Origin of the sequence: Phenylobacterium sp., from assembly GCF_046291545.1 — a bacterium.
Taxonomy (GTDB): domain Bacteria; phylum Pseudomonadota; class Alphaproteobacteria; order Caulobacterales; family Caulobacteraceae; genus Phenylobacterium.
Map to the genome: position 1 here is coordinate 111,325 of NZ_JBKBSM010000003.1, position 108,958 is coordinate 220,282.

At 69.8% G+C, this 108,958-nt stretch carries 107 protein-coding genes and 4 tRNA genes (2 of these 111 running past the window's edge); 42 read left to right on the top strand and 69 right to left on the bottom strand.

Features of this window, described 5'->3' with window-relative positions; translation table 11 throughout:
* The 3 genes from ACK4YQ_RS10005 to ACK4YQ_RS10015 form a co-directional block, all read right to left on the bottom strand.
* Nucleotides 1-2,310, bottom strand: the 5' portion of a protein-coding gene (locus tag ACK4YQ_RS10005; RefSeq protein ID WP_409610909.1) for a TonB-dependent receptor. 528 nt of this gene lie to the left of the window's left edge; 2,310 of the gene's 2,838 nt are visible here — the first part of the coding sequence; its start codon is at nucleotides 2,308-2,310; its stop codon lies beyond the left edge, outside the window.
* A 277-nt stretch (nucleotides 2,311-2,587) separates the two neighbouring features.
* Complete coding sequence (locus ACK4YQ_RS10010; RefSeq protein WP_409610911.1) at nucleotides 2,588-3,166, bottom strand: HD domain-containing protein; 579 nt, start codon at nucleotides 3,164-3,166, stop codon at nucleotides 2,588-2,590.
* A gap of 60 nt (nucleotides 3,167-3,226) precedes the next feature.
* Complete coding sequence (locus ACK4YQ_RS10015; protein WP_409610913.1) at nucleotides 3,227-5,383, bottom strand: phosphocholine-specific phospholipase C; 2,157 nt, start codon at nucleotides 5,381-5,383, stop codon at nucleotides 3,227-3,229.
* Between the two features lie 212 nt (nucleotides 5,384-5,595).
* Between ACK4YQ_RS10015 and ACK4YQ_RS10020 the strand changes: the two genes are divergently transcribed.
* From ACK4YQ_RS10020 to ACK4YQ_RS10030, 3 genes are all read left to right on the top strand, one after another.
* Nucleotides 5,596-6,351 carry a UTRA domain-containing protein gene (locus ACK4YQ_RS10020; protein ID WP_409610915.1) on the top strand — a complete coding sequence of 252 codons (756 nt, stop codon included), beginning with the start codon at nucleotides 5,596-5,598 and terminating at the stop codon, nucleotides 6,349-6,351.
* A 46-nt stretch (nucleotides 6,352-6,397) separates the two neighbouring features.
* The gene (locus ACK4YQ_RS10025; RefSeq protein WP_409611322.1) at nucleotides 6,398-7,732 is read left to right on the top strand and encodes a DUF5690 family protein; all 1,335 of its coding nucleotides are present in this window, start codon (nucleotides 6,398-6,400) and stop codon (nucleotides 7,730-7,732) included.
* Between the two features lie 81 nt (nucleotides 7,733-7,813).
* The gene (locus tag ACK4YQ_RS10030) at nucleotides 7,814-8,734 is read left to right on the top strand and encodes a MurR/RpiR family transcriptional regulator (RefSeq protein ID WP_409610917.1); all 921 of its coding nucleotides are present in this window, start codon (nucleotides 7,814-7,816) and stop codon (nucleotides 8,732-8,734) included.
* A gap of 11 nt (nucleotides 8,735-8,745) precedes the next feature.
* On the opposite strand, the gene ACK4YQ_RS10035 is transcribed toward ACK4YQ_RS10030, so the two are convergent.
* The gene (locus ACK4YQ_RS10035) at nucleotides 8,746-9,531 is read right to left on the bottom strand and encodes an HAD-IIA family hydrolase (RefSeq protein WP_409610919.1); all 786 of its coding nucleotides are present in this window, start codon (nucleotides 9,529-9,531) and stop codon (nucleotides 8,746-8,748) included.
* Between the two features lie 262 nt (nucleotides 9,532-9,793).
* Nucleotides 9,794-12,007: a TonB-dependent receptor plug domain-containing protein gene (locus ACK4YQ_RS10040; RefSeq protein WP_409610921.1), complete on the bottom strand. Its 2,214-nt coding sequence runs from the start codon at nucleotides 12,005-12,007 to the stop codon at nucleotides 9,794-9,796.
* A gap of 424 nt (nucleotides 12,008-12,431) precedes the next feature.
* On the opposite strand from ACK4YQ_RS10040, the gene ACK4YQ_RS10045 reads away from it, so the two are divergent.
* From ACK4YQ_RS10045 to ACK4YQ_RS10070, 6 genes are all read left to right on the top strand, one after another.
* On the top strand, nucleotides 12,432-14,540 hold the full coding sequence (locus ACK4YQ_RS10045) for a phosphocholine-specific phospholipase C (RefSeq protein WP_409610923.1): 2,109 nt from the start codon (nucleotides 12,432-12,434) through the stop codon (nucleotides 14,538-14,540).
* A 170-nt stretch (nucleotides 14,541-14,710) separates the two neighbouring features.
* Entirely contained in the window at nucleotides 14,711-15,760 is a 1,050-nt protein-coding gene (locus tag ACK4YQ_RS10050; RefSeq protein ID WP_409610925.1) for a sugar phosphate isomerase/epimerase family protein, read from the top strand.
* Nucleotides 15,750-16,916: a Gfo/Idh/MocA family protein gene (locus ACK4YQ_RS10055; protein ID WP_409610927.1), complete on the top strand. Its 1,167-nt coding sequence runs from the start codon at nucleotides 15,750-15,752 to the stop codon at nucleotides 16,914-16,916. Before ACK4YQ_RS10050 ends, ACK4YQ_RS10055 begins: the two co-directional genes overlap by 11 nt.
* Nucleotides 16,916-17,686, top strand: a complete 771-nt coding sequence (locus ACK4YQ_RS10060; RefSeq protein WP_409610929.1) for a TIM barrel protein — start codon at nucleotides 16,916-16,918, stop codon at nucleotides 17,684-17,686. The genes ACK4YQ_RS10055 and ACK4YQ_RS10060 overlap by 1 nt, the downstream gene beginning before the upstream one ends.
* Before the next feature lie 9 nt (nucleotides 17,687-17,695).
* The gene (locus ACK4YQ_RS10065; RefSeq protein ID WP_409610931.1) at nucleotides 17,696-19,375 is read left to right on the top strand and encodes a GMC family oxidoreductase; all 1,680 of its coding nucleotides are present in this window, start codon (nucleotides 17,696-17,698) and stop codon (nucleotides 19,373-19,375) included.
* Nucleotides 19,375-20,103 carry a sugar phosphate isomerase/epimerase family protein gene (locus tag ACK4YQ_RS10070; RefSeq protein WP_409610933.1) on the top strand — a complete coding sequence of 243 codons (729 nt, stop codon included), beginning with the start codon at nucleotides 19,375-19,377 and terminating at the stop codon, nucleotides 20,101-20,103. The genes ACK4YQ_RS10065 and ACK4YQ_RS10070 overlap by 1 nt, the downstream gene beginning before the upstream one ends.
* Before the next feature lie 109 nt (nucleotides 20,104-20,212).
* Here ACK4YQ_RS10070 and ACK4YQ_RS10075 read toward each other — a convergent pair whose 3' ends face one another.
* From ACK4YQ_RS10075 to ACK4YQ_RS10110, 8 genes are all read right to left on the bottom strand, one after another.
* Nucleotides 20,213-20,902, bottom strand: coding sequence for a winged helix-turn-helix domain-containing protein (locus ACK4YQ_RS10075; RefSeq protein ID WP_409610935.1), 690 nt, complete (start codon nucleotides 20,900-20,902; stop codon nucleotides 20,213-20,215).
* Nucleotides 20,899-23,574, bottom strand: coding sequence for an ATP-binding protein (locus ACK4YQ_RS10080; protein ID WP_409610937.1), 2,676 nt, complete (start codon nucleotides 23,572-23,574; stop codon nucleotides 20,899-20,901). Before ACK4YQ_RS10080 ends, ACK4YQ_RS10075 begins: the two co-directional genes overlap by 4 nt.
* Nucleotides 23,571-24,149, bottom strand: coding sequence for a potassium-transporting ATPase subunit KdpC (gene kdpC / locus ACK4YQ_RS10085; protein ID WP_409610939.1), 579 nt, complete (start codon nucleotides 24,147-24,149; stop codon nucleotides 23,571-23,573). The genes ACK4YQ_RS10080 and kdpC overlap by 4 nt, the downstream gene beginning before the upstream one ends.
* A 121-nt stretch (nucleotides 24,150-24,270) precedes the next feature.
* On the bottom strand, nucleotides 24,271-24,414 hold the full coding sequence (locus tag ACK4YQ_RS10090) for a hypothetical protein (protein ID WP_409610941.1): 144 nt from the start codon (nucleotides 24,412-24,414) through the stop codon (nucleotides 24,271-24,273).
* Nucleotides 24,414-26,501, bottom strand: a complete 2,088-nt coding sequence (gene kdpB, locus ACK4YQ_RS10095) for a potassium-transporting ATPase subunit KdpB (protein ID WP_409610943.1) — start codon at nucleotides 26,499-26,501, stop codon at nucleotides 24,414-24,416. Before kdpB ends, ACK4YQ_RS10090 begins: the two co-directional genes overlap by 1 nt.
* 39 nt (nucleotides 26,502-26,540) lie before the next feature.
* Nucleotides 26,541-28,250: a potassium-transporting ATPase subunit KdpA gene (gene kdpA / locus ACK4YQ_RS10100; RefSeq protein WP_409610944.1), complete on the bottom strand. Its 1,710-nt coding sequence runs from the start codon at nucleotides 28,248-28,250 to the stop codon at nucleotides 26,541-26,543.
* Between the two features lie 28 nt (nucleotides 28,251-28,278).
* Nucleotides 28,279-28,365 (bottom strand): potassium-transporting ATPase subunit F, encoded by an 87-nt coding sequence (locus ACK4YQ_RS10105; RefSeq protein ID WP_409611324.1) that lies wholly within the window; start codon nucleotides 28,363-28,365, stop codon nucleotides 28,279-28,281.
* Nucleotides 28,366-28,721: 356 nt separating this feature from the next.
* Complete coding sequence (locus ACK4YQ_RS10110) at nucleotides 28,722-29,300, bottom strand: TetR/AcrR family transcriptional regulator (RefSeq protein WP_409610946.1); 579 nt, start codon at nucleotides 29,298-29,300, stop codon at nucleotides 28,722-28,724.
* A 198-nt stretch (nucleotides 29,301-29,498) separates the two neighbouring features.
* Between ACK4YQ_RS10110 and ACK4YQ_RS10115 the strand changes: the two genes are divergently transcribed.
* From ACK4YQ_RS10115 to ACK4YQ_RS10125, 3 genes are read left to right on the top strand one after another with little or no spacing between them, the layout of a single operon-like run.
* The gene (locus ACK4YQ_RS10115) at nucleotides 29,499-29,996 is read left to right on the top strand and encodes a (2Fe-2S)-binding protein (RefSeq protein WP_409610948.1); all 498 of its coding nucleotides are present in this window, start codon (nucleotides 29,499-29,501) and stop codon (nucleotides 29,994-29,996) included.
* A complete protein-coding gene (locus ACK4YQ_RS10120) occupies nucleotides 29,993-31,048 on the top strand; it encodes an FAD binding domain-containing protein (RefSeq protein WP_409610950.1) in 1,056 nt (351 codons plus the stop codon). Before ACK4YQ_RS10115 ends, ACK4YQ_RS10120 begins: the two co-directional genes overlap by 4 nt.
* A complete protein-coding gene (locus tag ACK4YQ_RS10125; RefSeq protein WP_409610952.1) occupies nucleotides 31,038-33,302 on the top strand; it encodes a xanthine dehydrogenase family protein molybdopterin-binding subunit in 2,265 nt (754 codons plus the stop codon). Before ACK4YQ_RS10120 ends, ACK4YQ_RS10125 begins: the two co-directional genes overlap by 11 nt.
* A 165-nt stretch (nucleotides 33,303-33,467) precedes the next feature.
* Here ACK4YQ_RS10125 and ACK4YQ_RS10130 read toward each other — a convergent pair whose 3' ends face one another.
* Nucleotides 33,468-34,202 carry an SDR family NAD(P)-dependent oxidoreductase gene (locus ACK4YQ_RS10130; protein WP_409610954.1) on the bottom strand — a complete coding sequence of 245 codons (735 nt, stop codon included), beginning with the start codon at nucleotides 34,200-34,202 and terminating at the stop codon, nucleotides 33,468-33,470.
* Between the two features lie 102 nt (nucleotides 34,203-34,304).
* On the opposite strand from ACK4YQ_RS10130, the gene ACK4YQ_RS10135 reads away from it, so the two are divergent.
* Nucleotides 34,305-34,703 (top strand): winged helix-turn-helix transcriptional regulator, encoded by a 399-nt coding sequence (locus ACK4YQ_RS10135; protein WP_409610956.1) that lies wholly within the window; start codon nucleotides 34,305-34,307, stop codon nucleotides 34,701-34,703.
* A 329-nt stretch (nucleotides 34,704-35,032) separates the two neighbouring features.
* Here the strand turns inward: ACK4YQ_RS10135 and ACK4YQ_RS10140 are convergent, their stop codons facing one another.
* The 5 genes from ACK4YQ_RS10140 to ACK4YQ_RS10160 form a co-directional block, all read right to left on the bottom strand.
* Nucleotides 35,033-35,542 carry a hypothetical protein gene (locus ACK4YQ_RS10140; RefSeq protein WP_409610958.1) on the bottom strand — a complete coding sequence of 170 codons (510 nt, stop codon included), beginning with the start codon at nucleotides 35,540-35,542 and terminating at the stop codon, nucleotides 35,033-35,035.
* Nucleotides 35,539-37,503 carry a hypothetical protein gene (locus ACK4YQ_RS10145; protein WP_409610959.1) on the bottom strand — a complete coding sequence of 655 codons (1,965 nt, stop codon included), beginning with the start codon at nucleotides 37,501-37,503 and terminating at the stop codon, nucleotides 35,539-35,541. Before ACK4YQ_RS10145 ends, ACK4YQ_RS10140 begins: the two co-directional genes overlap by 4 nt.
* 45 nt (nucleotides 37,504-37,548) lie before the next feature.
* Nucleotides 37,549-38,424, bottom strand: coding sequence for a hypothetical protein (locus ACK4YQ_RS10150; protein ID WP_409610961.1), 876 nt, complete (start codon nucleotides 38,422-38,424; stop codon nucleotides 37,549-37,551).
* A gap of 111 nt (nucleotides 38,425-38,535) precedes the next feature.
* Entirely contained in the window at nucleotides 38,536-39,723 is a 1,188-nt protein-coding gene (locus tag ACK4YQ_RS10155) for a hypothetical protein (protein WP_409610963.1), read from the bottom strand.
* A gap of 145 nt (nucleotides 39,724-39,868) precedes the next feature.
* Complete coding sequence (locus ACK4YQ_RS10160) at nucleotides 39,869-40,432, bottom strand: hypothetical protein (RefSeq protein ID WP_409610965.1); 564 nt, start codon at nucleotides 40,430-40,432, stop codon at nucleotides 39,869-39,871.
* A 224-nt stretch (nucleotides 40,433-40,656) separates the two neighbouring features.
* On the opposite strand from ACK4YQ_RS10160, the gene ACK4YQ_RS10165 reads away from it, so the two are divergent.
* The 4 genes from ACK4YQ_RS10165 (at nucleotide 40,657) to ACK4YQ_RS10180 (ending at nucleotide 43,233) form a co-directional block, all read left to right on the top strand.
* Nucleotides 40,657-41,601 (top strand): hypothetical protein, encoded by a 945-nt coding sequence (locus tag ACK4YQ_RS10165; protein ID WP_409610966.1) that lies wholly within the window; start codon nucleotides 40,657-40,659, stop codon nucleotides 41,599-41,601.
* Between the two features lie 216 nt (nucleotides 41,602-41,817).
* A complete protein-coding gene (locus ACK4YQ_RS10170; protein WP_409610968.1) occupies nucleotides 41,818-42,192 on the top strand; it encodes a hypothetical protein in 375 nt (124 codons plus the stop codon).
* Nucleotides 42,192-42,707 (top strand): hypothetical protein, encoded by a 516-nt coding sequence (locus ACK4YQ_RS10175; RefSeq protein ID WP_409610970.1) that lies wholly within the window; start codon nucleotides 42,192-42,194, stop codon nucleotides 42,705-42,707. Before ACK4YQ_RS10170 ends, ACK4YQ_RS10175 begins: the two co-directional genes overlap by 1 nt.
* Before the next feature lie 40 nt (nucleotides 42,708-42,747).
* The gene (locus ACK4YQ_RS10180) at nucleotides 42,748-43,233 is read left to right on the top strand and encodes a hypothetical protein (RefSeq protein ID WP_409610972.1); all 486 of its coding nucleotides are present in this window, start codon (nucleotides 42,748-42,750) and stop codon (nucleotides 43,231-43,233) included.
* 47 nt (nucleotides 43,234-43,280) lie between these two features.
* On the opposite strand, the gene ACK4YQ_RS10185 is transcribed toward ACK4YQ_RS10180, so the two are convergent.
* From ACK4YQ_RS10185 to ACK4YQ_RS10200, 4 genes are all read right to left on the bottom strand, one after another.
* Entirely contained in the window at nucleotides 43,281-44,117 is an 837-nt protein-coding gene (locus ACK4YQ_RS10185) for a hypothetical protein (protein ID WP_409610974.1), read from the bottom strand.
* On the bottom strand, nucleotides 44,114-45,718 hold the full coding sequence (locus ACK4YQ_RS10190; protein ID WP_409610976.1) for a hypothetical protein: 1,605 nt from the start codon (nucleotides 45,716-45,718) through the stop codon (nucleotides 44,114-44,116). The genes ACK4YQ_RS10185 and ACK4YQ_RS10190 overlap by 4 nt, the downstream gene beginning before the upstream one ends.
* A gap of 63 nt (nucleotides 45,719-45,781) precedes the next feature.
* A complete protein-coding gene (locus ACK4YQ_RS10195) occupies nucleotides 45,782-46,378 on the bottom strand; it encodes a hypothetical protein (protein WP_409610978.1) in 597 nt (198 codons plus the stop codon).
* A gap of 285 nt (nucleotides 46,379-46,663) precedes the next feature.
* Nucleotides 46,664-47,116 carry a hypothetical protein gene (locus ACK4YQ_RS10200; RefSeq protein ID WP_409610980.1) on the bottom strand — a complete coding sequence of 151 codons (453 nt, stop codon included), beginning with the start codon at nucleotides 47,114-47,116 and terminating at the stop codon, nucleotides 46,664-46,666.
* A gap of 455 nt (nucleotides 47,117-47,571) precedes the next feature.
* On the opposite strand from ACK4YQ_RS10200, the gene ACK4YQ_RS10205 reads away from it, so the two are divergent.
* On the top strand, nucleotides 47,572-48,144 hold the full coding sequence (locus tag ACK4YQ_RS10205; protein WP_409610982.1) for a hypothetical protein: 573 nt from the start codon (nucleotides 47,572-47,574) through the stop codon (nucleotides 48,142-48,144).
* A 13-nt stretch (nucleotides 48,145-48,157) separates the two neighbouring features.
* On the opposite strand, the gene ACK4YQ_RS10210 is transcribed toward ACK4YQ_RS10205, so the two are convergent.
* The 3 genes from ACK4YQ_RS10210 to ACK4YQ_RS10220 all read right to left on the bottom strand — a co-directional run bounded on the left by ACK4YQ_RS10210 (nucleotide 48,158) and on the right by ACK4YQ_RS10220 (nucleotide 51,850).
* Nucleotides 48,158-48,328, bottom strand: coding sequence for a hypothetical protein (locus tag ACK4YQ_RS10210; protein ID WP_409610984.1), 171 nt, complete (start codon nucleotides 48,326-48,328; stop codon nucleotides 48,158-48,160).
* 174 nt (nucleotides 48,329-48,502) lie between these two features.
* Nucleotides 48,503-49,537, bottom strand: a complete 1,035-nt coding sequence (locus ACK4YQ_RS10215) for an alpha/beta hydrolase fold domain-containing protein (protein ID WP_409610986.1) — start codon at nucleotides 49,535-49,537, stop codon at nucleotides 48,503-48,505.
* A 45-nt stretch (nucleotides 49,538-49,582) separates the two neighbouring features.
* Nucleotides 49,583-51,850 carry a TonB-dependent receptor gene (locus tag ACK4YQ_RS10220; protein ID WP_409610988.1) on the bottom strand — a complete coding sequence of 756 codons (2,268 nt, stop codon included), beginning with the start codon at nucleotides 51,848-51,850 and terminating at the stop codon, nucleotides 49,583-49,585.
* A gap of 267 nt (nucleotides 51,851-52,117) precedes the next feature.
* Here ACK4YQ_RS10220 and ACK4YQ_RS10225 point away from each other — a divergent pair, with 267 nt between their 5' ends.
* The 4 genes from ACK4YQ_RS10225 (at nucleotide 52,118) to ACK4YQ_RS10240 (ending at nucleotide 55,767) form a co-directional block, all read left to right on the top strand.
* A complete protein-coding gene (locus tag ACK4YQ_RS10225) occupies nucleotides 52,118-53,239 on the top strand; it encodes a helix-turn-helix transcriptional regulator (protein WP_409610990.1) in 1,122 nt (373 codons plus the stop codon).
* A 165-nt stretch (nucleotides 53,240-53,404) separates the two neighbouring features.
* Nucleotides 53,405-53,857 (top strand): PA2169 family four-helix-bundle protein, encoded by a 453-nt coding sequence (locus ACK4YQ_RS10230; protein ID WP_409610992.1) that lies wholly within the window; start codon nucleotides 53,405-53,407, stop codon nucleotides 53,855-53,857.
* Nucleotides 53,858-53,971: 114 nt separating this feature from the next.
* Nucleotides 53,972-55,261 (top strand): SDR family oxidoreductase, encoded by a 1,290-nt coding sequence (locus ACK4YQ_RS10235; RefSeq protein WP_409610994.1) that lies wholly within the window; start codon nucleotides 53,972-53,974, stop codon nucleotides 55,259-55,261.
* Entirely contained in the window at nucleotides 55,258-55,767 is a 510-nt protein-coding gene (locus ACK4YQ_RS10240; RefSeq protein ID WP_409610996.1) for a DUF2269 family protein, read from the top strand. Before ACK4YQ_RS10235 ends, ACK4YQ_RS10240 begins: the two co-directional genes overlap by 4 nt.
* A 522-nt stretch (nucleotides 55,768-56,289) precedes the next feature.
* On the opposite strand, the gene ACK4YQ_RS10245 is transcribed toward ACK4YQ_RS10240, so the two are convergent.
* The 14 genes from ACK4YQ_RS10245 to hisD form a co-directional block, all read right to left on the bottom strand.
* Nucleotides 56,290-56,366, bottom strand: a tRNA-His gene (locus ACK4YQ_RS10245).
* A gap of 161 nt (nucleotides 56,367-56,527) precedes the next feature.
* Entirely contained in the window at nucleotides 56,528-57,235 is a 708-nt protein-coding gene (locus ACK4YQ_RS10250) for an energy transducer TonB (RefSeq protein ID WP_409610998.1), read from the bottom strand.
* Nucleotides 57,236-57,247: 12 nt separating this feature from the next.
* Nucleotides 57,248-57,676, bottom strand: coding sequence for a biopolymer transporter ExbD (locus ACK4YQ_RS10255; protein ID WP_409611000.1), 429 nt, complete (start codon nucleotides 57,674-57,676; stop codon nucleotides 57,248-57,250).
* Between the two features lie 5 nt (nucleotides 57,677-57,681).
* Entirely contained in the window at nucleotides 57,682-58,590 is a 909-nt protein-coding gene (locus ACK4YQ_RS10260; protein ID WP_409611002.1) for a MotA/TolQ/ExbB proton channel family protein, read from the bottom strand.
* Between the two features lie 722 nt (nucleotides 58,591-59,312).
* A tRNA-Phe gene (locus ACK4YQ_RS10265) sits at nucleotides 59,313-59,388 on the bottom strand.
* Nucleotides 59,389-59,463: 75 nt separating this feature from the next.
* On the bottom strand, nucleotides 59,464-59,634 hold the full coding sequence (locus ACK4YQ_RS10270; RefSeq protein ID WP_409611004.1) for a DNA gyrase inhibitor YacG: 171 nt from the start codon (nucleotides 59,632-59,634) through the stop codon (nucleotides 59,464-59,466).
* Nucleotides 59,631-60,668: a ribonuclease E/G gene (locus ACK4YQ_RS10275; RefSeq protein WP_409611006.1), complete on the bottom strand. Its 1,038-nt coding sequence runs from the start codon at nucleotides 60,666-60,668 to the stop codon at nucleotides 59,631-59,633. The genes ACK4YQ_RS10270 and ACK4YQ_RS10275 overlap by 4 nt, the downstream gene beginning before the upstream one ends.
* A complete protein-coding gene (locus tag ACK4YQ_RS10280) occupies nucleotides 60,665-61,255 on the bottom strand; it encodes a Maf family protein (protein WP_409611008.1) in 591 nt (196 codons plus the stop codon). Before ACK4YQ_RS10280 ends, ACK4YQ_RS10275 begins: the two co-directional genes overlap by 4 nt.
* Before the next feature lie 9 nt (nucleotides 61,256-61,264).
* Nucleotides 61,265-61,483, bottom strand: coding sequence for a translation initiation factor IF-1 (gene infA / locus ACK4YQ_RS10285; protein ID WP_374576136.1), 219 nt, complete (start codon nucleotides 61,481-61,483; stop codon nucleotides 61,265-61,267).
* A 122-nt stretch (nucleotides 61,484-61,605) separates the two neighbouring features.
* Nucleotides 61,606-62,106: a low molecular weight phosphatase family protein gene (locus tag ACK4YQ_RS10290; protein ID WP_409611011.1), complete on the bottom strand. Its 501-nt coding sequence runs from the start codon at nucleotides 62,104-62,106 to the stop codon at nucleotides 61,606-61,608.
* Between the two features lie 6 nt (nucleotides 62,107-62,112).
* Nucleotides 62,113-62,592: a UPF0262 family protein gene (locus ACK4YQ_RS10295; RefSeq protein WP_409611013.1), complete on the bottom strand. Its 480-nt coding sequence runs from the start codon at nucleotides 62,590-62,592 to the stop codon at nucleotides 62,113-62,115.
* 193 nt (nucleotides 62,593-62,785) lie between these two features.
* Entirely contained in the window at nucleotides 62,786-63,430 is a 645-nt protein-coding gene (locus ACK4YQ_RS10300) for an SH3 domain-containing protein (RefSeq protein ID WP_409611015.1), read from the bottom strand.
* Nucleotides 63,431-63,540: 110 nt separating this feature from the next.
* Complete coding sequence (locus tag ACK4YQ_RS10305) at nucleotides 63,541-64,557, bottom strand: fatty acid desaturase (RefSeq protein ID WP_409611017.1); 1,017 nt, start codon at nucleotides 64,555-64,557, stop codon at nucleotides 63,541-63,543.
* A 57-nt stretch (nucleotides 64,558-64,614) separates the two neighbouring features.
* Entirely contained in the window at nucleotides 64,615-65,895 is a 1,281-nt protein-coding gene (gene hisD / locus ACK4YQ_RS10310) for a histidinol dehydrogenase (RefSeq protein WP_409611019.1), read from the bottom strand.
* A 94-nt stretch (nucleotides 65,896-65,989) separates the two neighbouring features.
* Here hisD and ACK4YQ_RS10315 point away from each other — a divergent pair, with 94 nt between their 5' ends.
* Nucleotides 65,990-66,691 (top strand): hypothetical protein, encoded by a 702-nt coding sequence (locus ACK4YQ_RS10315; protein ID WP_409611021.1) that lies wholly within the window; start codon nucleotides 65,990-65,992, stop codon nucleotides 66,689-66,691.
* A 55-nt stretch (nucleotides 66,692-66,746) separates the two neighbouring features.
* Here ACK4YQ_RS10315 and ACK4YQ_RS10320 read toward each other — a convergent pair whose 3' ends face one another.
* The 3 genes from ACK4YQ_RS10320 to ACK4YQ_RS10330 form a co-directional block, all read right to left on the bottom strand.
* The gene (locus tag ACK4YQ_RS10320; protein WP_409611023.1) at nucleotides 66,747-67,166 is read right to left on the bottom strand and encodes a DUF2948 family protein; all 420 of its coding nucleotides are present in this window, start codon (nucleotides 67,164-67,166) and stop codon (nucleotides 66,747-66,749) included.
* A gap of 8 nt (nucleotides 67,167-67,174) precedes the next feature.
* Nucleotides 67,175-68,464 (bottom strand): UDP-N-acetylglucosamine 1-carboxyvinyltransferase, encoded by a 1,290-nt coding sequence (gene murA / locus ACK4YQ_RS10325; RefSeq protein WP_409611025.1) that lies wholly within the window; start codon nucleotides 68,462-68,464, stop codon nucleotides 67,175-67,177.
* Between the two features lie 84 nt (nucleotides 68,465-68,548).
* Nucleotides 68,549-68,719, bottom strand: a complete 171-nt coding sequence (locus ACK4YQ_RS10330; RefSeq protein ID WP_409611027.1) for a hypothetical protein — start codon at nucleotides 68,717-68,719, stop codon at nucleotides 68,549-68,551.
* A gap of 104 nt (nucleotides 68,720-68,823) precedes the next feature.
* Between ACK4YQ_RS10330 and ACK4YQ_RS10335 the strand changes: the two genes are divergently transcribed.
* A tRNA-Thr gene (locus tag ACK4YQ_RS10335) sits at nucleotides 68,824-68,898 on the top strand.
* A 69-nt stretch (nucleotides 68,899-68,967) separates the two neighbouring features.
* On the opposite strand, the gene ACK4YQ_RS10340 is transcribed toward ACK4YQ_RS10335, so the two are convergent.
* From ACK4YQ_RS10340 to ACK4YQ_RS10380, 9 genes are all read right to left on the bottom strand, one after another.
* Nucleotides 68,968-69,288 (bottom strand): DMT family transporter, encoded by a 321-nt coding sequence (locus ACK4YQ_RS10340; RefSeq protein WP_409611029.1) that lies wholly within the window; start codon nucleotides 69,286-69,288, stop codon nucleotides 68,968-68,970.
* A 138-nt stretch (nucleotides 69,289-69,426) separates the two neighbouring features.
* Nucleotides 69,427-70,344, bottom strand: a complete 918-nt coding sequence (gene tatC, locus ACK4YQ_RS10345) for a twin-arginine translocase subunit TatC (RefSeq protein WP_409611031.1) — start codon at nucleotides 70,342-70,344, stop codon at nucleotides 69,427-69,429.
* A gap of 1 nt (nucleotide 70,345) precedes the next feature.
* A complete protein-coding gene (gene tatB, locus ACK4YQ_RS10350; RefSeq protein ID WP_409611033.1) occupies nucleotides 70,346-70,927 on the bottom strand; it encodes a Sec-independent protein translocase protein TatB in 582 nt (193 codons plus the stop codon).
* A gap of 70 nt (nucleotides 70,928-70,997) precedes the next feature.
* The gene (locus ACK4YQ_RS10355) at nucleotides 70,998-71,207 is read right to left on the bottom strand and encodes a twin-arginine translocase TatA/TatE family subunit (RefSeq protein WP_409611035.1); all 210 of its coding nucleotides are present in this window, start codon (nucleotides 71,205-71,207) and stop codon (nucleotides 70,998-71,000) included.
* A gap of 111 nt (nucleotides 71,208-71,318) precedes the next feature.
* Nucleotides 71,319-71,969, bottom strand: a complete 651-nt coding sequence (gene scpB / locus ACK4YQ_RS10360) for an SMC-Scp complex subunit ScpB (RefSeq protein ID WP_409611037.1) — start codon at nucleotides 71,967-71,969, stop codon at nucleotides 71,319-71,321.
* Nucleotides 71,970-72,809, bottom strand: coding sequence for a segregation and condensation protein A (locus ACK4YQ_RS10365; RefSeq protein ID WP_409611039.1), 840 nt, complete (start codon nucleotides 72,807-72,809; stop codon nucleotides 71,970-71,972). It abuts the gene before it with no gap.
* Nucleotides 72,806-73,831 (bottom strand): beta-N-acetylhexosaminidase, encoded by a 1,026-nt coding sequence (gene nagZ / locus ACK4YQ_RS10370; protein ID WP_409611041.1) that lies wholly within the window; start codon nucleotides 73,829-73,831, stop codon nucleotides 72,806-72,808. The genes ACK4YQ_RS10365 and nagZ overlap by 4 nt, the downstream gene beginning before the upstream one ends.
* A complete protein-coding gene (locus ACK4YQ_RS10375; protein WP_409611043.1) occupies nucleotides 73,828-74,595 on the bottom strand; it encodes an SPOR domain-containing protein in 768 nt (255 codons plus the stop codon). The genes nagZ and ACK4YQ_RS10375 overlap by 4 nt, the downstream gene beginning before the upstream one ends.
* Before the next feature lie 101 nt (nucleotides 74,596-74,696).
* Nucleotides 74,697-75,875: a deoxyguanosinetriphosphate triphosphohydrolase gene (locus ACK4YQ_RS10380; protein ID WP_409611045.1), complete on the bottom strand. Its 1,179-nt coding sequence runs from the start codon at nucleotides 75,873-75,875 to the stop codon at nucleotides 74,697-74,699.
* An 82-nt stretch (nucleotides 75,876-75,957) separates the two neighbouring features.
* On the opposite strand from ACK4YQ_RS10380, the gene erpA reads away from it, so the two are divergent.
* Nucleotides 75,958-76,290 (top strand): iron-sulfur cluster insertion protein ErpA, encoded by a 333-nt coding sequence (erpA, locus tag ACK4YQ_RS10385; protein WP_409611047.1) that lies wholly within the window; start codon nucleotides 75,958-75,960, stop codon nucleotides 76,288-76,290.
* 21 nt (nucleotides 76,291-76,311) lie between these two features.
* On the opposite strand, the gene ACK4YQ_RS10390 is transcribed toward erpA, so the two are convergent.
* Nucleotides 76,312-77,046, bottom strand: coding sequence for an enoyl-CoA hydratase/isomerase family protein (locus ACK4YQ_RS10390; RefSeq protein WP_409611049.1), 735 nt, complete (start codon nucleotides 77,044-77,046; stop codon nucleotides 76,312-76,314).
* Nucleotides 77,047-77,218: 172 nt separating this feature from the next.
* Between ACK4YQ_RS10390 and xth the strand changes: the two genes are divergently transcribed.
* Nucleotides 77,219-77,998: an exodeoxyribonuclease III gene (gene xth, locus ACK4YQ_RS10395; protein ID WP_409611051.1), complete on the top strand. Its 780-nt coding sequence runs from the start codon at nucleotides 77,219-77,221 to the stop codon at nucleotides 77,996-77,998.
* A gap of 3 nt (nucleotides 77,999-78,001) precedes the next feature.
* Here the strand turns inward: xth and ACK4YQ_RS10400 are convergent, their stop codons facing one another.
* Nucleotides 78,002-79,327, bottom strand: a complete 1,326-nt coding sequence (locus ACK4YQ_RS10400; protein WP_409611053.1) for a hemolysin family protein — start codon at nucleotides 79,325-79,327, stop codon at nucleotides 78,002-78,004.
* A gap of 124 nt (nucleotides 79,328-79,451) precedes the next feature.
* Between ACK4YQ_RS10400 and ACK4YQ_RS10405 the strand changes: the two genes are divergently transcribed.
* From ACK4YQ_RS10405 to ACK4YQ_RS10420, 4 genes are read left to right on the top strand one after another with little or no spacing between them, the layout of a single operon-like run.
* On the top strand, nucleotides 79,452-80,126 hold the full coding sequence (locus ACK4YQ_RS10405) for a hypothetical protein (RefSeq protein WP_409611055.1): 675 nt from the start codon (nucleotides 79,452-79,454) through the stop codon (nucleotides 80,124-80,126).
* 58 nt (nucleotides 80,127-80,184) lie between these two features.
* Complete coding sequence (locus ACK4YQ_RS10410) at nucleotides 80,185-80,877, top strand: NnrU family protein (protein ID WP_409611057.1); 693 nt, start codon at nucleotides 80,185-80,187, stop codon at nucleotides 80,875-80,877.
* Nucleotides 80,878-80,889: 12 nt separating this feature from the next.
* Nucleotides 80,890-82,545: an acyl-CoA dehydrogenase family protein gene (locus ACK4YQ_RS10415; protein WP_409611059.1), complete on the top strand. Its 1,656-nt coding sequence runs from the start codon at nucleotides 80,890-80,892 to the stop codon at nucleotides 82,543-82,545.
* Between the two features lie 9 nt (nucleotides 82,546-82,554).
* Nucleotides 82,555-83,010, top strand: a complete 456-nt coding sequence (locus ACK4YQ_RS10420) for a GNAT family N-acetyltransferase (RefSeq protein ID WP_409611061.1) — start codon at nucleotides 82,555-82,557, stop codon at nucleotides 83,008-83,010.
* Nucleotides 83,011-83,070: 60 nt separating this feature from the next.
* Here ACK4YQ_RS10420 and ACK4YQ_RS10425 read toward each other — a convergent pair whose 3' ends face one another.
* The 4 genes from ACK4YQ_RS10425 to ACK4YQ_RS10440 all read right to left on the bottom strand — a co-directional run bounded on the left by ACK4YQ_RS10425 (nucleotide 83,071) and on the right by ACK4YQ_RS10440 (nucleotide 86,521).
* The gene (locus tag ACK4YQ_RS10425; RefSeq protein WP_409611063.1) at nucleotides 83,071-83,754 is read right to left on the bottom strand and encodes an aspartate/glutamate racemase family protein; all 684 of its coding nucleotides are present in this window, start codon (nucleotides 83,752-83,754) and stop codon (nucleotides 83,071-83,073) included.
* A gap of 55 nt (nucleotides 83,755-83,809) precedes the next feature.
* A complete protein-coding gene (locus ACK4YQ_RS10430) occupies nucleotides 83,810-84,880 on the bottom strand; it encodes an aminoglycoside adenylyltransferase domain-containing protein (protein ID WP_409611065.1) in 1,071 nt (356 codons plus the stop codon).
* A gap of 184 nt (nucleotides 84,881-85,064) precedes the next feature.
* Nucleotides 85,065-85,544 (bottom strand): glutathione peroxidase, encoded by a 480-nt coding sequence (locus ACK4YQ_RS10435; RefSeq protein WP_409611067.1) that lies wholly within the window; start codon nucleotides 85,542-85,544, stop codon nucleotides 85,065-85,067.
* Nucleotides 85,545-85,603: 59 nt separating this feature from the next.
* The gene (locus tag ACK4YQ_RS10440) at nucleotides 85,604-86,521 is read right to left on the bottom strand and encodes a Gfo/Idh/MocA family protein (protein ID WP_409611069.1); all 918 of its coding nucleotides are present in this window, start codon (nucleotides 86,519-86,521) and stop codon (nucleotides 85,604-85,606) included.
* Between the two features lie 111 nt (nucleotides 86,522-86,632).
* Between ACK4YQ_RS10440 and ACK4YQ_RS10445 the strand changes: the two genes are divergently transcribed.
* The gene (locus ACK4YQ_RS10445; RefSeq protein WP_409611071.1) at nucleotides 86,633-87,634 is read left to right on the top strand and encodes an NADP-dependent oxidoreductase; all 1,002 of its coding nucleotides are present in this window, start codon (nucleotides 86,633-86,635) and stop codon (nucleotides 87,632-87,634) included.
* 71 nt (nucleotides 87,635-87,705) lie between these two features.
* Entirely contained in the window at nucleotides 87,706-88,602 is an 897-nt protein-coding gene (locus ACK4YQ_RS10450) for a cobalamin biosynthesis protein CbiG (RefSeq protein ID WP_409611073.1), read from the top strand.
* Here ACK4YQ_RS10450 and ACK4YQ_RS10455 read toward each other — a convergent pair.
* The 6 genes from ACK4YQ_RS10455 to glmU all read right to left on the bottom strand — a co-directional run bounded on the left by ACK4YQ_RS10455 (nucleotide 88,599) and on the right by glmU (nucleotide 96,289).
* Nucleotides 88,599-89,990, bottom strand: coding sequence for an MATE family efflux transporter (locus ACK4YQ_RS10455; protein ID WP_409611075.1), 1,392 nt, complete (start codon nucleotides 89,988-89,990; stop codon nucleotides 88,599-88,601). The two genes, ACK4YQ_RS10450 and ACK4YQ_RS10455, sit on opposite strands and share 4 nt — an antisense overlap.
* 100 nt (nucleotides 89,991-90,090) lie before the next feature.
* Nucleotides 90,091-91,467 (bottom strand): class II 3-deoxy-7-phosphoheptulonate synthase, encoded by a 1,377-nt coding sequence (locus ACK4YQ_RS10460; RefSeq protein ID WP_409611077.1) that lies wholly within the window; start codon nucleotides 91,465-91,467, stop codon nucleotides 90,091-90,093.
* Between the two features lie 50 nt (nucleotides 91,468-91,517).
* Nucleotides 91,518-92,771 carry an O-antigen ligase family protein gene (locus tag ACK4YQ_RS10465; RefSeq protein WP_409611079.1) on the bottom strand — a complete coding sequence of 418 codons (1,254 nt, stop codon included), beginning with the start codon at nucleotides 92,769-92,771 and terminating at the stop codon, nucleotides 91,518-91,520.
* The gene (gor, locus tag ACK4YQ_RS10470) at nucleotides 92,768-94,150 is read right to left on the bottom strand and encodes a glutathione-disulfide reductase (protein WP_409611081.1); all 1,383 of its coding nucleotides are present in this window, start codon (nucleotides 94,148-94,150) and stop codon (nucleotides 92,768-92,770) included. The genes ACK4YQ_RS10465 and gor overlap by 4 nt, the downstream gene beginning before the upstream one ends.
* A gap of 11 nt (nucleotides 94,151-94,161) precedes the next feature.
* Complete coding sequence (gene rpiA / locus ACK4YQ_RS10475; RefSeq protein ID WP_409611083.1) at nucleotides 94,162-94,845, bottom strand: ribose-5-phosphate isomerase RpiA; 684 nt, start codon at nucleotides 94,843-94,845, stop codon at nucleotides 94,162-94,164.
* An 82-nt stretch (nucleotides 94,846-94,927) separates the two neighbouring features.
* On the bottom strand, nucleotides 94,928-96,289 hold the full coding sequence (gene glmU / locus ACK4YQ_RS10480) for a bifunctional UDP-N-acetylglucosamine diphosphorylase/glucosamine-1-phosphate N-acetyltransferase GlmU (protein WP_409611085.1): 1,362 nt from the start codon (nucleotides 96,287-96,289) through the stop codon (nucleotides 94,928-94,930).
* A 91-nt stretch (nucleotides 96,290-96,380) separates the two neighbouring features.
* Between glmU and gph the strand changes: the two genes are divergently transcribed.
* The 3 genes from gph (at nucleotide 96,381) to ACK4YQ_RS10495 (ending at nucleotide 98,854) form a co-directional block, all read left to right on the top strand.
* Complete coding sequence (gene gph / locus ACK4YQ_RS10485) at nucleotides 96,381-97,076, top strand: phosphoglycolate phosphatase (protein ID WP_409611087.1); 696 nt, start codon at nucleotides 96,381-96,383, stop codon at nucleotides 97,074-97,076.
* Between the two features lie 47 nt (nucleotides 97,077-97,123).
* Nucleotides 97,124-97,198: transfer RNA gene (locus tag ACK4YQ_RS10490), tRNA-Val, on the top strand.
* Between the two features lie 273 nt (nucleotides 97,199-97,471).
* Nucleotides 97,472-98,854, top strand: a complete 1,383-nt coding sequence (locus tag ACK4YQ_RS10495) for a DUF6538 domain-containing protein (protein WP_409611089.1) — start codon at nucleotides 97,472-97,474, stop codon at nucleotides 98,852-98,854.
* A 543-nt stretch (nucleotides 98,855-99,397) separates the two neighbouring features.
* Here the strand turns inward: ACK4YQ_RS10495 and ACK4YQ_RS10500 are convergent.
* Both ACK4YQ_RS10500 and ACK4YQ_RS10505 read right to left on the bottom strand, forming a co-directional pair.
* The gene (locus ACK4YQ_RS10500) at nucleotides 99,398-99,616 is read right to left on the bottom strand and encodes a hypothetical protein (protein ID WP_409611091.1); all 219 of its coding nucleotides are present in this window, start codon (nucleotides 99,614-99,616) and stop codon (nucleotides 99,398-99,400) included.
* On the bottom strand, nucleotides 99,616-99,852 hold the full coding sequence (locus ACK4YQ_RS10505; protein ID WP_409611093.1) for a hypothetical protein: 237 nt from the start codon (nucleotides 99,850-99,852) through the stop codon (nucleotides 99,616-99,618). The genes ACK4YQ_RS10500 and ACK4YQ_RS10505 overlap by 1 nt, the downstream gene beginning before the upstream one ends.
* Nucleotides 99,853-100,355: 503 nt before the next feature.
* On the opposite strand from ACK4YQ_RS10505, the gene ACK4YQ_RS10510 reads away from it, so the two are divergent.
* On the top strand, nucleotides 100,356-100,853 hold the full coding sequence (locus ACK4YQ_RS10510; protein WP_409611095.1) for a hypothetical protein: 498 nt from the start codon (nucleotides 100,356-100,358) through the stop codon (nucleotides 100,851-100,853).
* Between the two features lie 340 nt (nucleotides 100,854-101,193).
* Here the strand turns inward: ACK4YQ_RS10510 and ACK4YQ_RS10515 are convergent, their stop codons facing one another.
* Both ACK4YQ_RS10515 and ACK4YQ_RS10520 read right to left on the bottom strand, forming a co-directional pair.
* A complete protein-coding gene (locus ACK4YQ_RS10515; RefSeq protein ID WP_409611097.1) occupies nucleotides 101,194-102,144 on the bottom strand; it encodes a hypothetical protein in 951 nt (316 codons plus the stop codon).
* Between the two features lie 114 nt (nucleotides 102,145-102,258).
* Nucleotides 102,259-102,540, bottom strand: a complete 282-nt coding sequence (locus ACK4YQ_RS10520; RefSeq protein ID WP_409611099.1) for a hypothetical protein — start codon at nucleotides 102,538-102,540, stop codon at nucleotides 102,259-102,261.
* Nucleotides 102,541-102,683: 143 nt separating this feature from the next.
* Between ACK4YQ_RS10520 and ACK4YQ_RS10525 the strand changes: the two genes are divergently transcribed.
* A complete protein-coding gene (locus ACK4YQ_RS10525) occupies nucleotides 102,684-103,442 on the top strand; it encodes a cytochrome c oxidase assembly protein (protein WP_409611101.1) in 759 nt (252 codons plus the stop codon).
* Nucleotides 103,439-104,128, top strand: coding sequence for a cytochrome b (locus ACK4YQ_RS10530; protein ID WP_409611103.1), 690 nt, complete (start codon nucleotides 103,439-103,441; stop codon nucleotides 104,126-104,128). Before ACK4YQ_RS10525 ends, ACK4YQ_RS10530 begins: the two co-directional genes overlap by 4 nt.
* Here ACK4YQ_RS10530 and ACK4YQ_RS10535 read toward each other — a convergent pair.
* Nucleotides 104,010-104,675, bottom strand: a complete 666-nt coding sequence (locus ACK4YQ_RS10535; RefSeq protein ID WP_409611105.1) for a c-type cytochrome — start codon at nucleotides 104,673-104,675, stop codon at nucleotides 104,010-104,012. The genes ACK4YQ_RS10530 and ACK4YQ_RS10535 overlap by 119 nt on opposite strands.
* Before the next feature lie 115 nt (nucleotides 104,676-104,790).
* Between ACK4YQ_RS10535 and ACK4YQ_RS10540 the strand changes: the two genes are divergently transcribed.
* The 4 genes in view from ACK4YQ_RS10540 to ACK4YQ_RS10555 are tightly spaced (at most 1 nt apart) and all read left to right on the top strand, a layout consistent with a single transcriptional unit that may run on beyond the window.
* The gene (locus tag ACK4YQ_RS10540; RefSeq protein WP_409611107.1) at nucleotides 104,791-105,174 is read left to right on the top strand and encodes a c-type cytochrome; all 384 of its coding nucleotides are present in this window, start codon (nucleotides 104,791-104,793) and stop codon (nucleotides 105,172-105,174) included.
* Nucleotides 105,137-106,123, top strand: coding sequence for a cytochrome c oxidase subunit II (gene coxB / locus ACK4YQ_RS10545; protein ID WP_409611109.1), 987 nt, complete (start codon nucleotides 105,137-105,139; stop codon nucleotides 106,121-106,123). The genes ACK4YQ_RS10540 and coxB overlap by 38 nt, the downstream gene beginning before the upstream one ends.
* Nucleotides 106,120-108,648: a cbb3-type cytochrome c oxidase subunit I gene (locus ACK4YQ_RS10550; RefSeq protein WP_409611111.1), complete on the top strand. Its 2,529-nt coding sequence runs from the start codon at nucleotides 106,120-106,122 to the stop codon at nucleotides 108,646-108,648. Before coxB ends, ACK4YQ_RS10550 begins: the two co-directional genes overlap by 4 nt.
* A 1-nt stretch (nucleotide 108,649) precedes the next feature.
* On the top strand, nucleotides 108,650-108,958 hold the 5' portion of the coding sequence (locus ACK4YQ_RS10555) for a hypothetical protein (RefSeq protein ID WP_409611113.1). Its footprint extends 3 nt past the window's final position; 309 of the gene's 312 nt are visible here — the first part of the coding sequence; its start codon is at nucleotides 108,650-108,652; the stop codon falls past the right edge of the window.

A 108,958-nucleotide genomic window follows, 5' to 3' on the forward strand; every position in this document is an offset into this window, starting at 1 on the left:
GTCCACCTGGCTGCTGTTGGTGAAGATGAAGTTGTCGATCGTCTTGTAGAACAGGCCGGCGGACAACACGCTGGACTGGTCCGGATAGAATTCCGCCGACAGGTCGAGGTTGATCGCCTCGGCTGGCTTCAGGTCCGGATTGCCGCGACTGATGGCGATGATCTCCTTGGTGGCCGGATCGCGGGTCACGCTCTGGCCGGCGGAGATGTAGGCGAACTCGGGCCGCGAGAAGCTGGTCCACAGGGCGGCGCGGTAGACGAACCGCTCCGAGGGCCGGTAGGTGGCCGTCACGCTGGGCAGGAAGCTGGTGTAGTCGCTTTCGGTGGAGTCGAAGCCGCTCTGGTCGCCGTCGTCGCTCCAGAAGGTGTTCTCGACCTTGGTGTGCTCCACCCGGGCGCCGGCGATCACCTCCCAGGCGTCCACCTTGATGTTGGCCATCGCATAGGCGGCGTAGATCGTCTCCTCGCCGGTCTTGTCGTCGCCGTTGAGGTCGGCCTCGTCATAGGTGACGGGGTTGGCCTTGCGGGCCGCTTCGATGGCGGCGATCACGGCTTCGCGGTTGAGGATCGAACCGTAGTAGTAGCGGCCGCCTAGCATGCTGGTGACCTGCCGCTCCACCAGGCCGGACTCGGCGAGGGTCTTGCCGTCCAGGGCCGTGCCCGAGAAGTCGCCGTCCCAGATCGGGGTGTAGTCGAACTCCCGCTCCGAGCGCAGGACCTTGGCGCCGACCTTCACGAAATCGACCACGCCGTCCAGGTCGTACTTGATGTCGAGCCGCCCGGCGAACCGCTTGTCGGTCTGCTCCTCCCTCTCCAGTCCCGCGCCGTCGAACGGCAGCAGGCTGTCGTCGCGGTCCGCGCCCAGGGCGAAGGCCGGCAGCTGGGGCATCGGAAAGCGCGGATCGTAGGACGACCAAAGCAGGCCGGTCTGGGTGAACGGCGCCGAGCAGGCGTCGCAGTTGTAGCCCACCGAGTAGCCATTCGGGCTCTCCCGCTCGCCGTAGGAGTAGCTGACGTCGTAGTCGAGGGTCAGCCGCTCCAGGCGCGTCTGGCCGCCGAAGTTGACGGTCGCCAGCGTCTGATTCTGGTCCTGCACCTCGAAGGTGCGGGCCATCTGGAACGCCTCGGGATCCCATACGCCCGAGCGGCCGTAAAGCGACCAGTACGACTTGGTCTTGCGGTCGGCGTCGGTGATGATCCCGTCGCCGTCCTGATCGACGATCTGGGCGGTCGTGTAGCCGTAGATCAGCCCTTTCGAGCCGGACCCGGTCACCATCGAGTCGGGCGTGGCCAGGCTGGTGTCGTCCACGTTCACCTGCACCAGGCGCTTGGTCGGGCGGCTGCGGAAGTCGGTGTAGTCGTTGGTCGAGACCCGCTCGAAGCGGTTGTACTGGCCCTTCAGGTAAAGGTCGGTGGTGTCGCCGCGATAGTCGAACGAGACGTTGCCGCCGTAGCGTTCCTGCTCGACCCGCCGGTAATCCAGGTCGATGCCCGGCAGGTACATCGAGCGGCTGTCGATCTCCTCGGTCGCGTTCTTGCGCCAGCGGTAGGGCTCCCACTCGCCGTCGTTCTCGGTCTCCTCGTTGAGACCGTGGCTCTTGCCGTAGTTGAGCGAGCCGAAGAAGCCGAACTGTCCGCTGTCGCCGAAACGGCGGGCGAAGTCGGTCTGCAGCTGCCAGCTGTCGTCGGCCTCGCCCTGCTCGCGGGCGCGGTCGTTGATCCCGTAAGAGCCGAAAACCCGCACGACCGGCTGCTTGAAGTCGAAGGCCGTGGGCGTGCGGAAGTTGATCGCCCCGCCGATGGCGTCGCCGTCCATGTCCGGCGTCAGGGTCTTGGACACGACGATCGCCTGCAGGCCGTTGGGCGGCAGCACGGTCATCGACATCTTGCGGCTGTCGGGGTCGGTCAGCGCCACCCGCACGCCATTGATCGAATAGGCGTTGAAGGTGCCGGCGAAGCCGCGGATCGTGACGTACTCGCCCTCCCCGGTCTCCTGGTTGACCACGACGTTTACGCCCGGCACCCGGGCCAGGGCGTCGGCGACATTGGCGTCGGGCAGCTTGCCGAGGTCGTCCGCGGAGATCACCGCGGCCACCACTTCGGCTTCCTTCTGGGCCTTGATGGAGTTGGCGGTGCCCAGGCGCTGACCGACGACGGTGAGTTCGTCGACGGTCGAGCCGGCGTCGGCGTCGGCGGCCAGAACCGGCCCGGCGGCCAGCATGAACGGAGCGGCCCAGGTCAGGGCCAGGAGGCTCGCGCCGGCGAACCGGCGGCTATGGCGGGCCCTGTTCTGGGCGGATTGGCGAGGCATGACGGTCTCCAGGTTCCCTCTGTCTCCACGGCGAGCCGGACGGCGCCGCCGCAAGCGTCGAACATCGGCGCGCGAGCGCTCGACGCGGCCGGCGGGCCGCGTGAACACGCACGCTTTTCTCGAATTGATACCCCCAGGCAGCCCGCATCGGCCGCCATCTGCAAAGTATACTCAGGACAATCTGGTGTAAACCAGTTTCCTATATTTGAGCAATTTCAACATAACTTCACATAGCTATATGGGCGTCGTCACGTTTCTTGTGAATAGTTGCAGATTGTCATTTTCCGAGATCTGAATTCTCAAGGGCGAGCCCCACCAGCAACTGACGATAGGACTCCAGCCCCGCGGGCTCGGCGCCCACCACCTTCCCGAGTTCGTCATAGCGGCGCAGCCGGACCGCCCGCTCGAACTCCGGCTCGCGCCGAAACGCCTCGGCTTCGGCGTCGCTCATCGGCCCGCCCTGGAGGGCGAGGCTTTGCAGCGACGCACGACTGAGTTGCTGCAGGTAGCCGGGCTCCTTCGCCGCCAGGTAGCGCTTGGCCGCGACGTGCAGGCGGACCGGCTCGGTCACCGCCTCGCCGAAGCCGCGGGCCAGGTAGCCGGCGCCAATGTCCTCGTGACGGTCGTCCAGGCCGCGGTCGGCGGCGTCCTCGCCAAGCTTCTGCATCAGGTGACCGATGTCGTGCAGCAGGCTGGCCGCCACCAGGGCGCCGTCGGCCCCGTCGGCCTCAGCGTGGTGAGCGGTCTGCAGCGCGTGCTCCAACTGCGTGACGTCCTCGCCGTAGTAGAGGTGTCCGTGCTGTACGAGCAGGGCGAGCAGGTGATCGACGAAGGTCTCGGCCGGCGTGGGCGTCATTCGGCATCCATGTAGGTTGAGGTGAAAGGCGGCCGCCCCGAGGAGTCGGCGCGGCCAGGACTAGAGGCGCATGCGGCCGATGGCCGGGTCGGTGCGGCTGGCGCGTCCCGTTTCCAGGTGGCCGGCGTAGCGGCGCAGGAACCCGGGGTCGTCGGCCAGGGTCAGGGTCAGGTCGTACCAGTGGTCGCTGGCGCTGAGGTCCCAGGCGGAGACGGCGGGGGCGTCCGGGCGCAGGGCCAGCGTCCGGCGCGCGTCGCCCTCCACGAGTGGATAGTCGCCGTTCATCTCCACCGTCGCCGCGCCCAGGCTGGGGCCGGGCTGAGTGAGCGTCAGCACCAGCCGCCCCTCCCGGCCGGCCGCCTGCACCCCGGGGCTCGCGCGCCGCGCGTCTCCGGCGAAGCGACGGAAGAAGCCGTTGGGCCCGTGGACCGCGAAGTCGTATTCGCCAGGTCCCGCCACGGCGTTCCACTCGCCGGCCGAGTGCCGGTGGCCGGCGCCGATCGTATAGCGCCAGGGGCCGAGCCGGTCGGTGTTGTCGAAGACCTGGAAGACGGCGCCCGCCGCGCCAGCGTTGGCGAAATCGATCCAGACCCGGCCGTCCTCGATCCGCACGTCGCAGGTCAGGTCGTACGGAAGGGGCCGCGCCGGGCGTTGCGGCCCGTCCTGCCGCGCCGCGACCTGGACCGCCGGGATCCGAAGGCTCGCCGCCCCCTTCGAGCGGCGCACGCGCGCCATGTAGTCGGCGGTCTGCGGGAGGGCGAGCCTGGTCCAGTCCTGGTTCGGCGCCGCGAAGTCGAAGGCCGAGGTCAGGTCGCCGCAGACCGCACGCCGCCAGGGACTGATGTTCGGCTCCAGGACGCCGAAGCGCTTCTCCAGGAACTTCAGGGTCGAGGTGTGATCGAACACCTCGGAGCAGACGTAGCCGCCGCGGCTCCAGGGCGAGACGATGATCGCCGGCACGCGGATGCCGAGGCCCAGCGCATGGCGCCCGCTCACGAGCGGCGCGGCCGGATCGTCGCCCCTCACCCCCTCGCCGTAGTCCTTGTGCTCGCCGATCACGGGCACCGTCGAGTGGCCGTCCTGCGGCAGGATCGGCGGCATCGGCGGAAGCATGTGGTCATAGAAGCCGCCCGCCTCGTCGTAGTTCACGATGAACACGGTCTTGGCGAAGACCTCGGGATGGTCGACCAGCGCCTCGATCAGCTTGGCGCAGACGTGTTCGCCCTTGGAGGGTTCGGCCGTAGGATGTTCCGAAAGATCCTTGGCGGTCACGATCCACGAGACCTGCGGCAGGCGGTCGGCCGCCAGATCCTCGCGGAACGCCTCGACCAGTTGCTCGCCGTCCGACCGCGTCCGGTCGGCGCCGGTCTTGTGCTCCGACACCCACGAGCGGCCGCGGGAATAGAGCGGCGAGTCCTTGGCGCAGGGGCGGAACGGCTTGAACACCGACAGGATGTTGTCGCCGTAGTTGTCGTACTCCTGATAGACCTTCCAGCTTATCCCGGCCGCCTGCAGCCGCTCGGCGTAGGTGGTCCAGTCATGCGGGCCGCGGGCCATTTCACGGTCCTCGGCCATGTCGGCGCTAGGGGTCTCGTCCTCGCCGTAATTGCTCATCTCCGGATCGCCGCCGACCATCCCGCCGCCGTTGCATCCGGTCCAAAGGTGCAGCCGGTTGGGGTAGGTCTGGGTCAGGGTCGAGCAGTGATAGGCGTCGCAGATCGTGAAGGCGCTGGCCAGCGCGTGGTAGAACGGCAGGTCCGAGCCCTTGTAGTAGACCATCCGCTTGTGCAGTTCGCCGCTGCGGCCCCACTGGTCGTAGCGCCCGCCGTTCACGATGCGGCAGGCCTCCACATGTCCCTGCTCCGAGCCGTCGACCGTATAGGCGTTGCTGGCTTTGGAATCCCCGTAGAACGGGGCCACGAAGCCATCCGGATGCTCCGAGCTCGGCTGTCGCCAGACAGAGGCGCCGCCGGGCAGGCGCAGCGGCCGCGGGTCGCCGAAGCCGCGAACCCCGTTCATCGCGCCGAAGTAGTGATCGAAGGCGCGGTTCTCCTGCATGAAGATCACCACGTGCTCGACGTCCTGGATCGTCCCGGTGACGTGGCGCGCCGGGATGGCCAGGGCCTTGCGGACGGCCAGCGGCAGGGCGCCCAGCGCCGCGCCGGCGGCGAGCCCGCCCGCGGTGGCGCGAAGGAAGGCGCGGCGGTCGGTCTTCATGGCCTGCTCTCCTGTCGAGAATGCGATGCGATTTTGGTATAGACCAATTCCGCGACGCGGCGGACGAAGCTTTCATGAAGCCTGCGCAACCGGATCGTGTCGCAAGGAGGCCGCCCGCATGCGGCGGCGACGCGCCTTGACCGCCGTCGGCGCGCTTCGCATTTTGCAGCGCCTGCGGGATTCCGCCGCGCGCCCAGCGAGACCCGCTCCAGATGCCCCCACCTAAGGTCGCCCTGCCCCCCCCGCGTGCGGACGCGGCCAGCGGACTGCACTATCTGAACATGCGCGACTACATCGCCGGCCGCATCACGGCGGGCGAGCTGAAGCCCGGGGCGCGCCTGCCTTCCGAGCGCGACCTGCAGACCGGGGCCGGCGTCGCCCGGGGGACGATCCGCGAGGGGCTGTTCCAGCTGGAGGCGGAGGGGATCATCTATCGCAAGGACCGCAGCGGCTGGTACGTCTCGCCGCCGCCCGTGGTCTACGACCCGACGCGCTGGGACGGCTTCATGTCCTATGTGGAGGCCCAGGGCCGCACGCCCTCGACCGAGACCCTCGGCAAGACCGAGATCGCCTGCGACGCCTTGCTGGCCGAGGTGTTCGGCCGCCCGATCGGCTCGCCCATGTACCTGATCCGCCGGCGCCGCTACATCGATGGCCGGGCGGTCCTCGTGGAGAGCATCGTCGTCGATCCGGCGATGGCCCCGGGGGTGCTGTCGCACGACCTTGACCGTTCGCTGACCAGCATCCTGAAGAGCGCCTACAACATCTCCGTCGCCCGCAACCGGGTGGAGATGCAGCCCTGCGCCCTGATCCGGGAGGAAGCCGAGGCGCTGCGGGTCAAGTCGGGCCTGCCGGGCCTGAGCGTGGTGCGCACCAGCTACGACGCCCTGGGCAGGGTGGTCGAATTCGACCGCGAGTACTGGCGCCACGACGCCCTGAAGATCAGCGTCGACATTCGCCTCACCTGACGATCGTCATCCGCACGACATCTAACTGGACTAGTCCAGTTTGCCGATGGCCAGCGGCTGGAGGCGAACCGTGCGGACCCGATTGCAGCAGCGCCTGGAGCACGCCCACCCCGCGCTGTTCGTCCTTTTCGCCGGCCTGGCCGGGTTCTGCGCCTACTTCTCGATGTACGCCTTCCGCAAGCCCTTCACGGCGGCGACCTTCGACGTCGTGCCGGGCTGGACCTTCGCCCTGGACTACAAGATCGCGCTGGTGATCGCCCAGGTGGCCGGCTACGCCCTGTCCAAGCTGATCGGGGTGCGGGTGATCTCCGAAATGGGGCCGGACCGGCGCGGGCAGGCGATCCTGGCCCTGATCGGCGCGGCCTGGCTGGCCCTGGTGGCCTTCGCCCTCGTGCCGGCGCCCTGGAACGTCGCGGCCCTGTTCCTCAACGGCCTGCCCCTCGGCATGATCTGGGGGCTGGTGTTCGGCTACATGGAGGGTCGGCGCACGTCCGAGGTGCTTGGGGCGATCCTCTGCGCCAGCTTCATCGCCTCGTCGGGGGTGGTGAAGTCGGCGGCCAAGATCCTGATGCAGGACGGGGTCGGCCCGTTCTGGGCGCCGGCGGCCACCGGCGCGCTCTTCCTGCCGCTGCTGGCCGTCTCGGTGTGGGCGCTGGAGCAGTTACCGCCGCCCAGCGCCGCTGACGAGGCCGAGCGGGTTCGCCGCGCGCCCATGAGCCGCGCAGACCGGCGCGCCTTCCTGGCGACCTACGCTCCCGGCATCGGCCTGCTGGTCGCCGGCTACGTTCTGCTCACCGCCTTCCGCGACTTCCGGGACAACTTCGCGGCCGAGATCTGGACGGCCCTGGGCTACGGCGACGCCTCCAGCGTGTTCACCGCCAGCGAACTGCCGGTCGCCGCGCTCTCCCTGGGCGTGCTCGCCGCCCTGATGGCGGTGCGCGACAACCTGCGGGCCCTTCTGGCCATGCACGGGGTGATCCTAGCTGGCTTCGTCCTGCTGGGCGCCTCCACTCTGGCGTTCCAGGCGCGGCTGATCGGCCCCCTGCCCTGGATGATCCTCAACGGCGCGGGGCTCTACATGGCCTACACCCCGTTCAACGCCATGCTGTTCGACCGCCTGATCGCCTATAGCGGCCGCGCGGCGACGGCCGGCTTCCTGATCTATGTGGCGGACGCGTCCGGCTACATGGGCAGCGTCGCCCTGCTGGTCTGGAAAAACTTCGGCGCGACCGCGCTCGACTGGCTGCAGTACTTCATCTCAGGCGCCTACGCCGTCAGCCTCGTGGGGCTGAGCTTCACGGCCCTGTCGATGATCTACTTCGCCCGCCGGCCGCGCACCTCGGCGCCCGCGGCCCTCGTCGCCGAGGGCCTTGCGTCCTGATCCGGGCCGCTGCGGCTGGACCCGCCGCCGTGGGGATGGCATGACCGCAGGCGGTCGAACAGTCGGAAGAGGATTCGCATCTTGGCGAGGCGACCGATGGCGGCGAGCGCCGATACGGGCAGGCTGAGGGCCCGCGGCCGCACGGCCGACCACGCGCCGGTGGAGAACGCCCTTTCGCGCATCCGCGCCCTGCACCCCGGCTTTCCGCCGGGGGCGCGTCGCATCGCCGACTTCGTGCTCGAGCAGCCCGAGCGGATCGTGCGGATGTCGGTGACGGAGCTGTCGGAAGCCACCGAGTCCAGCGAGGGCAGCGTCATCAACTTCTGCCAAAAGCTCGGCCTCTCAGGCTTCCAGCAGCTGAAGCTGAGTCTGGCCCAGGAGATCGTCCAGCCGGTGCACTTCATCCATGAGGACCTAGAGCCCGAGGACGACGCCGACACGGTCTGCCGAAAGATCTTCCACTCCGGCATCCAGGTGCTGCGCGACACCCTCACCGTGCTCGATCCCAAGGCCCTGGCGCGCTCGGTCGAGGTATTCCGCAGCGCCAAACGGATCGAGATCTACGGGATCGGCTCGTCCGCGCCGATCGCCGAGGACGCCCACTACCGCATGCTGCGCATCGGCCTGGAGGCCAAGGTTGTCATCGACAGCCATATCCAGGCGATCAGCGCCTCGCAGACCGATCCCGACGTGGCGGTCCTGACCGTGTCCCACTCCGGCTCGACCCACGAGACCGTGACTTCGACCAAGCTGGCCAAGCAGGCGGGCGCCAAGACGGTGGTCATCACCAACTACGCGCGCTCGCCCATCCAGGCGCACGCCGACGTGGTGCTTTTCACCATGGCGCGGGAGACCCGCTTTCGCACCGAAGCGATGACCAGCCGGATCGCACAGTTGTGCGTTCTCGACGCGCTCATCGCGGCCTTGGCCCTGGCCGACTACGACCGCGCCACCGAGACCTTGCAACGCACCTTCGACATCCTGTCGATCAAGCGCTTCTGATCGCCGGGGCCTCAGCGCTCCACAAGGTCCTCGATGGAAAGGTCGGCGCGTTCCCCCACCCAAATCGCCCCGAGCCCCAGCGCCCGGGCGCCGGCGATGTCGGTGTGGGGATTGTCGCCGACCATCACCGCCCGGCCGGGTCCCGTCCCAAGCACGGCGCAGGCGCTTTCGAACAGTCCAGGCGCGGGCTTGCCGATCACCTCCATCTCGATCCCGTCCGGATCGACGCAGGCCAGAATCGCCGCCAGCAGCGCCCCCGTCTCCGGCGTGACCCGCCCGTTCGGCCCCGGATGGGCGCCGTCGGGGTTGGCCACGATCAGGCGCGCGCCCCGCGTCAGGCTGTTCACGGCCCGCTCCAGCCGCGCATAGCTGAAGCGGGTGTCGCGCAGCAGCACGACGAGGTCGGCCTCCTCGCGCACCAAATTCAGCCCCAGCGACTGGGCGTGCGCCCGCATGCGGCTGTCGCCGAGCACCAGCGCCCGCCGCGAGCCGGCGCGGGCGGCCCGCTTAAGGGCTTCGTCGCCTGCCAGGATCACCCGCTCCGAAGCGATGGGGGCCCCGGCGTCGGCGAGCAGCGCGGCGAACATGTGCGGCAGATGGGTGGAGTTGTTCGAGACGATGGCGACCCGGTCGGCGTGGGCGCGGATCAGCCTGAGGGCGGCCGGAAGCGGCCGGTCGCCGAGCGCGACGCAGCCGTCCCAGTCCAGCAGCACACCTTCCGCCTGCGACAGGGCCTGCCGGCCGGCCACCGCTGCGGGGCTGTCCCTGCGCTGAGGGACGTGTAGCGGCGACCTCAACGGTCTGCTCCGGATGTTGCGGCGCGCGGTTCCACTATGCTCATTTCAGCTTCACGAGTGAGTGAGTTTATCTCAGGCTCCGCCGGCGAAGGCGCCCTGCGTCCGTCGCGAGCGGCGGGCGGGCCCGCGCCGCTGGAGGCGGCGTCGGCGATGGCGGGGTTGGATGACATCCGCCCTACCGGGCGAAGACCGGCGGCGGGATCGCCTCCCGCCGCCGCGTCTCCCGGCCCCCAGAGGGGAAGCGAGAGGGCCGAACCTGTCCCTAGAAGCGGGTGGAGAAGGAGAGGTAGAAGGAGCGCGGCTTACCCTCGAAGGGATAGCCGTAGTAGTAGCTGGGGTCGGTCGTCTTCACCTGGCCACGGGCGTAGGCCTGGCTGTAGCGCAGGTTGCCGAAGCCGTAGCGCTCGGCGTAGTCCTCATCCAGCAGGTTGACGATGCGCAGCTGCAGCTGGTGCTGCATCTCCTTGCCCATGAAGTAGTTGATGGTCGCATTGACCACCGCGTAGTTGCCGAAATTGGTGCGGTACTGTGGACGACCTTTGATCGTAAGCCCGCCTGTCGCCCATTCGGAGCCCTGCACCCGGGGCATCACCGCCACGTTCCAGCGGCGGTCCGGAGAGGTCCAGGACACCGTGCCCGACCAGAACCAGGCCGGGGTCTCGCCGATCTGCTCGCCCTTCTGCAGGCCGCTATCGGCGGAGGCGTCTTGCGAGGTGTAGCCGAGGTTGACTTTCCAGGCGTCGCCGATTGCGACGTTCAGGTCCGCCGTCGCGCCGAGAATCTTGGTGAGGGCGGGGTCGTTGTAATAGGTGTTGCGCGCGTCGAAGGCGCCCTCCGGCGGCACCGGGAAGCCGGTCGTCGTGCGGATTCGGTCGGTGATCTCGGTTTTGAAGCCTGAGACCTCAAGGCCCACCCGGATGTCCCCGTAGGAGCCCTCGAACCCCACCCCGGCGTTGTAGGTCTCGGTGTGCTCGGCCTGCAGGTCCGGGTTGCCCTTTACTGTCAGGGTTTCGTTGAACAGCTCGGTGTTGCGCGGGAGGCTGTAGGAGGTGCCCCCGTTGGCCCGCACATAGAAGCCCCAGGGCAGCGGCTGGCGCAGGCCGAACTTCCAGATCGTCTCGCTGTCTTCGCTCGGCAGGATGTCCGTGCGCACCGCCAGCGACAGCTTGGTGGAAGGGCTGAAGGGGATCCGCGGGCGGACGTCGACGAAGAACCCGGTGGTCGTAGCGGTGTCGTCCGGCACCGGGAACTCGACGGCCGAATCGTCGTGATAGCTGACGATCTGCACGCCGGCGACGGCCTCGCCGAGCTCTTCGAAGGCGACGGTGTTGCGCATCGTCAGGCCCATTTCCTTGAAGCCGGCCCGACGCTCGTTCGAGGCGCCGTAGCCATGGTTCGCCGCCGCGAAGACCAGACCCGACCATTCGCCGAACGGATGGATCACGCCCGTGGCCGGATCCTTACAGCCCGCCTGAACGAGGCAGATGTCCGGATAGAGCTCCGTGTTCCAGATCTTGGGGTTGCTGTAGTAGGCCGCCACTTCCGTGCGCAGGTGCTCGGACCAGCGGTGGTCGAGCGCGGCGTCGAAGATCGGATAGCGGACGGTGTTTGGTGAGTGGATCTCACTGCTCGGGAAGGAGTCCTGGAACCAGCTTTCGGTGTATTCGCCATTCAGACGCAGCTCGGTGTCCTCGCTGATCTTCCACAGGTACTTCACGCCGATCTCGTTGCGGTTCAGCGGGTAGTCCTGCTGCCCACCGGCCAAGCGCACGTTGTCGACCAGGTCGTCTGGATTGAAGATTCGGGGCCCGTCGGTGGCCAGCATCGAGCCGTAGAACATCAGGCTGTGACGGCCTTCCTCGTCGATCGGGAACGAGTAGTTGCCCCAGATCTCGCGGGTCTCGAAGGAGCCGTAGCTGACACCGAACTCCCCCTTGCGGGAGCCGTCGGGCCGCTTGGAGACCAGGCTCACCACGCCAATGCCGCCGTTGGAGCCGAAGAACAGGCTGTTGCCGCCGCGGAAGACCTCCATCGTCTCGATCATGTGCGGATCGATCGTGGTGGAACCCCAGATGTCCTCCAGGGCCGGGCCGCGGTCGTAGAGCGGCACGCCGTCCCGCACCACCAGGGTGTCGCGGTCGCCGCCCCCATCGAGGCGGATGGTGTATTCGCCCTCGTCGGGCGAGTAGCCGATGTTCACGCCCTTGACGAGGAACTGGGCCAGTTCGGCGAAGTTTGTCGCGCCGCTGACCCGCACGTCCTCGGCGGTGACGATCTGCACGGCGTTGCCGTACTCGACCGCTTCGATGGCGGTGGCGGTGACCACCTCGCGCCGACCGATCACCTCGACGCCGGACACCTCGTTGCTGCGCGGCCCATCGGCGTCCTCGGCGGCGAGGGCCAGGCTGGGAATGGCGGCCGAGGCCAGCAGCAGGCCGACGTAGCCGGCCAGCGATGAGACAGATTTCGCGGTCATGGACCCGCCCCCTTCATACGGTTGACGCTGCCGCGACGGCGGGGCGCCCCCGGTTCGTCGCTTGGCGGCGGCTGCTTAGGCGCGGCTTGTGACAACAGAATGAAAATTCCTCACTTCCGCTTTCTTGTCGAAATGAGCTTATTGCGGATGAATCACCCCCCCACGCCCGCCGCGCGCCGACGCCGAGAGCCTCATGGGCGTTCTCCATCATCCGTCGGAAAGGGCTCGGGTTTCTCTGAATCGCCTTGTCGGACGACGGAGGATCGGCGTGAGGCTCTCTGTTCGCCGATGTCGCGCCTCCGCCGCCCGTCGATGAGCCGATCGCATTTGTGAAATTATCTTGAATGAGTACTTTTCATTCTCATGTCATACGTGGCCGCTATGCCGCGCGGCGCCGCAACCGCCACGCCTAAGGACTGAACCCATGGTTTCGCCTGATCGCCGCTCGTTTCTGAGACTCGCCGCCGCCGGCGCTGCCGGCGCCGGGCTGGCGGCCATGCCCCTGGCGATCCGCCAGGCCCTCGCCGTCCCCGCCGCCCAGGTCACGGGCACCATCAAGGACGTGAAACACGTGGTGATCCTGATGCAGGAGAACCGCTCGTTCGACCACTATTTCGGGACCATGCGCGGCGTGCGCGGCTTCGGCGACCGCCACCCCATTCCCCTGGTCGGCGGCCGCAACGTGTGGCGCCAGTCCGACGGCGCGCAGGAGATCCCACCCTTCCACCTGGACACGCGGACCACCGACGCCCTGCGCGTGCCCGGCACGCCCCACTCCTACAGGGACGCCCAGGGCGCCTGGGGACAGGGCAAGATCGAGGTCTGGCCCAAGTACAAAACCCCCTACTCCATGGGCTACTACCGGCGAGAGGACATCCCCTTCCAGTTCGCCCTGGCCGAGGCCTTCACCATCTGCGACGCCTACCACTGCTCGGTGACCGCGGGCACGGACCCCAACCGCATCGTCTTCTGGTCGGGCTCCAGCAACGACCCGGCCCTTCGGGACAAAGGGATCGACTGCACCGACGAGCACTCCGAGCCGGACAACTGGCGTTGCTGGGTCAAGGGCGCCCTGCCCGAGCCGGGTTACCAGTACGCCGGCAACGACCTGCGCTGGCCAACCATCCCTGACGTGCTCGAGAAGGCCGGCGTCTCCTGGCGCATCTATCAGAACCCGAACAACAACTGGACCGGCGCCATGCATGGCGGCCTGGCCTTCGAGAGCTTCCGCCACTGTCGGCCGGGCTCGGGCCTCTACGACAACGGCATGAGCGACTGGTCCCTCGACGCCTTGAAGCGCCACGTGGAGGAGGACGCCCTTCCCCAGGTCTCCTGGGTGCTGCCCTCGCCGCCCTATTCGGAGCACCCCGGCCCCTCTTCGCCGATCCAGGGTGCAGAGTTCACGTCCAAGGTGCTGGAGTGCCTGACCGCCAATCCCGCGGTTTGGGCCAAGACGGTCTTCTTCCTGACTTTCGATGAGAACGACGGCCTGTTCGACCACCTGCCGCCGGCCGCCCCGCCCTCCTACGACGCGGCCGGCCGGCTCGCCGGCAGGTCGACGCTGGATCTGAAGGGCCACTACTTCTCCGACCCACAGCGCAAGCACATCGCCGACGACGACCTGGAAAGCGGGCTCCTGCGCCCCTTCGGTCTGGGGCCGCGCGTGCCGATGTACGTCGTCTCGCCCTGGAGCAAGGGGGGCTGGGTGAGTTCCCAGGTGTTCGACCACACCTCGGTCGGCCAGTTCCTGGAAAAGCGGTTCGACGTGGTGATCCCGGCGATCAGCGCCTGGCATCGCGCTATCTGCGGCGACCTCACCTCGGCCTTCGACTTTGAGCGCCCCAACGATCCGGCCTTCCCAGACCTACCGGACGTGACGGGGGCATCGGCTGTGGTGCTCGAGCACATCCAACGGCCGCACGTGGTCCCGCCGGAGCGGCCGCAGCCGCTGTTCCAGGAGCCGGGCGTGCGCCCGTCCCGCGCGCTGCCCTATGAGCTGCACGTCGAGGCCAGCGCCGAGCCATCGCTCGGCCGCCTCACCCTGGCCCTGCGCAACACCGGCATGGCGGGCGCGGTCTTCCACGTCTACGACCGCTTGCACCTGGATCGGATCCCCCGGCGCTACACGGTCGAGGCGGGCAAGTCACTGAGCGACTCCTGGGACGCCCGCGACGGCCGCTACGACCTGACGGTGCATGGTCCCAACGGCTTCCGGCGCGACTTCGTGGCCGAAGCCGGCGGCGCGGACGCCGAGATCGAGGTACAGTACAATCCCGCCCAGCGTCAGGTCCGGCTCATCCTGCGCAATCGCTCGCGCGCCGCGCTGTCCCTCAAGGTGGCCCACAACGCCTATGGGGAGGCGGACGACATTGTCACCCTCAAACCAGGGGCGCGGGCCCAGCGGGAGTGGTCGGTCGCCGATCAGGGAGACTGGTATGATGTCTCCGTCACGGCGCCAGGGTTCGAACGCCGGGCCGCGGGGCGCATGGAGACCGGCCGCCACGGGATCAGCGACCCGGCGATGGGCATCTGATCTTCCCGCCCCGCCGAGTCCAGGATCACCTGCGGCGGCGGCGCGAGATTTTCTGCTCTTCGCCACCGAATGGAATTAGGCTCACAGTCGCGCTCCCGGCCAGCCGGGAGCGCGCTCGGAGGACCGGCGCGGACAAGGCCGGCCCCGGCGAGTGGCAGTGGGAGGAAGTCGTGAAGGGCCCAGCAATCTTCCTGGCGCAGTTCGCTTCGGACGAGGCGCCGTTCAACAGCCTGAAGTCGATCGCCGAATGGGCTGGCCGGCTGGGCTACAAGGGCGTGCAGATCCCCACCTGGGACCGGCGGCTGTTCGATCTGCAGCTGGCCGCCGAGAGCGACGCCTATTGCGACGAGGTGCGCGGCGTGCTGGCCGACGCCGGCGTCGAGGTCTCCGAACTGTCGACGCACAGCCAGGGCCAGCTCGTGGCGGTGCACCCGGCCTATGACGAGCTGTTCGACGGCGGCGTTCCCAGGCAGGTGCGCGGCAATCCCAAGGCGCGCCAGGAATGGGCGGTGGAGCAGGTGCTGCTGGGCGCCAAGGCCTCGCGGCGCTTGGGGCTGGATGCGCACGTGACGTTCTCAGGTTCCCTGGCGTGGCCGTATCTCTACCCCTATCCGCAGAGGCCCGAGGGGCTGGTCGAGGCGGCGTTCGACGAGTTGGCGCGGCGCTGGCGGCCGATCCTCGACGCGTTCGACGAAGCCGGCGTCGATCTCTGCTACGAGGTCCATCCCAGCGAAGACCTGTTCGACGGGGCGACGGTCGAGATGTTCTGGGACCGGGTGGATCATCACCCGCGCGCCTGCCTGCTGTACGACCCCAGCCACTTCATGCTGCAGCAGCTCGACTACCTCGAGTACATCGACCTCTACCACGACCGGATTCGGATGTTTCACGTCAAGGACGCGGAGTTCCGCCCGACCGGGCGCCAGGGCGTCTACGGCGGCTACCAGGGCTGGAAGGAACGGGCGGGCCGCTTCCGCTCGCTGGGCGACGGGCAGATCGACTTCCGCGCCATCTTCTCGAAGTTCGCGCAGTACGGCTATCGCGGTTGGGCGGTGCTCGAATGGGAGTGCGCGCTGAAGGACCCGGAGGACGGCGCGCGCGAAGGCGCCCCGTTCATCCGCGACCACATCATCCGCGTGACCGGCAGGAGCTTCGACGACTTCGTCGCGACAGGCGTGGACGCGGCGGCCAACCGAAGGATGCTCGGCCTTGACCGCTGAAGCGGCGCCGAGGCGACGGCTTCGCCTCGGCATGGTGGGCGGGGGCGAAGGCGCGTTCATCGGCGGGGTGCACCGGATGGCGGCCCGGCTGGACGACCGCTGGACGCTGGTCGCCGGGGCGTTCAGCGCCGATCCCGCGGCCTCGATCGCCTTCGGCCGCTCGCTCGGACTGGCGCAGGATCGCTGCTACGGCGACTGGCGGACGATGGCCCAGGCCGAGGCGACGCGGCCGGACCGCATCGACGCGGTGGCGATCGTAACGCCGAACCACCTGCATCACGGCCCGGCGCGCGCGTTCCTGGACGCCGGGGTCGCGGTGATCTGCGACAAGCCGCTCACCACCACGCTGGCCGACGCGCTGGACCTGGCGCAGACGGTCGAGCGCACCGGCGCGCCGTTCGTGCTGACGCACAACTACAGCGGCTATGCGATGGTCCGGCAGATGCGCGCGATGGTCGCCGACGGCGCGTTGGGCGCCATTCGCGTCGTGCAGGCGGAGTATGCGCAGGACTGGCTCGCCACCGACCTGAGCGGCAACAAGCAGGCCGACTGGCGGGGCGATCCGGAGCGCGCGGGCGGCGGCGGGGCGCTGGGGGACATCGCCACGCACGCCTACCATCTGGCCGCGTATGTGACGGGATCGCCGGCGGAGGCGATCAGCGCCGAGACCTCGCGGTTCGTGCCGGGGCGGCGCGTCGACGACGACGTGCAGATCCGCCTGCGCTGGGCCGGCGGCGCCCGCGGGCAGCTCTGGGCCAGTCAGGTCGCCATCGGCGTGGCCAATGGCCTGCGGCTGCGCATCTACGGCGAGAAGGCCGCTCTGGAATGGGCCCAGGAGGAGCCGGACCTGCTGCGCTTCACGCGCCTTGGCGAAGCCCCGCAGATCCTGCGGCGCGGCGGGCCGGGGCTTGCGCCGGCTGCGCAGGCGGCGACGCGGATCCCGGCCGGCCATCCGGAGGGCTACCTGGAAGGCTTCGCCCGGATCTACGCCGACGCGGCCGACCTGATCGGCGCCCACGCCGAGGGCCGGCCGGCGCCGGCCGAGCGGCCGCCAGGCGTGAACGACGGCGTGGACGGGGTGCGCTTCATCCAGGCCGCCCTCGCCAGCGCCGCCGAGGACGGCCGTTGGGTCGCATTGAACGGGGCGGAACAGTGATGCGCCAGAGCTTCGCCTGGTGGTCCTTCACCCTCGGCCGAGTCGTGGAACCGGCGGCCTTTCTGCGCCAGGCCGCCGCCGCAGGCGCACAGGGCGTGGAGATGCTGCCGCAGGACCTTTGGCCCCTCGCCCGCGACGCCGGCCTCGCGCTCGTCACCGACACCGGCCACAAGCTCGAAGAAGGATTCAACGACCCGGCGCGCCATGCGGCCCTGCAGGGCCACGTGCGCGGCCGCATCGACGCGGCGGCCGAGGGCGGGGTCGAGGCCGTGATCGTCTTCGCCGGCAACCGGTTCGGCGACAGCTCCGACGAGCGCGCCGTCGCCGCGTGCGTCGAAGGGCTGGGGCCGGTGGTCGCGCACGCCGCCGCCTCCCGGGTCCGGCTGCTGATTGAGCTGCTCAACAGCAAGGTCGACCATCCCGGCCAGCAATGCGATCGCACCGCCTTCGGCGCCGAAGTCGTGCGCCAGGTCGGGTCGCCCTGGCTGAAGCTGCTCTACGACGGCTATCACATGCAGCTGATGGAGGGCGACCTCAGCCGGACCATCAAGGCCAACCTCGACCTGATCGGGCATGTTCACACCGCCGGCGCGCCCGGGCGGCGCGACCTGGACGATCGCCAGGAAATCAACTGGCGCGGGATCGCCGCCCTGCTGCGCCATCTCGGCTACGACCGCTGGGTCGGCCACGAGTTCATTCCGCGCGGAGAGCCCATCGCCGCGCTCAGGAACGCGATCGCGGTGTTCGATGGGTCCGCAGGCGGGGCGTAGGGGGCGAGAATGCAGTTCGACGCGATTATTGTCGGCTCGGGGATGAGCGGCGGCTGGGTCGCCAAGGAGCTGTGCGAGCGCGGCCTGAAGGTTCTGATGCTCGAACGCGGCCCGAACATCGAGCATGGCGCCGACTACAGCCACGAGCTGGCGGGACGGCTGCGCCGGCGCGACGACCAGATTCCCCTGGAAGAGCGCGAGCTGCACTTTCCCTACTACGAGGGCGTCGCCTACGCGATGTTCAACTCGAACAAGAGGTTCTGGGCCAGCGACCACGACCATCCCTACGAGACCGCGCCCGGCAAGCCGTATCGCTGGATTCGCGGCTACCATCTGGGCGGCCGCTCGCTCACCTGGGCGCGGCAGTCCTACCGCTGGGCGCCCGACGACTTCGAATCCAACCTCAAGGACGGGCACGGCGTGGACTGGCCGATCCGCTACGAGGACCTGGAGCCGTGGTACGACCACGTGGAGGCCTTCGCCGGCGTCAGCGGCGACTACGACGGGCTCGCCCAGCTCCCCGACGGCGACTTCCTGCCGCCGTTCGACTTCAACGCCGTCGAGCTGGCCGCCAAGGCGAAGATCGAAGAGGCGTTTCCGACCCGCCGACTGATCATGGGCCGCACGGCGAACCTGAGCCGCGTCGCCAAGGCGCAGATGGACCTCGGCCGAAAGCGCTGTGAGCAGCATGTGCGCTGCCACCATGGCTGTCCGCTCGGCAGCTATTTCTCCTCCCTGGCCGCCACCCTTCCGGCGGCGCGGGCCACGGGCAACCTGACGATCGTCACGGACGCCATCGTCGAGAGCGTGACCTACGATCCGGCGATCGGACGGGCGACAGGCGTGCGGGCGATCGACCGCCTGACCAAGCAGGGCGCCGCCTACCAGGCGCGGCTGGTGTTCCTGAACGCCTCGGCGATCAACACCGCCGCGCTGCTGCTGAACTCGCGCAGCGAAGCCTTCCCGCGGGGCCTGGCCAACGGCAGCGACCAGGTCGGCCGAAACCTCATGGATCACGTGAGCTGCCGGACGGTGAGCGGGATCTACCCCGGCTTCCAGGACACGCCCTATCAGGCGGACCGGCCGACCGGGCTCTATGTGCCGCGCTATGCAAACGTCACCGAGGACGCCAAGCCCTACCTGCGCGGTTTCGGCATCCAGGGGGGCGCCGCCCGCCGTCGCCATCCCAGCGCCGAGCCCGATGCGTCCGGCCAGCCGAAGCGGGCCTGGGTCTTCTCCCTGACGCCGTTCGGCGAGGTGCTGCCGAACCCCGACAATCGGGTCACCCTGTCGACCTCCCGCGTCGACTCCTGGGGCGTGCCGCTTCCGGTGATCGACGCCGAGCATGGCCCGAACGAGCACGCGATGATGCGCGAAGCCGCCCGCGATGCGGCCGCCATGCTGGCGGCCGCGGGATGCACCGACATCACGCCCTGGGAGGAAGCCGGCGCCTATCTCACCCCGCCGGGAGACCGGATCCACGAGATGGGCACGGCGCGCATGGGGCGCGACCCGGCGACCTCGGTCTTCAACGGCTGGTGCCAGGCGCACGAGGTTCCGAACCTCTTCGCCACCGACGGCGCGGTGATGGCCTCCAGCGCCTCGATGAACCCGTCCCTCACCTACATGGCGCTCTCGGCGCGCGCCGCCAACCATGCAGCCGATCTGCTCGAACAGGGAGCTCTCTGATGAAACCCGTCGGCCTGCAACTCTACACCCTGCGCCGGCCGTTTGGCGAAGACCCGATCGGCACGCTCGAGCGGATCAAGGCGGTTGGCTACGACGCCGTGGAGTTCGCTGCGCCGCTGGACATGGACTTTGCCCCGCTGAGCGCGCGCATGAAAGACATCGCCCTCGATTGTCCGTCCGTACACGTAGGACTGGCCGACATCGCCGCCCGGCCTGAGCGGGTGCTGGCCGTGGCGAGGGAGCTCGGCTGCCGGTTCGTCGTGCTGCCCTACGTCGATCCCAGGGACGCCGACTGGCGCGCGGTGGTGGCCCAGGCCGAGGCCTTCGCCCGGCGCGCCGCCGACGAGGGCTTCCGCTTCGCCTATCACCATCACCACTTCGAGTTCGACGACTCGCGCGGGTTCCGCCCGTTCGACATCCTGGTCGGGGAATCCGACCCGTCGCTGCTTCACTTCGAGCTCGACGTCTACTGGCTGAAGACGGGCGGCGAGGATCCGAAGGCGATGATCGAGCGCCTGGCGGGCCGCGTGAAGCTGCTGCACCTGAAGGACATGGCGCCGGACGGGTCGATGGCCGACGTCGGCTCGGGCGTGCTGGACTTCCCCGCCTTGATCGCGGCCAGCCGGGCCGCCGGCGTCGAGCACGTCTTCGTCGAGCACGACGCGCCCCCCAAGCCGTATTGGCCGAGCGTCGAAGCGAGCGTGCGCTACCTAGAGACGCTGGACTAGGTCGGCCTGGCGCCGTGAGGCTGAGGCCAAGACGCGTCGCACTTGGACCGCGCCGGCTCCGCCTTCCGGGTCCGCCTCGTTCTCCTCAGCCGCCGAGGGCGAAGGCCGCTCAGCCCAACCAGCGATAGCCGACGCCCGGCTCAGTGAGGATCAGGGCGGGTTGGGAGGGGTCCGGTTCGATCTTCTGGCGAAGCTGACCGACGAACACCCGCAGGTACTGGACGTCCTGCTCGTGGGCCGGCCCCCACACGGCGGTCAGGAGCTGCCTGTGGGTGACGACCTTGCCGGCCCCGCGCACCAGCTGGGCGAGCAGGTCGTACTCCCGCGGGGACAGGCGGATGGGCTCGCCAGCCCGCGTAACCAGCCGCTTGACGAGGTCGATGGTCAGCTCGCCAGCCGTGACGACCGGGTCTGCGCCCTGGTCTCGCAGCCGATGGCGCAGGGCCACCCGCAGGCGGGCGAGCAGTTCGCCCACGCCGAAGGGCTTTTCGACATAGTCGTCGGCGCCCAGATCGAGAGCGTCGATCTTCTCGGATTCCTTGTCGCGGGCCGAGAGGATGAGGATCGGGCCCTCATAGAAGGCTCTCGCCTTGGACAACGCCGCCTTGCCGTCGAGATCGGGCAGGCCCAGGTCCAGCACCACGGCATCGGGAGCTTTGCGCGCGATTTCCTTCAGGCCCTCGGCCGCGGTGTCTGCACGGACAGGCTCGTAACCTGCGGCGTCGAGGGCCGGGCCAAGGAAGCGATGAATCTGAGGCTCGTCGTCGATGACCAGGATGCGGGGACGATAGTCCGTCATAGGAAACCTTCCGGCGTGGGGCGTTCCTTGGGCAGGCTGATCAGAATCCGCGTCCCCCGGCCGTCGTGAATCGGACTGGCGGCTGCGATCCGACCGCCCATGGCTTCAACAAATCCCTTGGCGATGGCGAGGCCAAGCCCTGCGCCCTTGCCGCGATCGGTGGCCTCCTCCATGCGGCGGAACTTCTCGAAGACTCGCTCCAGCTCGGCTGTGGGTATGCCCCGGCCCTCGTCCTCGACGGAGATCACCACATTGTTGCGGTCCTCGTAGGCCGCCAGCTCGATCGCCGCACCGTCGGGACTGTAGGCGATGGCGTTCTCAAGGATGTTGACCAGAGCCTGCTCCAGCAGGGAGGGGTCGGCCACCACCAGCGTGACCTTGTCCGGAAAGTCCCACGTGACCCGCCGGGCCTCAAGGCGGCGCATCACGCGGTCGACGGCGGCGCGCAGGACGTCGCGCACGTCGATCCAGTCGCGGCGCGTGATCAGCGCCCCGCCTTCCAGCCTGGTCATGTCCAGGAGGTCGCCGACATAGCGGTTAAGCCGCTCGGCCTCTTCGCGGATCGAAAGCAGGAGGTCGTCTCTCACCTTCGCCGAGAGGGTCTTGCCATAGTCGATCAGGGTGGTGGCCGAGCCCAGGACGGTCGCCAGCGGCGTACGCAGGTCGTGGCTCACCGAGTTCAGAAGGGCCGAGCGCAGGCGGTCGGTCCGGCGCAGGGCTTCCGTGTCGGCGGCCGCGGCGGCGAACTCGGCTCGCTCCAGCGCCACGGCGCCCTGGTCGAGCATCGCTGCCACGAAGCGCTCGCCTTCCTCGGTGGCCACGGCGGCCGGCTCGACGCCGGCCACGCCGGCGCGGGCCTTCACGCCTTGCAGCGGGCGGAACGTCCATCCGGCGTTGGGCATGGTGCCAGTGCCCGCGCCGGCGGCCTCGCCCCTCTCCCAAGCCCAGCGGGCGGCGGCCATGTCGCCAGGCGAGAGCGCCTCAAGGGCTGGCGAGGCGGCGGCCACGGCGAGGTCGTCTTCGGTCGGCGTCAGGACAACCGCCCTTCCCCCGGTGGCGGCGGCGAGTTGCTCGGCCAGGGCGAGCGCGGCGTCCACGGCCGTGGCGGCGGACGAGAGGCGCCGGGTGGCCGCAAGGACGGCGGCGATGGCGGAGGCCCGGCGCGACACGGCGCGGGCCTGGTCGCGGACCCGGCCCGTCAGCCATCCGGTGGTCATGGCGACCGCGAAGAACACCGCGAAGGTCAGCACGTCGGCGGGGTGGCCGATCCAGACTGTCAGGCGCGGGGCCAGGAAGAAGAAGTTGTAGACGAAGGCGGCGGCGGCGGCGGCCGTCACCGCGGGCCAAAGACCGAACGCCAGGCCTGAAACGAGGACGCTCAGCATGAACACCATCGCGAGGTTCACGCTCTCGACGTAGCGGTCCAGCGCAAAGGCGACGCCGAAGGCCATAGCGACGAGCATGAGCGCAGCCAGATGGCCGCCCCAGCTGAGATCGCGCAGCGCGCGGCGCGGCCGGGGTTCTGCGACGTGGGGGTCCGCGGATTCTGTAACGATATGCAGCGCCGCGCCGCCCGCCTCGTCCAGTAGGGCGCGGATCAGGTCCCTGCGGAATGGGTTGCGCCGTCGCCCAGCGGCGCGGCCGACCACGATCTGGGTGACGTTGTTGCGCCGCGCGTAGTCGGTCACGCTGGCGACGAGGTCGTCGCCCGTGAGCGACACGGCCGATCCGCCGAGCTGCTCGGCGAGCTTGAGCGCGTCGCGGAGCTTCTGGGCCGCGGCCGCCGACGGCGCAGGGGCGTTCGGCCGCTCCACGTGGGCGACGGTCCACGGCGCGTCCATCATCATGTCCGAAAGGCGCCGGCCGGCCCGCACGAGCGAACTGACCATGGCGTCGGACCCGGCCAGGACCAGGATGCGCTCGCCCGCCGCCCAGGGCCCCTGCACGCCGGCTCGCTTCATCGCGCCGATGAGCTGATCGTCCACGGCCTGGGCGGCGCGGCGCAGGGCCAGCTCGCGCAGAGCCGTCAGGTTCTCCACCTTGAAGAACCGATCTGCGGCCAGCCGGGCGGTCTCGCCCAGATAGACCTTGCCCTCGGCCATCCGCTCCCGGAGCTCCTCAGGCGTGATGTCGATCAGTTCGATCTCATCGGCCCGAGACAGCGCCAGGTCCGGCACGGTTTCGCGCTGGCGGACGCCAGTGATCTTCCAGACGACGTCGACGAGGCTTTCGAGGTGCTGGATGTTCAGGGTCGTCCAGACGTTGACGCCGGCCTTCAGCAGCTCCTCCACATCCTGCCAGCGCTTGGGATGTCGTGAACCGGGGGCGTTGGAGTGGGCGTACTCGTCCACCAGCAGGAGTTCGGGCCGGCGCTCAAGCGCCGCGTCGATGTCGAACTCCAGGAGCGTGTGGCCACGGTGCTCCATCGGCTTGCGCGGCATCACCTCGAGGCCGCGCAGGAGGGCCTGGGTCTCCTTGCGTCCGTGCGTCTCGACGACGCCCACCACGACGTCGCCGCCCTCCGCCTTGCGGCGTCGGGCGGCCCGGAGCATCTCGTAGGTCTTGCCCACCCCCGGCGACATGCCGAGGAAGACCTTCAGCCGCCCCTGGCCCGGACGGGCCGCAGCCAACAGAGCGTCGGGGTCGGGCCTGAGGGGCTCATCGGCGTTCATTGCGGCGGAGGTTGCCTCCTGCCGAAGGCGGCGTCGAGCGCGAGATTGGTCTCGAGCACGTTCACGCGCGGCTGGCCGAGGACGCCGAAAGTACGGCCCTCCACGTGCCGGGCGATCTCGGCCCGGACCAGATCGAGCGGCACGCCCCGTGCGGCGGCGATGCGGCCCGCCTGGAGCTCGGCGTAGGCCGGCGAAATGTGCGGATCGAGACCGGACGCCGACGTGGTCACAGCGTCCGCCGGGATCGCGGTCGCGCCCGTCTCGGCGCGGATCGCCGCGGCGCTCTTGGCGATTCGAACGGCGAGGTCCGGGTTCAGGGGGCCGAGGTTTGATCCGGAGGAGGCCGAGGCGTCATAGCCGGCGGCCGACGGGCGTCCGTGGAGGTACTGGGGCTGGGTGAAGGCCTGGCCGATCAGCGCAGAGCCGACGATGCGTCCACCCGAGCGGACCAGGCTGCCCCCGGCCTGGTCGGGGGCCAGGCGGGCCAGTCCGGTGATCGCCAGCGGATAGGCCAGGCCAAGGAGCACGGTGAAGAACGCAATGGAGACGAAAGCGGGTCGAAGCAGGGAGAACATGGCGGATCCTACGGGAGAGCCGGCGGGCGCGCGGCGCCGCGGCGTTCCGCGGCATGGGCTGTGGCTCGGCCCGGCCGGGCGATGCTCGCGACCGGAAGGGCCGATTCTGGGCGAATGGGGCTCATGAGGGGCCGTCCGCATAGCTCTCCCCCTGCGTGGTGCGTTCGGCGGTCCGGTCCCGCGCCGGGCCGGCGAGGCCGATCAGGATGAAGAGCAGGATGAGGCCGCCGCTGACCAGCGCCGCCCGGCGGAGTTGGCCGTCCATCAGGCGAGCCCCAGACCGGCGATCGCCAGATCAATCAGCTTGATGCCGACGAAGGGCGCCAGGAGTCCTCCGAGCCCATAGAGCGCCAGATTTCGGGAGAGCAGCCTGGCGGCTCCGATGGCCCGGTAGCGCACGCCGCGCAAGGCGAGCGGGATCAGGGCCACGATGATGAGGGCGTTGAAGATCACCGCCGACAGGATCGCGCTCTCAGGACTAGACAGGCCCATGATATTGAGCGCCGAGAGCGCCGGCAGCGAAGCCGCGAACATTGCCGGGATGATGGCGAAATACTTGGCCACATCGTTGGCGATGGAGAAGGTGGTCAGCGCGCCGCGGGTGATCAGCATCTGCTTGCCCACCTCCACGATCTCGATGACCTTGGTAGGATCGCTGTCGAGGTCGACCATGTTGCCGGCCTCGCGGGCGGCCTGGGCGCCGGTTTGCATGGCCACGCCGACGTCGGCCTGCGCCAGCGCCGGGGCGTCGTTGGCGCCGTCGCCGCACATGGCCACCAGCCGTCCCCTCGCCTGTTCCTCGCGGATCAGCCGCAGCTTGTCTTCGGGCGTCGCCTCGGCCAGGAAGTCGTCCACCCCGGCCTCGGAGGCGATCGCGGCGGCGGTAACCGGATTGTCGCCGGTGATCATCACCGTGCGCAGGCCCATGCGGCGCAGATCTGCGAAGCGTTCCTTCACGCCTGGCTTGACCACGTCCTTCAGGTGGATGACCCCGAAGAGGACACCGTTCTCGCTGACCGCCAGCGGGGTGCCGCCGGAGCGTGCGATGCGGTCCACCGCAGCGGCGAACTCGGCAGGGACCTGCCGCGGCTCGAGGCCAGAGTCCTTGAGGATCGCGTCCACCGCCCCCTTGCGCCAGACGTGGCCGTCAGCCTCCAGGCCTGAAAGGCGCGTCGTCGCGCTGAACGGAATGATCCTGCCGCCCGCCGGCGCCTCCACTGCAAGGCCCTGCCCGCGGATCAGGTCGACGATCGAGCGGCCCTCCGGCGTCTCGTCGCCCAGGGAGGCGAGAAAGGCGACACGGGCGATCATCTCCGGCCGCACGCCCGGGACCGGGACCAGTTCGGCGGCCATACGGTTTCCATAGGTGATGGTGCCGGTCTTATCGAGCAGCAGCGTGTCCACATCGCCCGCGGCCTCCACCGCCCGCCCCGACGTGGCGAGCACATTGACCTTCAGAAGGCGATCCATGCCGGCGATGCCGACCGCCGACAGCAGCCCGCCAATGGTCGTCGGAATGAGGGTGATGAAGAGCGCGCCCAGCACCAGCGGCTGGAGGGCCACGCCGGAATAGCGGCCAAGGCCCACCAGGCTTCCCACGGCGATGAGGAAGACAAGGCTCAGGCCCGCAAGCAGCACGGCCAGGGCGATCTCGTTCGGCGTCTTGCGGCGGTCAGCGCCCTCGACCATGGCGATCATGCGGTCGAGGAAGGTCTCGCCAGGCTGGGAGGTGACACGCACCTTGATCCAGTCCGAGACGACCGTCGTGCCGCCGGTGACGGCCGAACGGTCGCCCCCGCTTTCGCGAATGACCGGAGCGGATTCGCCTGTGATAGCCGCCTCGTTGACCGAGGCCACGCCCTCGATGATCTCACCGTCGGCGGGGATGATGTCGCCGGCCTCGACCAGGACGACCTGACCCGCGCCCAGTTCGTGGGCGGGCGTCGGAATGATGGTCCCGGCCCGTTCGTCGATGATCAGCTTGGCCCTGGTGGTCACGCGGGTGGCCCGCAAGCTGTCCGCGGCGGCCTTGCCACGTCCCTCGGCGATGCTCTCGGCGAAGTTGGCGAAGAGCACGGTCGCCCAAAGCCAGATTGCGACCTGGAGCGCGAAACCCCACCGCCCTCCCTCATCGCCTCCCTGGGCGATGGCGAAGCCTGCCGAGGCGCTGGCCAGCAGCGCCACGACCCAGGTGGCGAAGATGACGGGATTGCCGGTCAGCCGGCGCGGATCGAGCTTGGCGAAGGCGTCGCTCGCCGCTCGCGCCAGGACGGCGCCGGTGATGCCGGTGGCCAGGCCGGCGGCCCGTCGGCGGTTCTCGCCCAGTGAGGGCGGCGTGTAAGCGGTGGTCATGGAGGGTGTCCTGGGGGAGTGTCCTTGAGGACGGCGGCGTCAGCGAACACCGAGCGCCTGCAGCGCCTGGAAGTGCTCGACGATGGGACCGAGGGCTAGGGCGGGGAAGAACTGCAGGCCGCCCAGGATGAGGATCACGCCGATCAGCAGGCCGATGAACTGGACCGTATCGGTGGGCAGGGTGCCAGCGGTCGGGGCGAGCTTCGGCTTGACGGCCAGAGAGCCGGCGATCGCCAGGACCGCCACGATCCCAGGAAAGCGCCCGAGCAGCATGGCGAGGCCGAGGGTGGTGTTCCACCACGGGGCGTTGGCGGTCAGGCCCGCGAACGCCGAGCCGTTGTTCGCCGTCGCCGAGGTGTAGGCGTAGAGGATCTCGGAAAGGCCGTGGGGGCCTGTGTTCAAGAGGCCCTTCAGGGCCTGCGGCAGCACGGCGGCGACCGCTGCAAAGCCCAGAATCGAGAGCGGCAGCACCAGCACCAGCAGCATGGCGAACTTGATCTCGCGCGCCTCGATCTTCTTGCCGAGGTACTCGGGCGTGCGGCCGACCATTAGGCCCGCGACGAACACCGCCAGAAGGGCCATCACGACCATCGAGGCCAGCCCCGTGCCGACCCCGCCCGGAAGGATCTCGCCCAGCTGCATGAAGAACATCTCCACAGCGCCGCCCAAGGGCATGAAGCTGGCGTGCATGGAGTTGACCGAGCCGTTGGAGGCGCCGGTGGTGGCGGCGGCCCAGACGGCCGAGGCCGGCGCTCCGAAGCGCACCTCCTTGCCCTCCATGTTCGCCGAGGCCTCGACGCCAGCCGCGACAAGGGCGGGCGGCGCTTGCGTCTCTGTCCAGTAGAGGGCCGCCGCGCCCGTCGAGAGCAGAATGAAGGCCGCGGCCACCAGGGCTCGGACCTCCTTCTTCGCCAGAGCCGAGCGGCCGAAGGCGAAGAACGCGGCCCAGCCGAGCACATTGATCGAGACGGCCGCCAGGAGGTTCGCGAGCGGTGTCGGCCCCTCGAAGGGGTGGGCGGAGTTGACGTTGAAGATCCCGCCGCCGTTGATGCCGAGCTGCTTGATGGCGAGCTGGCTGGCGGTGGCGAAGAGCGATATCTTCTGCCGCCCGCCCTCCAGGGTCGTGGCCATGACCGAGCCGTCCAGGGTCTGGGGCACGCCCAGGGCGACGAAGGCGAGCGCCACGACCACCGACAAGGGCAGGAGCACCCACAGGGTGGTCCGCGTCAGGTCCGTCCAGAAATTGCCGAGCCCCTCCCCGCGGTTGGCGACGAAGGCCCGGGCCAGCGCCGCTGCAACCGTCGCGCCGGTGGCGGCGGAGAGGAAGTTCTGCACCGTGAGGCCGGCCATCTGGCTGAGGTGAGACATGGTGGTCTCGCCGCCATAGGACTGCCAGTTGGTGTTTGTGACGAAGCTGACGGCGGTGTTGAAGGCCAGGTGCTGGGAAAGCGCGCCGAACCCCTGCGGATTGAGGGGCAGCAGGCCCTGCAGGCGCAGGATGGCGTAGAGAGCCGCGAAGCCGGCGGCGTTGAAGGCCAGCAGCGCGGCGGCGTAGGCGAACCAGCCTTGGCTCTTGCCGGGATCGATCCCACCCAGCGCGTAGACAGCCCGCTCGACGGGCCGCAGCACCGGGTCGAGCCAGGTCCGCTCGCCGTTCCAGACGCGCGACATATAGGCGCCGATCGGCCAGCCGAAGCCGACGGCGAGTCCCAGGGTAAGGGCGATCTCCGCCCAGCCTTGCCAATTCATGGGAATTTGTCCGTTTGAAGCAGCCGCTTCAGAAGCGATCCGGCCGCAGCAGGGCCGCCAGCATGTAGCCGCCGATCAGCAGGGCGCCGGCGCACCAGAGCACGAGTTCCAGCATCTAGAGCCGCCGAAGCGCTGCGGCGAAGCCGGCGAACAGCGCAAAGGCGACGAAGCCCAGCGCCAGGAAGACGATGTCGAGCATTGAGTCCTCGGTCCAAGGTTCAGGACCGTGTCTTCGCGCCGAACCGCGTCAGGGCGCGAGAGGGCATATGCGGCTCGAGAGTAAGGGCCGCATAAGGATCGTCCTGGGCGAAGCCGCATTCGCCCGGCCATGACGGCGGGCAAGAAGCCCGATGTCCCGCCGGGGTCGCCTGGGGCGTTGGATGGCTTCATTCGTCATCGCCCGAGAGGAAGAGACGCCCTACCCCGTCAGTTCAGCGCCAGATCCCGGCGCTTGCCTGCCTGCCGGTCCCTTCAACGTCGCTGCAGGCCATCGATGAGGATGTCGATGATGCGCAAGGCGGAGGCCTGCCAGTCCTGGGGGCCGTCGGCGTAGAAGATGCCGACCATCGTGCGCAGGAGCTCTTCAGCGGTGATGTCGTCGCGAAGCTCGCCGCTCCTGGCGCCGCGGTCGAGGAGCAGGGCCAGCCCGTCCGTAAGCCGTTGGAAGGAATAGGCTTTCAACTCCGTGGAGCCGTAGGCGACGAGCTGCAGGGCCTCGACCATGCCCTTCTTGGTCGTCATCAGGTGGACGTTGGCGTGCAGCCACTGGCGCAGGGCCTCGACCGGCGGGGCCTCGTTCGCCAGGCGCTCGGCCAGGGCGAAGAGCTGGTCCACTTCGCTGCGGTAGACGGCCTCGAACAGCGCCTCGCGCGTGGGGAAGTGCCGATAGAGCGTGCCGATCCCGACGCCGGCCTCGCGGGCGACGGCGTCGAGCGTGGCCCCTCGCCCGCCGGCGCCGAAGACGCGGGCGGCGGCGGCCACCAGCCGCTCGCGGTTGCGTAAGGAGTCGGCGCGCGTGCGCCGGCTCGGTTTTTCCTTCTCAGCACCCATCTTCTCGGTCGGGCTCTTTTCCCCTTGATAAACGGAGGAACCCTCCGTTAAAGTGTACTCATTCGATCAGGGACCGTCGACGTCCCCGACCGGTCCACAGCACCTCACACCTCAGATCCCTGACGAGATCCCCAGCGTCCGCGCCGGCCGCATGCGTGCCGCCGGCTTGCCCATCCCCTTACCCCGGAGCGGAGCCCGATGTCGCTCTCCATAAGCCTCACGATCAACGGCCAGCTGCGAGCCGTAGACCTCGACGACCCGCGCGTCACCCTGCTCGACCTGTTGCGCGAGCGGCTCCACCTGACCGGCGCCAAGAAGGGGTGCGACCGGGGCCAGTGCGGCGCCTGCACCGTTCTGGTCGACGGACGGCGCATCAATTCGTGCCTGTCGCTGGCCCTCAGCCTCGACGGTGCGGAGATCGTCACCATCGAAGGCCTCGCCGAGGGCGAACGGCTGCATCCGGTGCAGGCGGCCTTCATCGCCCACGACGCCTTCCAGTGCGGCTTCTGCACGCCCGGACAGATCATGAGCGCGGTGGGCCTGATCGCCGAGGGGCGCGCCGGCGAAGACCCCGAGCGCGTGCGCGAACTGATGAGCGGAAACATCTGCCGCTGCGGGGCCTACAAGGGCGTCACCGAAGCGGTGCTGGACGCGCAGAAGGTCCTGACGGACACGGCGCGGGAGGACGCGGCGTGAACCGCTTCGACTATGTGCGCCCCACGAGCCTCGCCGAGGCGATCGCCGCCGGGCGCGAAGGATCGGCCTTCCTAGCCGCCGGCACCAATCTGCTCGATCTGATGAAAGGCGGCGTCGAACGGCCCGAGCGCCTGGTCGACATCAGCCGCCTTCCGGGCCTCGACGCCATCGAATGGTCGGCGGACGGGGCCGTGCGGATCGGGACGCTCGTGCGCAACGCCGACCTCGCCTATGACGCGCGCTTCCAGAAGGCCTTCCCCGCCGTCGCCGAAGCCCTGCTCTCGGGCGCCTCGGCGCAGCTTCGCAACGCCGCCACCCTGGGCGGCAACCTGATGCAGCGGACCCGCTGCCCCTATTTCTACGACGTGGCGAGCGCCTGCAATCGCCGCGCGCCGGGATCGGGCTGCGACGCGATCGGCGGCGAGAACCGGCTGCACGCAGTGCTCGGCTGGAGCGAGCACTGCATCGCCACCCATCCCTCCGACCTGTGCGTGCCCCTGTCGGCCCTGGACGCCATGGTCGAGGTGGAAGGCCCGCATGGCCGGCGCGAGATCGCGTTCGAAGCCCTGCATCTTCTGCCCGGCGAGACGCCCGCGCGGGAAACCGCCCTCGCCCCCGGCGAACTGATCGTCGCCGTGCGGCTGCCCGCTGAGGCCGCCGCCTTCGCCGGCCACGCCCGCTATCTGAAGCTTCGCGAGCGCACCTCCTACGCCTTCGCTGTGGTCTCGGCCGCCGCGGCGCTGAGGCTCGAGGACGGCGTGATCCGGGAGGCGCGGCTGGCGCTGGGCGGAGTCGCGGCCAAGCCCTGGCGGGCGCGGGACGCCGAAGCCATGCTGGCGGGCGCTTCGCCCTCGCCTGAAGCGTTCGCGGGGGCGGCCGAGGCGGCGCTGGCCGACGCCAGGCCCTCCGGCGAGAACGGATTCAAGATCGAGCTGGCCCGCCGCATCCTCGTCCGCGCGCTGAGCCTCGCCCTGCAAGGAACGCCGGAACAGACGCCCGCCCTTCCGGCCTCGCCCTTCGCCCCGACCTCCGGAGCCTCTCATGTCGCTTGAGACCCCTTCGCCCACCGCCCCCTATCGCCGCCATGGCTCCAACGCGGGCCAGCCGCTGACCCGGCGCGACGGCGAGTTGAAGGTCACCGGGCGGGCGACCTACGCCGCCGACAACCACCCCGCCGGAATGCTCTACGCCGTGACGGCGGTGAGCCGGATCGCCCGGGGGCGCGTGACCTCGCTGAACGTCGAGGCCGCCAAGGCCCATCCCGGCGTGGTCGAGGTGATCACGCCGGCCAATCGCCCCCCGCTGGCGCACGATCCGGACGTGAAACTGGGCCCCTTCGGTTTTCGGATCGAGGTGCTGCAGGACGACAAGGTCCGCTATGTGAACCAGCCCATCGCCCTGGTCGTCGCCGAGAGCCTGGAGGCGGCCACGGAAGGCGCGGCGCTGCTCGATCCGCAGTACGAGGCCGAGCCGGCCCGCGCGGGCCTGGACGACGGCGAACGCTATGGGCCGGCGGCCGTCGGGGTCGGCGCCCCGCCGCGCACGGCCTATGGCGACATAGAGGCGGGCTTCGCCGCAGCCGAGCGGATCGTCGAGGCGGACTACACGACCGCGGCCCAGTACCACAACGCCATGGAGCCGCATGCGGTGGTGGCCGAATGGGACGGCGATCACGTGACGCTGGACATGCCCAATCAGGCCCTCGTCATGAGCCGGGAGGCCTATGGCGTGTGGTTCGGCGTGCCGGCGCAGAACGTGCTGATCCGCTCGCCCTTCCTGGGCGGGGGCTTCGGCTCCAAGGCGATCCTGAACGGGCCGCAGATCCTGGGCATCCTGGCCGCGCGACACCTGCAACGGCCGGTGAAGCTGGTCCTGACCCGCGCCCAGATGTACGGGCCGGTGGGGCATCGGGGCGCCACCTGGCAGAAGCTGCGTTTCGGCATGGACGGCGACGGGCGGCTGACGGCGCTGCACCATCATTCGATCTCGGCGACCTCCAGCTTCGACGACTTCCTGGAGCCGGCGGCCAACGCCTCGCTGCACCTCTACGAAAGTCCAGCGATCCTGGCCGAGACCGAGGGGCTGAGGCTCGACATCGGCACGCCCGGACCCATGCGCGCGCCGGGCGAAGCCTCCGGATCGGCGGCCCTGGAAGCGGCGCTCGACGAGGCGGCCGAGGCCTGCGGCATGGACCCGCTGGAGTTCCGCCAGGCCAACTACGCAGAGACCGAGCCGGGCACGGGACGACCCTATTCGTCCAAGGCCCTGCGCGAGTGCTACGCAGAGGGCGCCAAGCGCTTCGGATGGGCCGGCCGTCCGCTGGCTCCGCGCCAGATGCGCGACGAGAGCGGCATGCTGGTCGGCTGGGGCGTCGGCACCGCGCTCTTCCCCTGCCCGCACTTTCCCGCCGAGGCCCGCGCCACCCTGCGCGCCGACGGCACGGCCCTGGTTGAGACGGCGGGGGTCGACATGGGCCAGGGCGCCTGGACCGCGCTGGCCCAGATCGCGGCCGAGGCGCTGGGGCTCGATCCGGACAAGGTCGAGTTCCATTCAGGGGTCTCCAGCCTGCCGGACGCGGGCGTCGCGGGCGGTTCGGGCCATACGGCCAGCGCGGGTCTGGCGCTGCACAACGCGGGCGAAGACGCCATCGCGCGCCTCGCCGAACTGGCCAGCGCCGATCCGGCCTCGCCGCTGTTCGGAGCGGGCAATGTCGGCGTGATCGCCCGCAGCGGGCGGCTGCACAGGCGCGACGACGAAGCGCGCAGCGAAAGCTATGTGGACATCCTCGCCCGCGCCGGCCAGCCGGTGGTGGTCGGCACGGGTCGCATGGTGCGCGACGAAGAGGCGGTGCAGTCCTGGGCGATGAACTCGCACGGGGCGGTGTTCGCCGAGGTGAAGGTCGACCCCGATCTCGGGCAGGTCCGGGTGACGCGGCTGGTCGGCGCCTTCGCCGCCGGGCGGATCATCAATCCCCGCCTCGTGCGTAGCCAGTACTACGGCGGCATGATCTGGGGCGTTTCCTTCGCCCTCCAGGAAGGCGTGATCACCGATCAGCGGACAGGGCGGATCATGAACGCGGACCTGGCCGAATACCACGTGCCGGTGAACGCCGACACGCCGAGCCTGGAAGCCATCCTGATCCCTGAAGAGGACGCCTATGTGAACCCCCTTGGGGTCAAGGGGGTGGGCGAGATCGGTGTCGTGGGCACGGTCGGCGCCATCGCCAACGCCGTGTGGCACGCCACCGGACAACGGGTGCGGCGCTTTCCGATCCGCCTCGAAGACGTTCTGGCTGGCCTGGCCTAGCGCCTCCAGGGCGCGGGTCCTGGCGGCCCGCCCTATGGTCTCGACCGAGAGCCAGTTGGCGCGGGGCCTATCCGCGGGCCATGCGCCTCTTCACGCGGGCAGTCAGCACATGGGCCTTCAGGGGCGCCGCGAGCGCCACCGCTCCGGCGCCCCCCGGCGTCCGGCCTATACCTGCGCCAGACCGCCGTCGACGAAGACCTCGCCGCCGGTCATGAAGCTTGCGTCTTCCGAAGCGAGGAAGGCGGCGACAGCCCCGGTTTCACTCGGATCCCCCAGGCGGCCGATAGGGGTGCTCGCGCCGAGCGCCTCGAACGCCTCTTCGCCGACCACCTCCCGCGCGAGGTCGGTCTTGGTCGGGCCAGGCGAGAGAACGTTGACGCGAATGCCGGTGCCCTGCAGGTCCAAGGCCCAGCTGCGCGCCAGGTTGCGAATGGCGGCCTTGGTGGCGCTGTAGACGCTGAATTGCGGCGTTCCCATCACGCCCGTGCTCGAGCCGGTGAGGATGATCGACGACCCTCGCCCCATCAGGGGCAGCGCCTTCTGAACCGTGAACAGGAGCCCCTTCACGTTGACGTCGAAAATCGCGTCGTAGTGTTCGGGCGTGATCTCGCCCAGGGGGGCGAACCCGCCGGTCCCGGCGTTGGCGAAGACGATGTCAATCCGCCCGCGCTCAGCCTTCACGGTCTCGTAGAGGCGGTCGAGATCGCCGAGGTCGGTCACGGATCCAGCCACGGCCCGTGCATTTGGGCCGAGCGCCTCCAGCGCCGCATCCAATTGGGCCTGCCGCCTCCCGAAGATGTAGACGAAGGCGCCTTCCTCGACGAAGCGCTTGGCTGCTCCTAGGCCGATCCCGGTGCCGCCGCCCGTCACCACCGCCGTCTTGCCGTTCAACCTGTTCACGATGTGCTCCTTTGCTCAGGTTGAACTCAGCTGGCGGCGCGCACACCTATCGACAAGTATGCACCTTTTGGTAAGCGCCTGGAAATGTCGTCGAACCCGCTCATGTCCGCTTCGAACCCAGCCCGAGACTGCACGCCCAACCTGCCCGGCTTCACATGCGGGCTGGACGCGACGCTCAGGGTGATATCCGGCAAGTGGAAACCGCTGATCCTATACTTTCTCGCCCAGGGTGGCCCCATCCGGTACGGCGAGCTGCGCCGAGCCATCCGCGACGCCAGCGACAAGGTGCTGATCCAGCAGCTCAAGGAGCTCGAGGCGGACGGCCTGGTGAAGCGGACCGACTACAAGGAGGTGCCGCCGCGAGTGGACTATAGCCTCACGTCGCTGGGCCGAAGCCTGGCCGAGGCGCTCGTACCGCTGTGCGCCTGGGGCACGGACAACATAGCCGAGGTGAGCCGAGTGTACGCCCAGCGAGAGATGGCTCGCGCCAAGCCCCAGTGATCCGGGGCCTTCCCTGGCTTAATGGCCGCCTGGCGGCAATGCCATGGGCCAGCCGCGGCGCAAGAGCTCAAGGCCGGCGCGCGCGCCCTCTTTGTCCATGCTGTGTCCGGCCGCCTCTGCACCGACGGCGCCGTGCCTGAACCGCGACGGCTGCGCCCGCGAGCGCATCGATTTCGACGCAGGCGGGGGGCGCCCTGGACCTCGGCGACAGCCGTCAGCGCCCAGCGCTGCGTCTACGGAGATTTCCTGACCCTGGCCCGCGTGGAGCTGCTGGCGCGGGGGAGACGTAGTCGGCGTTGTGGCGGTCTGAACGCCCTCGATCAGGCCCGTCACGTCGCCTGGGCGGGCCCAGCGAAACCGGGGCCGCCGACCTCCACCGTCAGGCGGCTCAGGCGCTGAAGCTCGCCGACCCAGCCGTTCGGCCAGTTCGCTCCAGCGCCGCTGCGATCGGCGGCCAGCGTGGACGCGTGACGTTGAATCTGCATCGACAACTGTGCGGCGATCTCATGGGAGGGCAAGCCCAGAGCATGGTCTCCCCGGCGCGTGCGGAGCGCCTCGAACAGGAGCACATAGGCCACAGCGCCCAGCTCTTCCCCGCCCCGGCCCAGCAGCAGGACGTGGAGGGCGTCTTCGACCTGGCGACGGACGTCGTCCCCTTCGCCGCTGTGAGCCAGGGCGTAGAGCGCGCTCAGCACCAGCGCCAGGTCGGTCTTTCCCGGCGACGGCGACCCCGGCGGCAGGAAGGCGTAGTCGGCCTCGCCGAGCAGCAGCCCGGCCATGTTCCGCTCGGCGACAGCGCGTGCGACGCGCTCATTCAGGGTGGGCTGCGCCTGGGTCATCCCCCGCCTCCGGACAGCGGTCTCACACGAATCTGGCTTTGCGGCACCGGGTCGGTCACCACTTCCGGCACGCCGCCCGAGGTGACGCCCCCGGGCCTGTAGTTCGCATTGGAGCCTGACATCTCGGCGGTCGGCAGACGAACATTGTGTTCGAGAGGATCGGCGACGTCCACACGCATCAACCTCGTATCGCCGGACCAGCTGTCGATGCCAAGCTTCTCGCCGAGCGCCGCGGGATTGGGTCCGACCTCATCCAGCAGCCTGTCCATCTCGGCCCTGGAGGTCATGAACTGTCCGTCGGCCCGGCCTACGCGCGGGGCGTCCTTGACGTAGAGCAAGTACTGCTCCTCGGTCAGGAGAAACGAGCCGCCCTCCGCCAGTTCGTCCGCCATCTTGGGCGATATCCCGCGGGCGACGGCGCGTTCCAGGGCCGCCGCTCTTGCGGCCCGCATCGCGCGCATCGCGTCGGCCGGCGCGCCGAACACGGGCGCCGCACCCAGCGCGGCCAGGGTGCGGTCGAGCCAGCCAAGGCGGTCGCCGGTCAGCAGGTCGCGTCCGGTGAGAGCGTCGTGAAGTCCGCGTACGGCGCCGGCCAGCGTCTGGTCCAGGAGAAACAGCCCAATGATCGTCGCGGCGGCGATCAGGGCCGCCAGGGCGTTCTCGGCGGTGAGGCATTCACAGCCGGGCTGGAACGAGCAGTGGTGCGCCCATGCCGAACCCGCGCTGGCGAGGACCAGAAGGCCGAGCCACGCCGGGCTCGTCTTCGCCCCTGTTCGCAGGAGCCGCCTCACCCAGGCGGGCGGCGTCGGCGCCGCCTCGCCGGGCGGAACCTGCGGCCAGAAGATGAGCGTCGCGGCCGTCACCAGCACGATCGAGGCCGCGGCGGTCGGCATGGTGCGCAGGCCAAGCCCGTCGCGCAGCAAGAGAACGCAGCCCTGCGCCAGCCAGAAGGCCAGCACGTATGACGCGATCAGCCGCAAGCCTGCCGGCGCGTTCCGCACCAGCCGGTCCCAGCGAGCGACGAGTTCCCTCGCCGAGAGCATGCGCCGCCCCGTCAGGACCGCAGCTATGGCGAGGGCGAACGCCACGCCTCCCGCGAGGCTGGTGAAGAGGCCGGCGATCACCAGGGCGAACAGCGCCCCGCGCAGCAGGACCTGGACCTGCCAGGGCGGTTCGAGCGACCGCCCGGGGACGCCCCCGACCGCCACCGGGCGCAGATAGGTGAGCACTAGCTCAAGCCCCCAGCGGCCAAGCCCGGCGGCGAGCGCGATCCAGGTCAGGTCATGCAGAGCGTAGCCGAAATGGACGGTCTCATGCTCGCCGAAGCCCACGAGCCGGAGCGACACCTCCTGACCCCGCCACAGGAAGAGCGGGCGCAGGGCGACCATCGCCAGGCGTGTCCAGAGTTCGACGAAGGCGGCGGCGAACCCCGCCGCGACCAGCCCGTTCAGAACAGCGAGCCGGCCCCTGAAGGCGGCGACCAGCCGTCCGGCCTGGGGCGCTGTGACGATCAGCTGCGCCAGGAACAGCCAACTGACGAGGATGGCGCAGACGTAGGCCGGTCCAAGCGCGCCGAATTCGCCTCGCGCGTATCTCAGCGCATCGGCCACGACAAAGCCGGCCAGCGCCCAAAGACCCGCCTGCCCCGAGACAATGCCGATCGCAGCCAGCAGCGCCAGCATGTAGGGCGCGCCGGTGTAGACCGGATCGAGGCCACGGTCGGCGAAGCCGGCGAAGAGGCCGGCCGCGAGGGCGGCGGCGACGGCCGCAGGGCCTAGGCCCGGAACGCCCGCCAGGTAGGCGCCGTCGCCCAGGGCACCGCCCAGCCCAGGCGCCAGGCGCCCCAGGCTGCGCGGCGCGGCCCGCCATTGCAGCGCGGCGAGGCCCTTCAGAGCTCTCGGCGAGGCCCGGGCGAACAGCCGACGCCAACCGACGCCCCGTCGGAGCCCCTCATTGCTCAAGGCCGCCGCCTCCGCCCCGATTCACGGGATCACCGCCGCCGGCCATCAGCCACCGCCGCCCGCCAGGCTTTCCTTCAGCGCAGCGACGGTGTCGCCGTAGTCATAGGTTCCGAGCGTCACCCGCTGGAGATCGTCCGAGACGTTCGAATCGGCCACCACATAGAACGAGATCACCCGGCCACATCGGTCCGGCATGGGGTCATAGCGCCTCAGGAAGGCGTTGAAGGATTTCAGCCGATCGATGGCGAAGGTCGCGCAGAGCGCAAACACCGGGTCCTTGGGGGAGATCGGCGCTCCGGCAGCGTCCGCCACCTGGCCATAGGTGTTTGCATGATAGATGGCCGGATCGGTTCGCGTGAACGGGCCGTAGATCTTCGCCATCTCGGTCTCGACGCCACGACGCGACCCCGGGGCCTCGGTCGGCCAGTTGATGGTTTTGCTGAGGCGGACCGCCCGCAGCGCCCCAGGCGCACCGGCGAAGGAGACGTTCAGCTCTTCCTGCTGACCGAACTCGCCGCGGGTCACCAAGAAGAACGGCACGCTGTTGCGGCCGTACGGGTCGTCGCCCAACGGCACCTGTGATGTCTGAAGCTTGAAGGCCGGGCCAAGGCAATCGACGAGCGCAGTCACTTTTTCCGGAGTCATGCCAAGTTCCACGCCCCAGAAGTCCAGCGCCTGCGGCTCAGGAAAGGGCGGGCACGCAGAGCTGTTACTGTCGACGGGCTGCACTTCGGGCGTGCCGGCGGCGCCGGACTGGCCGGCGGGGGCCTGCGTGGCTGGCGCCGGAGCCGCCGCGGCGGGGGCCTGACCCGCTTGTCCCGCTTGACCCGGACTGCAGGCCACGAGGGGCAGACAGCAGGCGCCGAGCGCCGCAATTACGAATCGACGGAACGTCATGCCGGGGGAGGCGCGAAGACTCATGCGGGAACTCCGAGGAGGATGGCTCTGCCAGGGCCGGGCCACTGCGGACAGAAAAATGGGGGACGCCCTCGCGGGCAAGGCGCCGAAAGGATCTGCAGCGCCCGGCATGGCTCAACAGCCCGCGGCATAGGCGCGCTCCATCGCCCCCACGACCGTCGGATCGCCCGGATAGGTCGACGCATGCACCTGGGCCTGTAGGCAGCGGAGTTCTTCACGGCTCTTCTGTTGTCGACCGTCCACCTCGGCCATGGGATCATCGGCTGCGCGAGCAGGTCCGCTGTCCGCGGCGGCGAGGAGGGCCAGCCCGCCGACCAGCACCGAGCCCCAGAACTCCCGCGAAGCCCTGTCCTGGGCCATCTCAAGGTGGTCAAGGCGTGCGATGACGCGATCGGCCAGAGGCCCGAACATCTGGTCACCAGAGGCCTTTACAATAAGCAGGCGCTCGCGGGCCAACGCCCGCTCCTGGTTCATCCGCTCGCGCCAATACGACACATCCTGGCGCTCCTCGGCGTAATCCAGCGCCGCTTGGGTGTGGGCCAGCCCCAGGTGTACATTGGCGAGGAGGTCGCCTGCATCGGCGGCGTAGGTGACAAGAATCCCGCAGAACAGCTCGGCGTTCTCGTTCCGCGGACGCGCCGGCCCTTGAGCCTCGGGGTCCATCGACGACAGGCGCCCGCAGTCGCCGCGGCTCATCGCATCGATCACCCAGCGGCCGAGCAGGCCGGCTCCGCCGTTTTCGGCGGCGCGGTTGAAGATCTCGAGCGTGCCGTCGCCCCGCATCTCGTCCACGGGACGCAGTCGCCCGGACTCCACGGCCCGCAGCTCGCCAAGCAGCACGAGCGCGCCCACGTCGCCCCCCGACGCGAGCGGCGCAAGGAACGCCTCCGCCCGGTCACGATCGGCCCCCGCCCCGCCGGCCTCGCTCAGCTTGACGACGCCATAGCCGGAGCCGAGCCTCGCCGCGGTGGAGAATGCATCCATCGCCCGCGCCTGCGCGGCCGCGCCCTCGCCGTCATAGGCTAGGGCCAGATAGGCACGCCCCAGGTGCTCATGGGCCGAGGCGGATTGCGGGTTGAGCTGGACCGCCAGCTCGCAAGCCTGCACGGCCGAAGGATTGTCGACCTCTCCATACGGCCGAAAGACATCAGCGCCATCCAGCTCGGAGGCGGTGACCCTCACACACTCGGCCAGGGCCTCTGTGCTCGACAGCTTCGAGGCGGTGTCGGACCGCCCGCAGCTCAAGAGCGTAACTGAAGCTCCCACCAGCAGGGCGGCGCGCAGGGCGCGGCCGATCCTCAAGACTTTGGTCATCCCTGGCTGCACTGACGCCACCCCTCTTCCAGCCACGATGTGTCGCTCGTCGCCGATCCGCCCCATCTTCATTGTCGGGCGCTGCACGGCAAAGGCAAAGGAGATCGCGCGACGCGGGCATGGGCGCCCGGATTCAATGCAGTTCGCCCAGGAGGTGGTCCGCCTGTTCCGCCAGGCGTCCTCCCTCCTGCGTACGTGCGCTGGCGAGAACGCGCCGCGCCGCTTCGAATTCAGCCTGGCTTTCGGCAAGAGCGTTCATCTGCCGATACCGCACGCCCCAGTAGATATGCTTGCGCGCGACCTCAAGGCTCGCGGCCGCACTTCCGTTCCTGCTCGCGATCTCGAACAGGGCGTCGGTGGCGTGGACGGCGTTCTGCGCCTCCGCAGTGTCCGCCCGCCGCCGATCCACCTGCCATCCGCGGGCCAGTTCGTACACCTCGGCGGCGAAGCCTCCCTGCGCGGCCGAGTCGATGGCCCTGAGCCCCTCATAGCTTTCGCCGGTTCCGAAGCGGCGCAGCCGCCCATCGGGATGGGCCAGTCGAGCAAGCCCGCCGAGAAGCTGCTCGGAGGGTTCCTGGCCGATAGGGGCGGCTTCCGCCGCCTCCCCGCGCTCAGCGAGGATGTGCTGGCAAGCTTCGACCGCCGCCCTTGCCGCCTCCTCGCCGCCGCCCGACGGTGAACAGGTCGCCTTGCCCATGGCTTGCACCCTCGGTCGAGCTTCGCCGCCTTGGGCGGAGCTAGGGGCTTGCCCGCACGCCGCCAGCAGCGCGCATGCGAGAGCGCTGAACATCATCGGCACGCGGCCGCCTCGGGGTTCGTACCAGGCGCCGATCATGTGTCCCTCTGGGCTGCTCGACCATTTGTGCGAGGGCCAAGCTTGGTTAACAATTGATGGATCGCAAGTGGGGCCGGAGCTTACCCGTGTCGACTGAGGACAAAGACGCAGACCAGCCGCCGCCCGGCAGCGGACAAACCGCCAAGCCGCGCCGCTCCCGGCTCGGCCTGGCCGCCGCGGGCGCCGGGCTCGTGATCATCGGCCTCGTCATCGGACGCGGGATGGCCGGCCCGAGCGGCCAAGGCCAGGCTGCGGCGCCCGGCATGGAGGGCGCGGCGGGGTCGGGGGCCGGTCCAGGATGGCGAAACCCGCTGACGCCCGCTGAGCCGCCGTGCGTCCGCGTCACAGCCGAGGGGATCGGCGACGCCGTCTCGGCGGATTTCGCCAGCGCGCTCGCGGCCGCCGCCCCGGACTGGCGGGTGTCCACCACCGTCGATCCCGGGGCCTGCGAGCCCGACGTCTGGATCCAGGTGGTGGCCGATCGGTTCGAGCTGACGCGGGACGAGGGATTTGATCGCTATGTGACCCCCGGCTTCACCGGCGCCGTCGCCTCCTCGGCGCGAGGCGCAGGCGAGACCCTGCGGCTGGGCCTCGCCGTCGAAGCCAAGCTCGACGACCTGATCGAGAGCCTGGCGCAGAATACGGCCAACGAGCTGCGCAGCGCGCGTCCCTGGCGAAAGGCGCAGGAGCCCCGTCGCCCCGAGCCCGACGGCAAGTCGTGCGTCAAGCTGGTGAACGAGTCCGAGTATCGTGACGACGACGAGGCCCGCCGGCTGCTGCAGGCTGCGCGCCCCTGGTACATCGTCGGCGGGCCCACCCGGGAAGACTGCACCCCCGACGCCTGGATCGCGCACCACGCCACGACGATCGAAAGCGCAGCTGGGAGAGCCGGATCGGTCGTCGCCTTCGCCATGGCCACAAACCACAACTCCGCACCCGCCATCGCCCTTACATGGGCGGCCGATGAAGGGCGAGCCGGCGCGCAGGCCACAAATCAGTTGATGCAGGGCGCGCCCAGCCAACTCGAGTAGGTCCGATCCGTGAGGAACTCCGCCCTGCAGATGATCGCCTGACGCGCGGCAAGCGTCGCTGTTCACTTGCCGTTCAGCTTGGTGAAGATTTCGTAAGCGCGGGGCGCGAAGGCAAGGGGCTCAAGATGATGACGAGTTTTGTCACCCTTTGCGCGCGGCCCCGTCCGCCCATTCGTCGATCCAACACCACGGCTCGTCTTCACGAGGTTTGACACCATGGCTAATCGCTTCTGGACCGCGCTCCTGCCGGCGCTCGCCGCCGCCGCCCTGAGTGCGGGGAGCGCCGCAGCGGCGCCTGGCGCGGTTCCCGCCGCCGAGATTGGCGGCGCCAAGGTCGGCATGATCTATTCGGAGGTCCGCAAGCGGATCCTCGCGTCTGGCTACAAGCCCGTCGCCCGCCCGGCGGACGAGTTCTGCGGCTACAACGAGCCCTGCAAGCTTCCCGAGACTGAGGCTTGCGCCGGCACGGGCCAGGGACAGTGCAGCTACGCCTTTCGGAAGGGAAGCCGGCGCATCCAGGTCGACGGCGTCGGCGCCGAGGAAGGCGGGCCGCAAGATCAGAAGGTCATCCGCATCGAATTCGTCAACTGATGCGGTCGCTCCGCCCTCGTCAGGTCGTCCTGGCGCTCCTGGCGGCGGCTTCGTCGGCCGGCGCCGCGCAGGCGCAGCCGGCGGCGATCTCGCGGGAGGCCCTTGCCGGCGCCTGGACCCCGCAGGGCACGCGGTGCGCCGATGCGCAGTTCGTTACGGTCTATCTGCGCGACGGACGCACCTATTCGTCGATGACGTCCAAAGGACCGCGGACCGGCGGCGTCTTCATCGTGGCTGGAAACGTGCTGGAGGAACGGCTGAAGACGATGCCGGCCTTCCGCACCAATTCCCCCGCTCTGGCGCGCTATGAAGACCAGTATCTGATTGAGCGCCGCACGGTCTTGAAGGTCACCGCCGATCGCCTCGATCTGGGCTTCCCGGGCAATCGCAACCCGAACGTCACGACGCCGCCCCTGGGAAAGTGTCCTGAAGGCGCAGGCGTCGAGCCCTGGTTCCCGCGCGAGCCCTACGGCGGGTTCGCGCCGATGCGAAAGCTGCTTCCGCCCGCAAACTGAGTCCTGCGCTCGAAGAAGCCCCACACATCTGGATGATGACATGCACGGATCTGCGAAATTCAGCGCGCTCACCCTGGCGGCGACGCTCGCGCTGACGTTCGGGGCGGCCGGGCCCGCCGCGGCGCAGGCCGCCCCGCCGGTCCGGGTCGGCGACCTGTTCAGGCCGTCCGCTCCCCCGGCGGGCTGGACCTATCTTGGCTATGGCTGCAAGGAGACTTTCACCGTCTGCGCGCACGCGCTTCGGCGGGGCGCCGCCTTCCTCGTCGTCCAGACACGGCCGGTGAATCATCGCCCCGGACAGCCGCTCCTGAGCGAACGCGTCGTCCGCGTCACGCCCTACGCGGCCCGGGCCGGCGAGACGACGGGATGGAACTGCTACATTGACGAGCAGTGGCCGCTTCTCGTCTTCGTCCCGCCGCACCGCAGGTCAGCCCGGGCGATCGTGCTCGACAAGGCCGACAACTATGTTGAGGTCGAACGTCGGCTCACCCAGCCGAACTGGTGCGAGTTCGACGTCGTCGATTGAGGGGCCGCCGGCGTGCACGGCGGCGCGCAGCCCCTGCGCCGAGGTCGTCAGCCCGGCTTTCGGGTGCTGGCGTGCAGGATCGGCGCGGCGATCCGCCCGTTGGTGAGCTCGATGTTCTGCTGCGTCACCGTTCCGTTCGGCCCTAGCGAATAGTTCACCACCAGACGCCTGCCGCAGACGATCGAGGTCGCCGAGGCGCAGGCGAGCGCGCCTGGCGAGTTCAGTTCAAGCAGAGCCCCGTCCAGACCGGCGATCGAATAGCGGTAGCCGCCAGCGCCCTGCAGGGGCCCATACTTGGCTTCCGCGCGCTTGACGGCCGCGTCCAAGGCGGGCAGGCGCTCGACGGGCCCCGGATATTTGAGCGCATAGGATATTCTCACGGCCCTTTGATCATTGGGCGGGCCGGCGAGCAGCACTTCGATAAGCTCCCCGTACCCGGCGTGTTCACGGCTGGCGGATATGAGCCAGGTATCGATCCCGACCGGCCGGCTCGCCGGTTCCGGGAAATAGAAGGAGCCGTTGGCGTAGACGATGCTGACCCGGTAGCACTTGAGCAGCGCCTGAATCTGCGTGGCGGGCATGCCGATCTCGACGCCCGCCACATCGTCCGTCCCCCCGCCGCTGGGGAGGCCCTGGGCCTCGCAGCCATCGTCGTCGCGCGCCCACGCCGGGACTTCGACGTCGACGGTCTTGGGCGCGCCCGGCTTCGCCGCCTCCGCCCCGCCGGCGCGCGCGACGGCGTCAGGCGCTGGGCCAGGGCCGCTGGCAGGCGCGACGCGGCTCGCGTCGCCGCACCCAGCCAGCGCGATGCAGCCGCAGATCCAGGGGGCAAGGCGCTGAACCGCGGTCGTCCGCCGCCCGCGCCCGGGTTCGGGCGTCCTCATGGCGCGAAGGTCGGGCCGCCGGGCGCCGCCGCCTTGCGCTCGATTTCGGCGGCGTCGGACGCCGCCGCCTGCCGAATCTCCTGCCGCTCCTTAGCCTCGATGGGGCCGCCCGCAGCCGTGTCAATCATCTGCAGGCTCGCCCGATAGATGTTCGCCGCTTCGTCCACGGGCGGCGGCTTGAGCACCTTCTCCCTGGAATAGTCGCTGTTGTAGTCGCTGTAGTTGGGGACCTTGCTGAAGTGCGCCACCACGACGACCCCGCAGTCGGTGACCGAGGTCAGGCCGTGGCCGCGAAGGTAGGTCGACAGGGGGGAGTGCTGGGTGATCGGCGGGCCGCCCCCGGCGCGGCCGATGCAGTCAGAGGCCACCGGCTTCTGGCGCGCGAGGAGCTTGGCCGACAGGCGGCCGTTCTCGTAGATCAGGCCCTGTGACTGAAACTGCATCTCGCCCTTGGCGGGATCGCTTTCGTACCAGTACTCCAGGGGCAGCGGGGAGCGCCGGTCCAGGTACACCCACCCGACCGTGACCCCCTGGCTGTCCTGGAAAATGTAGGACGGTTGCCCGAACCGCTCCTTCAGGGCCGGAAGCAGCACGCCGAGCTTGCGTGGCTGGTTCTCGGGGGTGGGGCCGCTACGGTCGAAGAAGCGCTGTGCGCGGCTGACCTTCCACACCTGTCCGTTCGACAGGAAGGAGGCCGCAAGGGTGTCCGATGCGCCAAGATCATAGGGATATGCCGGGCGGTCCTTCGCCGGCGTGCAATCCAGGCAGAAGGTAAGGAGGCCCAGATAGGGCTTGCCCAGCCGGCGGGCGACCTGAGCCAGCTCATTAGCGTCAGGCGTCTCCCACTTGTAGTCATGGGAGGTGAACTCCTGCTTGCCGACGATCTTGACGGACTGCGCATTGGCTTCGCAGGCGCCGCGCAGGACTTCGTCGTAGGTCATGCCGAGGGCGACGCCCCGCACCTTCAGGAAGCTGCTCGAGGCGGCGGCGCCGGACCGGTCTCGCAGACAGGGCTCGGTCTGCAGCAACTTGGCGATCTCGGCCACCGTCGGCTCGGCCTTGCCCTGGCCCAGCCAGCGCGCATAGGCGTCCTTGACCGTCTCGTCCTTGGAGGCGGCGATCCGGATGCCGTGGCGCAGGCCGTCCAGCTTGGCCACCATCTCGGCAAGCTGTGTGCGATGTCTGGCCATGTCGGCGGCGCTTAGCGAACCAGCCTCGCCCCGCTCGAAGCGGGCGACGAACTCGGCCTGCTGAACCGTCCGGTCGATCTCCACGTCCAGGGCGTGTTGATTGCGCGCGATCATGCCCGCGAGCTGGTCGAGGCGGTCCGGATGGACGTTTGCCCGTTCGGCCGACACCTCCGCCATGCGCCGCTGTTGCGCCGCAAACTGTTCGAACTGGGGCCGCACCTGTGGCGACAACCCCTCTGCGATCTGATCGACACGGAGAAATCGAGGATCGTCCGGCGCCCGTCTGGCCTGGCTCTTCGCCGTCATCGGCGTGGCCCCGTCGGCGGCGCCCTGGCCGTCAGTCTTGCCGCAGCCCGAAAGAATCGCCGCCGCCGCCACAGCGGCCATCGCCGCCAATCGCCCCAGATTCATGCTTAAGCTTCCCCTCCGAACCCGATTGGTCTTGCTGAACGCCCGCGGCGACGCCCCCGCGCCTCAGAGGTCCAGGTCGGCCGCGCCGGCCGCGCCTGTTTCCCGCTGCGCCGCTTCATAGGCCTCGGCCGCCTGGGCCAGAACCCGAAAGTCGTAGACCGCCACCGTGAGACTATTCACCGGTCCCCTGAAGCCGATCAGATAGTTGACGGTCAGCGCGCACTCAGAGTGCAGCGTCATGTCCTCATGGACGTTGGACGCATTGGAGCAGGTCCAGAACGCCTTCCCGGCGCGGGCGGCTGTTTCGCCGCTGGCGAGATAGACGAGGCTGCCGCGGGACTGGTCGCCATACTCAAGCGCCTCGGTGTTCCGGAACGCAGACTGGAACGGGCCGTACTTGTTGAACACCGTCTGCTTCAGTTGCGCCAGGTCCGGCTGGTCAGGGCCGCCGAAGTTGAGACTGCGCTCGATGTAGACCGCCTGCTCGGCGCCGGGCGCGCCCACGAAACGAATGACGATATCTTCCTGCCGGTTGATGGCGCGCAGCACCTTCGCCGGGATCAGACGGCCAGGCCCGACGGTCAGGGTGGATTGCATCCGCATCCACTTGTAGGCGGGGTCTCGACAGCGCAGGAACGCGTCGACCTCCGCCAGGGGCATGCCGGGCCGCAGCCCAATGACGTCGTCGACCGGGCCTTGAGTTCTCGCACCTTCCGGAAGTCGGCAGTCGCCGCGAGCCGACGCTGAGGTCGGATCCGACGTCGGCCCGGACATAGCGCTGGGCGAACGCTCGGGCGAGGTGCGCGGCCCTCCCGCCGCCTCCGGCTGGGAACATCCGGCCGCCAGGAGGGCGAGGGCGGCGCAGGCGCCGGCCCATGGGCCCGGCCCGCGGGCGGTTCGCCCTCGGTCGTCCTGCGCGTTCATCTCATGCCACATGTGCGGCTCCTAGTTCAGCTGGCGGTAGGTCCAGCGCCCATCGTCCAGGAGGAAGCGCCCCTGCCCCGCGCCACCGCGGCCGACGAAGGCGTCGAGCGCCATCTGGGTCACAGGCGAGCTGCTGCTGGCCCCGAATTCGAAGTCGCAGACATAGCCGGCCTGCTCGGCCGACTTCTGGCACGCCACCTTGCGGAAATTCGTCAGCTCAAAGGAGACTTCGCACTGCTCAGATCCAGCCGCGCCGCAGAGTTGCAGGCACTGCATCGCCTGAAGCGGGTTGTCGTTTCGCACGAAGTCCCGGTTCCGGCAGGACTCGGCGAGCGCCGTCAGATTGGCGTTCACGTCCTTGAACCGGGCTTCGACGGCCTCGCGCATCTGGCGTTCGCTCGGTTCGGCGTTCCCCGCGCCGCACCCGGCCAGCATGGCCGCAACGGCGCTCGCCGCCAGCGCCGCAGGCGCCAAGCGAGGCCATCTCCGCTTGCCCGGAGTCTCACTCATGTCCCTTCCCCTTCCCCGCCGGACCCTGGATCAGTCCCGGCTCGGCGCGGGCGCGCCGGCCTGCGACTGAAGCTGGGCGAACAGCGGCCGGCTCCGTACGACGGCCCTAGACTGTTCGATTCCTCCGGCACGCGCATCGTGCCGATCAACCCAATTCGCGCGAGGCGTTAGATTTGGCGTCCAGGCGGCGCCGGCGCTCGCCCGGCGGCAGAGGTCGACTGGCCGACCGCCAGGGGCAACTATCAATTGGAGGGCGCCGGCAGGATCACCGGCTGCCTAGCCGAAGAACCTGCGCGGCGCGTTGAGGCGCCGCACCCCACGGCTGGCGGCACGGCCCGAAATCGCAATGTCGATCCATTGCCGACATCGGCGCTTGCCTTATGGTCCTCATCGGAGCGTGAGCACCCGTGGGGCGTGCGATGGAAAACGTGATCGTCTATCTGTTGGGGCCTCCTGGCGTCGGCAAGTACACGGTCGGCAAGCTCATCGCCGAACGCCTCTCGGCCAAGCTCCTGGACAACCACTTCTGGTGCAATCCGATCTTCGAGGTGGTCGAGCCCGACGGGCGCCCTCTCCCCGCAGGAGTGTGGGACAAGACCAACGACGTCATGGCGGCTGTTTTGGAAACGGTTGCGCGCTTCGGACCCGCAGGACGCAACTATGTCTTCACTCACGCGGTCTGGGACGCGGGCGGTCATCCGCTCGACTGGATCATAGCCGGCCAGATCCTCTGGGTCGCCGAAAGGCGGGCGGCAAGGTTGCTCGTCGTCCGCCTGGCGTGTGGCGAAGACCAGCTTCGGGAACGGATTTCCAGCGAGGAGCGCGGTCTGCGTTTCAAGACCAGGGATACGGAAATGGCTCTTGCGCTGGCTTCGCTCCCAGCCTTTCCCATCAACCACGACTGGCTCCTCGATCTGGACACCAGCGATCTCAGCGCGGCTGATACGGCCGCTCAGATCGAGGCGGAGCTCACCTCACGCCTGGGCGCCTAGGTTCTTCTCCCCCTCACGTCGCCTCAAAGCGTCCGCCGTCCTCGCCCCCCGGCAGGCGCGGCAGGACCGGAGGCCGCCAATAGCAGGCTTTGAGGTGGCGCCTGAAAGCCCGCCTTCCCGCGTAGACGGCGATGCGCAGCTTGTCCCAGAGCATCTCGGGGCTGGGCGGCAGCACCTGGGTCATGAACACCACCGACAGCCCGCCGCCCGGTCGGCCCAGAAGGTGGTGCTCGCCGCGCCACCCCAGCTGTATTCGGCCGCAACCGTGGGGACGCCGCTCCTGGAAGGACTGACCACCACGGCCCCGCCGAGCCCGGCCAGGCGGCGCGCCAGGCCGCGCAGGCGCGTATCGGACGCGCTATGCGCCTGTGCGGGCCAGATAAGCTATGTCGTTGGCGGTGTTGGCGCTGATGTCGGGCGCGCAGGCGGGGAAGACCTCGGTGGCGTGGATCGTGCCCATCACCTGCCGGCAGCGCGCAGGCACGCCGGCCGCGAGCAGCTTGCGGTAGAAGCTCACGCCTTCGTCCAGCAGCGGGTCGCACTCGTTCACGCTGATTACAGTTTGCGGCAGCCCGCGCAGATCCTCCTCGGTGGCGAAGGAAGGCCACGCGAGCGGGTCGCCCCGCTCCAGCGCCTCGATCCCATAGGCGAGCGGAATGCGGTTGTTGCCGACGCTGATGAAGATCCCCTCGTTGTGGATCGAGGACGGGTGATCCGGATGCGGCCAGCGCCCGCCGATGTACGGGCAGAGGGCGTAGACGCCGCGCACCAGTCCGATGTCGCCATCCTGTTTGAGCTTCATCGCCGTTGCGAGCGCGAGATTGCCGCCGCCGCTGTCGCCGGCGATGATGATGCGGGTGGGATCGACGCCCAGGTCTCGCGCGTTCGCGTGCGTCCACCTCAGACCGGAGACGCAATCGTTGAGGCCGGCGGGATAGGGCGCGACCTCCGGGGCCGACGAAGCGAGCATGCAATTGCGGAAATCGACCATGGCCACGGCGAGGCCTTGGGCGGCGAGAATGCGGCCCCAGGCCCGGTAGTTGTCGTCGAAGGCGGACAGGTAGGCCATGCCGCCGCCGTGGGTGTAGTAGACGCAAGGCAGAACGGCCTCGCCTTCGGGTCTGATGTACTGGATCTTGACGCTGTTGCCGTCGGGCGCCGATACGAACGTCTTGACCTCGACGACGAGGCCCTGCGAGGGCGCCGCCTCCTCGGTTCCGGTCGACCGGTAGAGCGCGGCCTCTATGGCGAGCGCCGCCTGCGCCTCGGGCGTGCGCATCGCCGCCAGCAGTTCCTCGCGGCTCGACAGATCGGAGGCGGCCGGCTGGGAGAAGTCGCCGAACACCGTCTTGATCCGAGGATCGATGCGCGGATCGTCGAGGAGCTTGGTCATGTCTCAACCTCTCGTCTGGGGTTTGTGGGGGGAAGGCGCCGACGCCTACCGGAACCGATAGCCGAGCGAGACGCCGATCTGGCGGCCCGGCCGGTAGTTGGCGTCGGCCAGGGAACCGAGCACGGCGGAGACGATCAGCACGTTGTTCTTGATCCGCTCGTCCGTGACGTTCGTGGCGAAGAGGGAGGCCGTCCAACGGCCGTCGTCGCTCTTGTAGGCCAGCGACAGGTCGAGCCGCCCGACCGCCTTCTGAGACGAGATCTCGGTGTTGAACTCGCTGAAGTACATGCGCGACTTCCAATCGTAGCGGGCCGCGACGGTTACGGTCCCTTCGGGCGCGGGCGTGTCGTAGTAGACCCCGGCGCTGCCGCTCCACTTGGGCGCCTGCGGCAGTCGGTTTCCGGCGAGGTTCATCAGGCCCAGGTACGGCCGTGCGGAGTCCTGAGTGAGGAAGTCGTCGAAGCGCGCGTCGGTGTAGGCGCCCGCCAGGTCGATGCGCAGCCTGTCGCCCGGCCGCAGGGCCAGCTCGACCTCCGCGCCGTCGATGGTCGCCTTGGCCGCGTTGGACAGCGTCGAGGCCGCGCCGATGACCTGGCTGACCTGCAGGTCGTCGTACTTCATGTGGAAGGCGGCGAGGTTGGCCTGCAGGCGCCCGTCCAGATAGGCGCCCTTCAGACCCGCCTCGTAGTTGGCGTTGATCTCAGGATCGACGGCGGGTCCGCGCGAGCCGACGCCGTAGCCGCCGCTCTTGAAGCCCGTCGCGTACTTCGCATAGCCGGTGACCCGGCTGCTGAACTCGTAGGTGAGGCCCGCCTCGTAGGTGAACTTGCTCCATGACTTCTGCTGCGAGCCGGCGCCCAGGAAGTTGTTGTATTCATCGACCTTCTTCTCGTCGTGCGAGTAGCGGCCCCCGACGAAGACCTTCGCGCCTGGCAGGATCTCGTACTGGGCGTGCGCGAAGGCCGCATAGGACTGCGTCTTGACCGTGCCGCCGAGGCTGACGGTCACCGGCACGAGGTCGCCGGTCGGCAGGACCCGCCCGTTGAACAGGGTGTCCACCGCCCCGTCCCCATTGAGATCCTGCCCCGTGGCGAGGCCTGCGATGGGCACGGCGACATTCTGCGTCTGGCGGGCGTCGAAGACGTTTGCGCCCACCACATAGGTGAAGTGGCGCGCCGGGTCGGAGGCGTAGAGCACCTCTGCAAAGTACTGCGTCGCCACATCCCGATAGCCGGTGTGCGTAAAGCCGAACGACGTGCCGTCGCCGTCCTGAAGCGTCTGGTTCTCGCTGTGCGCATAGGACAGCGTCGTCTTCAGGTCCCCTCCGCCCAGGGACGCATCGGCGACGAGGTTCACCATGGTCGCGTCGAGATCCTTGCGGCCGAGGTTGGCGTAGGCGATCCGCTTGGCGGGGTCGCCGGTCGGCAGGCCCTGGATGAACACCGGCAGCGGCTGGCCCGGGTCTGGAACGCCAAGCACGAAGGCGGCCGGCCCGTTGTCGTTCTCGCGCTGCAGTTCGGCCGACAAGCGGGCGCTGAAATCATCTGTGGGCCGCCACTCGAGCTGCGCGCGGATGGCCGAGGCGTCGAGGTCGTCCAGGCGGCGGGGCGCGGCCTCGGCGAAGCCGTCCTGCCCGTTCAGCGCCGGATTGCCGTTGCGGGTGAAGCCCTCATTCCAGTCCTGCATCACCGCCACCCGACCGAGCAGCTTGCCGTCGCTGGTGATTGGTCCGCTGACGAACCCCGACGAGCGGATCATCGCCGGATCGACGCCAACCGCGGCGTCGAATCCCGCCTCGAAACTGGCCGTCGGCGTCCTGGGGATCAGGTTGACCGCGCCGCCGGTCGCATTGCGGCCGAACAGCGTGCCCTGCGGCCCGCGCAGGACCTCCACCCGTTCGATGTCCAGGAAGGTCGCGACGGCGAGGCCCGCCTGGCCCAGGTAGACGCCGTCCACATGGACCGCCACCCCGGCGTCGGCCCCGGCGCCGACCTGTGAATTGCCAATCCCGCGGATGGCGATGTTCGCGTTTGTCGCGAAGCTGGAGATTTGGAGGTTGGGGCTGAGGGTGGAGACGTCCGTCAGCGAATAGACCTGCTGCTCGCGCAGACGCTCCCCGCCATAGGCCGAGACGGCCGACGGCACGTCGCGCAGCGCTTCAGTGCGCCGGGATGCGGTGACCACCACCTCTTCCAGGTCGGTCGGCTGCGCGCCTCGAGGCGCGACGTTTGCGGCGCCTTCCTGCGCCTGCACCCTGCCTGCGGCGATCACCGCCGCGAGCGATCCGCCGATCAGCCATGCCGAGCGTCGCATTTGCCCTCCCCAGGTGTTTGTGTTCATTTCGGGAGGACGTACGCGTTGGCGGCCCCGTGAACCATGACGCTGCAAAGCAATCTCAAGGTCACGAATTGCGTCACGAAGAGGCGGCGCAGCGAACTCTTGGGGGGCTTGTCCCGCGAACATGAGCAGCCGGGCGAACGCGGCTCGCTAGCCTTTACGCGCCCGTGTATTCCGTAGTGAATAGGGACGGGCTGATCATTCCGCACAGATGAAGTTGAGAGCCCGCTGGGGAGATTCGCCGTGAACAGGCTCAAGCCCGCTCCGCTGCGCCCAGGTCAGGAGGCGCTCCTGGTCCAGGCTCCGAGCTCCGTGGCGTGGGAGGCCTCCAACGAGGCTGAGCGCTGGCCGCCAGGCGCCATCTCGATGCGCTACGTCGAAGACTTCTTCGGCCCGACAACGGCCCGGAAGCTCTTGGGGGAAACGGGTCTGCAGCGCCCGCCGACGGGTCGCCCGCCCTTGGTCTCAAGCCGTGACTTCTGGCAACTCTGCCTCAAGAACATCAATGCTGGCGACGACGAAGGCCATGGATGCGCGCCGCGCAAGCTGCCGAAGTCGACCTGGCAGATGATCTTCTCGGGCGTCAATCAGATGGACGACGTGGGCGACGGCCTACGCCACTTCTGCGCCCTAGTGCAGGCGGCGCGGACCGGCGTGGTGGTCACGGTGGGCTACGGCCGCAATGGGGTTCATCTGAACTATAGCGCAGCTCCCGAGGTCCTCGAGCCGGTCCGTTTTGAGCGCTACCTCGAGCTCATCGCCCTGGTTTTCCATTGCGTGCTTCTGTGGGTCACCGGCCGCCACATCGTCCCCGTCCAGATCCGGCTGTCCTCGCTGCTCGACGAGGCCGACGGCAGCCTCCTGTCGGGGCTGTGCGCCTCCACGCTCCGGCAAGCTCACGGCTTCACCATGGTCTATGACCGGCGGGACATGAAGCTGCCGCTGGGGGTACGCAAGTATCAGCGCTGGAGCAGCGAGACCAACGCCTTCGAGGAACTCTACGTCGTCCTCGCCGCCGGGGGCGAGTCGCCCCCGCCTTCAGCCATCGTCGAGCGGGTTCGCCAGGTGGTCGCGAGCAACCCCCTGCCGCTGCAGGACCTGGCGCTCGCCATGGGCATGAGCTGCGCCACGCTCCAGCGGCGTCTGCGGGAAGCTGGCACCAGTTATCGCGAGATCGCTAGGGACGTGCGCCGAGACCGTCTCATCGCCCTGCTGGCCACCGACATCGACTTCGACCAGGTCGCCGAGGAACTCGGCGTTTCCGACCGACGCAGCCTCTGGCGGCTCTGCCAGGAATGCCTGGGCGTCTCGCCGAGCGAGTATCGCCGGACCCGCCGCGCGGATATACGTGAGGTGGCGGCCTGATCTGCGCTTGGGGCGTCGAACGGACGGCTCACCCCTCCCGCCGTCTGCGCTTGTTGCGGCGGCGGTCCCCGAGGGCGATCAACCTACTCATTCCGACCGGCCTGGGAACACGCCAGGCCGGTCGGGCATTCTTGGACACGCCTCGTCGAACTCAGGAGATCCCTCATGGATACGGCCAATGACCACGCGGTGAGGGTGCTCAACAGCCTCATCGAGACGACCCTGGACAGCGCCAACGGCTACAAGGAAGCTGCGGAAAATGCGCAGTCCTCGCAGTTCGGTTCGATGTTCGCCCAGCGGGCGGCCCGGCGGGCCGAGCTCGTCGCCCTGCTGCAGCAGGAAGTCCGCACCTTCGGAGGTTCCCCGGAGACCGACCAGTCCCTTCTCGGCAAGGCCCACAACAAGTTCGTCGAGCTGAAGACCGCAATCATGGGCGGAGACGATCGGGCCGTCGTGAACGAGGTCGAGCGCGGCGAGGATGTGATAAAGGCCAAGTACGAGGCCGTGCTCGACGACGCCGAGCTGCCCCCAACGGCGCGGGACCTCATCAACCGGGCTTACGGCGCGATCAAGGCGGACCACGACGAAGTGAGCCGCCTTAAGCGTCAGCTGAACTAGCGCCGCCGAGCCGCGCCGACCCGTGCCCACCGACCATCGCCTCGCAGAGGGCCGGACACGCGCCTTCTTGCGCGCCGTTTCGCTCGCGCCCGCGCACCATCTGAAGCTGGCGCGATGCGCATCCTTCTGACCGGCGCCACGGGTTTCATCGGCTCGGCGTTGCTGGCCCGACTTGCGGCGGACGGTCACGAGGTATGGGCGGTGACGCGCCGCAGAGGGATCGCCGCGCGCAGGCTCGCGCCCGCGCGCTGGCTGGAACTGGACGTGGCGCACGCTACTGACCCCGAAGTCTGGAGGCCTTGGCTCCGAGGCGTCGATGCGGTGGTCAACTGCGTCGGCGCCCTCCAAGACAGCGTGGTGGACAGCCTTTCCGGCGTGCATGTCGCCGGTCCGGCGGCGCTGTTCGCCGCCTGCGAGGCCGCCGGGGTTCGCCGCGTCATTCACTTCTCCGCGATGGGCGCCGACCGCGGCGCGGTCAGCGACTTCTCCCGCAGCAAGGCCGAGGGCGAGGCGGCGCTGCAGGCGCTCGACCTCGACTGGGTGATCCTGCGCCCCTCCGTCGTTTTGGGCCGCGCGGTATATGGAGCGAGCGCCCTCGTACGCGGCCTCGCCGCCCTTCCCATCATGCCGAAGATTCCCGACGCCGGAGCCCTGCAGGTCGTGCAGCTGCAGGACATCATCGAGACGGTGCGCTTTTTCCTGCAGCCGGAGGCGCCTGGGCAGGTGGCCTTGGAGATCGCCGGGCCCGAGCGCCTCAGCTTCGAGGAGGTGGTGGCGAGCTATCGCCGATGGCTGGGCTACCGGCCGGCTCTGCCCGCGTGGGGTGGCGCCTTGACGCCGCTGATCTACCGGCTCGGGGACTTCGCCGGCCTCCTGGGCTGGCGGCCGCCGGTCCGAACGAACGCCCGGCGTGAAATGACGCGCGGCGCCGTGGGTGATCCGGGCCCATGGACCGCCATGACGGGCATACGCCCGCGCTCGCTCACGGCCGCCCTCGCCGCCGAGCCAGCGTCGGTGCAGGAGAGATGGTTCGCCAACCTCTACCTTCTGAAGCCGGTGATCTTCGTGACCTTCGCGGGCTTCTGGCTGGCGACAGCCTTCGTCTCGCTGGGACCCGGCTACGGCCTGGGTCTGGAGATCATGCGCAAGTCGCCCGCGGCGCCGCTGGCCGAGGCGGGGGTCATCGCCGGGGGGCTTGCGGATCTGGCCATAGGGATGGCCATCGCTTTCCGGCGCACCACACGCGGGGGTCTGCTGGCGGCCCTGGCTCTCTCCCTCGGTTATCTTCTCATCGGCTCGGCGCTCCGGCCCGACCTGTGGCTCGAGCCGCTGGGGCCCATGACGAAGATCTTCCCCATCGCGGCCCTCAACCTGGTGGCGCTGGCGATCCTGGAGGACCGATGAGCGACTACATCGTCTTCAAGCTCGCCCACATCATCGGAGCGGCGGTGCTGCTCGGAACCGGTGCGGGCATCGCCTTCTTCATGCTGATGGCCCATCGGACGGGAGACGCCCGGACGGTCGCCGCCGTCGCGCGGATCGTCGTGATCGCCGACTACGTCTTCACCGCCACCGCCGTCGTGGCGCAGCCGATCACCGGATTGCTTCTGGCGCACGAGGCCGGCTATCCCCTCTCCTCAGGCTGGATCGTTGTTTCGATCGGCCTTTATCTCTGGACCGGGGCCTGGTGGCTGCCTGTGGTCTGGATGCAGGACCGGATGCGCAAGCTCGCGGCGGTCGCAGCCACGGCTGGCGATCCCCTGCCTCTGGCCTATCACGGGCTGTTCCGCCTGTGGTTCGCCTTTGGATTTCCGGCCTTCGCCGCCGTCATCGCAATCTTCTGGCTGATGATCGCCCGGCCTCAATTCGAGCTGTGGACGTTTGTCCCAGAGCTGTCGCGTTCGCCTTAGCCGCCAGCCGCAAATTAGCCCTCCCGCAGCGTCGTCCTTGCCGAGAGCATTCGCCGGCCCTCTGCGCCCGCCTGGGCTCGGCTTGGCGATGCATCGATTGGGGCCTTAGGGCGCGCGCTCGCCGCCGCGTCGATGGCCAGGGGCTCAAGTCGATAGAGCCTGTCCGGTGGACGGGCGACACCCTGAGATCAGCCTGAACGCGGCCTTCAACATCAGCATGTGCGCGGCGCGGTGCTATCCCCTTGTCTAACTCGACCGCACCGATGCGGGCTGCAGCGATGCGGAGGGGGCGGCGATAATGGGCCGCTCCAGCCCCTCAAGCCTCGCTCAGCATCGCCGCCAGGCCGACCGCGTCAGGCTCGCCGACAAGGCCGCCCGAAGGGTCGCCGGACGGCTTGAAAACCCGCCGCGACAAACAGGCGGCGAACGAAAAGTGCAACGAAGGGTGCAACAAGACTGCCACGAGCCCCCTCGAACAAAAAAGGACCGGGACAAGATCCCAGTCCTCGCAAGGCCTTGCGATGGTACCGCCTCCCCGGTTCGAACGGGGGACCTCCAGAGCCACAATCTGGCGCTCTAACCAACTGAGCTAAGGCGGCGCATCGCGAAGGGCCGGTAATAGTCGGGCCGCCCGCCGTGATCAAGCGCCCCGCGCAAACGAAAAGCCATTCGTCCCTGCGCCGCATCCGCTGGGCGTCAAAAAGAATGGGCCCCGGAGGCTTTCGCCGCCGGGGCCCGATCCTGTCTGGCGGCTAGGCCGTCACTTCGGAAGCACGAAGCGGAGCGGGATCCGCACCGTGCCGCCTTCGACGGGCGCGCCGTCGGCGGTCTTGGGTCGCATCCGGAACAGCCGGCTCATCCGCAGGGCGGCCGAACCGAAGTCCTGATCGCTCGGGTCCTCGGAGACCACCGAACAGTTCTCCAGCGTGCCCTTGGCCGTGACCGTGCAGCTGATCGTCGCGCGGCCTTCCACACCCATCCGCGAGGCCCGTTCCGGATAGTACCGGGCGATGTCCTCGCCGCTGGGCTTGCGGGCCCAGTCAGGGTTGGTGATGACCGACGGACGCGGCGGCTCGGGCGGCGGCGCGGCCGGCGGCTTCGGCTCCTCGATCCGCTTCTCCACCGGCGGAACCGGCAGGGGCGGGATCGAAGGGGCGTCGATCGGCGGCGTCACCGGAGGCCGCGGCTGCAGCTTGGGCGGCGGCGGCGGCGGCGCGTTGTCCGGCGGCGGCGGCGGCGGCGGGGGCGGTGGCGGCACCGGCTTGATGATCGCCACGTCCGTCACGTCGTCCGAGTACTCGCGGTACTTGGGCTCGAACTTCGACTTCCACAGGTACACGCCCAAGAGGACGTGGACGATGATGGAGGCGATGATCGCGATCGTGACGCCCTTGCTTCGCTTCTTCGGCGGATCGTCGAAGATGCTCCGCGTAGGGTGGGCGACGTCTTGCTGTTGAGTATCAGCCATTGGTCACCCCACCTACTGGTCTTCGCCGACCAGAGCGACGCTGTAGAACCCGTTGTCCTGGAGCATGTTCATCACACCCATGAACTCCCCGTAGAGGACGTCCTTGTCGGCGCGGATGAAGATGCGCTCCTTGGCCGGATTACGCGAGCCGATCGTGCTGCGGATGTCATCACCCAGAGCCGAAAGGTCGGTGGCGTTGTCCCCGATGTACAGGGCGCCGTTCGACTGGATCGAGATGTAGACCGGTTTCGGCGGGTTCGGAGACGCCTTGGCCACCGCGGGCGGAAGAGCGACCTGCACCGTCACGGAGGCGAGCGGAGCCGCCACCATGAAGATGATCAGGAGAACCAGCATCACGTCCACGAAGGGCGTAACGTTGATCTCGCTGTTCGCCTCGACCTCGTAGCGACCGCCTCCGGAGCCTGCGAGTTTGGCTCCCATCTGGCTCAGGCTCCTTTGTCGAGCTGCCGCGAAACCATGTTCATCAGTTCAGCCACAAAGCCTTCCGTCCGGGCGCCGAAGGCGGAGATCCGGGTTTGGAAGTAGTTGTAGAAGATAACCGACGGAATGGCGGCGAAGAGGCCGATACCGGTGGCGAGCAGCGCTTCGGCGATACCGGGCGCGACGACGGCCAGGTTCGTCGTGTTGGTGTTCGCGATCCCGATGAACGAGTTCATGATCCCGTACACCGTACCGAACAGACCGATGAACGGACCGGACGAGCCGACCGACGCCAGGAACTGCATGCCGCCCGACAGACGCTTGGACAGCGAGGCCTGAACGGCGCTCACCGCGGCCTGGGCGCGGTTGATGGTGGTGTCGCGGTGGTCGCCGTTGACGGCGAGACCGGCCTGCTTGGACAGTTCCACCTCCTGAGCGGCGGCGGCGGCCATGTCGGCCAGCGGGTTGCCGGCGAACTCTTCGGAGAGGGCGATACGGCCCACTTCGTTGATCGTCTTGGCGCTGCGGAAGGCCTCCACGAAGTTGTCGGCGGCGCGGTTGAGCGAGCCGAACTCGATCAGCTTGGTGATCAGCAGCATCCAGGAGAACACCGAGCAGAGCACCAGACCGATCATGACGATCTTCACGACCCATTGGGCGTCCATGAACATCTGCATGACGGTCAACTTGCCGGCATGTTCGATGGTCGCGGGAGCCTCGGGTTCGGCGGCCGGAGCGGCAGCCGCGGGCGCGGCGGCGTCAGCCGCAGGCGCGGCGTCGGCGGCAGGTGCGGCGGCGTCGGCCGCAGGCGCGGCCGGGGCGGCGGCGTCCTGAGCGAACGCCGGCGCGCTCGTCATCAGCGCGACCGCGCCGAGGAGAGCGATGAAAGGAGTCGTTCGTTTGTTGTCGAGCATCTGTCGCCAGTTCCTAATTGGTCTAGCACGTTTGGACCGAGGGTCGTCGCGCGAGAGCGTCTCCACCCTAGTTGAACAAGCCCGGCGCCGTGAACCGATTTCACTCGGGACGCGTCGCCAGAACCGCTGTCGCTGCGCCCGACCCGTAACGCGTTTCTCCAACAAGGCTGTGAAGATTGGCGTTTCGAAGGCGCAAGGCAGCTCCTCATTCGGGTGAAATTGGAGCCTTACCGCTAAGTTAGACGTGCGGCGACGGTCCTTTGGCAACCCCTCGGTCGGGCGTCAAGGGGGCACGCTGAGCAAGGAGGCAGCACGTCGCAAACCGAAAAATCGGTATTGTTGCGACGCAAAATCGCAAGGCCCGTTAATCTTAGGCGAATTTCCGCTCGACCCGGAAAATCGCGCTGCAACGCAGCAAAATCGACGGAACGCCGGTCTGCCGAAAGGGGGCGGCCAAGCTCAGATTTCCCGCGCCGGCGCCCGATTTTCGGTCGGCGTTGCGTCGATGGGCGGTGAAATGGGATTCGCGGTTGCTCAAGTCAAGCAAGGCCGGGGATCGCGCGCCACGCGGGCCCTCCAGTGTGTCTTGGATGCATCGCAACATCGTCACACGCATGACGCGCAACCCGGGCGCGGGACGCGCAAGGCTGCGGCTGAACCGCACAGAACCGCAGGCGTTCCGTGAAGAACGCCTCAGCCGCTGGATCCAAGGGAGGAGAAAGTGGTGCCTGGGGGCGGATTCGAACCACCGACACGCGGATTTTCAATCCGCTGCTCTACCAACTGAGCTACCCAGGCGCGCCGCAGCGTCGCGGGAGGCGTGTCTATAGAAGAGCGTTTCGGCGAAGTCCAGCGACGCCTTGCGCGGAAATCTCACTCCTCGGGCGCGTCCTCGCCGGGCCCGTCCTCGTCCTCCACCGCGGGCACGGCGTAGCCGCCGCTCAGCCAGCGCTGCAGGTCCACGTCCGCGCAGCGCTTGGAGCAGAACGGCCGGTATCCGGTCGCGGTCGGCTTGCCGCAGATCGGGCACTTGGGCGCGCTCATCGCACCTTGGCCTCCAGCCAGTCCCGGGACGCGCCCGGGTCGGCGGTGATCTCGAACCGCGCGCCGATACGTTCGGCCAGGCGCCGGGCCAGCGGCTCGGCCGCCGTCGCCACGGCCGGGGCGCAGCGGGCCGCGATGCGTCCGCCCGGCTGAGCCGCCGCTTCGGCCTCGATGCGCCGGATCAGCCGCAGGGCCAGCGTGCTGTCCGAAAGCCGGCCCCCTTCGCAGAGGATTTCCGCCACCGGCCGCGTTCGGCGGGGCACGGTCAGTTCGATCGTGCCGAACCTGCTCACCGGACCGATCGCCACGCCGGGATTGTCCGGCGCGAAGGCGGCGCGGGCGGCGGTCATCAGCGCCGTGCCGTCGTGTCCGCGGCCCGCCAGGTCGATCACCACCAGCCCGCCCAGGCCCTTGAGGCGGAGCAGGCGGGCGATCTCGCCCAGGGCGGTGAGATTGGCGTGGCGGGTCACGCGCTTGGCGTCCTGGCCCTTGCGCTCGCCCAGGTCGACGTCCACCGCCGTCAGCGCCCGGGTGGGCTCGATCGCCACGGAGCCGCCGCCCGGCAGCCGGTGCACGGTCTCCAGCGCTTCGGCCTCGGCTTCGTCGGCCGCCTGGCGGGCGATCGCCCCGGTCTCGACCTCGCCGCCCCGGGCGAAGGCCAGCAACTGCTCGCCCAGGTCCGGCGCCTTGGCGATCAGGGCCGGCGCCCCTTCCCCCGGCCCGAGCAGCTTCGCCGTCGCCAGCTTGCCGTCCCGCGCCTCGGCGCGAATCTCCACCTCCAGGGCCTGCCCCTGCTTCGGACGCTCCTCGGGCCGGAACGGCAGCACCGCCTCGGCCCCCTCCCCCAGGTCCAGGAAGGCCGTGCCCAGCGCCGGCTCCACCTGGCGCGCCCGCGCCCGCACCCGCGCCCCAAGGCGCAGCCGCGCGGGCATGTCCTCGCGCAGGATCAGCAGCCGCTCGGGCTGGTCGTTCAGGGTGACGACGCCGCGGGTCTCGCCGAGGCCGCGGTCCAGGAACAGTCGGCGCGCGCTCATGGCGCCCTGTACCCCACCCCGCCCAGAAGGCTGAGGGTCTCATAGAGCGGCAGGCCGACCACCGCCGGATAGGAGCCGCTGATGTCCATGACGAACCCGCCGGCGCGGCCTTGGATGGCGTAGCCGCCGGCCTTGCCAAGCCCCTCGCCGCCGGCGGCGTAGGCTTCGATCTCGGCCTCCGTCAGCCGCTTGACGTGCAGCCGCGTCTCGACGAGCCGCGCGGCGCTCCGTCCGCCGGGCGCCCGCACGGCGACGGCCGTCAGCACCCGGTGCGCCCGCCCCGACAGCAGCCCCAGGCACTCGCGCACCTGGTCCTCGGTCTCGGCCTTGGGCAGAACGCGCCGGCCCACGGCCACCACGGTGTCGGCCGCCAGCACCACGTCCAGCGGGTGAGCGGCGGCCACGGCCTGGGCCTTTTCGCGCGCCAGCCGCTCGGCCAGGCGCCTCGGCGTCTCCTTGGGGTGGGGGGTCTCGTCGATCTCGGCGGCGACCACGAGGTCGGGCGTCAACCCGACCTGGCGCAGGAGATCAAGCCGCCTGGGGCTTGCGGACGCCAACACCAGGCGCGGCGGCGGATGAGCCGGCAAGCGTCGGCCTTAGCGGACGCGGAAGGTGATGCGGCCCTTGGTCAGGTCGTAGGGCGTCATCTCCACGAGCACCTTGTCGCCGACCGCCACGCGGATGCGGTTCTTGCGCATCTTGCCGGCCGTGTGGGCGATGATCTCGTGGTCGTTCTCAAGCTTCACGCGAAACGTCGCGTTGGGCAGGACTTCGCTGACCGTGCCCGGAAACTCCAGCAGTTCTTCCTTCGCCATGCAGGCTCCATCTGTGGCTCACAATGCGCGGACGCCGCGTGGAATCAGGGCCGCGCGCGGCAAGCAGCATCGATTCTCTTACCGCATAGCGGTGGAAACCGTCGACGCGCTCGCGCGCTCCTCTACAGGGTTTGGCCACGCTCGGCCATATCCGCGGACAGACCGAATCGCTCGGCGATCCGCCGGGCGAGATCGTCGCGCGCCTGACGAAACGCCTCCAGCCGCGCCTCGCGCGAACCCTCCGTCAGCGTCGGATCGAACGTCGGCCAGTACTCGATCTCGGTCGCGCGGTTGCGGGTCAACTCCACGGCCCGGTGCTGCGCCTCCGGCGTCAAGGAGATGATCAGGTCGAACGAGTCGTCCTCGAGCTCGTCGAAGGTCTTGGGGCGATGGCCCTGGAGATCGCAGCCCACCTCCGCCATCACCGCGGCGGCGAACGGGTTGGCGGCCGCCTCCTTGTTCGGATCGCCCAGGTCCTCGTGCTTGAGGCCGCAACTGTCCACGAACACCCGGTCGCCCAAGGCGCGCCGCAGCAGCGCCTCGGCCATGGGCGAGCGCACGCGGTTGAAGTTGCAGGCGAAGAGCACCGCTCCCGGAAGGGGCGCGGGGGTGTCGGCGGTCATGTCGCCTCACCCGCGCCAGTGCAGCGCGCAGATCAAGGTGAACAGCCGCCGCGCCGTGTCGATGTCGGTGTCGATCTTGCCTTCCAGGCGGGTGCGCAACAGGTTCGACGCTTCGTTGTGCAGACCACGCCGGCCCATGTCCAAGGCCTCGATCTGCTGCGGCGTGGAATTGCGGATCGCCTGGTAATAGCTTTCGCAGATCAGGAAGTAGTCCTTGATGAGCGTCCTGAACGGCGACAGCGACAGGATGTGCCGCCGTTCGTAGCCCGGCCCGGTGACGTCCAGCACCAGCCGGTTCTCCATCAGCCCCATGTGCAGGTCGTAAGGCCCGCCGCTGGCGCCTTCCGGCTTGAAGTAGTTCTCCTCCAGGAGATCGAAGATCGCGATCTGGCGCTCCTGCTCCTGGTCGCGCGAAGCCGCGGCGAGCGACTCCTCGTCGATCTCGACGGATTGCAGGCGGTGGATCTTGCGGTCGTCGTCGGCCATGGCGGGATCTGGGGCGGAAGGCCCAAGGCGACGTTTAGGCAATCCCGCGCCGGTCGTCATCCTGCAGCGCGAGGAACTCGCGCCATGCGCGTCGCCGGTGGCTCCGGGGACACGGGGGGCCGGCGGGCCGCCCGGACGCACGAGGGCGCCCGGCGCGGGGGTCGCGCCGGGCGCCGCTTTCGGCCTGTCGGGCTCAATAGCCGTAGTTGGCGTACTGATAGCCGGCGGGGCGCACGTAGGCGTCATGGACATAGCCGACCCCGACGCCGTTCTGGCCCACCAGGATCCACTCGGTGCCGCGCACCCGGGCCAGGCCCTGGAAGCGCTCGCCCGGCCGCAGGGCGCCGACGCGGGCGCTGTTGGTGGTCGGCGCGCCGCGCAGGTTCACAGAGGTGGTGGCCACGAACGTCCCGCCGTCGCGGTGGAAGCTGGCGGGGGCGATCGCCGAATCGAGGGTGACGCCGCCGTGGGTGTAGGTGGCCGGGGCCGCCTGGTAGCCGCCGCCGTAGTAGGCGCCGCGCTGGGTGTCGGCCCGCTGCATGCGGCAGCCCACGTAGGAGCCCGCCGCCGCCCCGGCCACCGCGCCGATCGCCGTGCCCGTGCCGCGGTCGTTCTTGGCCAGGTTGCTGCCCGCCGCCGCGCCCAGCAGGGCGCCGATCAGCGCGCCGCCGACCTGCTTGTTGCCGGGGGCGTCGCAGCCGACCACGGGCTCCAGCCCCGTCGGGCCGCGGCCGTAGGTCTGGGCCGAAGCCGTGGAGACGGCCCCGACCGCGAGCGCGCCGGCCAGCGCCGTGGCCGCCGCGCCGCGCATCAGCTTGGAAGTCTTCTGGGTCCGCATGGTGCTCTCCGTCAGATGAATCTTGCCGCGAGGCCGATCACGACCTCGATGGGACCCACCTTAGGGGCGCCATGCTGAACGGGCGCCGGGATGCGATTGTCAGGAAGCGTTCAGCTTCGCCGGCGCGCCTCGCGGAAGGAAACGAGCCGCTGCTGGCTCTCGTCCCACAGGGCCAGGCGGGCGAATCCCAGGCTCTCGAGCAGCCCCACCCGGCTGACCTCGCGCAGTTCCGGATGGTCGCGCAGCACCCGCGACAGCCGATAGAAGGGGATGCGGCTCGACAGGTGGTGGACGTGATGGACGCCGATGTTGGCCGTGAACCAGCGCAGAACCGGGGGCAGGTCGTAGTGCGAACTGCCGCTCAGCGCCGCTTCCTCCCGCGTCCATTCGCCGTTGCGGCTCCACTGCGCGCCCTCGAACTGGTGCTGCACGTAGAACAGCCAGACCCCGATCGTGGCCGCCAGCAACAGGGTGGTCACGTTCACCACCAGCACCGGCGCGACGCCGAACACCAGAATCAGGCCGGCGAACAGGGCGGCGATGGACAAGGTCGTCCCGACGACGCTGATCCAGGGCCGCCAGCCGTGGCGCATCAGCCCCACCGGCAGCCGCTGCATCACGACGAACACGAAGGCCGGTCCCAGGCCGAACATCACCACCGGATTGCGGTAGAGCCAGTAGCCGAACCGGCGCAGCGGCGGCAGCGCCTTGTATTCCTCGACGGTCAGGGTCTCGATCGCGCCCAGCCCTCGCCGATCCAGGTTGCCCGAGGTCGCGTGGTGCATCGCATGGGTGCGCCGCCAGTAGTCGTAGGGGGTCAGGGTCAGCACCCCGATGATCCGCCCGGTCCAGTCGTTGGCGTGGCGGTGGCGGAAGAAGGCCCCGTGACCGCAGTCGTGCTGGATCATGAACAGCCGCACGAGAAATCCGGCCGCGGGCACGCTCAATAGCAGCGCCGCCCACCAGAAGCCCTGCCGGTGAAGCAGCCAGGCCGCCCCCCAGATCAGCGCCAGCGGCGCTGCGGTGATCAGGATTTCGACCACGCTGCGCCCGTGGCTGGGCTTGCGGTAGTCGGCCAGCCGGCGGCTCCAGGCCGCGGCGGAGGAATCAGAACGCTTCGATGTCATGACCGCCAGATGGCGCAGGATTGTGACGAAAAAAGCCGGAAGGCCGCATTAGGTTCATCATTGGCTCAGGCGAATCGCCGCAGAGCGCGCGTGGGCCGGCAGCCCTTCGGCGTCGGCAAGCGCCACCGTCGCCGGCCCCAGGGCGGCGAAGGCGGCCGCATCGCACTTCACGATCGAGGTGCGCTTGATGAAGTCATAGAGCGACAGCCCCGAGGAGAACCGCGCCGCCCGGCTGGTCGGCAGCACGTGGTTGGAGCCGGCCACATAGTCGCCGATCGCCTCCGGCGCGTGCCGCCCCAGGAAGATCGCGCCCGCATGGCGCACCCGTTCCGCCAGGGCGTCCGGCTCGTCGACGGCGAATTCCACGTGCTCGGGTGCGATGCGGTCCACCAGGCCCGGCGCGGCGTCCAGGGGAGCGATCACCACGGCCCCGTGGTCCCGCCAGGAGGCCGCCGCGTCGGCCCCGGTGGCCAGGGTCTCCAGTTGCGCTTCCACGGCCGCCACCACCTTGGCGGCGAAGGCCTCGTCGTCGGTGATCAGGATCGATTGGGCGGCGGGATCGTGCTCGGCCTGGGACAGAAGGTCCGCGGCGATCCAGTCGGGCGGGTTGGCGGCGTCGGCCACCACGACGATCTCAGAGGGTCCCGCCAGGGCGTCGATGCCGACCGCCCCGTACACCCGCCGCTTGGCCGCGGTGACGAAGGCGTTGCCCGGCCCAACGATCTTGTCCACGGGGCGGATCGGGCCCGCGCCGTAGGCCAGGGCCGCCACCGCCTGGGCGCCGCCCACCCGCCAGATCTCGGTCACGCCCGCCGCCTTGGCCGCCGCCAGCACAGCCGGCTGCAGGCGCCCGGGCGGCGTCACCATGGCGATCCGCTCCACCCCGGCCACCGCCGCAGGCACGGCGTTCATCAGCACCGTCGATGGATAGGCCGCGCGCCCGCCGGGCACATAGATCCCCACCGCTTCCAGCGCCGTCCAGCGCCAGCCCAGCTCCACCCCGGCCTGGTCGGTGAAGCGCATGTCCGCCGGCCGCTGGCGCTCGTGATAGGCGCGGATGCGCGCCGCCGCGAAATCGATCGCCGCGCGCACCTCGGCCGGACATTCGGCCGCGCCCGCCTCGATCTCCTCGGCCGACACGCGGAGGGTCGCCTCGGTGAGCTCAACCCGGTCGAACTCGGCGGCGAAGCGCAGCAGCGCCGCGAGCCCCTCCGCGCGCACCGCCGCGATCACCTCGCGCACGATCGCCTCGACCTCCTCGGGGGTCTCGCGCCGCTCGTCGACGAAGGCGTTGAACGCGGCCTCGAAGCCGGGATCGGAATGGCGGAACCTGCGCATGGCGCGCTCTTTAGCGAGCCTTGGCCCCTCGCGCCACGCCTATCGCCCCAGTGCGGCGTTGGCGATCGATGCGCCGGCGCGCTAGCCTTTGCGCATGGAGCCGACGCCCCCAGACACAGGAGATCTCCGCTGGCGGGCCGACCAGCTTCTGCAGGCCATGTTCGGCCACGACGAGTGCGGCCGCCTGACCGGCGCGGCGCCCCTGGTCCACATCCTGCGCACCGCGCGCGGGACCTGGGCCCGCGTCCATGCCGATCTGCCCGACGCGCTCGCCGAACGGGTGCAGGCCCTCGCCGCCGCCCCCCGCGGCCGCCCGCAGGCGTGGGCCCAGGACTACGCCCGCCTCGTCGAGCTGGTCGCCCCCCTGGCCGCCGTCGCCGCCGTCCGCGCCGGGCCGCTCTACGGCTTCCCGCCAGGCCTGCCGGAGCCCGACGGGTGCGCGACGCTCACGGCCGCAAACGTCGGCCTCCTGGCGGACGGCCTCGACGAATGGGCGCCGGATGTCCTGGCGGGCGCGATGATGGCCGCCGCGCTTGCCGAGGGCCGCGCCGCGGCGGTCTGCGCGAGCGTGCGCGCCTCGCCGGCCGTCCACTGCGCCGGCGTCGAGACCGCTCCGGGGCGGCGTGGCTGCGGCCATGGTCGCCGCGCGGTCGCCGCCTGGGCCGGCCTTGTGCGTCAGGCCGGCGCCGAGCCCCTTTACGGGACCACCTTCGACAACCTGCCCTCCCAGCGCCTCGCCGCCGGCCTGGGCCTGCCGCTCGTCGGCAGCGAATTCTCGATCTACGGGGCCGTGTGAGCCCGCTCGGGCGCCGCGAGGTCCACGGTCGCGCGGCGAAGCCGCCGGGACAGTCCTATTCGGCGTGCTTCGGCGTCCGCGGGGTCGGCCAGGGCTCGGAGATGTCGGCCAGCACCGCGTCGAGGCATTCCACCTCGCAGCGCAGGTCGCCCCCGCCGGCGAAGCTCAGCACCACGGCCCCGCCCGGCGCCTTCCCGGGTTCGAAGCTTACGGCCAGGAGCTCCACCACCGCCGAGGGCGCCTCGCGCCGCAGCCGGCGGGCCTGCACCCGCAGCACCGAGCCCAGTTGCAGGGCGCTGCGCACCCGTTCGCCGCCGCCCGCCTCCCAGCGATAGCGATTGAACTGGATCGTCAGCCGCCGCGCCTTCGGCTCGAAGCCGATGTCGCCGATCCGGGTCACGGCGTCCTGCAGGGCCGCCGAGACGACCGCCAGGTCGTCGGCGTCCTCGGCCAGGAGTTTCAGGCTCGCCGTCATGCCCCGTCTCACTCTTCCTCGGACTCGCCGCCCTTGATCCGGCGCACCGCAGCGCCGCAGGCGCCAAGCTTCTCCTCGAGCCGCTCGAAGCCCCGGTCCAGGTGATAGACCCGGTTTACGATGGTGTCGCCCCGCGCCGCCAGTCCCGCGATCACCAGGCTGACCGAGGCGCGCAGGTCGGTGGCCATCACCGGCGCCCCTTCCAGGGATCCGACCCCGCGCACCCGCGCCTCGCCCCCGCTCACCGAAATGTCGGCGCCCAGGCGCGCCAGCTCCGGCGCGTGCATGAAGCGGTTCTCGAAGATCGTCTCCCGGATCACGCTTTCGCCCTCGGCCAGGGTCATCAGCGCCATGAACTGGGCCTGCAGGTCGGTGGCGAAGCCGGGATAGGGGTCGGTCTCCACCTCCACCGCCTTCAGGCGCGCGCCGTTGCGCGTGATGGTCACGCCGTCGTCGTGGCGGGTCACCTCCACGCCGGCCTCGACCATCTTGTCGAGCAGGGCGGCGATGAAGTCGCTGCGCGTACGCGTCAGCCGCACCTGCCCGCCGGCCATGGCCGCGGCCAGGGCGTAGGTTCCGGTCTCGATCCGGTCGGGAATCACCGAATGGGTCGCTCCCGACAGCTTGGACACGCCCTCGATGCGGATCTCGGACGTCCCCGCGCCCTCGATCTTCGCGCCCATCTTGACCAGGCACTGCGCCAGGTCCTCGATTTCCGGCTCGCAGGCGGCGTTCTTCAGCACCGTCGCGCCGCTGGCCAGCACCGCCGTCAGCAGGGCGTGCTCGGTGGCGCCCACCGAAACGAACGGGAATTCGATCTCCGCCCCCGTCAGCCCGCGCGGCGCCTGGGCGTAGACGTAGCCCTCGTGCAGGTCGATCCGCGCGCCGAGCGCCTCCAGCGCCTTCAGGTGCAGGTCCACCGGCCGCGCCCCGATGGTGCAGCCGCCCGGCAGCGAGACCTTGGCCTGGCCGGTGCGGGCGATCAGCGGGCCCAGCACGTTGAAGGAGGCGCGCATCTGGCGCACTAGGTCATAGGGCGCGATGGCGCTGACGATCTCGGCCGTGTGCAGGGTGGTCTGCGCCCCGTCCGGCCCCTCCGATTCCACCACCTCGGCCCCCAGCCGCTGCAGCAGCTTGCCCAGGAAGCGGGTGTCGGCCAGCCGCGGCATGTTCGTCAGCCGTAGCGGTTCGTCGGTCAGCAGGCTCGCCGCCATCAGTTTGATCGCGGAGTTCTTGGCGCCGCTGATCGGGATCTCACCCTCCAGCCGCGCGCCGCCGGTGATGGCGATTCGGTCCAAACAAATCCCTCGGGAACTTGGGGCGCCCCGGACGGGGCGAACAGACCGCGTATCTACCCTGCGCCTGGGCCGGCGCAAAGACGATCAGCGTTCGGATGCGTCGTCGCCCGTCTGGTCGCCGTCGCCTTGCGCGGGAGACTTGGCCGCCTTCGGGGCCTTGCGGCGGCGCAGGTTGGCGCGCAGGGCCTGGGCCAGCTTGGCCTCCCTGTCGGCGGCCTCCCCGCCATGCCGCTCGTCCTTGCCGTCGGACTTCATGCCCTGGCCGTGCGACGACGCCGCGCGCCCGTCAAGTCCGACTTTCCGACTTTTAGGGCTTCACGGGCGCGCCGGCTTTGGCTATAGCGCCCGCCTCGCCTTTCGCCGCCGTAGCTCAGTGGTAGAGCGCATCCTTGGTAAGGCTGAGGTCGGCAGTTCAATCCTGCCCGGCGGCACCACTCCCCACCTGGGAGACCACGCGAGTCCCACGCTCCAGGACTCTGACGCCCCGCCGCGGGTCGAGGCGGTCAGTGCGGGCTCGTGACCTTCATGAGCACAAGGCCTGCGACGATCAGGGCGGCGGCCAGCACCCGTGCGGCGCTGACGGGCTCGTGCAGGACCAGGGTCCCGACCACGAAGGCGCCGACCGCTCCGATGCCCGTCCAGACGACGTAGGCCGTGCCGAGCGGCAGGACGCGCATGGAGACCGCCAGCAGGCCGAAGCTGGCGATCATGAATCCGAGGGTTCCTATCGACGGCCAGAAGCGGGTGAACCCGGCCGACTGCTTCATGAGATAGGCCCAGACCACCTCCAGCAGTCCGGCGACGATCAGAATTGCCCAGGCCATGGCGGCGTTCCCTCCTGGAGCGCCGGGCCGTCCCGGACTTGAAGCCTGCCGCGCAGGGAGGACGTTGCCTCTCGGGGCCTAGATACGGACCCGCGCGGCCGGTTCAAGCCTGCACGGGGTCCTCGGCCGGCGGACGGGCTACTGGGGGACCACGTCCCGGCCCGCTTCGGCTTCGTCGCGACTTCGGCGACGCTCGATCAGCCACACCAGCCAGATCGAGATCTCGTAGAGCAGGATGATCGGCACGGCGAGCATGCACTGGCTGATCGGGTCGGGCGGGGTCACGACCGCGGCCACCACGAACACCCCGACGATGGCGTAGCGCCGGCCCGCGCGCAGCATCTGGGCGTTCACCAGGCCGGCCATGCCGAGCAGCGTCAGGACCACAGGCAACTGGAAGCAAAGGCCGAACGCCAGCAGCAGCGTCGTGACGAGGGTCAGGTAGTCGGAGACCTTGGGCAGCAGCTCCACCGAGATCGCGCCCACGCCGGTGATCTGCTGCGACAGGGAGAACCACAGCACGAACGGCAGGATCACGAAGTAGACCAGGGCCGCGCCCAGCAGGAACAGGCTCGGCGAGGCCACCAGGAAGGGCAGGAAGGCCTTGCGCTCGCGCTTGTAGAGCCCGGGGGCGACGAAGCCGTAGACCTGCCACGCCAGCACCGGGAAGGTCACGATCACCGCGCCGAAACCGGCGAGCTTGAGCTTGGTGAAGAAGAACTCCAGGGGCGCGGTGAACACCAGCTTCAGCCCCTGCCCGGCCACGGCCGCAGGCGCGGTCTTGGCGCCCACGAGGGTCAGCAGCAGATCCGTCGCGCCGGAGATGTCGAAGGCCCCGCCGTGCGCGCCCTTGCGCACCTCCAGCAGCCGGGCGGCCACCTCGAAGGGGTGCAGCAGCAACAGGTAGATTTGGCTGGCGAAGGCGAAGCACAGGGCGAACCCGACCGCGATCGCCGCCACGCAGATGATCAGGCGCTGGCGCAGTTCGACCAGGTGGTCCAGCAGCGGCGCACGCGAGGCCTCGATCTCGGCCTCGTCGGGATCGAAGTCGCTCATCTCAGGCGTCCGCCTTCTTGGTCCGCGGCTTGCGCGCCGGCGCCTTGGCCGCGCCCGCCGCGCTCCGCTTCGGTGCGGAGGCCTTGGCTCCAGAGCTCTTGGCCGCCGAACTCTTGGTCGCCGAACCCTTGGCCGCCGGCTTCGTCGCCGCGGCGGCGCGCGGCTTTCGGGCGGCCTTGGGCGCGGGTTGCGGCTCCGTACCCGACGTCGCGGCCGCCGGATCGGGCTCCGACGCGGGCGGCGAGATCTGGTGGCTCATCGGCGGGTGGAACTGGGCCCCGGTGTCGGCCAGGCTCTGCTCGATCTCGCTGATGGCGCTGCGCACCGGCTCTTCGGCTCCGGACGCGGCGTCCGCCATGAACCGGCCCGAGCGCATCGCCTCCACCTCGCGGCGCAGTTCGTCGAGCTCCGATTGCCGGGCCATTTCGTCGAAGCTGGCGCGGAATTCGGCCGCCATGCCGCGCAGCCGCGCCACGAACTGGCCGACCTTGCGCATCAAGAGCGGCAGGTCCTTGGGCCCCACCACGATCAGCGCGACCACGGCGATGAGCAGGAGTTCGGAGGCGCCGATGTCCGGAAGCATGGCCGTGGCCTAGACGAAGCAGAGGGCGCCGATCAAGGCCGGCGCGACGTGAAACGGCGCGGGAGCGGGGTCAGCCGCGCGCCTCGTCCTTTTCCCGTTCGGCGGCGATCGTCTTGGCCCCGCCCTCGGCCGGCTTGTCCTCGTCCTTAAGGCCGTCGCGGAAGGCGCGGATGCCTTTGGCGGCGTCGCCCATCAGGCCGGACAGCTTGCCGCGGCCGCCGAACAGCAGCGCCACGACCACCAGCACGATCAGCCAATGCCAGATCGAAAATGAGCCCATGAACCCAGAACTCCGTTGCGGCCGCCGCCCGATCCCCGGGCGCGGCCAATCCGTTCGCCTCAATATAGGGCCTTCAGCCCCGATGCACCATGGAATGACGCCGATGCGGCGTCACGGCGCGTCTTCGCCGCCCAGATAGTCGGTGTGGAACTCCGGCGCCTCGTTCTCGTCGAAGGGATCCTCCTCCGGGTGCGCCGCGCTCGGGTCGGGCACCGAGAATCCCGGCGGCAGGTCCAGCGAAAGCAGGCCCGCGGCCTTCATCTCCGCCAGCCCCGGCAGGTCCGACAGGCTCGCCAGGCCGTAGTGCTCCAGAAAGGCGTCCGTGGTGCCGTAGGTCACCGGCCGCCCCGGCGTGCGCCGCCGCCCGCGCATGCGCACCAGGCCCAGTTCGAGCAGCACGTCCAGCGTCCCCTTGCTGGCCTGCACCCCGCGCACCGCTTCGATCTCCGCCCGCGTCACCGGCTGGTGGTAGGCGATGATCGCCAGGGTCTCCTGCGCCGCCTTGGAAAGCCGCCGCGGCTCCTCCCGCTCCTCGGTCATCAGGAACGCCAGGTCCGGCGCGGTCTGCAGGCGCCAGCGGTCGGCCACGCAGGCCAGTTCGACCCCGCGCCCCTCGTAGCGCCGCTTCAGGGCCATCAGCGCTTCGCCGATCTCCGCCGCCCCGTCCGGCAGCCGCTCGGCCAGTTCGGCGGCGCTGAGCGGGCCGGCGGCGGCGAACAACAGCGCCTCGATTCGGCGCTCGGTCTCGGCCAGGTCGCCCATCTAGAGCGCGAGCTCCGCCTGGCGCCGCTCAGCCTCGCGGCGCGCCCGCAGGTACACGTCGGCGAAGGCCTCCAGTTGCCGGGCCTCCAGGTGTCCCTCCTTCACCAGCTCCAGGCTCGCCGACAGGGTCGAGGCCAGGTACGAGGCCGGCGTCGGCCCCTCGCCGGCCGCGCCGTAGCGTGCGCCCCGCGGCGTCACGCCGGTCAACGGCGTCCATCGCTCCAGCTCCGGCAGCAGTTCGCGCAGCCGCTCGCGCGCCTCCTCCAGGGGATAGGCCTGCTGCGGGCGCGGCGCGTAGTGCCGGGCCTCCTCGCGTTTGCGCTGCGCCAGATAGGCGTCCATCAGGCCGTAGAGGTCCCCCTCCAGCCGGGTCGAGGGGATCACGCGGATCGCCTCCGGATCGCCCCGCACGAACACGTCGCGACCCAGTTGCGGCCTGTCCTTCAGCGCCTCGGCGGCGCGCCGCATGGCGTCCAGCTTGGCGAGGCGGAAAGCGAGCTGCGCGGCCATCTCCTCGGCCGGCGGCTCCTCGGCCTTCGGCCGCTCGGGCTTGGGCAGCAGCAGGCGCGACTTCAGGTAGGCCAGCCAGGCCGCCATCACCAGGTAGTCCGCCGCCAGGGAGAAGCGCAACCGCCGCGCCTGCTGCACGAACGCCAGGTACTGCTCGGCCAGCTTCAGCACCGACAGCTTCAGCAGGTCCACCTTCTGGCTGCGCGCCAGGGCCAGGAGCACGTGCAGCGGCCCCTCGTAGCCCTCGACGTCGACGATCAGGGCGTCGCCGTCTTCCGCCGCGGTGCGCGCGGCTTCGAAATCGAGGTTGGGTTGGAACGCGCCGCTCACGCCGCCCACCGCCCGTCGAACGCCGCCTCGAAACGCGCCCTCGCCTCCTCGGCGTCGAAAGGCTCCGGAGCCTTGGCCAGCCGCGCCAGCGCCGCACGGGCGCGCTGCGCGGCGCGTCCCGCCAGCGGCTTCATGCCGGCCATCACCGCCGTCATCTCGGCCATGTCGCCATTGCAGTGCAGGACCAGGTCGCAGCCGGCCGCCAGCGCCGCGCGCGCCCGTTGGGCGAAGTCGCCCTTCAGCGCCTTCATGGACAGGTCGTCCGTCATCAGCAGGCCGTCGAAGCCGATCGCCCCGCGGATCACCTGGCGGATCGCCGTGCGCGAGGTGGTGGCCGGGCGGCGCGGGTCGACCGCCGTGTAGACGACGTGGGCGCTCATCGCCATCGGCATGTCGGACAGCACGCGGAAGGGAGCGAAGTCGCGCCCATCCAGGTCTTCATAGGCGGCTTCCACCACCGGCAGCTCCAGATGGCTGTCGGCCCGGGCCCGGCCGTGTCCCGGTATGTGCTTGATCACCGGCAGCACCCCGCCCGCGATCAGCCCCTCGGCCGCCGCCCGGCCCAGCAGCGCGACCTCCTCGGGCGTCTCGCCATAGGCGCGGTCGCCGATGATGTCGTGGGCGCCCGGCCCGGGCACGTCGAGGACCGGCACGCAATCGACGTTGATTCCCAGGGCGGCCAGGTCGTGGGCCAGGAGCCGCGCGCCAAGCCGGGTGATCTCCCGCCGCAGCAGCGGGTCGTTGCCCGCGAGCGCGCCGTAGGCCCGGCCGGGGGGATAGCGCCGCCAGTGCGGCGGGCCCAGGCGCTGCACGCGCCCGCCCTCCTGGTCGATCAGCACCGGCGCGTCGGCGCGCCCCACGCAGGCCCGCAACTCGGCCACCAGCGCGCGGACCTGCTCGGGGCTTTCGACGTTCCGCTTGAAGAGGATGAAGCCCCAGGGGTCGGCTTCGCGGAAGAACGCCCGCTCCCCGTCGCTGAGGGCGGTCCCGGCGCAGCCGAGGATGCAGGCGCTGGCGCTCATTTCACGAAGCAGTTCTTCCCGGCCGCCTTGAGCGCGTCGCAGAAGGCCTTGGCCTCGGCCTTGGAGCCGAAGCCGGTCACCGTCGTGCGGTAGAGGGTCGAGCCGTTCACCTGCACCGGCTCCACGGTCTTGCCTTTGCCGGCGATGGCCCCGGGCGCGATCCGCGCCGCGTCGTTCCAGCCGGCGTCGGCCAGGGCCTTGGATGAGAAGGCGCCGATCTGGACCCCCGCCGCCCCGCCGGACACGACGGCGGGCTTGGGGGCCGCGGCGGCCGGCGCAGGGGTCTTGGGCGCCGGGGCGGCGGCCTTGGGGGCGGGCGCCGGCTGGGCCGGCTTCAGTTCGGCGGCCTTGGACGCCGGCTGGGCCGGCGGCAGCGGCGCAGGCGCCTGGGCCACCTGGGTGGAGGGCGCGGCGCGGGGGGCCGGCTCCTCCGGCGGCGGCGTGAAGGTGGGCTGGCCGGCGGCAGGCGCCTCGTCCTGGTAGATCTGCAGGCTGGCGGCCGGGTCGGTCGGCTGCTCGCCGGCCGGCGCGGGGGCCTTCATCTCGCCCACCGGCGCGCCGACCGCCTGGGGCGCCTCGCCCTCCTGGCGCACGCCAGAACGGTAGAAGAAGACGATGGCCGCGATCAGGATCAGCAGCACCACGCCGGAAACGATCAGGGTCATCGGCACGGGCCGCGAGCCGCGCACGGGCTGGCGGGCGTCGAAGGCCAGCGGCGCGTCGGCCGTGGGAGGCGTATAGGCGCCGCGATCAGAGTCGGACATCGCGCAAGCTCACCGGGAATCTGGGCGCGACCTAAGGCGAATCGCGCGGAGGAGAGGACAGTCTATCGAAGCGCGCCGCCCTTCGAACCGCCCCGTCCGGCCTAATTCCAGACGTCGAGGTGGAAAAGGCGGCGGTGCTCTTCGATGGCGAAGCGGTCGGTCATGCCGGCGATGTAGTCGCACACCACCCGGGCGCGCCCGGCCTCGTCGCGCTTCTGCGACCGCGCGAACCACTCGGTCGGCAGGACGTCGGGTTCGGCCATGAACAACTGGAACATCTCGGCAAGAATGCGGCGCGCCTGGCTGCGCGTCCGATTGACGCGCCAGTACCTGTACATGCGCTCCATCAGGAAGGCGCGCAGTTGCGCCAGGTCCTCCGCCATGTCCCGGGAGAAGGCCACCAGCGGCCGGCCAAGGTTGCGCACGTCCTCCGCCGAGCCGACCTTGGCCTCGTCCGCCCTCCGGCGGGTCTCGGCAAGCACGTCGTCGACCATCGCCCCGATCATCCGCCGGACCGCCTCCAGCCGCACGATCCTGGGCTCCAGGTCCGGATACTCCTTGTAGACCCCCGCCAGGATCGGGCCGATCAACGGCACGTCGAGCAGTTCCTTCAGGTGGAACAGCCCCGCCTGCACCCCGTCGTCGACGTCGTGGTTGTTGTAGGCGATGTCGTCGGCCAGCGCCGCCACCTGGGCCTCGGCGGAGGCCCAGCCCCCCAGGCCCAGCCGATACTCGGCGTCGAATTCGGCGATGGCGCTCCAGCTCGGGCGCTCCAGCTTCTCCACCACGGGACCGTTGTGCTTGATCACCCCTTCCAGGGTCTCCCACGTCAGGTTCAGGCCGTCGAAGCGGGGGTAGCGCCGCTCCAGCCGCGTCACGACCCGGAAGGTCTGGACGTTGTGGTCGAAGCCGCCGTAGTCGGCCATCTGCCGTTCCAGCTCGTCCTCGCCGGCGTGGCCGAACGGCGGATGGCCCAGGTCGTGGGCCAGGGCGATGGTCTCGGCCAGGTCCCCGTCCAGCCCGAGCGCCGTGGCCACCGAGCGGGCGATCTGCGCCACCTCCAGCGAATGGGTCAGGCGCGTGCGGAAATGGTCGCCCTCGTGCGCCACGAAGACCTGGGTCTTCTCCTTCAGCCGGCGGAAGGCCGTGCAATGGATGATCCGGTCCCGGTCGCGCGCGAACGGCGTGCGCGTGCGGCTCTCGTCTTCCTGCACCTTGCGGCCGCGCGACTTGGCGGGGTCTTCGGCGTAGGGGGCGCGGGGCGGTAGGGTCAGGGCCATGGGGACCTTCTGCTGCAACGCCTCTTGGTCGAAGCGCTCGAGGCCCTCATATAGAGGCAAGGTGAGAACTTCCTAAGCGCCCATGATCACCCAAGACCTGACCCTGTCTCCCGCCGCCGCCCGCCGCATCCAGGCCATCGGCCAGGCCGAAGGCCGGCCGCTGATGCTGCGCGTCGCGGTCGAAGGCGGCGGCTGCTCGGGCTTCCAGTACCAGTTCGACCTGGTCGAAGAGGCCCAGCCCGACGACCTTCGCGTGGAGCGCGACGGCGCGGCGGCCCTGGTCGACGAGATGAGCCTGGTCCTGCTCAAGGGCTCGGAGATCGACTTCGTCGACGAGCTGGCCGGCGCCGAGTTCCGCGTGAGGAACCCCAACGCCAAGTCCAGCTGCGGCTGCGGCGTCAGCTTCTCGATCTGATCGCGTGGGGCCGCGGCGCGGCTAGCGCCCGCGCATCTGCCGGATCGTCAGCATCTGGCCGCGCTCCTCGATCTCCATGGCCGCCTCGACGCCGGTCTCAAGGGCCGCATCCAGGGTGCGTTTGGTGATCCGCAGGGCGTCCGGGGCGGCTTTCAGCATCTTTTCGGCGAGGGCCGCGCCGTGGTCGTCCAGCGCCGCGTCCGGCACAACCGTCGAGACCAGGCCCGTGCGCCAGGCCTCCGCCGCGTCGATCGGATCGCCCGTGAACAGGGCTTCGCGGGCGCGGGAGATTCCCATGGTCCGCTGCAGGCGCCATCCCACTCCCAGCTCGGCGCCGGAGAGGCCGATCTTGATGAAGGCCGAATGGAACACGGCGCTCTCGCCGGCCACCACGATGTCGCTGGCCAGCGCCAGGGCCAGGCCGCCGCCCGCCGCCGCTCCCTTGACCAGGGCGATGATCGGCTGCGGACAGGCGCGCATGGCCTTGCCGACGTCGCGCAGCACCCAGTCGCCGTTCGGGCCGTCGCGAAGGGCCGTCGGCGTGCCGGCCGACTTCAGATCCGCCCCGGCGCTAAAGGCGCGCCCGGCCCCGCGCAGGATCACCACCCGCGCCCCGGTGTCCCGCCGCAGCCCCTCGAAGGCTGCGAGCAGCGCATCGGCCATCGGCTGGTCGACGGCGTTCAGACGGTCCGGCCGGTTCAGCGTGATCCGCCGCACCTCGCCCAGGGTTTCGATCTGCAGAATGTCCTCGGCCACGCGGCCCTCCCCTCGTTCTGGTTCGCCGCGACCTTGCCGCCCGGTCCCAGCGTCAATCAACCCGCATGGCTCGGCCGCGTTCGCGGCCGGCGGTCATGAGCGTCGGCGGGCGCGCCGGCCCTTTCCCTCGCCCCCCGAAGGCCGCTAGCTTCGCGGCCCTAAGGAGCCCCTCATGAGACTCGCCACCTGGAACGTGAACTCGGTCAACGCCCGGCTGGAGACCGTCCTGAAGTGGTTCGAGCAGGAGTCGCCCGACGTCGCCTGCCTGCAGGAGATCAAGTGCGTCGACGAGAAGTTTCCCGCCGAAGCCTTTGAAAGGCTTGGATACAACGTCGCCGTTCATGGCCAGAAGACCTATAATGGCGTGGCCCTGCTCTCGAAGACGCCGCTAGAAGACGTTCGCCGCGGCCTGCCGGGCGATCCGGCCGACGAACAGGCTCGCTACATCGAGGCGGTGGTCTCCGGGCCGCGTCCGGTGCGCGTCGCCGGCATCTACCTGCCCAACGGCAATCCGGTCGGCACCGACAAGTTCGCATACAAGCTCGCCTGGATGGACCGCCTCAGCGCACACGCGCGCGCGCTGCTGGCCCTCGAGGAGCCGCTGGCGATCATGGGCGACTACAACGTCATCCCCGAGGAAACCGACGTCGAGAACCCCGCCGCCTGGGCGGACGACGCCCTGTTCCAGCCGCAGAGCCGGGCCGCCTTCCGCGCTCTCAAGTGGCTGGGCTTCACCGACGCCTACATGCAGGTCGACGGTGCCCCCGGCGGCTACACCTTCTGGGACTATCAGGCCGGGGCCTGGCAGCGGAACAACGGCATCCGCATCGACCACGCCCTGCTCTCGCCCCAGGCCGCCGACCTGCTGCGCGGCTGCGTCATCCACCGCGACGCCCGCGGCTGGGAAAAGCCCTCGGACCACGTGCCCGTCGTCGTCGAGCTTGACCTCTAGGCCTCAGGTCCGGCTTCCCCCCGCCGGCGGCGCGCGTCCCTTCTGCACCTTCCTGCGGAAGAGCAGCTTGTCTATGCGCCGCTCGTCCATGTCGACGATCTCCACGCGCCAGCTTCCCATGTCGAACACCTCCCCTTCGCGGGGCAGGCGTCCGATGTGGTTCAGCACCAGCCCGGCGGCGGTCTGGAAGCCGGCCTCGTCGTCGAATTCCGACTCCAGCGCGCGATTCAGCTCCTCGATCTCGGTGCGCCCGTCGACGAGGAACGAGCCGTCCTCCCGCGTCAGCACGGCGGCGCTGTCGTCGGCGTGCCCCTCGGGGAAGTCGCCGGCGATCATCTCCAGCAGGTCCGTGGTGGTGACGACACCCTCCAGCGAACCGAACTCGTCCACCACCAGAGCCATGTGCAGGGGCGTCGACTTGAAGAGCTCCAGCGCCTTCAGCACGGTGGTCGTCTCGGGGATGAACAACGGCGTCTCGACCAGCGATGCCAGGTCGATCGGCGCATTGTCCAGCAGGCGGTCCAAGAGGTCTTTCTTATTCACGACGCCGACGGCTTCGTCGATGTCCTCGCCCCGGGCGACGACCAGGCGCGAGTGCGGGCTGGCGCGGATCTCGGCGCGCTGCTGCTCCTCCGGGTCGGACAGGGAGATCCAGTCCACATCGCGCCGCGGCGTCATGGCGGCCCGCACCTGGCGGTCGCCCAGGCGCATGACCTCGCCGATGATCACCTGCTCCTCCGGTTCGATCAGGCCTGCGCTGGTGCCTTCGGCCAGAACGGTCATCACCTCCTCCTGGGTGATCGCCTCGCCCTTCTCGTCGCGCACCCCCGCCAGCCGCAGCACCCCGGCGGTGGAGGCGGTCAGCAGGGTGACGAACGGGTGCAGCACCGTGGCGACCAGCGTCAGCGGCCGCGAGACGATGGCGGCGATGGCCTCCGGGAAGATCAGCGCAAAGCGCTTGGGAACGAGTTCGCCGACGATCAGCGAGACGTAGGTCAGCACGATCACCACCAGCCCCGTGGCGATGGCTTCGGACCAAGGGGCGATGAGCGGGAACCGCTCAAGGCTGGCGTCCAGTTCGGCGGCGATGGTCGCCTGGCCGTAGGCGCCGGCCAGGATGCCGATCAGGGTGATGCCCACCTGCACGGCCGACAGGAACCGGGTGGGGTTTTCGGCCAGCTTCAGCGCGGCGGCGGCGCCCTGGTCGCCGCGGTCAGCGCGGGCCTGGAGCTTGGGTTTGCGGGACGACACCACGGCCAGTTCGGACATGGCGAAGAGGCCGTTCAGCACCACGAGCAGCAGCACTACGGCGGAAGCAATGAGGATCATCACCCTAAGGTTTTCAGCGGGCCGCCGTTCGGCCACGCCGACGATGATAGGGGCATCCGCCCTGTCCGGCGAGCGGCGGATGCGGCGGCTTCTCCCCCCCTGCGAACAGCGCTAGCGTCCGGACATGAACGAGTTCGTCCGGCTCCTCCTGCTCGTGGCGCTCGCCGGGACGGCCCTCACCTTCCTCGGCAGCGCCGCGATCTGGTTCATGGACGAGGAGCGGCGCCTGCGCCGGGCGCTGCGGCGCGTGCTCAAGGGGCCGCCGGAAGCCGTAGTCTTCGCCCGGGGCCGCGGCCGTGCGGCGGGGTTCCAGTTCGCGTCTGGCCTGGCGGCGGTCGCCTGGGACAACGGCGCCTGGTGCCTCGTCTACCGGCTCGAGGAGCTGATGGGCGCCGAACTGATCGTCGACGGCCAGGTGGTCGCCCGCGCCTTCCGGGGCGAGCCGCGCCGGGCGCTGGACCAGATGGCCGGCGCCGTCGAGGACGTGCGTCTGCGGCTGATCTTCGACGACCCCCGCCATCCCGACTTCGAGCTGGAGCTCTGGACGCCGGGGGACCAGGCGGGCCGCGCGCCCCTCACGCCGGCCAAGGCCGTGCAGGAGGCCAACCGCTGGCTCGCCCGCGCCGAGGCGATCCTGCGCCGATCGGCTCCCGCCGCGCCGGCCGCCGCCCAGGTTCAGCCCGCCCGGTCCTCGCCCCCGGCCGCTCCGCCCCTCGCGGCGCGCCAGGACGTGGACGACGAGGATGACGCGCCGCCCTGGGACGACGACCTTCCCGACCGGGACGAAGCCATAACTTGACGCTGTAAATCTAACGGCGCACCCTGCTTCCTGGTTCGCGAAAGTCCCGGGGAGCGCCATGACCAACCTGATCGCCGCTGCGGCCTACTTCGTCCTCATCCATCTGTTGGTCTCCGGGACCCGGGTGCGCGACGCCCTTACCGGGCGGATCGGCGAGGGCCCCTACATGGGCCTGTTCTCCCTCGCCTCGATCGCCGGCCTCGTCTGGCTGATCTTCGCCTTCGGCCAGGCCCGCGCCGAGCCCGCCAACCTCGCCTACTGGACCGTCACGCCGGCGACGCGGCACGTCCAGATCGGCCTGCAGCTCATCGCCCTGCTGCTGATCTTGCCGGGCCTCACCACGCCCAATCCAACCAGCGTGCGCCAGGAGGGCGCGCTGCAGAATCCCTCGGTGGTCAGGGGCATGCTGCGCATCACCCGCCATCCTTTCCTCTGGGGCGTGGCGATCTGGGCGGCCGGCCACCTGCTGGTGAACGGCGAGCGCGCCAGCCTGGTCCTGTTCGGCTCCATGCTGGTCCTGGCGATCCTCGGCACGACGAGCATCGACGCCAAGCGCCAGCGCAAGCTGGGCGCAGAGTGGGAGGCCTTCGCCGCCCAGACCTCCAACATACCCTTCGCGGCGATCGTCTCCGGGCGCCAGAAGCTGCAGGTCGCCGAGATCGGCTGGTGGCGCCTGCTCCTGGCGCTGGTGGTCTGGCTGGTCCTGCTGGTCGCCCACCCATATGCGTTCGGCGTACCGGCCATGGGCTGATAGGCTGGCGCCATGCCCCGCTACGCCCCTTCCACCCAGCTCGAGACCCACGAGGTCTTCAATCAGCCCGCCGAGTTCGCCGGGCGCAACCTCTACGAGACCGACGCCTGCTTCCGCGAAGGCGTACGGCGCGAGGCCGGCGAATGGCTGGACGGCCCGATGCGCGCCCTGGGCGCGGCGGTCGGCTCCGAGCAGGTGCTCGAGTGGGGCGAGCAGGCCAACCGCTTCCCGCCCGAACTGACGGTCTTCGACCGCTACGGCCGCCGCATCGACGAGGCCCGCTTCCATCCCGCCTACCACTCGCTGATGGCGCTGGCGATGGAGCACAGGATCCACGACATCGCCTGGACCGCGGGGCGCGCCGGCGGCCACGTCGGCCACCTGGCCAGCCTGGCGCTGTTCACCCAGGCCGAGGCCGGGGTGATGTGTCCGATCAACATGACCTACGCCGCGGTCCCCGCCCTGCGCGCCCAGCCGGACGTCGCCGGGTCCTGGCTCGACCGGCTGCTGGGCGGCAGATACGACGCCGCGCTGCGGCCGATCGCCGAAAAGGCCGGCATCACCCTCGGCATGGCCATGACCGAGAAGCAGGGCGGCAGCGACGTGCGCGCCAACACCACCCGCGCCCACCGCCTGGAAGCCAGGGGCTCGCGGGCCTATCGCCTGGTGGGCCACAAGTGGTTCTGCTCGGCGCCGATGAGCGACGGCTTCCTTACGCTGGCCTACGCCGACGGCGGCCTTTCCTGCTTCCTGGTCCCGCGGATCACCCCCGACGGGGAGCGCAACGGCGTCCATGTGATGCGGCTGAAGGACAAGCTCGGCAACAAGTCCAACGCCTCCAGCGAGATCGAGTACCACGACGCCTACGCCGAGCTGCTGGGCGAGGAAGGCCAGGGCGTGAAGGTGATCATCGACATGGTCCACCACACGCGGCTGGGCACCATCGGCGGCACGCTCGGGATCATGCGCATGGCCCTGGCCCAGGCGGTGCATCAGGTCGCCGGCCGCCGGGCCTTCCAGAAGACGCTGATCGACCAGCCGGCGATGCGTGCGGTGATCGCTGATCTTGCGGTGGAGTACGAGGCCGCCGTCGTCCTCGGCATGCGCGTCGCCCGCGCCTTCGATCCGGACGACGAGCTCGGCCGCGCATTCGCCCGCCTGTCGGTGGCGCTCGGCAAGTACTGGCTGACCAAGCGCAATCCCAACTTCGTCTACGAGTGCATGGAGTGCCATGGCGGCGTCGGCTACGTCGAGGAGACGCCCATGCCGCGCCTCTTCCGCGAAAGCCCGCTGAATGCGATCTGGGAAGGGTCGGGCAACGTCATCGCCCTCGACATCCTGCGCACCCTCGCCCGTGAGCCCGCCGCCCTGGAGGCCTATGTCGCCGAGATCGGCGAGTCCCGCGGCGCCGACCGCCGGCTCGACGCCGCGGCCGACGCTCTGATGGACAGCCTGGCCCGCCTGCCCGCCGAGGCCGAGGCCCGCTACGCGGCCGAGCGCATGGCCCTGGTGCTTCAGGGCGCCCTGCTGGTTCGCAATGCGCCGCCGGCCGTCGCCGACGCCTTCTGCGCGACACGCCTCGGCGACGAAGGCGGCCGCTCCTTCGGCGTGCTGCCGCGGTCCGCGGACGTCGAGGCGATCGTGGCCCGGCAATCCGAAGTCGCCTAGGACGCCGCGATGTACGCGTTTCGGCCCGTCACGCCAGGAGACCTGGATCTTGTCTGCCGGCACAGGCACGAGATGTTCAAGGCGTCGGGCCGGTCGGACGAGGTTCTGGCGCCCATGACCGCCGCCTTCCGGCCGTGGCTGGAGCCGCGCCTGGCGAGCGGCGCCTACTTCGGCTGGATCGCCCTGGCGGACGACGCGCCGGTCGCCGGCCTGGGGATGATGGTGATCGACTGGCCGCCCCATCCTTCACATCCCGAGCAGGGGGAGCGCGGCTACGTCCTCAATGTGTTCGTCGAACCCGGGCATCGCGGGCGCGGCCTGGCCAAGGCGCTGATGGAACTGGCGACCGACGAGGCGCGCCACCGAGGGATCGCCTACATGGTCCTGCACGCCACCCAGATGGGCAGGCCCCTGTATGAAGGTCTGGGGTGGCGAGCGAGTTCGGAGATGACCCTCTCGCTCTGAGGGCGGCTGGACGAAAGGCTCGGCGCCGGCGAACCGAACGGGAGCAGCCGCAAAGCCCCCCTAGCCCAGGGCGAAATCCATCGCCGCCTCGGCGTGCGCCAGGGTGGTGTCGACCACCGGCAGGGTCAGCTCGTCAGGGGAGATCAGGAGCCCGATCTCGGTGCAGCCGAAGATGACGCCGTCGATCCCGCGAGCGCGGCCGATCATCTCCAGCACGGCGGCCTTCGACGGAGGGCGGATCAGGCCCTGGCACAGTTCGTCGTAGATGATCGCGTGCAGCGCCTGGCGGTCCGCCGCCTCCGGCACGACCGCGTCGATCCCGCGGGCGGCGAGACGATCGCGGTAGAAGTCCTTTTCCATGGTGAAGCGGGTCGCCAGCAGCAGGGGGCGGCGGGAGCCGACTGCTTGCAGCCGGTCCGCCGTCGCGTCGGCGATGTGCAGCACGGGGGCGTCCACCGCCGCCTGCACCGCATCGGCCACCAGGTGCATGGTGTTGGCGCAGATCAGGATCGCCTCGGCGCCGGCCGCCTGCAGCCGGCGGGCTTCCTCGGCCAGCATCAGCCCCGCCGCCTCCCATTCGCCCTTCGCCTGCATCTCGGCCAGCGGGGCGAAGTCGATGGAGACGATCACCAGGCGCGCCGAATGCAGCCCGCCCAGCCGCTCGCGCGCCAGCCGGTTCAGGTGGGCGTAGTAAAGCGCCGTGCTCTCGGCGCTCATGCCGCCGATCAGGCCAAGGGTGCGCATGGGTCAGGTCTCCTCGGCGCGGACCTTAGGCGCCGCGCCGAGGAGACGCCAGGGCCTAGCCGCGCCGTCCGCGTCCGCCGGGGCGGATCGGCGGCGCCACGCCTGCGTCCAGGCGGCCGCCCCTGCCGCGGGGCGGGCCGCCCCGCGGCGGCCCGCCCCACGCCGGGGTCTCCGTCCTGGCCTGTCGACGAGCGATGATCTCACGCGCGCGGTCGGCGGCTGAAGCCTGAGGCATGGCGGCCTCAAGGGCCATGAGGCGTCGGACGAAGGCCTTCGCCTGCGCCGCCCGCTCCGGCGGCGCGGGCGCGATGCGCACCGGGATGGACGCGCGGCCCATAGCCCAGGCGGCTTCGATCAGTTCGGACCATTCCGGGCCCAGCCGCGGCAGCGCCCAGGCCGTGGCCGCCTTTTTCGAGGCGACCTCGCCCGTCTCCAGCGACTGCAGCATCCGGCACCCCAGGGTGACGAAGAAGGCCCACAGCCAGTTGCGGTCGATCTCATAAGCCTCGTCCGCCCAGATCGGCGCCTTGCGGCGGATGACGCTGCGGATCTCCGCCTTCAAGGCCGCCGGCGTGACCGGCTCGATCAGGGCGCGGGGATCGGGTCCGGCGAGCACCACCCCCTTCTCCCGCGTCACCCAGCGCACGACCTCGGTGTTGTCGTGCTCCGAGCGCCAGAGCTCGTCGCCGCCGTTGTCGTTGAACAGCACCGGATAGCAGGTCGGACCAGCCAGCCCGGTGCCCCGGTCGATCCAGTCGGGAGCGCGCGGCGGCTCGCCTGGCGGATCGAGGGGCCGATCCGACTTGCGCCGCAGGACGGCGGCCGGAAAATACGACCCTTCAAGCCGTTCGCCCCAGAAGGTGGGACGGCCGTGAAGGGCCTTGTGCAGGGCTTCGAGCCCGGTCAGCTCTTCAGGGGAGACGTCGCGGCGCATGACCACGATGAAGTCGGCGTCGCTGGCCTCGTCAGCGTCGCCGACGGCGAACGAGCCCTGCAGATAGGCGCCGACGAAGTTGCCGCGCAGGACCTCGCGGGCGCCGGCGATGAGGTCCCTCAGAACCTCGTTGAGTTCGGAATAGGGGGTGGGCTGGCGCGCAGGCGCGCGCAGGCCTTTGAGTTTCGGCATGTGAGAACGATCCAATCAGGAAGGCGCGGCCGCCGCCTCAGAGGCGGGGCGCAGCAGTCAGCGTGCGGCGAGCTTCAGCTCAGCCGACCTGGCGCAACCGTCCCTGATTGATCGTACACACGAGGTGCAGGCTCCCGATTGAGGCCCGCAGACGCTACCACACGTTGCGGTCCTGGCAAGCCGGCTACAGCGCCGCCTCGACCGCGCGGATCACCTCGCCGTCCAGCGGTTCCGTGCGCGGCCCGAAGGCGCGGATCAACTGGCCGTCGCGGCCGATGAGGATCTTGTGGAAGTTCCAGACCGGAACCGCCGGCTCGCCCAGACGCGCCTCGGCCCACTTGTAGAAGGGATGGGCGCCATCGCCCTTCACCTCAACCTTGGCGGTCATCGGGAAGTCGACCGAGAAGCGCGTCTGGCAGAAGTCCTTGATCTCGGCTTCGGTCCCCGGCTCCTGGCCCATGAACTGGTTGCAGGGCGCCCCCAGCACCACCAGTCCCCTGTCCCGGTAGTCGGCGTAGAGCTTCTCCAGGCCTTCGTACTGCGGCGTCAGCCCGCACTTGGACGCGGTGTTCACGACCAGCACCACCTTGTCCTTGAAGGTGGACAGCGGCAGGTCGCCGCCGTCGATGGACTTGAACGCGTAGTCGTAGGCGGAACCGGCCATGTGCGAACCTCCGTGGGCGAGGCCAGCTTAGGCCCGTTCCGGAGCGGACGGAACCGGGCTCAGCCCGCCAGCCCCTGCTCAACCGCCAGGGCCAGGTCGAGGGCGCGGGTGGCCTCGGCGGCGGTGACGATGGGCCTGGGCGCCTCGCCTCGCACCGCGGCCAGGAAGCAGGCGACGCTGGTCGCCAGGGTGTCCTGCGCCGCCGGCGTCTCGGCGAAGCCGGGGTTGAGCGGATAACCGGTGGAGTTGTGGAAGTCGCGGGTGAGGAAGTCGATCTCCAGCTCGCCGGAGGGATAGACGATCTTCATCTTGCGCTTCCGCATCTGCGCCATGCGCGAGACGTCGAACTCCGCCGTGAAGCCGTCGTCGAAGGTGACCTCCGCCCGGGCGGTGTCCCAGGTCCCGCTGGCGGCGATGCGTCCCTCCCCTTCGGCCGTGACCGGCTCGGCGGCCGACAGGGACAGCGCCAAGTCGAGATCGTGGATCATCAGGTCGAGCACGACCGAGACGTCGAGGCTGCGCTCGGAGGGGGTGCCGTGCCGCACCGCCTCCAGCCGCAGGGGCTGCTCGGGGATGTCGAACAGGCCCATGGCCTGGAACAGCACCCGCTCCTGGTGGCCGCAGGCGACCACGAGCCCGCGGCGCGCGGCCTCGGCCTGGAGCGCCTCGGCGTCGGCGACGCTGACGGCGATCGGCTTTTCGATATAGACGTGACGGCCGGCCTTGATCGCGGCCAGGGCCTGTTCGGCATGGAACGGCGCGGGCGAGGCGATGGTCACCACGTCCACGGCCTCCAGGAAGGCGTCGAGGTCGGCGAACGCCCGCCCGCCGAGGGGCACGGCCAGGGCGGCGGCCCGCTCGGGATGCGGATCAAGCACCGCCGACAGGGTGACGCCGGGCAGGCTCGCGTACTTCCGCGCATGGTGTCCGCCGAAAACACCCGCGCCGATGACGCCGCCCCGCAAGGTCTCGACCATGAATCGCTCCGTTCCTGATGGGCGCCTTACATCCCCGAGCGCCTCGACGCCACCCGGGCGTGGCGAGTTAAACAATCGTTCAAGCCGAAATGCGGCACAGGAGGAGACCCCATGACCACCTCGCGCGAAATCCGGCTGAAGAGCCGGCCGGTGGGCCTGCCGGCCCCCGCAAACTTCGAGCTGGCCACCGTCGAACTGCCGGCGCCGGGGCCTGGCGAGGTCCAGGTGCGCAACACCTGGATGACGGTCGATCCCTACATGCGCGGGCGCATGAACGACGTGAAGAGCTACACCCCGCCCTTCCAGCTCGGCGAGGCGATGCAAGGCGGCGCCGTGGGCGAGGTCGTCGCCTCCAACGCCCCGTCGCTCAAGCCGGGCGACCTGGTGCAGAGCATGTTCGGCTGGCGCGAGGCGTTCAACGCCCCGGCTGCGGCGGTGCAGAAGCTGGAGACGCACGGACTGCCGCCCCAGGCGTTCCTTGGCGCGGCCGGCATGCCGGGCCTGACGGCCTACGTCGGCCTCCTGCGGATCGCGGCGCTGAAGGAAGGTGACGTGGTGTTCGTGTCCGCCGGCTCCGGCGCCGTCGGTTCGATGGTCTGCCAGATCGCCAAGCTGAAGGGACACAAGGTCATCGCCTCGGCCGGCGGGCCGGCGAAGACCGCCTTCCTTCGCGACGAGCTCGGCGTCGACATCGCCATCGACTACAAGGCCGAGCCGATCGGCGAAGCCCTCGCCAAGGCCGCGCCCGAAGGCGTCGACGTCTACTTCGAGAACGTCGGCGGCGAGCACCTGGAGGCGGCGCTGGCCTGCGCCAATCCGTTCGCCCGCTTCGCCCTGTGCGGCATGATCTCGATGTACAACGCGACAACTCCTCCCGCGGGACCCCGCAACATCGTGCTGGCGGTGGGCAAGAGCCTGCGGCTGGAGGGGTTCATCGTCTCCAACCACGCCGACATGGCCCCGGCCTTCCAGAAGGACCTGGCGGCCTGGCACGCGGCCGGCAAGCTCAAGTGGAAGGAGACCGTGTTCGAAGGGATCGAAAAGGCGCCGGACGCCTTCCTCGGCCTCTTCAAGGGCGAGAACTTCGGTAAGATGCTCGTGAAGCTCGCCTGAGCCTTCGCGCCGCCATTGGCCAGCCGGGCGCGGCGGGCTAAGATTCGCCATCCCCGAACCCGGAGCCTGCTTTGACGCGCCTGTTTAGCGCCTACGTGATTGTCGACTGGAGCGCGGCCGCCAAGCCGGCGACGGGCGCCGATTCGGTCTGGATCGGGGTGATGAAGCGCGACGTGCGCTTCCGCCTGACCTTCGAGGCCCACAACCCGGCGACCCGGGCCGAGGCCGAGAAGAAGCTGATGGCCGTGCTCGACGACCTGAAGAAGCGCGGCGAACGGGCGCTGGTGGGCTTTGACTTCCCCCTCGGCTTCCCGCGGGGCTTCTCCCAGGCGCTGAACCTGCCCGGCGAAGCGCCCTGGCGCGCGGTCTGGGACCAGCTCGACCGGATGGTCAAGGACAAGGCCGACAACACCAACAACCGCTTCGGCGTGGGCTCGGAGCTGAACCGGCGGCTTACGGGCGGCCCGTTCCCCTTCTGGGGCTGCCCGCCCAAGGACGCGCTCACCACCCTGCAGCCCAAGCGGCCGCGGGCCCATGGGCCCGACGACCTGCCCGAGTTCCGCCATGCCGACCTGGCGGCCAAGGGCGCGGCCTCGATCTGGAAGCTCTACTACAACGGCTCGGTCGGGGGGCAGGCGATCCTGGGCGTCCCGGCCGTGCGGCGGCTGAAGCTGGCGCGCGGCGAGGCGATGAAGGTCTGGCCGTTCGAAACCGGCTTCAAGGCCCTGGCGCCCGCCGACCTGGAGGGCGTGGAGGTCGTGGCCGCCGAGGTCTACCCCTCGCTGCTGAAGACCCAGGCCGGCGCCGGCGAGGTGAAGGACATGGCCCAGGTGCGCGCCCTGGCCGAGCACTTCGCCCGGCTCGACGAAGCCGGCAAGCTCGCTGACCTGTTCGCGGCGCCCAAGGGCCTGTCGCCCGAGGGCCTGGCCGAGGCCGAGCGCGAGGAAGGCTGGATCCTGGGCGCCTAGAGCGGGCGCAGGCTCAGCCGCCAGAACCGCGTCAGGAGCAGGCCGGCCGAGATCAGGCTGGCGGCTATCACCGCCCAGACAAGCCCCATGATGCCCAGCCCCTTGGGAATGGCGAGCCACCAGGCGAGCGGCATCATGATGACGATGTAGCTTGTCAGGTGCGTCAGCGTCGGGACCAGCACGTCGCCACGGGCCCGCAACGCCTGGGCGATGACGACCTGCAGGGCGTCGGCCAGGAAGAACAGGCACGACAGCACCAGGGCCGCGGCGGCCATGGCCATCACGGTGGCGTCCGTGGTGTAGGCGCGCACGATGACGCCGGCGGCCGGCCAGATCGCCAGGGAGATCAGCAGCCCGAAGACCGCGGTGACCGAAAAGCCGATGGCCCCGGCCCGGATCACCGCCTCGCGGTCGCGTCCGCCATAGGCGCGGCCGACCAGCACCGCCGTGGCGGTGGCCAGGCCCAGGGGCACCATGAACACCAGGGCCGCGACGTTGAGCACGACCGTCCAGGCCGCCACCGCCAGTCCGCCGATCCAGCCGGCGATCACGTTCAGCGAAGCGAAGGCGGCCACCTCGAAGAAGTTGGACGCCCCGGCGCCATAGCCGATCTGGCGCTGAGTGCGCTCGGCGGCGCGGTCGCGGGGCGGCCGGGTGAAGACGCCCAGGTCCCGGGCCTCCTTCATCGCGGCGATGTAGGCCAAGAGGCCGACCAGCAGGAAGGCGCGCGCGCCGAAGGTCGCCCAGGCGGCGCCGAGCGCCCCATGCGCCGGCAGGCCGAACGCCCCAGGCACCAGCAGCAGCAGGAGCACGACGTTGACGACGTTGGCCCCCCACATGATCAGCATCGCCGGGGTAGGCTTCGAAAGCGCCTCCAGCCAGAAGGTCGCGGCGCACGAGACCACGTAGGTCGGCAGCGACAGGGAGAAGATCACCACCACCGGCGCAGCGCCGGCTGCCAGGGCCGGCTCCAGCCCGATCATGTGCATGCCCGGCGGCCCGAGGATCGCCAGGACGGCCATCGAGGCCAGGCCGATCCAGGCGCCATAGACCATGCCCCGGCGCAGCACCGCCCCGGTCTCGGTCCGCCGCCCTTCGCCGATCGCCCGGGCGGTCATCACCTGCACGCCGGAGAGCAGGCCCACGGCCATGGTCAGCACCACCGAGGTGGGACCCCAGGCGAGCGCATGGAAGCCGAGTTGCTCGGCCGAATAGCGACCCACGACGATGGCGTCGGTCAGGCCCATGGTCATGATGCCCAGGCGCGCGAGCACCACCGGCCCGGAAAGCTTCAGGAGCTCACCGAGTTCAGTGCGGACGATGCTGGGGCGGCCTCCGCGGGGAGAGGACGCCTGGGCCGTGCTGGCCATGAGGGTCACCGATGTCAAAGAGGCCGGCGAAGGTGGCGCCGCCTCGCCGGTTCGGCAAGAACGGCGTTCGTTTCCGCTGTAACTTCCCGTTCAGGGTGACCGGCGGAGCACAGCCCCGCTAGACCGCCACCCGGGTCAGGTCGGCGCGCTCGCCCTTCAGCTTTTCGGCGACGAGGAACGCCAGTTCCAGCGCCTGTTCGCCGTTGAGCCGCGGGTCGCAGTGGGTGTGATAGCGGTCGGCGAGGTCGCCCTCGGACAGCGCACGGGCGCCGCCGAGGCACTCGGTGACGTTCTGCCCGGTCATCTCCAGGTGGACGCCGCCGGGATGCACGCCTTCGGCCTTGGCCACCTCGACGAAGGTCTTCACCTCCGAGAGGATGCGGTCGAACGGCCGCGTCTTGTAGCCGTTGGCGGCGGTGAGCGTGTTGCCGTGCATCGGGTCGGTGGCCCAGACCACGGCGCGGCCGGCGGCCTTGGTCGCGCGCATCAAGCGCGGCAGGCGGTCGGCGACCTTCTCGTGCCCGAAGCGGCCGTAGAGCGTCAGCCGGCCCGGCTCGTTCTTGGGGTTGAGCACATCGATCAGGCGCAGGAGGTCGTCGCCCTCCATGGTGGGACCGCACTTCAGGCCGATCGGGTTCTTGATCCCCCGGAAGTACTCCACGTGGGCCCCGTCGAGCTGGCGCGTGCGCTCGCCGATCCAGACCAGGTGGGCGGAGGTGTCGTACCATTCGCCCGAGGTGGAATCGACGCGGGTCATCGCCTCCTCGAAGCCCAGCAGCAGGGCTTCATGGCTGGTGAAGAACTCCACCCGGTGCAGATCCGAATGGGTCTCCGGCGTCACCCCGATGGCGGCCATGAAGGTGAGGGCTTCGCTGATCTTCTCGGACAGCTCGCGGTAGCGCGCGCCCTGCGGGCTGTCGGCGACGAAGCCCAGGGTCCAGCGGTGGATGTTATAGAGGTCGGCGTAGCCGCCCCCGGCGAAGGCCCGAAGCAGGTTCAGGGTGGCCGAGGACTGTGCATAGGCCTGCAGGAGCCGGTTCGGGTCGGGCGTGCGCGCCTCGGCCGTGAACTCCATGCCGTTGATGATGTCGCCGCGGTAGGACGGCAGGGTGACGTCGCCTTGCGTCTCCACGGGCGAGGAGCGCGGCTTGGCGAACTGGCCGGCCATGCGGCCGACCTTCACCACCGGCTTGCCGCCGGCGAAGGTGAGCACCACCGCCATCTGCAGGATCAGGCGGAAGGTGTCGCGGATGTTGTCGGCGTGGAATTCCTTGAAGCTCTCGGCGCAGTCGCCCCCCTGAAGGAGGAAGGCGCGTCCGGCGGAGACCTCGCCCAGCAGCGACTTCAGACGCCGCGCCTCGCCGGCGAACACCAGCGGCGGCATGCCACGCAGGGTGTTCTCCACCCGGCTCACCTCGGCGGGATCCGGATAGTCGGTGGGCATGTGCAGCCCCGGCTTGCTGCGCCAGGAAGCCGGCGTCCAATGTTCGCTCATCGTCTTTAACTCCGCGCGCGCCGTGACCCGGCGAGCAAAACCGGCGCCATCTACCCCGATATGGGGGCGGGCGTCGACGGTTGCGTGACCGAGGCGGCGCTGCGGCGCACGGCGCTCGCCGGCGGCTGGCGCTCGACGGCGAAGGCGAATGCGGCGACCACGCCGCCCAGACAGACCCACCACTCCTGCCAGACGCCGAAGCTGACGGCGGCGAACACCAGATAGGCGACGGCGCTCGCCGCGCCGGCGGCGACGCCCAGGTCCGGCGCCCTGCGGCTCATGCGCAGGAACACCGCCGCCCAGAAGGCGGCCGCGCAGACCGCGCCCACCAGCCCGAGCTCCAGCCAGATCTGCAGGGCCGCGTCGTGCGGATGAAGCTTGATCCCCGGCGCGAACATGCGGCTCGCGTCGATGCCCCAGCCTCGCAGCGGATGGTCGCCGATCCACCGCACCGCATGGCTCCAGTAGCCCATGCGCTGGGACCAGGAGAGCGGCGCCGCCGCCTCCAGTTTCTGGTAGAGGCCGCTGGCCTGGGCGGCGACGACGACGCTGGGCGCGCCAAGGAAGAACATGGCCGCCCCGGCCGCCAGGATGCGCGGCGCGATCCTCGGCCAGGCCATGACCATGCCCCCCGCCGCCGCGGCCAGGACGATCGCCAGCAGCGGGGCGTCGTAGCCGAAGACCACGCTGGCGGCGAGAAGGCCGCCCATCATCACCAGGCCCAGGACCTTCGGCGCGCCGACGCGCAGAGCCGCCAGGGCCGCCGGCGCGCAGAACAGCGCCAGGACGAAGGTGCCCTGGGCCACGTTCTTGGCGGCGAGGTCCGGACGGGTGGGATCGCCGATCAGCCGGCGCAGGGCCTGGTAGACCACCGCCCCGCTCGCGGCCTCGACGAACAGGACCGCGCCCAGGCCCGCCATGCCCCAGGCCAGGACGAACAGCGCCCGCCGCCGCCCAGCCGGATCGGCCTCGGCCGCGGCGCGGATGAGCGCCCAGACCAGGATGGCCTCGGCCAGCATCTTGACCGCGATCCATTCCTCGAACCGCTCGGGCCGGTGCGGCGTCCAGAAGATGGACACCACCGCCCAGGCGATCATGGCCAGGGCCGGCGCCATGGCCGGCAGGTGGCGCGCCTCGGCCTTCAGGGCGCCCAGCGCCAGCAGCCCGCCCAGGGCGGCGAGCGGGGCGAAGCCGAGCGGCGCCAGCCATCCCAGCAGGGGCGCCAGGGCCGCCACGAAGGTGAGGACGCCGCCGAACCAGGCCGCGCGGCGCGCGTCGATCCGAGGATCGAACGCGCTCGTCATGCGGCCGCGCCCAGCTCCTGCGGCAGGTACTTCTCACGCATGGTGACCAGTTCCTCGGCCAGCGTCGGGTGAACGGCGCAGGTCTGGTCCCACTGGGGCTTGGTGACGCCCATTTTGATGGCGATCGCGGCCATCTGGATGATCTCAGGGGCGTCTGGGCCGACGATGTGGCAACCCACCACCTTCTGGGTCTCGGCCTCCACCACGAGCTTGATCAGGCACCGCTCGCCCCCGCCGAAGAAGGTGTACTTCATCGGCCGGAAGCGGGAGAGGTAGATGTCGACCTTGCCGAGGGCGTGTCGCGCCTCGGCCTCGGTCATGCCCACCGCCCCCACAGGCGGCTGGGAGAACACCGCCGAGGCCACCAGCTCGTGGTCGAAGCTGGTCGGCTTGTTGTTGAACTCGGTGTCGGCGAAGGCGTGGCCCTCGCGGATCGCCACCGGGGTCAGGTTGATCCGGTCGGTGACGTCGCCCACGGCCCAGATCGAGGGCACGTTCGTTCGCGAATACTCGTCCACCACCACCGCCCCGTTCTCGGACAGTTTCACGCCCACGCTCTCGAGGCCCAGCCCCGCCGTGTAGGGCGCACGCCCCAGGGCGAACATGACGAGGTCGGACTCCAGCTTCGAGCCGTCGGCCATGTGGCTGACATGGCCGTTCGCGGTCTTTTCGATGCTCTCGTGCTGGCAGCCCAGGATCACCCGGATGCCGCGCCGCTCCATCTCCTCGGCGATGTGGGCCCGCACGTGGTCGTCGAAGCCGCGCAGCACGTTGGGCCCGCGGTGCACCAGGGTGGTCTGCACGCCCAGGCCGTTGAAGATGCCGGCGAACTCCAGGGCGATGAAGCCGCCGCCGGCCACCACGATGCTCTTGGGCAGGGTCTCCAGATGGAAGGCCTCCTCGGAGGTGATCGCGTGCTCCACCCCCGGCAGCTCCGGCTTCCACGGCCGGCCGCCGGTGGCGATCAGAATCCGCTGGGCGGTGATGCGGCGACCGGACTTCTCCAGCTCCACCGTGTGGGCGTCGACCACATGGGCCCGCTCGTGCGCCAGCTCGGCGCCGGCGTTCTGCAGGTTGGTCACGTAGATCCCCGACAGCCGCGCGATCTCCTTGTCCTTGGCGGCGAGGAAGGTCGGCCAGTCGAACCGCGCCTCGGATGGGCTCCAGCCGTAGCCCTCGGCGGTCTGGAACTGGTGCGAGAACTCCGAGGCGTAGACCATGAACTTCTTGGGCACGCAGCCGCGGATGACGCAGGTGCCGCCCACCCGGTACTCCTCGGCCACGGCCACGCGGGCCCCGCTCATCGCCGCCACCCGGGCCGCGCGCACGCCGCCGGAGCCGGCGCCGATGACAAAGAGATCGTAGTCGTAGTCCGCCACGCGGGCCTCCTTCAGGGTTCCAGCGTCACCACGCCCTCCGCCACGCCCACCAGGGCCTGGTCGGCCAGGTCGAGGAACAGTCCGTGATCCACCACGCCGGTCACGCTCTTCAGCGCAGCGGCGAGGGCCGAGGGCTCTTCGATGCGCCCGCACGGCGCATCATAGATGAGGTTGCCGTTGTCGGTTCGCACGGGGGCGCCGTCGCGGACCCGCAGGCGCGGGGCGACGCCGATGTCGCATTCGGCCAGGGCGTCGCAGATGCGCAGGGCCGTGGTCTCGTGCCCGAAGGCCACCACCTCGATCGGTAGGGGAAACCTCCCGAGGATGGGCACGCGCTTGGCCGCTTCGGCGATCACCACGCAGCGGCGCGAAGCCTCCCACACCAGCTTCTCGCGCAGCAGGGCCGCCCCGCCGCCCTTGATCAGCGACAGGCCGGGGCCGATCTCGTCGGCGCCATCGACGGTCAGGTCCAGTTCCCGCACTTCGCCCAGTTCGGCCAGGCGCAGGCCCAGGCTCGCGGCGAGGTCGGCCGTGGCCTGGGAGGTGGGAACGCCGGTGACGTCCAGCCCCCGCGCGGCGAGCGCCTTGACGAACCAGGCGGCGGTCGAGCCGGTGCCCAGGCCCACGACCATGCCGGACTCCACGAGGGCTGCGGCCGCTTCGCCCGCGGCCTTCTTCTGCGCTTCGGCGTCCATTCGTCCGTTCACCCCCGCTCGCACATGCCGCGCACCCTCGGCCAACGGCCGCAGATAGGCCATAGCCCGGTCGGGCGGGAACCTATTTCTTCGCCCTTCTGGCCTGTTTCATGGCGCGGAAGCGCGTCGCCCAGCCGGGCTTCTCCACCTGGGTCGAGCGTTCCAGAGCCAGGGCGTCGGGCGCCACGTCCCGGGTGATCACCGAGCCCGAGCCGGTGTAGGCCCCCGCTCCGATCGTCACCGGCGCCACCAGGGCGGTGTTGGACCCCACGAACGCGCCTTCGCCCACGTGGGTTTCGTGTTTGTCGAAGCCGTCGTAGTTGCAGAAGATCGTGCCGGCGCCGAGGTTGGCCCTGGCGCCGACCGTTCCGTCGCCGAGATAGGCCAGGTGGTTGGCCTTGGCGCCAGGCCCGACCTTCACCTTCTTGACCTCGACGAAGTTGCCGATGTGCGCCTCCTCGCCGATGTCCGCGCCGGGGCGCAGGCGCGCATAGGGCCCGACCAGGGCGTTCGCGCGCACGATTGCGCCTTCCAGGTGGGTGAACGCGCGGATCACAGCACCGGCCTCCACGGCGACCCCCGGCCCGAAGACGACGAACGGCTCGATCATCACGTCGGCGGCGATCTGCGTGTCCCAGGAGAAGTGGACCGTCTCCGGGGCGGCCATGCGCACGCCCTCGGCGAGGAAGCGGGCGCGGGCGCGCTTCTGGAACTCGGCTTCTGCGGCGGCGAGCTGGGCCGGGGTGTCGGCGCCCATCACCGCGGCCTCGGGGGCGAAGGCGGCGCGCACCACCGCCCCGTCGCCCACGGCCAGGCCGACGATGGCGGTGAGGAAGTACTCGCCCTTGGCGTTGTCGTTGGTGACCCGCGAGAGCCAGGCGAACAGGTCCGCGCGGCCGGCGCACAGCATGCCCGAGTAGCAGGCCTTCACCGCCCGCTCCTCCTCGTTGCAGTCCACCGGCTCCACGATCCGCAGGACGTGGCCGTTGGCCTGGATCAGGCGTCCGTAGAGCAACTGGTCGGCGGGCTCGAAGCCCAGCAGGGCCAGGCCCGCGCCCTCCCCGCGCATGGCGAACAGCGGCTCCAGGTCCGCTGCGGCCAGGAGCGGGCAGTCGGCGTTGGTCACCAGCACGTCCCCGTCGAAGTCGGCCAGGGCCTCACGCGCCGCCTGCACGGCGTGGCCGGTGCCCAGCGGCGGGTCCTGCACAACCACGCCGGCCTCGCCCAGCCGTGCGATCGCGGCGGCGCGCACCGGCGTGGGGCCGGCCCCGACGACGACCACCACCCGCGCGCAGCCGGCGGCCTGGACGGTGTCGATGATGCGGTCCAGCATCGAGCGGCCGCCCACCTTGTGCAGGACCTTTGGCGTCGCCGACTTCATCCGCGTGCCATGGCCGGCGGCGAGGATGACGGCGGCGCGGGGCCGGGCGGGGCTGGCGGTCATGGGCGGCCTTTCGGGTCGGGCTTCGAGTCAGGACGGCGTTGCAATCTTCCGGCGTTTAGCCGAAACGGCGAGCGCTTTCGACGGAGCTTGCATGACCGAGACGGACCTTTCGGCCCTGAAGGGGGCGGTCATCGCCTTCGACCTGGACGGGACCCTGGTGGACACCGCCCCTGACCTGATCGGCACCTTGAACGTGCTGCTGGCGGCCGAGGGCCTGCCGCCCCTGCCCGTGCTGGAGGCACGGCCATTCATCGGCTACGGCGCGCGCCGGCTCCTCGAGCGCGGCTTCGAGGCGGCGGGCGCGCATCTAGCGCCGGAGCGGCTGGACGTGCTGTTCGAGCGCTTCATCGAACACTACAACGCCAATATCGCCGCCGAGAGCCGCCCCTTCCCGGGCGTGATCGAGGCGCTGGACACCCTGAAGGGCGCCGGGGCGCGGCTGGTGGTCTGCACCAACAAGCGCACCGACCTGTCGACCAACCTGCTGGACGCCCTGGACATGAGCCGGCGCTTCGAGGCGATCGTCGGCGCCGACGCCGCCCCGGCGCGCAAGCCCGATCCCCGCCACCTGACCACCGCCATCGCCGCCGCCGGCGGCGCCCTGCCCCGGGCGGTGATGGTCGGCGATGCCGCCACCGACGCCGGCGCGGCCCGCGCGGCGGGCGCGGGGCTGGTCCTCGTCAGCTTCGGCTACACCGACATTCCGGCCGAGGAACTGGGGGCGGACGTGCTGATCCACCACTTCGACGATCTGGCCGAAGCCTGCGCGCGCCTGCTCCGCGCTTGACCCTTGCGGCGCGGGCGCCAGCGGGTTATAGGCGCACCCCTTCCGGCGGATGTGTAGCTCAGCGGGAGAGCACCTCGTTCACACCGAGGGGGTCACAGGTTCAATCCCTGTCGCATCCACCACTTTTCTCCAAGCCTTTCAAACGGTTGAGACTTCTCCCCATCGAGGGGGCGGAAGTGGCCATTTGTGACACCACGGTGTGTCACCACGGACACCTCGAACCGTCCGCAAACCGTTGTGGAAGAAGGGATTCTGGCCATCCGGCCTGTAGCACCGGCGTGTATCACCAAGCCCCTGCTTCGCAGTCGGCCACCACGTCGCCTAAACCGTCTCGGAACGGTCAGCCTTCACCGTCGAGACGGTCGCCATCGGCTCCACGACGCACATCCGGCCTCATGGTGCGGGGAACGATCTTCTATCTTCGGGTAAAGGTGCCCCAGCATCTCCAAGCTCGGCTCGGGCGAACGCATCTCTGTCGATCATTGGGCACCGGCAGGAGGTCGGTCGCGATTCGTCAGGCTCGATTGGTCGCCGCCGATTTCGAGCGGGCCTTTCAGGGCGATATTCAAGCGTTGCCGAAACGCCCCCAGATCGCTCAGGAGGCCCCGCGCCACGATTGGACGGACAATCCCGCCCCTGCCCCTCCGAGGCCGCCGGAGAAGACGCTGCGCGAGCTTCTGGCGATCTTCCTCGACGATCCAGTGAAGGAACGAGGACACAAGGTGCGGGCGATCTACAACCACACCATCCCCATCGTCGGCGAGGTGCTGGGGATGGATACGCCGCTGCGCTCCATCGACCGTGAAGCCTGCCGCCGCTTGCTGGACATGCTTCGGTGGCTACCAACCAACAGCAAGAAGCGGTTTCCGAAGCTGACCGCTGTTCAAGCGTCGGATATGGCGAAGGCCAAGAAGCTCACCTCGACGCTGGGCTACGCGGCCATCAACTCGTATCTGAAATGCCTGTCGGCCCTGATGAACTTCGCGTTGAACGAGGGCTACATCGACCGCAACCCCGCAAAGGGACTTCGCGTCGTCGATCCGAGACACCGCCGCGACCGGCGCCTCCCGTTCTCGAACGACCAGCTTCGAGCGATCTTCAACGCGCCGCTCTATCGCGGCTGTGTGGACGACGAATACGGCTACGCCGATGTCGGCCCTGCGCGCCCCCGCCGCGCGCGCTTCTGGGTGCCGCTGATCGCGCTCTTCAGCGGGATGCGAATGAACGAAATCTGCCAGCTTGATGTTGCCGACATCAGGCAGGTTGATGGTGTGGATTGCTTCCTCATCACGAGCCGGTCGAGCGGCGGCGGCGACGACAAGAAGGTGAAGACCTCGACGAGCGAGCGGTTCGTCCCCATCCATCCGCGTCTGACCGAGATCGGCTTCATGGACTTCGTGGATGAGCGTCGTCGAACTGGGTCGGTGAAGCTATTTCCCGAACTTCCGTTCTCGACCACGGGCTACTACTCCGACCCGTTCTCCAAGTGGTTTAGGCGGTTCATTCACAAGGCCAAGGCGAACGGCCCGAAGACCTGCTTTCACAGCTTCCGACACTGCTTTCGAGATGCCCTTCGGGAAGCGCGGATCGACCATGATGTCGCCCTCGCATTGGGTGGCTGGTCATCCGGCACCGGCACCGAGGGCACGCTTACCGCCGAGGCATATGGTCGAGGGTTCCGCTTGAAGACGCTGTTTGAGGCGATGGAGCGCGTGGACTACCCGAATCTCGACCTATCCCACCTCATGCCGAACCATAGCCCGCCACCGGCGGGCTAACGCCCGAGCCGAGCTTGGAGATGCTGGGGCACCTTTACCCGAAGATAGAAGATCGTTCCCCGCACCATGAGGCCGGATGTGCGTCGTGGAGCCGATGGCGACCGTCTCGACGGTGAAGGCTGACCGTTCCGAGACGGTTTAGGCGACGTGGTGGCCGACTGCGAAGCAGGGGCTTGGTGATACACGCCGGTGCTACAGGCCGGATGGCCAGAATCCCTTCTTCCACAACGGTTTGCGGACGGTTCGAGGTGTCCGTGGTGACACACCGTGGTGTCACAAATGGCCACTTCCGCCCCCTCGATGGGGAGAAGTCTCAACCGTTTGAAAGGCTTGGAGAAAAGTGGTGGATGCGACAGGGCCAAGGCAGAGCCGCGTTCATAACGGTCTTCCCACGATCCGATCTCATCGTCGCTGACCGTGGTGATCGAGGTGGTGTCGTCCGTCATGGCGCCTCCGGTGCTGATGGTGTGAGCCGGTAGCCATCGAGTTCGGAGCGGGTCAGGTCAACGGTGCGGGGACGGCTCTTCAACCGTCGTCAGGCCGTCAGTTCGCCAGCCAGAACATCGTCGCTTCGTTCTGGTCGTCGAAGTGGAACTCGGCGATCCCGCGTTCGGTGAGCACGCGACGGAACCACCTGTGCTGGGTGTGATGGCAGCACCAGTTCTCCGCTGCGATCCGACGCTGATCGTCGATCCGGTCATCGAAGTTGATGTTCAGGTCGATCCGGTGTGGTGCGACGAAGGGCGCGGAGGGCTTGTTCATCAGGCCGCCACCTCGTCGTCATGGCGGCGCCCGAAGAGGATCATCAGGACGCGCAGCGCAGTGATCCAGCGGCCCTCGGCGGTCAGTTGACGCACGACGGTCAGACCTGCGGAGTCGGACACACCGCCGCCCATGGCGATGTAATTCGGGCTGCGCGCGCAGTAGTGGGTCGAGAAGAAACGGGCGGATCGGGCGTAGCCTTTTCGCGCCAGCAGGTCGTAGATTTCGTCGTCCATAGGTCTCCCAGATAGGTCCGTTGATCGGGAGAAGATGTGCCCGATAGTCCTATTTATCTGGGCAGTTAGGTTTGCTGAGCACCGTCAAAAGATATGGATATTCGGCCCCCTGCCGTGGGATAAATAATGATCGAGGCGGCTCTGCCGCGACTACCACTTACATCTCTCAGGGGGCCGCCTCGGCGGTCATATATGCGGACCCGACCGCAACGCTGGTCCGCCGTGAGTTTGAAGCCCGAGGTCAGCGCAGGCGAAGAGAGCGCACATGGGAAGGGGATCGGTCCCCGCCGCCCAGACGATCAGAAATGGTCGGCGCGTATTGTGGTGTCGCGCAGGCAAAACAGAAGTCGTGGTCCCCCGAAGCCGAGTTGGAGCCACGGCGACATCGACGCGGTTTGAAGAGCGTCGATGTGCGTCAGCCCGCTTGGTAATCGGCGGCTGGCAACCGTTTCGATCCACATGGTGATGAAGCAAGCAGTCTGGCCCCGTCATGGGGGCGGCGGATGACCGCCAGTCAGCCCTTCACGGCGGAGTTGGTGATGAGCAATCCTGCGTGGTTCAAAGATGCGCTGGTTTGGGAAAAGAGCCGTGCGACCGGTTTCCTTCAGGCCCGAAAGAGGCACCTCAAAAAGCATGAAGACATCCTCGTCTTCAGCCCCGGCACTGTCGTGTCGGGGAAGGGCCACCAAACGGCCCGCAATATGACCTACAACCCGCAAGGGTTGGTCGAACTTGAAAGGCCGGTTCGCTCCCGCAACGGAAGCAAGACGGGCGGCGCCCAGTCCTATTTGGGCGGCCACAACACCCTGAGCCCCGTCTACCGGCCTTGCTACATCAAACCCAATGTCAACAGGAACGGCGAGGCCAACACTTTCAACGGCAAGGCCATCATGGGCGATGGCCGCAACCAAACGCATACGAACTTTCCGACTTCCATCCTGCGTTTCGCCTCGGAGACTATGCCGGTTCACCCGACGCAGAAGCCGCTCGAACTACAGTGATAGCGAATTCCGCGAGAATGACCCGAAGTGGGCCCGCACTCGGCGTGCCGGTGGGCCGAACCGGTGGCTACGAGACGAGACCTCAGGCGCGAACCGCGGGGCCAGACCAGTCCCGCTGCCCTCGCCGGCCCTCAGTCCAAAGGATGAAGGGAGCCAGCCCTTTCCCCTTTCCCCGATCTCGCTCCCGGCAGGCAGGTCGCGGCCTGCTCCGCTGTCCCCGATCTTTGCAAGCCACCCGTCTTCCAGCGCCGGCTTCTCGACGGCGGCATCGCCGGCTCGATCGATGTCCTACCGCCCCGAGCAGCCGGCGACTCCCAAAGAGGTCAGTCGACAGGAGTCCTCAACTCGGGCCCCGCGCCGCAGGATATGGATCGCCGGCCGTCAGCCCGGTGAGTTGGACCCTTCCCGGACGGAGGTCTTTCAGCGGGGACCTGACGGCAAGCTCGGCGCCGGGCGCGGCGTAGTAGGACACGCCCCGGCAACTGGCGCTGTAGGGGATCCAGGCGTCCGGCACCCGCGGGTCGTAGCGCCAGCGCTCCTTGCCGGTCCCCGCATCCAGGGCGATCAGGATGTTCTTGGCCGAGCACAGATAGAGGCTGTCGCCGACCTTCAGCGGCGTGGTCTCGGCCGCGTACATGCCCTTCGCCGTCTCGCTCGGCAGGTCGCCGGTGTGGGCCAGCCAGACGCGCTCGAGACCATCGACGTTCTGCGGCGTGATCTGGCTCAGCGGCGAGTAGCGGCGGGCGCTGTAGGCGCCGCCATAGGCGGGCCAGTCGGCGCCAGGCTGCATCGGCGAAGGCTCGCTCATGGCCAGGGTGGCCGGAGGCAGGGGGCGCGGGTCCATCTCCGGCTGGGCGACGGCCACCATCAGGCCTCCGCCCAGCAGCACCACGACGAAGGCCGCCGCGACGCCCAGGGCGCCGACCCGGTGCGGCCGGGCCGTCGTGAGCGCCGGCGTCGCCAGGAGCACCAGCACCATCAGGACCGACGGCGCGACCACCCGCGGCAGCAGGCCCCAGCCGTCCAGGCCGCTCTCCCAGACCGCCCAGGCGAGCGTGACGCCGTAGAGGATGAAGTAGGTCCAGGCGCCCAGGGGATTGCGCAGGATGAGCAGGACGCCGGAGGCGACGAGCGCCAGTCCGGCCAGGAGGTAGTAGAGCGATCCTCCGACGAGCGCGAGCCACGCCCCGCCCGCCGTCAGCACCAGGCCGATCAAGCCCAGCACCGCGCCGAGCAGCCGAACGGCCCATGCGGTCGCGCGGCCCCTCGCGCCGTTGTGTTGCGGCGCCATGCCCCAATCCTTCGTATGTGCCTGCGAGGCGACTAGAACAGTCCGCCGCCGGCTTGGTTCCACCAGGGGGAAGCTGCATCGCCGGCCATGCGGGAGAGCCGTCCGCGTGAGCGCCTAGCGCCCGGCGGCGGCCCGCGACTGGGCCTTGGCCGCGCTTTCGGACGGGATGGTGTCGCCCACGGCGCCGCCGGGCTCGCCATACTCCGGCGTCTGGCCGGCGGGACCTCCGCCGACCGAGGTCGGCTTGGGCATTTCACCGGAATCGGGATCGGCCAGCGACACCTCGCCCGCCGCCCCCTCCGCCCCTTCCGGGGGCGCGGCGTCGCACGCGCTAAGGCCGAGGGCGAAGGCGCCCAGCAGGACCGCTGCGGTCACGGTCGAATGACTTCGCTGCATGTGGATCTCCTTCCCGGAAAGCCGACCCTGGGGCCGGCAGGTCGAGCCGGCTAACGTCGCAGCCGCTCCCAGGTTGCCCCGCGGCGGGAACCTTGCCGTGCGGGCGCGGTTTGCCCCTGGACCCCGACAACGGTTGAAGGCGCATGTCCCGCCAGGACGCACTCGGCGCAGCGGCGCAAGCGATCTGGACCCCCTATTGCGGGGTCGCGCCCGGCCCGGGCGAGATCCTGGTGCGGTGGAATCTCGATCCCTGGCTGCTCGCCGTCGCGGCGGCGGCTGTGGCGTGCTGGATCTGGGCCCGCCGCCGCGTCGCTCTGGACGGCCGTCTGATCGGCTTGGCCGCCCTTGCCCTGGCGATCGGCTTCGTCTCCCCCCTATGCGCCCTGAGTTCGGCCCTGTTCAGCGCCCGGGTGGTCCATCACGCCCTGCTGGTGGCCGTGGCCGCCCCGCTGCTCGCCTTCGGCCTGCCCGCGAGCGGGCGGGGGCCCTCGCTGGCCGGAGCCGCCGGGCTGCATGCGGCCGTCTTCTGGCTCTGGCATGCGCCGGCGCCCTACGCCTGGGCCCTGGGCCACGACGGGGTCTACTGGCTGATGCAGGCCAGCCTCCTGGGGACGGCCCTCTTGATGTGGCGCGCAGTCCGCCGTTGCTGCGGCCTGGCCGCGGCGGCGGCGCTGCTGGCGACCATGGTGCAGATGGGCCTTCTGGGCGCGCTGATCACCTTCGCCCCCGCCCCGCTCTATGCGCCGCACCTGACCACCACCTGGGCCTGGGGCCTGAGCCCCCTGGCCGACCAGCAGCTGGCCGGACTGATCATGTGGGCGCCGATGGCCTTGGCCTATCTTCTGGCCGCCCTGGCCATCGTCGGCCGCAGCCTGTCGTCCCCCCGGGCCGAGGCGGCATGATCGTCGAGTCCGTCCGCCGCTGGGCCCGCGGCCACACCCGCGAACGCCGCTACTCGCCCGTCGGCGTGACGTTCCACTGGACCGTGGCGGCCCTGATCCTGTTCCAGCTCTGGTGGGGCTGGCGCACCGGCCGGCTGCCGGTGGGGGCCGACAAGCTCCAGGCCTACGAGATTCACGCCCACGTCGGCCTCTTGATCTTCGTGCTGACCCTCCTGCGGATGGGCTGGCGGCTGATGGTGCCCGGTCCCATCAACGACGCGGACAAGCCCGGCTGGCAGAGCACGGCGGCCCATGCGACCCACTACGCCCTCTACGCCGTCCTTCTGGCGCTGCCGATCAGCGGCTGGGCGATGATCTCGGCCACCGCGCCGGACCTGGAGCTCAAGCTTGGCGGGCTGGTCGCCTGGCCGCACCTGCCGCTGCAGGACCTGGCGCCGGAGACACGCTGGCGGATCGAGACCTGGGCCGAGGTCGTCCACGCCGCCGCCGTGGCGGCCCTGGTGGTGATCATCCCCTTGCACGTCGGCGCCGCCTTGAAGCACGAAGTCGTCGACCAGGACGACGTGCTCAGGGGGATGCTGCCGGGCCTGAGGCCCCTGCGCCGCCTGCTGCGGCGGGTGTGGAGCGCAGCTGCGCCGCATAGCGCGACACCGCCGCGGCCTGGGCCGGGCTCAGGCGGCGGCTGATTCCCAGCATGACGCCCTGCGGATCGTTGCGCCGGCGGCTCTCGCGCCAGTGCGTCATCTGCGCGGCCAGATAGCCGGCGGGCTGGCCGGCCAGGGGCGGGTTGCCCAGGCCCGTCCCCTGCCCCTCCGCGCCGTGGCAGTCTGCGCAGGCCGGTGCGCCCGCCTGCGCCAGGCCGGAATGGTAGATCAGCCGGCCCTGCGCCTCTGCTACGGCGGCGCCCTCGGCCGGCGACCAGGGCAGGCTCCCGTAGTATTCCGCCACCGCCTGCCGCTCCTGGCCGTTCAGGGCCTTGGCGATCGCTTCCATCTGCGGGTGGGCCCTGCGGCCGTCGGCGTAGTCCTGCAGCTGCTTGACCAGATAGCCGGCGGGAAGGCCGGCCAGACGCGGCGCAAGCTCGCCGTCGCCCTCGCCGCCCAGTCCATGGCAGACGACGCAGGCCCGCCGCGCGCCGGCGTCGCCGCCGCTCAGGGCGATCAGTTCGCCGGTGGCAGTAAACGGGTCGCGCACGCGCTCGGCCGTGCATCCGGCGAGCGCGAGAGCCAGCACCAAGGCCAGGCGAGGACGGGGCGCGGCGATGCGAAGGCTCCTCTCCAGGGTCTACGCCAAAGGAACCACCTGGGCCGAAAGGGGTTGCAGCCAGGGTTGAGGCCAGGGAGGAGAGATGCCGAGGCGCGCCGCAACGGCCTGGACCGCCGCGCTCGCGCCCTTCGTCCTGACGGGTTGCGATCAGGTCGCGACCCAGCCGCAGACCCTCGCCGCCGCGGATCCAGGACGCGGACGCCGCCTGATCGAGTCCGTCGGATGCGGCGCCTGCCACGACATCCCGGGGGTGCGCTGGCCGAAGAGCCGCGTGGCCCCGCCGCTGGACGGCTTCGCCCAGCGCACGCTGATCGCCGGCCGTTTCGCCAACCAGCCGGAGACTCTGGCGCTCTGGGTGCGCAACGCCCCGGCCCTGGCGCCCCAGACCGCCATGCCGCCGATGCCGCTCACCGAGCAGGAGGCCCGCGATGTCGCCGCCTACCTCTATACGCTCGACGCTCGCTGAGGCGCTGCGGGGCTGGCCGCCCCCGCCGCTGGACCCCGCCGGGCCGCACGCCGGCGCGGTGGCCGCGCTGAGCTGGACGCTGACCGGCATGGCGGTCGCCGTCGTGCTGATGGTGGTCGCGGCGCTCTCGGCCGCCCTTTTCGGCGGCCCCAGGTGGCGGGCGCGACTGTCCAACGAGCGCACGATCTGGCTGGCGGGCCTGGCGCTGCCGGTCGTCGTGCTGAGCGCCCTTCTGGTTTACGGCCTGACCGCGACCCACAGCCTGTCGGCTCCGCCTGCGCCCGGCGAAATGCGCATCCGGGTCACGGGCGAGATGTGGTGGTGGCGCGTGGCCTACCTAGACGCGCAGGGACGCGCCGCCGTCCATGACGCCAACGAGATCCACATTCCCGTCGGACGGCCCGTCACCCTGGAGCTTGAGGCGGCCGACGTGATCCACAGCTTCTGGGTCCCTCGGCTGAGCGGCAAGCTCGACATGATCCCCGGGCGCACGAACATCCTGCGCATCCAGGCCGACGCGCCGGGCGTCTACGCCGGCCAGTGCGCCGAGTACTGCGGCGGTCCCCACGCCTTGATGGGCTTCGTGGTGGTGGCCCACGAGCCGGAGTCGTTCAACCGCTGGCGCGCCGCGCGGCGTTCGCAGCCGGCGGCCGCCTCCCCCGCCGCGGAGCTCGCGATGCGCGGCGCCCGGCTGTTCCAGGACAGCGGCTGCGGCGCCTGCCACCGCATCCAGGGCACCCCCGCCAACGGCCTGGCCGGACCCGACCTGACCTTCGTGGGCTCACGCCGTTCTCTGGGCGCGGGCATCCTGCCCAACAATCAGGGGACGATCGCCGGCTGGATCGCCGACAGCCACGAGATCAAGCCCGGCAACCGCATGCCGCCCTACCGGATGCTCTCCGGCGGCGAACTCCGCGCCCTGGCCGCCTATCTCGGAAGCCTGAAATGACCTCCGAGACCGGATTCGACCCCGGCCTCTTCAGGCGGTTTCCGACGAAGGAGCCCAGCCCGCCCGAGGAGCTGGCCGAACTGGAGAGGGTCTGGGCCGCGCCGAAGGGCTGGGGCCGCCTGACGGTCGTCAACAACAACTACGTCGGCCTCTACTACGTGGGAGCGGCGTTCCTGTTCTTCTGCCTGGCGGGGGTGCTGGCCCTGCTGATGCGGGTGCAGCTCGCCCTGCCCCTGAACGGGGTGCTGCCGCAGGAGACCTACAACCAGGTCTTCACCATGCACGGCACGGTGATGATGTTCCTGTTCGCCGTGCCGGCCGTGGAAGCCCTCGGCGTGATGCTGCTGCCGCAGATGCTGGCGGCGCGGGACCTGCCCTTTCCCCGTCTGTCGGCCTACGCCTTCTGGGCCTATCTCGTCGGCGGCCTCTGCTTCTTCGCCTCGATCTTCTTCGGCCTGGCGCCGGACGGCGGCTGGTTCATGTATCCGCCGCTGACCAGCAAGACCTATTCGCCGGGGATCAACGCCGACTTCTGGCTGCTGGGCATCGGCTTCATCGAGATCAGCGCCATCGCCGGGGCGGTGGAGATCGTCGTCGGCGTGCTCAAGACCCGCTCGCCCGGGATGACGCTGGACAAGCTGCCGATGTTCGCCTGGGCCATGCTGGTGTTCGCCGCGATGATCATCATCGGCTTCCCGGCGGTGATCCTCGGCACGCTGCTGCTGGAGCTGGAGCGGGCGCTGAACTGGCCGTTCTTCGACCCCACCCGGGGCGGCGATCCGGTGCTGTGGCAGCACCTGTTCTGGTTCTTCGGCCATCCGGAGGTCTACATCATCTTCCTGCCGGCGGCCGGGCTGATGTCGATGATCGTGCCGACCATCGCCCAGACGCCGCTGGTGGGCTATCGCCTCGTGGTCCTGGCCCTTCTGGCGACGGGGTTCATCAGCTTCGGCGTGTGGGTCCACCACATGTTCGCCACCGGCCTGCCGACCATATCGATCAGCTTCTTCTCGGCGGCCAGCATGGCCGTCAGCGTGCCGGCCGGCGTGCAGGTGTTCGCCTGGATCGCCACCCTGGCGGCCGGCAAGGTGCGCTGGAGCACCCCGGCCCTGTTCGCCGTCGGCGCCATCGTCACCTTCGTCATGGGCGGCGTCACCGGGGTGATGGTGGCCATGGTCCCGTTCGACTGGCAGGCGCACGACACCTACTTCATCGTCGCCCACCTGCACTACGTGCTCATCGGCGGAATGGTCCTGCCGATGTTCGCCGCCTTCTACTACTGGACGCCGATGACCAGCCGCCGTCCGCTGTCCGAGCGGGTGGGCCGCTGGGTGTTCGGCCTGTTCTTCACCGGAGTTCACGTCACCTTCCTGCCCATGCACCTGACCGGGCTGATGGGCATGCCGCGGCGCGTCTACACCTATCTGCCCGGCCGCGACTGGGAGCTGCCGAACCTGATCTCGACCTTCGGCGCCCTGCTGATCGGCGCCGGCGTGCTCCTGTTCATCATCGACCTTCTCCGCAATTTCCGGTTCACGGCCGACGATGACGCCGGCAACGTCTTCGGCGGCGGCACCCTGGAGTGGCTGCCCACCGGGCTCTACTCCACCCGATCGATCCCCGTGATCCGCAGCGCCTATCCCCTGTGGGACGACCCCCAGATCTCCAAGGACGTCGCCGAGGGCCGCTATTTCCTGCCGCGCACGGCCACGGGCGAGCGCGAGACGATCATCACCAGCCCTCTGCGCGCCGAGCCGCAGTACCTGCAGCGGATGCCGGGCCCCTCGGCCTGGCACGTGCTGGCGGCGGTGTTCACGGCCGGGTTCTTCCTGCTGCTCACGGTGCAGGCCTATGGCGCAGGCGTCCTCAGCGGAGTGCTGGCGGTGGTCTGCGTCCTGCGCTGGCTCTGGGAGACCGACCGGCCGATGGCCGAGGAGAGCGTCGACATCGGCGCCGGGATCCGGATCCCCACCTACGCTTCCGGCCCGGCCAGCCACGGCTGGTGGGCGATGGTGGTGCTGCTGGTGGTCGCCGGCATGATCTTCGCGATGGCGGCCTTCAGCTACGTCTTCCTCTGGAGCCGGCGCCCCGACCTCTGGATCGCCCCGCCGCCGCACCTGTGGCTGGGGCTCGCCGTCGGCGGCTACGTGGCGGCCGGGGCCCTGGCGTGGACGTCGGCGAGGACGGTGCGCCGGGCCGGTCCTTGGCCCGCGACGGCGGCGATGGTCCTGGCGGCCGGAGCGGCGCTCTGCGCCTTCGCCGCCGACCTCGGCAGTTGGTGGCGCGCGGGCCTGCGGCCGGAGGCGAGCGGCCAGGGCGCCACCCTCTTCGCCCTGCTCAGCTTCCAGGGGGTTCTCCTGTCGGTGATCGTGCTGATGGCGGGGTTTCTCGCCGCGCGCACGGCCCGGGGCCTCGTCTCCCGCGCCCGCGTCAGCACCGTCGACCTCGTCGCGCTGTTCATCGGCTACGCCGCCGCTCAGGGCGCGACGGGCGCCCTGCTCGTGCGGCTGTTCCCGGGGGCGTGACGTGCGGCTTTGGGTCTACATGCTGGGCGGATTGGCGGTTTGGGCGGCGCACTTCGCCGGGGTCTACGCCATCGCCAGCGTCGCCGACGTGGTCCAGGACGCCGCAGCCCCGGCCGCGCGCGGACTCATCGCCGCTTTCACGGCGGCCTGTGCGGCGGCGGCGGCCGGCTTCGCCCTGGCCGGGCTCCGCCTGCGCCGGTCCGCCGGCGAAGATTCCCTGCGCCGCTTCGCCGGCCTGATCGCCGGCGCGGGCGGCGCCCTCGCCGTGGTGGCGGTGATCTGGCAGGGCCTGCCGGCCCTGATGGGGCGC

Bases quoted from the DNA above. Each gene is read 5' to 3' on its own strand.
- ACK4YQ_RS10010 (WP_409610911.1), bottom strand. From the start codon at position 3,166: ATGACGCCCACGCCGGCCGAGACCTTCGTCGATCACCTGCTCGCCCTG.
- ACK4YQ_RS10015 (WP_409610913.1), bottom strand. From the start codon at position 5,383: ATGAAGACCGACCGCCGCGCCTTCCTTCGCGCCACCGCGGGCGGGCTC.
- ACK4YQ_RS10020 (WP_409610915.1), top strand. From the start codon at position 5,596: ATGCCCCCACCTAAGGTCGCCCTGCCCCCCCCGCGTGCGGACGCGGCC.
- ACK4YQ_RS10025 (WP_409611322.1), top strand. From the start codon at position 6,398: ATGGCCAGCGGCTGGAGGCGAACCGTGCGGACCCGATTGCAGCAGCGC.
- ACK4YQ_RS10040 (WP_409610921.1), bottom strand. From the start codon at position 12,007: ATGACCGCGAAATCTGTCTCATCGCTGGCCGGCTACGTCGGCCTGCTG.
- ACK4YQ_RS10045 (WP_409610923.1), top strand. From the start codon at position 12,432: ATGGTTTCGCCTGATCGCCGCTCGTTTCTGAGACTCGCCGCCGCCGGC.
- ACK4YQ_RS10060 (WP_409610929.1), top strand. From the start codon at position 16,916: ATGCGCCAGAGCTTCGCCTGGTGGTCCTTCACCCTCGGCCGAGTCGTG.
- ACK4YQ_RS10065 (WP_409610931.1), top strand. From the start codon at position 17,696: ATGCAGTTCGACGCGATTATTGTCGGCTCGGGGATGAGCGGCGGCTGG.
- ACK4YQ_RS10070 (WP_409610933.1), top strand. From the start codon at position 19,375: ATGAAACCCGTCGGCCTGCAACTCTACACCCTGCGCCGGCCGTTTGGC.
- ACK4YQ_RS10075 (WP_409610935.1), bottom strand. From the start codon at position 20,902: ATGACGGACTATCGTCCCCGCATCCTGGTCATCGACGACGAGCCTCAG.
- ACK4YQ_RS10080 (WP_409610937.1), bottom strand. From the start codon at position 23,574: ATGAACGCCGATGAGCCCCTCAGGCCCGACCCCGACGCTCTGTTGGCT.
- kdpC (WP_409610939.1), bottom strand. From the start codon at position 24,149: ATGTTCTCCCTGCTTCGACCCGCTTTCGTCTCCATTGCGTTCTTCACC.
- ACK4YQ_RS10090 (WP_409610941.1), bottom strand. From the start codon at position 24,414: ATGGACGGCCAACTCCGCCGGGCGGCGCTGGTCAGCGGCGGCCTCATC.
- kdpB (WP_409610943.1), bottom strand. From the start codon at position 26,501: ATGACCACCGCTTACACGCCGCCCTCACTGGGCGAGAACCGCCGACGG.
- kdpA (WP_409610944.1), bottom strand. From the start codon at position 28,250: ATGAATTGGCAAGGCTGGGCGGAGATCGCCCTTACCCTGGGACTCGCC.
- ACK4YQ_RS10105 (WP_409611324.1), bottom strand. From the start codon at position 28,365: ATGCTGGAACTCGTGCTCTGGTGCGCCGGCGCCCTGCTGATCGGCGGC.
- ACK4YQ_RS10110 (WP_409610946.1), bottom strand. From the start codon at position 29,300: ATGGGTGCTGAGAAGGAAAAACCGAGCCGGCGCACGCGCGCCGACTCC.
- ACK4YQ_RS10115 (WP_409610948.1), top strand. From the start codon at position 29,499: ATGTCGCTCTCCATAAGCCTCACGATCAACGGCCAGCTGCGAGCCGTA.
- ACK4YQ_RS10125 (WP_409610952.1), top strand. From the start codon at position 31,038: ATGTCGCTTGAGACCCCTTCGCCCACCGCCCCCTATCGCCGCCATGGC.
- ACK4YQ_RS10135 (WP_409610956.1), top strand. From the start codon at position 34,305: ATGTCCGCTTCGAACCCAGCCCGAGACTGCACGCCCAACCTGCCCGGC.
- ACK4YQ_RS10140 (WP_409610958.1), bottom strand. From the start codon at position 35,542: ATGACCCAGGCGCAGCCCACCCTGAATGAGCGCGTCGCACGCGCTGTC.
- ACK4YQ_RS10150 (WP_409610961.1), bottom strand. From the start codon at position 38,424: ATGAGTCTTCGCGCCTCCCCCGGCATGACGTTCCGTCGATTCGTAATT.
- ACK4YQ_RS10160 (WP_409610965.1), bottom strand. From the start codon at position 40,432: ATGGGCAAGGCGACCTGTTCACCGTCGGGCGGCGGCGAGGAGGCGGCA.
- ACK4YQ_RS10170 (WP_409610968.1), top strand. From the start codon at position 41,818: ATGGCTAATCGCTTCTGGACCGCGCTCCTGCCGGCGCTCGCCGCCGCC.
- ACK4YQ_RS10175 (WP_409610970.1), top strand. From the start codon at position 42,192: ATGCGGTCGCTCCGCCCTCGTCAGGTCGTCCTGGCGCTCCTGGCGGCG.
- ACK4YQ_RS10180 (WP_409610972.1), top strand. From the start codon at position 42,748: ATGCACGGATCTGCGAAATTCAGCGCGCTCACCCTGGCGGCGACGCTC.
- ACK4YQ_RS10185 (WP_409610974.1), bottom strand. From the start codon at position 44,117: ATGAGGACGCCCGAACCCGGGCGCGGGCGGCGGACGACCGCGGTTCAG.
- ACK4YQ_RS10190 (WP_409610976.1), bottom strand. From the start codon at position 45,718: ATGAATCTGGGGCGATTGGCGGCGATGGCCGCTGTGGCGGCGGCGGCG.
- ACK4YQ_RS10195 (WP_409610978.1), bottom strand. From the start codon at position 46,378: ATGCCCCTGGCGGAGGTCGACGCGTTCCTGCGCTGTCGAGACCCCGCC.
- ACK4YQ_RS10205 (WP_409610982.1), top strand. From the start codon at position 47,572: ATGGAAAACGTGATCGTCTATCTGTTGGGGCCTCCTGGCGTCGGCAAG.
- ACK4YQ_RS10210 (WP_409610984.1), bottom strand. From the start codon at position 48,328: ATGACCCAGGTGCTGCCGCCCAGCCCCGAGATGCTCTGGGACAAGCTG.
- ACK4YQ_RS10215 (WP_409610986.1), bottom strand. From the start codon at position 49,537: ATGACCAAGCTCCTCGACGATCCGCGCATCGATCCTCGGATCAAGACG.
- ACK4YQ_RS10220 (WP_409610988.1), bottom strand. From the start codon at position 51,850: ATGCGACGCTCGGCATGGCTGATCGGCGGATCGCTCGCGGCGGTGATC.
- ACK4YQ_RS10230 (WP_409610992.1), top strand. From the start codon at position 53,405: ATGGATACGGCCAATGACCACGCGGTGAGGGTGCTCAACAGCCTCATC.
- ACK4YQ_RS10235 (WP_409610994.1), top strand. From the start codon at position 53,972: ATGCGCATCCTTCTGACCGGCGCCACGGGTTTCATCGGCTCGGCGTTG.
- ACK4YQ_RS10240 (WP_409610996.1), top strand. From the start codon at position 55,258: ATGAGCGACTACATCGTCTTCAAGCTCGCCCACATCATCGGAGCGGCG.
- ACK4YQ_RS10250 (WP_409610998.1), bottom strand. From the start codon at position 57,235: ATGGCTGATACTCAACAGCAAGACGTCGCCCACCCTACGCGGAGCATC.
- ACK4YQ_RS10255 (WP_409611000.1), bottom strand. From the start codon at position 57,676: ATGGGAGCCAAACTCGCAGGCTCCGGAGGCGGTCGCTACGAGGTCGAG.
- ACK4YQ_RS10260 (WP_409611002.1), bottom strand. From the start codon at position 58,590: ATGCTCGACAACAAACGAACGACTCCTTTCATCGCTCTCCTCGGCGCG.
- ACK4YQ_RS10270 (WP_409611004.1), bottom strand. From the start codon at position 59,634: ATGAGCGCGCCCAAGTGCCCGATCTGCGGCAAGCCGACCGCGACCGGA.
- ACK4YQ_RS10275 (WP_409611006.1), bottom strand. From the start codon at position 60,668: ATGAGCGCGCGCCGACTGTTCCTGGACCGCGGCCTCGGCGAGACCCGC.
- infA (WP_374576136.1), bottom strand. From the start codon at position 61,483: ATGGCGAAGGAAGAACTGCTGGAGTTTCCGGGCACGGTCAGCGAAGTC.
- ACK4YQ_RS10290 (WP_409611011.1), bottom strand. From the start codon at position 62,106: ATGACCGCCGACACCCCCGCGCCCCTTCCGGGAGCGGTGCTCTTCGCC.
- ACK4YQ_RS10295 (WP_409611013.1), bottom strand. From the start codon at position 62,592: ATGGCCGACGACGACCGCAAGATCCACCGCCTGCAATCCGTCGAGATC.
- ACK4YQ_RS10300 (WP_409611015.1), bottom strand. From the start codon at position 63,430: ATGCGGACCCAGAAGACTTCCAAGCTGATGCGCGGCGCGGCGGCCACG.
- ACK4YQ_RS10305 (WP_409611017.1), bottom strand. From the start codon at position 64,557: ATGACATCGAAGCGTTCTGATTCCTCCGCCGCGGCCTGGAGCCGCCGG.
- hisD (WP_409611019.1), bottom strand. From the start codon at position 65,895: ATGCGCAGGTTCCGCCATTCCGATCCCGGCTTCGAGGCCGCGTTCAAC.
- ACK4YQ_RS10315 (WP_409611021.1), top strand. From the start codon at position 65,990: ATGGAGCCGACGCCCCCAGACACAGGAGATCTCCGCTGGCGGGCCGAC.
- ACK4YQ_RS10320 (WP_409611023.1), bottom strand. From the start codon at position 67,166: ATGACGGCGAGCCTGAAACTCCTGGCCGAGGACGCCGACGACCTGGCG.
- ACK4YQ_RS10330 (WP_409611027.1), bottom strand. From the start codon at position 68,719: ATGAAGTCCGACGGCAAGGACGAGCGGCATGGCGGGGAGGCCGCCGAC.
- ACK4YQ_RS10340 (WP_409611029.1), bottom strand. From the start codon at position 69,288: ATGGCCTGGGCAATTCTGATCGTCGCCGGACTGCTGGAGGTGGTCTGG.
- tatC (WP_409611031.1), bottom strand. From the start codon at position 70,344: ATGAGCGACTTCGATCCCGACGAGGCCGAGATCGAGGCCTCGCGTGCG.
- tatB (WP_409611033.1), bottom strand. From the start codon at position 70,927: ATGCTTCCGGACATCGGCGCCTCCGAACTCCTGCTCATCGCCGTGGTC.
- ACK4YQ_RS10355 (WP_409611035.1), bottom strand. From the start codon at position 71,207: ATGGGCTCATTTTCGATCTGGCATTGGCTGATCGTGCTGGTGGTCGTG.
- scpB (WP_409611037.1), bottom strand. From the start codon at position 71,969: ATGGGCGACCTGGCCGAGACCGAGCGCCGAATCGAGGCGCTGTTGTTC.
- nagZ (WP_409611041.1), bottom strand. From the start codon at position 73,831: ATGAGCGCCAGCGCCTGCATCCTCGGCTGCGCCGGGACCGCCCTCAGC.
- ACK4YQ_RS10375 (WP_409611043.1), bottom strand. From the start codon at position 74,595: ATGTCCGACTCTGATCGCGGCGCCTATACGCCTCCCACGGCCGACGCG.
- ACK4YQ_RS10380 (WP_409611045.1), bottom strand. From the start codon at position 75,875: ATGGCCCTGACCCTACCGCCCCGCGCCCCCTACGCCGAAGACCCCGCC.
- erpA (WP_409611047.1), top strand. From the start codon at position 75,958: ATGATCACCCAAGACCTGACCCTGTCTCCCGCCGCCGCCCGCCGCATC.
- xth (WP_409611051.1), top strand. From the start codon at position 77,219: ATGAGACTCGCCACCTGGAACGTGAACTCGGTCAACGCCCGGCTGGAG.
- ACK4YQ_RS10400 (WP_409611053.1), bottom strand. From the start codon at position 79,327: ATGATCCTCATTGCTTCCGCCGTAGTGCTGCTGCTCGTGGTGCTGAAC.
- ACK4YQ_RS10405 (WP_409611055.1), top strand. From the start codon at position 79,452: ATGAACGAGTTCGTCCGGCTCCTCCTGCTCGTGGCGCTCGCCGGGACG.
- ACK4YQ_RS10410 (WP_409611057.1), top strand. From the start codon at position 80,185: ATGACCAACCTGATCGCCGCTGCGGCCTACTTCGTCCTCATCCATCTG.
- ACK4YQ_RS10415 (WP_409611059.1), top strand. From the start codon at position 80,890: ATGCCCCGCTACGCCCCTTCCACCCAGCTCGAGACCCACGAGGTCTTC.
- ACK4YQ_RS10420 (WP_409611061.1), top strand. From the start codon at position 82,555: ATGTACGCGTTTCGGCCCGTCACGCCAGGAGACCTGGATCTTGTCTGC.
- ACK4YQ_RS10425 (WP_409611063.1), bottom strand. From the start codon at position 83,754: ATGCGCACCCTTGGCCTGATCGGCGGCATGAGCGCCGAGAGCACGGCG.
- ACK4YQ_RS10430 (WP_409611065.1), bottom strand. From the start codon at position 84,880: ATGCCGAAACTCAAAGGCCTGCGCGCGCCTGCGCGCCAGCCCACCCCC.
- ACK4YQ_RS10435 (WP_409611067.1), bottom strand. From the start codon at position 85,544: ATGGCCGGTTCCGCCTACGACTACGCGTTCAAGTCCATCGACGGCGGC.
- ACK4YQ_RS10440 (WP_409611069.1), bottom strand. From the start codon at position 86,521: ATGGTCGAGACCTTGCGGGGCGGCGTCATCGGCGCGGGTGTTTTCGGC.
- ACK4YQ_RS10445 (WP_409611071.1), top strand. From the start codon at position 86,633: ATGACCACCTCGCGCGAAATCCGGCTGAAGAGCCGGCCGGTGGGCCTG.
- ACK4YQ_RS10460 (WP_409611077.1), bottom strand. From the start codon at position 91,467: ATGAGCGAACATTGGACGCCGGCTTCCTGGCGCAGCAAGCCGGGGCTG.
- ACK4YQ_RS10465 (WP_409611079.1), bottom strand. From the start codon at position 92,771: ATGACGAGCGCGTTCGATCCTCGGATCGACGCGCGCCGCGCGGCCTGG.
- rpiA (WP_409611083.1), bottom strand. From the start codon at position 94,845: ATGGACGCCGAAGCGCAGAAGAAGGCCGCGGGCGAAGCGGCCGCAGCC.
- glmU (WP_409611085.1), bottom strand. From the start codon at position 96,289: ATGACCGCCAGCCCCGCCCGGCCCCGCGCCGCCGTCATCCTCGCCGCC.
- gph (WP_409611087.1), top strand. From the start codon at position 96,381: ATGACCGAGACGGACCTTTCGGCCCTGAAGGGGGCGGTCATCGCCTTC.
- ACK4YQ_RS10495 (WP_409611089.1), top strand. From the start codon at position 97,472: ATGGTGCGGGGAACGATCTTCTATCTTCGGGTAAAGGTGCCCCAGCAT.
- ACK4YQ_RS10500 (WP_409611091.1), bottom strand. From the start codon at position 99,616: ATGAACAAGCCCTCCGCGCCCTTCGTCGCACCACACCGGATCGACCTG.
- ACK4YQ_RS10505 (WP_409611093.1), bottom strand. From the start codon at position 99,852: ATGGACGACGAAATCTACGACCTGCTGGCGCGAAAAGGCTACGCCCGA.
- ACK4YQ_RS10510 (WP_409611095.1), top strand. From the start codon at position 100,356: ATGACCGCCAGTCAGCCCTTCACGGCGGAGTTGGTGATGAGCAATCCT.
- ACK4YQ_RS10515 (WP_409611097.1), bottom strand. From the start codon at position 102,144: ATGGCGCCGCAACACAACGGCGCGAGGGGCCGCGCGACCGCATGGGCC.
- ACK4YQ_RS10520 (WP_409611099.1), bottom strand. From the start codon at position 102,540: ATGCAGCGAAGTCATTCGACCGTGACCGCAGCGGTCCTGCTGGGCGCC.
- ACK4YQ_RS10525 (WP_409611101.1), top strand. From the start codon at position 102,684: ATGTCCCGCCAGGACGCACTCGGCGCAGCGGCGCAAGCGATCTGGACC.
- ACK4YQ_RS10530 (WP_409611103.1), top strand. From the start codon at position 103,439: ATGATCGTCGAGTCCGTCCGCCGCTGGGCCCGCGGCCACACCCGCGAA.
- ACK4YQ_RS10540 (WP_409611107.1), top strand. From the start codon at position 104,791: ATGCCGAGGCGCGCCGCAACGGCCTGGACCGCCGCGCTCGCGCCCTTC.
- coxB (WP_409611109.1), top strand. From the start codon at position 105,137: ATGTCGCCGCCTACCTCTATACGCTCGACGCTCGCTGAGGCGCTGCGG.
- ACK4YQ_RS10550 (WP_409611111.1), top strand. From the start codon at position 106,120: ATGACCTCCGAGACCGGATTCGACCCCGGCCTCTTCAGGCGGTTTCCG.